This is a genomic window from Acinetobacter sp. SFA (assembly GCF_001647535.1).
GTDB lineage: Bacteria > Pseudomonadota > Gammaproteobacteria > Pseudomonadales > Moraxellaceae > Acinetobacter > Acinetobacter pecorum.
Genome location: NZ_LSZI01000021.1, coordinates 1 through 115,343, shown reverse-complemented (window position 1 = coordinate 115,343; position 115,343 = coordinate 1). Strand labels below are relative to the sequence as shown.

The 115,343-nt window shown below is 42.2% G+C and carries 109 protein-coding genes, 2 tRNA genes and 2 pseudogenes (1 of these 113 running past the window's edge); 55 read left to right on the top strand and 58 right to left on the bottom strand.

Annotation, left to right across the window (positions count from 1 at the left end):
- Positions 1 to 752, top strand: partial view of a DNA gyrase subunit A gene (gene gyrA / locus AY607_RS13630; protein WP_064102822.1) — the 3' end only. It extends 2,230 nt beyond the left edge of the window; only the last 752 of its 2,982 coding nucleotides appear in the window; its start codon lies off the left edge, out of view; its stop codon occupies positions 750 to 752.
- Between the two features lie 68 nt (positions 753 to 820).
- On the top strand, positions 821 to 1,246 hold the full coding sequence (locus tag AY607_RS13625; protein WP_064102821.1) for a hypothetical protein: 426 nt from the start codon (positions 821 to 823) through the stop codon (positions 1,244 to 1,246).
- A 29-nt stretch (positions 1,247 to 1,275) separates the two neighbouring features.
- Here the strand turns inward: AY607_RS13625 and AY607_RS13620 are convergent, their stop codons facing one another.
- From AY607_RS13620 to AY607_RS13605, 4 genes are read right to left on the bottom strand one after another with little or no spacing between them, the layout of a single operon-like run.
- A complete protein-coding gene (locus AY607_RS13620; protein WP_064102820.1) occupies positions 1,276 to 2,373 on the bottom strand; it encodes an ABC transporter permease in 1,098 nt (365 codons plus the stop codon).
- Entirely contained in the window at positions 2,370 to 3,500 is a 1,131-nt protein-coding gene (locus tag AY607_RS13615; RefSeq protein ID WP_064102819.1) for an ABC transporter permease, read from the bottom strand. The genes AY607_RS13620 and AY607_RS13615 overlap by 4 nt, the downstream gene beginning before the upstream one ends.
- Complete coding sequence (locus AY607_RS13610; RefSeq protein WP_064102818.1) at positions 3,500 to 4,630, bottom strand: HlyD family secretion protein; 1,131 nt, start codon at positions 4,628 to 4,630, stop codon at positions 3,500 to 3,502. The genes AY607_RS13615 and AY607_RS13610 overlap by 1 nt, the downstream gene beginning before the upstream one ends.
- Before the next feature lie 11 nt (positions 4,631 to 4,641).
- Positions 4,642 to 6,126 carry a TolC family protein gene (locus AY607_RS13605; protein ID WP_064102817.1) on the bottom strand — a complete coding sequence of 495 codons (1,485 nt, stop codon included), beginning with the start codon at positions 6,124 to 6,126 and terminating at the stop codon, positions 4,642 to 4,644.
- 526 nt (positions 6,127 to 6,652) lie between these two features.
- Here AY607_RS13605 and serC point away from each other — a divergent pair.
- Positions 6,653 to 7,732 carry a 3-phosphoserine/phosphohydroxythreonine transaminase gene (gene serC, locus AY607_RS13600; RefSeq protein ID WP_064096276.1) on the top strand — a complete coding sequence of 360 codons (1,080 nt, stop codon included), beginning with the start codon at positions 6,653 to 6,655 and terminating at the stop codon, positions 7,730 to 7,732.
- A 581-nt stretch (positions 7,733 to 8,313) separates the two neighbouring features.
- On the opposite strand, the gene AY607_RS13595 is transcribed toward serC, so the two are convergent.
- Positions 8,314 to 9,246 carry a hypothetical protein gene (locus tag AY607_RS13595; protein ID WP_064102816.1) on the bottom strand — a complete coding sequence of 311 codons (933 nt, stop codon included), beginning with the start codon at positions 9,244 to 9,246 and terminating at the stop codon, positions 8,314 to 8,316.
- Positions 9,247 to 9,495: 249 nt separating this feature from the next.
- Here AY607_RS13595 and AY607_RS13590 point away from each other — a divergent pair, with 249 nt between their 5' ends.
- Positions 9,496 to 9,981: a YaiI/YqxD family protein gene (locus tag AY607_RS13590; RefSeq protein WP_171255316.1), complete on the top strand. Its 486-nt coding sequence runs from the start codon at positions 9,496 to 9,498 to the stop codon at positions 9,979 to 9,981.
- A gap of 21 nt (positions 9,982 to 10,002) precedes the next feature.
- Positions 10,003 to 10,917, top strand: a pseudogene (locus AY607_RS13585) (DMT family transporter).
- An 18-nt stretch (positions 10,918 to 10,935) separates the two neighbouring features.
- Here AY607_RS13585 and AY607_RS13580 read toward each other — a convergent pair.
- Positions 10,936 to 11,499, bottom strand: a complete 564-nt coding sequence (locus tag AY607_RS13580) for a PilZ domain-containing protein (RefSeq protein WP_064096272.1) — start codon at positions 11,497 to 11,499, stop codon at positions 10,936 to 10,938.
- Positions 11,500 to 11,525: 26 nt separating this feature from the next.
- Here AY607_RS13580 and AY607_RS13575 point away from each other — a divergent pair, with 26 nt between their 5' ends.
- From AY607_RS13575 to AY607_RS13565, 3 genes are all read left to right on the top strand, one after another.
- A complete protein-coding gene (locus AY607_RS13575) occupies positions 11,526 to 12,761 on the top strand; it encodes a lipoprotein-releasing ABC transporter permease subunit (protein WP_064102814.1) in 1,236 nt (411 codons plus the stop codon).
- A complete protein-coding gene (gene lolD, locus AY607_RS13570) occupies positions 12,754 to 13,437 on the top strand; it encodes a lipoprotein-releasing ABC transporter ATP-binding protein LolD (protein WP_064102813.1) in 684 nt (227 codons plus the stop codon). Before AY607_RS13575 ends, lolD begins: the two co-directional genes overlap by 8 nt.
- An 83-nt stretch (positions 13,438 to 13,520) precedes the next feature.
- On the top strand, positions 13,521 to 15,986 hold the full coding sequence (locus AY607_RS13565) for a DNA internalization-related competence protein ComEC/Rec2 (protein ID WP_064102812.1): 2,466 nt from the start codon (positions 13,521 to 13,523) through the stop codon (positions 15,984 to 15,986).
- Here AY607_RS13565 and AY607_RS13560 read toward each other — a convergent pair.
- A complete protein-coding gene (locus AY607_RS13560) occupies positions 15,975 to 16,955 on the bottom strand; it encodes a lysophospholipid acyltransferase family protein (protein ID WP_064096268.1) in 981 nt (326 codons plus the stop codon). The genes AY607_RS13565 and AY607_RS13560 overlap by 12 nt on opposite strands.
- 125 nt (positions 16,956 to 17,080) lie before the next feature.
- Here AY607_RS13560 and sppA point away from each other — a divergent pair, with 125 nt between their 5' ends.
- Positions 17,081 to 18,103: a signal peptide peptidase SppA gene (gene sppA, locus AY607_RS13555; protein ID WP_064102811.1), complete on the top strand. Its 1,023-nt coding sequence runs from the start codon at positions 17,081 to 17,083 to the stop codon at positions 18,101 to 18,103.
- On the top strand, positions 18,100 to 18,903 hold the full coding sequence (locus AY607_RS13550; protein WP_064102810.1) for an alpha/beta fold hydrolase: 804 nt from the start codon (positions 18,100 to 18,102) through the stop codon (positions 18,901 to 18,903). Before sppA ends, AY607_RS13550 begins: the two co-directional genes overlap by 4 nt.
- A 63-nt stretch (positions 18,904 to 18,966) precedes the next feature.
- Here the strand turns inward: AY607_RS13550 and purN are convergent, their stop codons facing one another.
- Together purN and purM are read right to left on the bottom strand one after the other, a co-directional pair.
- A complete protein-coding gene (gene purN / locus AY607_RS13545; RefSeq protein ID WP_064102865.1) occupies positions 18,967 to 19,596 on the bottom strand; it encodes a phosphoribosylglycinamide formyltransferase in 630 nt (209 codons plus the stop codon).
- A gap of 6 nt (positions 19,597 to 19,602) precedes the next feature.
- Complete coding sequence (gene purM / locus AY607_RS13540; RefSeq protein WP_064102809.1) at positions 19,603 to 20,673, bottom strand: phosphoribosylformylglycinamidine cyclo-ligase; 1,071 nt, start codon at positions 20,671 to 20,673, stop codon at positions 19,603 to 19,605.
- Between the two features lie 135 nt (positions 20,674 to 20,808).
- Between purM and cxpE the strand changes: the two genes are divergently transcribed.
- The 4 genes from cxpE (at position 20,809) to AY607_RS13520 (ending at position 27,090) form a co-directional block, all read left to right on the top strand.
- The gene (gene cxpE / locus AY607_RS13535) at positions 20,809 to 22,026 is read left to right on the top strand and encodes a chloramphenicol efflux transporter CxpE (RefSeq protein ID WP_064096263.1); all 1,218 of its coding nucleotides are present in this window, start codon (positions 20,809 to 20,811) and stop codon (positions 22,024 to 22,026) included.
- Positions 22,027 to 22,044: 18 nt separating this feature from the next.
- Positions 22,045 to 22,749, top strand: coding sequence for a DnaA regulatory inactivator Hda (hda, locus tag AY607_RS13530; protein ID WP_064096262.1), 705 nt, complete (start codon positions 22,045 to 22,047; stop codon positions 22,747 to 22,749).
- Between the two features lie 120 nt (positions 22,750 to 22,869).
- Positions 22,870 to 24,669 carry a rhombotarget A gene (gene rbtA / locus AY607_RS13525; protein ID WP_064102808.1) on the top strand — a complete coding sequence of 600 codons (1,800 nt, stop codon included), beginning with the start codon at positions 22,870 to 22,872 and terminating at the stop codon, positions 24,667 to 24,669.
- 9 nt (positions 24,670 to 24,678) lie between these two features.
- Complete coding sequence (locus AY607_RS13520; RefSeq protein ID WP_064102807.1) at positions 24,679 to 27,090, top strand: CSLREA domain-containing protein; 2,412 nt, start codon at positions 24,679 to 24,681, stop codon at positions 27,088 to 27,090.
- Between the two features lie 62 nt (positions 27,091 to 27,152).
- Here the strand turns inward: AY607_RS13520 and AY607_RS13515 are convergent, their stop codons facing one another.
- The 5 genes from AY607_RS13515 to AY607_RS13495 form a co-directional block, all read right to left on the bottom strand.
- Positions 27,153 to 27,563 (bottom strand): DUF3106 domain-containing protein, encoded by a 411-nt coding sequence (locus AY607_RS13515; RefSeq protein ID WP_064096259.1) that lies wholly within the window; start codon positions 27,561 to 27,563, stop codon positions 27,153 to 27,155.
- A complete protein-coding gene (locus tag AY607_RS13510; RefSeq protein WP_064102806.1) occupies positions 27,553 to 27,870 on the bottom strand; it encodes a hypothetical protein in 318 nt (105 codons plus the stop codon). Before AY607_RS13510 ends, AY607_RS13515 begins: the two co-directional genes overlap by 11 nt.
- Complete coding sequence (locus tag AY607_RS13505; protein ID WP_064096257.1) at positions 27,867 to 28,481, bottom strand: RNA polymerase sigma factor; 615 nt, start codon at positions 28,479 to 28,481, stop codon at positions 27,867 to 27,869. The genes AY607_RS13510 and AY607_RS13505 overlap by 4 nt, the downstream gene beginning before the upstream one ends.
- 167 nt (positions 28,482 to 28,648) lie before the next feature.
- The gene (locus AY607_RS13500; RefSeq protein WP_064102805.1) at positions 28,649 to 29,425 is read right to left on the bottom strand and encodes a TrmH family RNA methyltransferase; all 777 of its coding nucleotides are present in this window, start codon (positions 29,423 to 29,425) and stop codon (positions 28,649 to 28,651) included.
- 52 nt (positions 29,426 to 29,477) lie between these two features.
- On the bottom strand, positions 29,478 to 30,452 hold the full coding sequence (locus tag AY607_RS13495) for a class 1 fructose-bisphosphatase (RefSeq protein ID WP_064096255.1): 975 nt from the start codon (positions 30,450 to 30,452) through the stop codon (positions 29,478 to 29,480).
- 183 nt (positions 30,453 to 30,635) lie between these two features.
- Between AY607_RS13495 and AY607_RS13490 the strand changes: the two genes are divergently transcribed.
- A complete protein-coding gene (locus AY607_RS13490) occupies positions 30,636 to 30,821 on the top strand; it encodes an NF038105 family protein (RefSeq protein ID WP_064096254.1) in 186 nt (61 codons plus the stop codon).
- A gap of 90 nt (positions 30,822 to 30,911) precedes the next feature.
- Here AY607_RS13490 and pal read toward each other — a convergent pair whose 3' ends face one another.
- The 7 genes from pal to AY607_RS13455 all read right to left on the bottom strand — a co-directional run bounded on the left by pal (position 30,912) and on the right by AY607_RS13455 (position 37,528).
- The gene (pal, locus tag AY607_RS13485) at positions 30,912 to 31,484 is read right to left on the bottom strand and encodes a peptidoglycan-associated lipoprotein Pal (protein ID WP_064096253.1); all 573 of its coding nucleotides are present in this window, start codon (positions 31,482 to 31,484) and stop codon (positions 30,912 to 30,914) included.
- A gap of 54 nt (positions 31,485 to 31,538) precedes the next feature.
- On the bottom strand, positions 31,539 to 32,822 hold the full coding sequence (gene tolB, locus AY607_RS13480) for a Tol-Pal system beta propeller repeat protein TolB (protein ID WP_171255315.1): 1,284 nt from the start codon (positions 32,820 to 32,822) through the stop codon (positions 31,539 to 31,541).
- Positions 32,823 to 33,033: 211 nt separating this feature from the next.
- Positions 33,034 to 34,329, bottom strand: a complete 1,296-nt coding sequence (tolA, locus tag AY607_RS13475; RefSeq protein ID WP_064102803.1) for a cell envelope integrity protein TolA — start codon at positions 34,327 to 34,329, stop codon at positions 33,034 to 33,036.
- Positions 34,330 to 34,332: 3 nt separating this feature from the next.
- A complete protein-coding gene (gene tolR, locus AY607_RS13470) occupies positions 34,333 to 34,782 on the bottom strand; it encodes a protein TolR (protein ID WP_064096250.1) in 450 nt (149 codons plus the stop codon).
- Entirely contained in the window at positions 34,782 to 35,480 is a 699-nt protein-coding gene (gene tolQ, locus AY607_RS13465) for a protein TolQ (RefSeq protein ID WP_004645669.1), read from the bottom strand. Before tolQ ends, tolR begins: the two co-directional genes overlap by 1 nt.
- Before the next feature lie 27 nt (positions 35,481 to 35,507).
- On the bottom strand, positions 35,508 to 35,915 hold the full coding sequence (gene ybgC, locus AY607_RS13460; protein WP_004645668.1) for a tol-pal system-associated acyl-CoA thioesterase: 408 nt from the start codon (positions 35,913 to 35,915) through the stop codon (positions 35,508 to 35,510).
- Between the two features lie 269 nt (positions 35,916 to 36,184).
- Positions 36,185 to 37,528, bottom strand: coding sequence for an amidohydrolase (locus AY607_RS13455; protein WP_171255313.1), 1,344 nt, complete (start codon positions 37,526 to 37,528; stop codon positions 36,185 to 36,187).
- Between the two features lie 382 nt (positions 37,529 to 37,910).
- On the opposite strand from AY607_RS13455, the gene AY607_RS13450 reads away from it, so the two are divergent.
- Entirely contained in the window at positions 37,911 to 39,140 is a 1,230-nt protein-coding gene (locus AY607_RS13450) for an acetamidase/formamidase family protein (RefSeq protein ID WP_064102864.1), read from the top strand.
- Positions 39,141 to 39,277: 137 nt separating this feature from the next.
- Positions 39,278 to 40,027: a hypothetical protein gene (locus tag AY607_RS15120; RefSeq protein ID WP_064096248.1), complete on the top strand. Its 750-nt coding sequence runs from the start codon at positions 39,278 to 39,280 to the stop codon at positions 40,025 to 40,027.
- A gap of 12 nt (positions 40,028 to 40,039) precedes the next feature.
- On the opposite strand, the gene ruvB is transcribed toward AY607_RS15120, so the two are convergent.
- From ruvB to AY607_RS13425, 5 genes are all read right to left on the bottom strand, one after another.
- On the bottom strand, positions 40,040 to 41,047 hold the full coding sequence (gene ruvB, locus AY607_RS13440) for a Holliday junction branch migration DNA helicase RuvB (protein ID WP_064096247.1): 1,008 nt from the start codon (positions 41,045 to 41,047) through the stop codon (positions 40,040 to 40,042).
- Between the two features lie 225 nt (positions 41,048 to 41,272).
- A complete protein-coding gene (gene ruvA / locus AY607_RS13435) occupies positions 41,273 to 41,875 on the bottom strand; it encodes a Holliday junction branch migration protein RuvA (protein ID WP_004731726.1) in 603 nt (200 codons plus the stop codon).
- A 117-nt stretch (positions 41,876 to 41,992) separates the two neighbouring features.
- On the bottom strand, positions 41,993 to 43,333 hold the full coding sequence (locus tag AY607_RS13430) for a deoxyguanosinetriphosphate triphosphohydrolase (protein WP_064102801.1): 1,341 nt from the start codon (positions 43,331 to 43,333) through the stop codon (positions 41,993 to 41,995).
- Between the two features lie 195 nt (positions 43,334 to 43,528).
- On the bottom strand, positions 43,529 to 43,660 hold the full coding sequence (locus AY607_RS15250) for a putative transporter small subunit (protein ID WP_212839209.1): 132 nt from the start codon (positions 43,658 to 43,660) through the stop codon (positions 43,529 to 43,531).
- An 11-nt stretch (positions 43,661 to 43,671) separates the two neighbouring features.
- Positions 43,672 to 45,309, bottom strand: coding sequence for a sodium:solute symporter family transporter (locus AY607_RS13425; protein ID WP_064102800.1), 1,638 nt, complete (start codon positions 45,307 to 45,309; stop codon positions 43,672 to 43,674).
- 1,305 nt (positions 45,310 to 46,614) lie between these two features.
- On the opposite strand from AY607_RS13425, the gene purL reads away from it, so the two are divergent.
- From purL to AY607_RS13405, 4 genes are all read left to right on the top strand, one after another.
- The gene (gene purL, locus AY607_RS13415) at positions 46,615 to 50,448 is read left to right on the top strand and encodes a phosphoribosylformylglycinamidine synthase (protein WP_064102799.1); all 3,834 of its coding nucleotides are present in this window, start codon (positions 46,615 to 46,617) and stop codon (positions 50,446 to 50,448) included.
- A 220-nt stretch (positions 50,449 to 50,668) separates the two neighbouring features.
- A complete protein-coding gene (locus AY607_RS13410; RefSeq protein WP_064096241.1) occupies positions 50,669 to 51,082 on the top strand; it encodes a hypothetical protein in 414 nt (137 codons plus the stop codon).
- A gap of 278 nt (positions 51,083 to 51,360) precedes the next feature.
- Positions 51,361 to 51,486 carry a KGW motif small protein gene (locus AY607_RS15340; RefSeq protein WP_263600637.1) on the top strand — a complete coding sequence of 42 codons (126 nt, stop codon included), beginning with the start codon at positions 51,361 to 51,363 and terminating at the stop codon, positions 51,484 to 51,486.
- 258 nt (positions 51,487 to 51,744) lie between these two features.
- A complete protein-coding gene (locus tag AY607_RS13405; protein WP_081408823.1) occupies positions 51,745 to 52,413 on the top strand; it encodes a hypothetical protein in 669 nt (222 codons plus the stop codon).
- A 40-nt stretch (positions 52,414 to 52,453) separates the two neighbouring features.
- Here AY607_RS13405 and AY607_RS13400 read toward each other — a convergent pair whose 3' ends face one another.
- Positions 52,454 to 54,196 (bottom strand): FAD-dependent oxidoreductase, encoded by a 1,743-nt coding sequence (locus tag AY607_RS13400; protein ID WP_064102797.1) that lies wholly within the window; start codon positions 54,194 to 54,196, stop codon positions 52,454 to 52,456.
- Positions 54,197 to 54,360: 164 nt separating this feature from the next.
- On the opposite strand from AY607_RS13400, the gene AY607_RS13395 reads away from it, so the two are divergent.
- The 3 genes from AY607_RS13395 to AY607_RS13385 all read left to right on the top strand — a co-directional run bounded on the left by AY607_RS13395 (position 54,361) and on the right by AY607_RS13385 (position 57,186).
- Complete coding sequence (locus AY607_RS13395; RefSeq protein WP_064102796.1) at positions 54,361 to 55,242, top strand: LysR substrate-binding domain-containing protein; 882 nt, start codon at positions 54,361 to 54,363, stop codon at positions 55,240 to 55,242.
- Between the two features lie 17 nt (positions 55,243 to 55,259).
- Positions 55,260 to 55,577: a hypothetical protein gene (locus AY607_RS13390; RefSeq protein WP_064102795.1), complete on the top strand. Its 318-nt coding sequence runs from the start codon at positions 55,260 to 55,262 to the stop codon at positions 55,575 to 55,577.
- 139 nt (positions 55,578 to 55,716) lie between these two features.
- A complete protein-coding gene (locus tag AY607_RS13385; RefSeq protein ID WP_064102794.1) occupies positions 55,717 to 57,186 on the top strand; it encodes a carotenoid oxygenase family protein in 1,470 nt (489 codons plus the stop codon).
- Between the two features lie 238 nt (positions 57,187 to 57,424).
- Here the strand turns inward: AY607_RS13385 and AY607_RS13380 are convergent, their stop codons facing one another.
- On the bottom strand, positions 57,425 to 58,222 hold the full coding sequence (locus tag AY607_RS13380; RefSeq protein ID WP_064102793.1) for a nitroreductase family protein: 798 nt from the start codon (positions 58,220 to 58,222) through the stop codon (positions 57,425 to 57,427).
- Between the two features lie 73 nt (positions 58,223 to 58,295).
- A complete protein-coding gene (locus tag AY607_RS13375; RefSeq protein WP_064102792.1) occupies positions 58,296 to 59,096 on the bottom strand; it encodes an enoyl-CoA hydratase-related protein in 801 nt (266 codons plus the stop codon).
- Positions 59,097 to 59,199: 103 nt separating this feature from the next.
- Here AY607_RS13375 and AY607_RS13370 point away from each other — a divergent pair, with 103 nt between their 5' ends.
- Complete coding sequence (locus tag AY607_RS13370) at positions 59,200 to 59,769, top strand: nicotinate-nicotinamide nucleotide adenylyltransferase (RefSeq protein WP_064096230.1); 570 nt, start codon at positions 59,200 to 59,202, stop codon at positions 59,767 to 59,769.
- Positions 59,770 to 59,771: 2 nt separating this feature from the next.
- Here the strand turns inward: AY607_RS13370 and AY607_RS13365 are convergent, their stop codons facing one another.
- The gene (locus AY607_RS13365; protein ID WP_064102791.1) at positions 59,772 to 60,680 is read right to left on the bottom strand and encodes a LysR family transcriptional regulator ArgP; all 909 of its coding nucleotides are present in this window, start codon (positions 60,678 to 60,680) and stop codon (positions 59,772 to 59,774) included.
- A 104-nt stretch (positions 60,681 to 60,784) separates the two neighbouring features.
- Here AY607_RS13365 and AY607_RS13360 point away from each other — a divergent pair, with 104 nt between their 5' ends.
- Together AY607_RS13360 and AY607_RS13355 are read left to right on the top strand one after the other, a co-directional pair.
- Positions 60,785 to 61,390 (top strand): LysE/ArgO family amino acid transporter, encoded by a 606-nt coding sequence (locus AY607_RS13360; RefSeq protein WP_064102790.1) that lies wholly within the window; start codon positions 60,785 to 60,787, stop codon positions 61,388 to 61,390.
- 359 nt (positions 61,391 to 61,749) lie between these two features.
- Positions 61,750 to 62,313 (top strand): YceI family protein, encoded by a 564-nt coding sequence (locus AY607_RS13355; RefSeq protein WP_081406365.1) that lies wholly within the window; start codon positions 61,750 to 61,752, stop codon positions 62,311 to 62,313.
- A 183-nt stretch (positions 62,314 to 62,496) separates the two neighbouring features.
- Here AY607_RS13355 and AY607_RS13350 read toward each other — a convergent pair whose 3' ends face one another.
- From AY607_RS13350 to dapD, 5 genes are all read right to left on the bottom strand, one after another.
- Complete coding sequence (locus AY607_RS13350; protein WP_064096227.1) at positions 62,497 to 62,955, bottom strand: peroxiredoxin; 459 nt, start codon at positions 62,953 to 62,955, stop codon at positions 62,497 to 62,499.
- A gap of 87 nt (positions 62,956 to 63,042) precedes the next feature.
- The gene (locus tag AY607_RS13345) at positions 63,043 to 63,456 is read right to left on the bottom strand and encodes a hypothetical protein (RefSeq protein WP_064096226.1); all 414 of its coding nucleotides are present in this window, start codon (positions 63,454 to 63,456) and stop codon (positions 63,043 to 63,045) included.
- Between the two features lie 16 nt (positions 63,457 to 63,472).
- Positions 63,473 to 64,141 (bottom strand): 7-cyano-7-deazaguanine synthase QueC, encoded by a 669-nt coding sequence (gene queC, locus AY607_RS13340; protein WP_064102789.1) that lies wholly within the window; start codon positions 64,139 to 64,141, stop codon positions 63,473 to 63,475.
- A gap of 33 nt (positions 64,142 to 64,174) precedes the next feature.
- Positions 64,175 to 64,885, bottom strand: a complete 711-nt coding sequence (queE, locus tag AY607_RS13335) for a 7-carboxy-7-deazaguanine synthase QueE (RefSeq protein WP_064102788.1) — start codon at positions 64,883 to 64,885, stop codon at positions 64,175 to 64,177.
- Between the two features lie 131 nt (positions 64,886 to 65,016).
- Positions 65,017 to 65,838 carry a 2,3,4,5-tetrahydropyridine-2,6-dicarboxylate N-succinyltransferase gene (gene dapD, locus AY607_RS13330; RefSeq protein WP_064096223.1) on the bottom strand — a complete coding sequence of 274 codons (822 nt, stop codon included), beginning with the start codon at positions 65,836 to 65,838 and terminating at the stop codon, positions 65,017 to 65,019.
- A 320-nt stretch (positions 65,839 to 66,158) separates the two neighbouring features.
- Between dapD and carO the strand changes: the two genes are divergently transcribed.
- Entirely contained in the window at positions 66,159 to 66,890 is a 732-nt protein-coding gene (gene carO, locus AY607_RS13325) for an ornithine uptake porin CarO type 6 (RefSeq protein ID WP_064096222.1), read from the top strand.
- A gap of 466 nt (positions 66,891 to 67,356) precedes the next feature.
- Here the strand turns inward: carO and AY607_RS13320 are convergent, their stop codons facing one another.
- The 7 genes from AY607_RS13320 to AY607_RS13290 form a co-directional block, all read right to left on the bottom strand.
- Positions 67,357 to 68,280 carry a CysB family HTH-type transcriptional regulator gene (locus tag AY607_RS13320; protein ID WP_064102787.1) on the bottom strand — a complete coding sequence of 308 codons (924 nt, stop codon included), beginning with the start codon at positions 68,278 to 68,280 and terminating at the stop codon, positions 67,357 to 67,359.
- A 54-nt stretch (positions 68,281 to 68,334) separates the two neighbouring features.
- Positions 68,335 to 69,396 (bottom strand): sulfate/molybdate ABC transporter ATP-binding protein, encoded by a 1,062-nt coding sequence (locus tag AY607_RS13315; protein WP_064102786.1) that lies wholly within the window; start codon positions 69,394 to 69,396, stop codon positions 68,335 to 68,337.
- A gap of 11 nt (positions 69,397 to 69,407) precedes the next feature.
- Positions 69,408 to 70,301: a sulfate ABC transporter permease subunit CysW gene (cysW, locus tag AY607_RS13310; protein ID WP_064096219.1), complete on the bottom strand. Its 894-nt coding sequence runs from the start codon at positions 70,299 to 70,301 to the stop codon at positions 69,408 to 69,410.
- On the bottom strand, positions 70,298 to 71,131 hold the full coding sequence (gene cysT / locus AY607_RS13305) for a sulfate ABC transporter permease subunit CysT (RefSeq protein ID WP_064096218.1): 834 nt from the start codon (positions 71,129 to 71,131) through the stop codon (positions 70,298 to 70,300). The genes cysW and cysT overlap by 4 nt, the downstream gene beginning before the upstream one ends.
- Before the next feature lie 85 nt (positions 71,132 to 71,216).
- On the bottom strand, positions 71,217 to 71,822 hold the full coding sequence (locus AY607_RS13300) for an RBBP9/YdeN family alpha/beta hydrolase (RefSeq protein WP_064102785.1): 606 nt from the start codon (positions 71,820 to 71,822) through the stop codon (positions 71,217 to 71,219).
- A gap of 29 nt (positions 71,823 to 71,851) precedes the next feature.
- On the bottom strand, positions 71,852 to 72,865 hold the full coding sequence (locus AY607_RS13295; protein ID WP_064102784.1) for a sulfate ABC transporter substrate-binding protein: 1,014 nt from the start codon (positions 72,863 to 72,865) through the stop codon (positions 71,852 to 71,854).
- 175 nt (positions 72,866 to 73,040) lie between these two features.
- Entirely contained in the window at positions 73,041 to 74,048 is a 1,008-nt protein-coding gene (locus tag AY607_RS13290; RefSeq protein WP_064102783.1) for a sulfate ABC transporter substrate-binding protein, read from the bottom strand.
- Between the two features lie 159 nt (positions 74,049 to 74,207).
- Here AY607_RS13290 and pabC point away from each other — a divergent pair, with 159 nt between their 5' ends.
- The 4 genes from pabC to AY607_RS13270 all read left to right on the top strand — a co-directional run bounded on the left by pabC (position 74,208) and on the right by AY607_RS13270 (position 77,194).
- Positions 74,208 to 75,020 carry an aminodeoxychorismate lyase gene (gene pabC / locus AY607_RS13285; RefSeq protein WP_064102782.1) on the top strand — a complete coding sequence of 271 codons (813 nt, stop codon included), beginning with the start codon at positions 74,208 to 74,210 and terminating at the stop codon, positions 75,018 to 75,020.
- A 1-nt stretch (position 75,021) separates the two neighbouring features.
- On the top strand, positions 75,022 to 76,080 hold the full coding sequence (mltG, locus tag AY607_RS13280; protein ID WP_064102781.1) for an endolytic transglycosylase MltG: 1,059 nt from the start codon (positions 75,022 to 75,024) through the stop codon (positions 76,078 to 76,080).
- Positions 76,081 to 76,082: 2 nt separating this feature from the next.
- On the top strand, positions 76,083 to 76,682 hold the full coding sequence (tmk, locus tag AY607_RS13275) for a dTMP kinase (protein ID WP_064102780.1): 600 nt from the start codon (positions 76,083 to 76,085) through the stop codon (positions 76,680 to 76,682).
- 95 nt (positions 76,683 to 76,777) lie between these two features.
- Positions 76,778 to 77,194, top strand: a complete 417-nt coding sequence (locus AY607_RS13270; protein WP_064102779.1) for a PaaI family thioesterase — start codon at positions 76,778 to 76,780, stop codon at positions 77,192 to 77,194.
- Between the two features lie 112 nt (positions 77,195 to 77,306).
- Here the strand turns inward: AY607_RS13270 and nadB are convergent, their stop codons facing one another.
- Positions 77,307 to 78,935, bottom strand: coding sequence for an L-aspartate oxidase (nadB, locus tag AY607_RS13265; protein ID WP_064102778.1), 1,629 nt, complete (start codon positions 78,933 to 78,935; stop codon positions 77,307 to 77,309).
- 236 nt (positions 78,936 to 79,171) lie between these two features.
- Here nadB and AY607_RS13260 point away from each other — a divergent pair, with 236 nt between their 5' ends.
- The 11 genes from AY607_RS13260 (at position 79,172) to AY607_RS13210 (ending at position 88,508) form a co-directional block, all read left to right on the top strand.
- The gene (locus tag AY607_RS13260; protein ID WP_064102777.1) at positions 79,172 to 80,557 is read left to right on the top strand and encodes a Do family serine endopeptidase; all 1,386 of its coding nucleotides are present in this window, start codon (positions 79,172 to 79,174) and stop codon (positions 80,555 to 80,557) included.
- 120 nt (positions 80,558 to 80,677) lie between these two features.
- The gene (locus tag AY607_RS13255) at positions 80,678 to 81,130 is read left to right on the top strand and encodes an acyl-CoA thioesterase (RefSeq protein ID WP_064102776.1); all 453 of its coding nucleotides are present in this window, start codon (positions 80,678 to 80,680) and stop codon (positions 81,128 to 81,130) included.
- A gap of 252 nt (positions 81,131 to 81,382) precedes the next feature.
- Positions 81,383 to 83,200: a translation elongation factor 4 gene (gene lepA / locus AY607_RS13250; protein ID WP_064102775.1), complete on the top strand. Its 1,818-nt coding sequence runs from the start codon at positions 81,383 to 81,385 to the stop codon at positions 83,198 to 83,200.
- Between the two features lie 20 nt (positions 83,201 to 83,220).
- Entirely contained in the window at positions 83,221 to 84,048 is an 828-nt protein-coding gene (gene lepB, locus AY607_RS13245) for a signal peptidase I (RefSeq protein WP_064096208.1), read from the top strand.
- Positions 84,049 to 84,072: 24 nt separating this feature from the next.
- Positions 84,073 to 84,444, top strand: coding sequence for a DUF4845 domain-containing protein (locus AY607_RS13240; RefSeq protein ID WP_064102774.1), 372 nt, complete (start codon positions 84,073 to 84,075; stop codon positions 84,442 to 84,444).
- Positions 84,416 to 85,114, top strand: coding sequence for a ribonuclease III (rnc, locus tag AY607_RS13235; protein WP_004279062.1), 699 nt, complete (start codon positions 84,416 to 84,418; stop codon positions 85,112 to 85,114). Before AY607_RS13240 ends, rnc begins: the two co-directional genes overlap by 29 nt.
- Entirely contained in the window at positions 85,114 to 86,142 is a 1,029-nt protein-coding gene (gene era / locus AY607_RS13230; protein WP_064102773.1) for a GTPase Era, read from the top strand. The genes rnc and era overlap by 1 nt, the downstream gene beginning before the upstream one ends.
- A 38-nt stretch (positions 86,143 to 86,180) precedes the next feature.
- Positions 86,181 to 86,378, top strand: coding sequence for an NF038104 family lipoprotein (locus tag AY607_RS13225; RefSeq protein WP_064102772.1), 198 nt, complete (start codon positions 86,181 to 86,183; stop codon positions 86,376 to 86,378).
- An 11-nt stretch (positions 86,379 to 86,389) separates the two neighbouring features.
- On the top strand, positions 86,390 to 87,100 hold the full coding sequence (gene recO / locus AY607_RS13220) for a DNA repair protein RecO (protein ID WP_064102771.1): 711 nt from the start codon (positions 86,390 to 86,392) through the stop codon (positions 87,098 to 87,100).
- A 13-nt stretch (positions 87,101 to 87,113) separates the two neighbouring features.
- On the top strand, positions 87,114 to 87,839 hold the full coding sequence (pdxJ, locus tag AY607_RS13215; RefSeq protein ID WP_064102770.1) for a pyridoxine 5'-phosphate synthase: 726 nt from the start codon (positions 87,114 to 87,116) through the stop codon (positions 87,837 to 87,839).
- Positions 87,840 to 87,854: 15 nt separating this feature from the next.
- Positions 87,855 to 88,508, top strand: a complete 654-nt coding sequence (locus AY607_RS13210; protein ID WP_064102769.1) for a tRNA-(ms[2]io[6]A)-hydroxylase — start codon at positions 87,855 to 87,857, stop codon at positions 88,506 to 88,508.
- A gap of 124 nt (positions 88,509 to 88,632) precedes the next feature.
- Here the strand turns inward: AY607_RS13210 and AY607_RS13205 are convergent.
- Positions 88,633 to 88,708, bottom strand: a tRNA-Asn gene (locus AY607_RS13205).
- A 236-nt stretch (positions 88,709 to 88,944) separates the two neighbouring features.
- Between AY607_RS13205 and AY607_RS13200 the strand changes: the two genes are divergently transcribed.
- The gene (locus tag AY607_RS13200) at positions 88,945 to 89,388 is read left to right on the top strand and encodes a hypothetical protein (protein ID WP_064102768.1); all 444 of its coding nucleotides are present in this window, start codon (positions 88,945 to 88,947) and stop codon (positions 89,386 to 89,388) included.
- Between the two features lie 27 nt (positions 89,389 to 89,415).
- On the opposite strand, the pseudogene AY607_RS13195 reads toward AY607_RS13200, so the two are convergent.
- Positions 89,416 to 89,848, bottom strand: a pseudogene (locus tag AY607_RS13195) (PaaI family thioesterase).
- 784 nt (positions 89,849 to 90,632) lie between these two features.
- Here AY607_RS13195 and AY607_RS13190 point away from each other — a divergent pair.
- Positions 90,633 to 91,970, top strand: coding sequence for an MATE family efflux transporter (locus tag AY607_RS13190; protein WP_064102767.1), 1,338 nt, complete (start codon positions 90,633 to 90,635; stop codon positions 91,968 to 91,970).
- Between the two features lie 49 nt (positions 91,971 to 92,019).
- Here AY607_RS13190 and AY607_RS13185 read toward each other — a convergent pair whose 3' ends face one another.
- A complete protein-coding gene (locus AY607_RS13185) occupies positions 92,020 to 93,255 on the bottom strand; it encodes a pyridoxal phosphate-dependent aminotransferase (RefSeq protein WP_064096198.1) in 1,236 nt (411 codons plus the stop codon).
- A 255-nt stretch (positions 93,256 to 93,510) separates the two neighbouring features.
- Positions 93,511 to 94,338, bottom strand: coding sequence for a type I methionyl aminopeptidase (map, locus tag AY607_RS13180; protein WP_064102766.1), 828 nt, complete (start codon positions 94,336 to 94,338; stop codon positions 93,511 to 93,513).
- A 207-nt stretch (positions 94,339 to 94,545) separates the two neighbouring features.
- Here map and rpsB point away from each other — a divergent pair, with 207 nt between their 5' ends.
- Complete coding sequence (gene rpsB, locus AY607_RS13175; protein ID WP_064096196.1) at positions 94,546 to 95,292, top strand: 30S ribosomal protein S2; 747 nt, start codon at positions 94,546 to 94,548, stop codon at positions 95,290 to 95,292.
- A gap of 142 nt (positions 95,293 to 95,434) precedes the next feature.
- On the top strand, positions 95,435 to 96,313 hold the full coding sequence (gene tsf / locus AY607_RS13170; protein WP_064096195.1) for a translation elongation factor Ts: 879 nt from the start codon (positions 95,435 to 95,437) through the stop codon (positions 96,311 to 96,313).
- A 352-nt stretch (positions 96,314 to 96,665) separates the two neighbouring features.
- On the opposite strand, the gene AY607_RS13165 is transcribed toward tsf, so the two are convergent.
- The 7 genes from AY607_RS13165 to AY607_RS13135 all read right to left on the bottom strand — a co-directional run bounded on the left by AY607_RS13165 (position 96,666) and on the right by AY607_RS13135 (position 102,765).
- Positions 96,666 to 97,121: a DUF962 domain-containing protein gene (locus AY607_RS13165; RefSeq protein ID WP_064102765.1), complete on the bottom strand. Its 456-nt coding sequence runs from the start codon at positions 97,119 to 97,121 to the stop codon at positions 96,666 to 96,668.
- A gap of 241 nt (positions 97,122 to 97,362) precedes the next feature.
- Positions 97,363 to 97,977, bottom strand: coding sequence for a septal ring lytic transglycosylase RlpA family protein (locus tag AY607_RS13160; protein ID WP_064096470.1), 615 nt, complete (start codon positions 97,975 to 97,977; stop codon positions 97,363 to 97,365).
- A 289-nt stretch (positions 97,978 to 98,266) separates the two neighbouring features.
- Positions 98,267 to 99,268 carry a lytic murein transglycosylase B gene (mltB, locus tag AY607_RS13155; RefSeq protein WP_064102764.1) on the bottom strand — a complete coding sequence of 334 codons (1,002 nt, stop codon included), beginning with the start codon at positions 99,266 to 99,268 and terminating at the stop codon, positions 98,267 to 98,269.
- Positions 99,269 to 99,571: 303 nt separating this feature from the next.
- Positions 99,572 to 100,225: a hypothetical protein gene (locus AY607_RS13150; protein WP_064096192.1), complete on the bottom strand. Its 654-nt coding sequence runs from the start codon at positions 100,223 to 100,225 to the stop codon at positions 99,572 to 99,574.
- Between the two features lie 19 nt (positions 100,226 to 100,244).
- Positions 100,245 to 101,060: an NADPH-dependent 7-cyano-7-deazaguanine reductase QueF gene (gene queF, locus AY607_RS13145; RefSeq protein WP_064102763.1), complete on the bottom strand. Its 816-nt coding sequence runs from the start codon at positions 101,058 to 101,060 to the stop codon at positions 100,245 to 100,247.
- Entirely contained in the window at positions 101,060 to 101,833 is a 774-nt protein-coding gene (locus AY607_RS13140; protein ID WP_064096190.1) for an ABC transporter permease, read from the bottom strand. The genes queF and AY607_RS13140 overlap by 1 nt, the downstream gene beginning before the upstream one ends.
- The gene (locus AY607_RS13135; RefSeq protein WP_064102762.1) at positions 101,830 to 102,765 is read right to left on the bottom strand and encodes an ABC transporter ATP-binding protein; all 936 of its coding nucleotides are present in this window, start codon (positions 102,763 to 102,765) and stop codon (positions 101,830 to 101,832) included. The genes AY607_RS13140 and AY607_RS13135 overlap by 4 nt, the downstream gene beginning before the upstream one ends.
- A gap of 189 nt (positions 102,766 to 102,954) precedes the next feature.
- Here AY607_RS13135 and AY607_RS13130 point away from each other — a divergent pair.
- Positions 102,955 to 103,030 (top strand) — tRNA-Arg (locus AY607_RS13130).
- 34 nt (positions 103,031 to 103,064) lie between these two features.
- Here AY607_RS13130 and AY607_RS13125 read toward each other — a convergent pair.
- Positions 103,065 to 104,636, bottom strand: a complete 1,572-nt coding sequence (locus tag AY607_RS13125; protein ID WP_064096188.1) for a sensor domain-containing diguanylate cyclase — start codon at positions 104,634 to 104,636, stop codon at positions 103,065 to 103,067.
- A gap of 983 nt (positions 104,637 to 105,619) precedes the next feature.
- Here AY607_RS13125 and AY607_RS13120 point away from each other — a divergent pair.
- On the top strand, positions 105,620 to 105,838 hold the full coding sequence (locus tag AY607_RS13120; protein ID WP_064102761.1) for a hypothetical protein: 219 nt from the start codon (positions 105,620 to 105,622) through the stop codon (positions 105,836 to 105,838).
- 195 nt (positions 105,839 to 106,033) lie between these two features.
- On the opposite strand, the gene AY607_RS13115 is transcribed toward AY607_RS13120, so the two are convergent.
- The 3 genes from AY607_RS13115 to AY607_RS13105 form a co-directional block, all read right to left on the bottom strand.
- Positions 106,034 to 106,384 (bottom strand): hypothetical protein, encoded by a 351-nt coding sequence (locus AY607_RS13115; RefSeq protein WP_064096186.1) that lies wholly within the window; start codon positions 106,382 to 106,384, stop codon positions 106,034 to 106,036.
- Positions 106,385 to 106,584: 200 nt separating this feature from the next.
- Positions 106,585 to 107,175, bottom strand: coding sequence for a hypothetical protein (locus AY607_RS13110; RefSeq protein WP_064096185.1), 591 nt, complete (start codon positions 107,173 to 107,175; stop codon positions 106,585 to 106,587).
- Between the two features lie 101 nt (positions 107,176 to 107,276).
- Positions 107,277 to 107,975, bottom strand: coding sequence for a DUF3820 family protein (locus AY607_RS13105; protein ID WP_064096184.1), 699 nt, complete (start codon positions 107,973 to 107,975; stop codon positions 107,277 to 107,279).
- Between the two features lie 328 nt (positions 107,976 to 108,303).
- On the opposite strand from AY607_RS13105, the gene AY607_RS13100 reads away from it, so the two are divergent.
- The 6 genes from AY607_RS13100 to AY607_RS13075 all read left to right on the top strand — a co-directional run bounded on the left by AY607_RS13100 (position 108,304) and on the right by AY607_RS13075 (position 115,092).
- The gene (locus AY607_RS13100; RefSeq protein ID WP_064102760.1) at positions 108,304 to 109,548 is read left to right on the top strand and encodes an alpha/beta hydrolase; all 1,245 of its coding nucleotides are present in this window, start codon (positions 108,304 to 108,306) and stop codon (positions 109,546 to 109,548) included.
- Positions 109,549 to 109,701: 153 nt separating this feature from the next.
- Entirely contained in the window at positions 109,702 to 110,952 is a 1,251-nt protein-coding gene (gene glyA, locus AY607_RS13095) for a serine hydroxymethyltransferase (protein ID WP_064096183.1), read from the top strand.
- Positions 110,953 to 111,503: 551 nt separating this feature from the next.
- A complete protein-coding gene (rnk, locus tag AY607_RS13090) occupies positions 111,504 to 111,908 on the top strand; it encodes a nucleoside diphosphate kinase regulator (protein ID WP_064096182.1) in 405 nt (134 codons plus the stop codon).
- Between the two features lie 287 nt (positions 111,909 to 112,195).
- Complete coding sequence (locus AY607_RS13085; protein ID WP_064102759.1) at positions 112,196 to 112,987, top strand: hypothetical protein; 792 nt, start codon at positions 112,196 to 112,198, stop codon at positions 112,985 to 112,987.
- Between the two features lie 16 nt (positions 112,988 to 113,003).
- Positions 113,004 to 114,137: a toxic anion resistance protein gene (locus AY607_RS13080; RefSeq protein ID WP_064102758.1), complete on the top strand. Its 1,134-nt coding sequence runs from the start codon at positions 113,004 to 113,006 to the stop codon at positions 114,135 to 114,137.
- Between the two features lie 37 nt (positions 114,138 to 114,174).
- Entirely contained in the window at positions 114,175 to 115,092 is a 918-nt protein-coding gene (locus AY607_RS13075; protein WP_064102757.1) for a hypothetical protein, read from the top strand.
- Positions 115,093 to 115,343 lie beyond the last annotated feature (251 nt).

Below are 115,343 nucleotides of genomic sequence, written 5' to 3'. Positions count from 1 at the left end.
GTGTAGAGCTTGAACAGTTCTCGAATGTTCGTTCAAACGGTTTACGTGCGATTGAACTTAATGGTGATGACACCCTGATTGGTGTGGCGATTACTGATGGCGAACAGCAAATCATGTTGTTCTCAAACGAAGGTAAAGCCATTCGCTTCGCAGAAACGGACGTGCGTTCAATGGGTCGTTCGGCCAAAGGTGTACGTGGTATGCGCGTGACCATTGGTGCAGCAGCACAGCTTGAAGATCAGGACGATAATGACATTGATTCTGATGATGAAGATGGTTCAGATTCAGCAATTGTCAGCCGTATTGTGTCACTGGTAGTTGTGCCTGAAACAGGTGAAGTGCTGTGTGCTTCTGAACATGGTTATGGTAAACGTACCCCAGTAGATGACTTCCCGACCAAAAAACGTGGCGGTAAAGGTGTTATTGCACTAAAAACTTCTGAGCGTAATGGTCAGTTAGTCGGTGCAGTGGCAATTGATGCGACTAAAGAATTGATGCTGATCTCTAATGGCGGTACGCTGGTTCGTACACGTGCGTCAGAGGTTGCGCAAACAGGTCGTAATGCACAAGGTGTTCGTCTGATCCGTTTAGGTAATGACGAATTGCTGGTGGGTGTAGTTTCTATTGAAGCTGTGGAAGAAGACGAGTTTGTTGAAGCGATTGAAGGTGAAGACGCTTTAGTGGCAGAAACAAATTTAGTGACTGAAGCTGAACAGCTTGAAAAAGACGGTGAAAATTCAGTAGAAGAATAATTTTCCTACTGATAAAAAGGGCGCTTCGGCGTCCTTTTTTATAAACCTTGACAAGATAGAGGTAAGCGATGAAAACCAAGTTAATGTTGTTAGCAGCAGCGCTGGCATTGAGTGGCTGTAATTCAATGGAGAATATTCCAAATCCGAGTCCTGAGCAGGAAAAGGCGGCACAGCTGGCTTATGAGGATTTGCGTGACGGGAAGTATGATGAGTTTCTGGATCAACTCGAACCACAATTACAGGCTTATTTTAAGGACAATGAAAAGTTGATGAAACGCTTTTCACGTTCAATTCCTCAAGGTGAATACAAGTCTAAAACCTTAATGACCAAGCAGATTGAAGAAGCGACCAATCAGCCGAGCCAGTATAAGGTCAGCTATGAAATTGCTTATCCGAATAATCTGGTTCAGTATGATGTGAGTTTTGACAAGCCGAATGGCAGCGCCAAGATCCGTAATTTTAATATTCAAGTGTTTGGCGAATCCAATCCTTAAATCTGAACAGGCCTTAATGGTGATGCCGGTCAGTTTTTAGGAAGCTGAATCAGGCGTTGATAGCCCAGCAAGAAACACAAGCTACCGAATACTCCAAGATAAATTAGTTTTGGTACCACTAGTGCGGTAGGAACTCCCATCTGGTTAAGCTGAATGAACATCTGCACAATTTGGGTAGAGGGCAGGATTTCGGCCAGGATTTGCATCCAGACTGGCATAGAAGAGTGGGGCCATGCGATACCCGAGAATAAGAACAGAGGAATTGAAGTAAATACAATCACATGGCCTGCCCGTTCTGGCATATCCAGAAAGCTGGCGAGCAACCAGGTCATACCAATAATACAGTAGATAAATACTGGAACGGCAATGAGCATGCCGATAAAATTACCGCCACGCGGATAATCAAATAACCAGAATGTAAAACCGAATAAATAAAGACAGCCCAGACAACCGATCGTAAAGATTGCCAGACAGATCCCGATAAAAGCATTGCAGTTTAACTCTACTTTTCTTTCCCGGTACATCAAAATCAGCATGCTCAAACCTAATAAAATAGTTTGATGAATAATTAAGGGGGCAACTGCAGGAAATACATAACTGCCATAACCAGACAAAGTATTAAACAGGGGAATCTGATGTACGGAGAGTGCAGGAGAAAATTCCGATATATGTTCAAATTGTGCAATATAGTCGGATAGGGTTTGCTCAACTGAAGCAGCCAGGCCCAGACCAATCTGTTTGGTCGCCAAAAAGTTTGCAGCATTTAAATAGAGACCAATTCCTCCAGATTCACCGTGGAGCACAGCTTCAGATAAATTGCCCGGCAGCAGTAAAATTCCATCTGCCTGTTCAGATTCGACCCATTGCTTGGCTTCCGCGAAATTGCCTGTAATCGCTTTGACGTTGACATTTGGGCTTTCCTGCACTTTTTGGATGATCCGCGTGCTTAAATTGCTTTGTTCTTCATCGACAATAATAATGGGCAAGGATTCTGCAGTCTGAGCCTTATATGCAGTAGGATAAAAAAAACTGTAAAAAAGTACAGAAAGAATCAGGGTGGTAAGAATACTTTCGTGCGAAACAATATCTTTAAAGCTGCGCAGATAATAAGACCAGCAGGATTTCATTGGACTATTCCTTTAGCAACTCTTTTTAAAAAAAGATAGGCTAGCAGGGCAAAGATCACGACAAACATGAGCAGGATAAATAAGGGCTGTAGTGAAATATTAACGGGACTACCCATCACCCACTGTTCGGTCTGTAACCTGGCATAGGAAGTATAGGGAATAATGTGAGCCCAGAAATGGGTAAATAAGGGTGCATTATTTAAGGGAAGGGTTACCCCTGCAAAACTTAAAGATGAGCCACCATATACCGCAATTAAACCGAACGATTTGGTTAAATCCTTGGTCACTAGTACGATAACACTACTCAAGAACGCATAGGCACTATAAAACAGCAACTGCGCCAATAAAATCAGACCAAGAGAGCCAGCTATAAACCAGCCGCGGATCTGAATCAGCCAGAACATCCATATCCAGGTCCATATGCTAAAAATAGCTACATAAACCAGATTTTTCGATAGTAAAGCCATCCAGAGTGACTGATGGCTAATCCAGTCTTGTAAGGTTCGCCGTTTGAGTTCCTGACCCACTGAAAATGCCACGCAACAACAGAGCAGTAAATGTAGAACTGCCGGAATGACAAAAGGTTCTAAATAAAATTCATAGTCAAGATCTGGATTATACAGCGGGGATAGTTTGATCTGGGGGATGGGGAAGTCGAGATAAGGCAGCCGATTTTCCAGATAATGCTTTCCTAAAAAATCAGCTATGGCTTCAATGGTGCTGATCAGCATGGCAGATGAAATAGTATTACCAATACTAAAATAACTCTGATTATAAACAATACTGATGCCCGCATCCTGAGCACGAACCAGACGTTGCTCGGCACCCTGCGGAATATGAATATAGCCCCAAATTTTATTTTTATTTAGCAGAAGTTCAGCTTCTTCAGTTTGTCCAGTGACAAGATCTACTTTAAGTGTCTGATTGACTGAAATATAGGTATTAATATTCTGGCTGAGTGCACTTTGGTCCTGATCAATAATTGCAATAGGTAAATGCTCAGGTTTACCCTGTAGAAACATGCTACTGAATATAATAATGACGAAGGCAGGCGCAAGCGTGACTAGGCAGAGATCCCATTTTTCCCGGAGCAGATAGCGCAGTTCGCGCCCTATCCCCCTCCACATCAGGAACCCTCTTTTAATTTAAACAAGACGCTCATGCCAACTTTAAGTCCAGGTATGGCAGGTACAGGCACAAGATGGACTTTAAAACTTCTGATATCGTATCCACCAGTCTGACGTGTCGTTTTAATGGTCGCAAATTCACCTTCGGCACTGATATTCTGGATTCGGAATTCAGATTTCTTATCCAAGGCTGGAATATAACCTTCAATTGTGGTCATGTGCTGGAATGGTGCATACTGGTCTTCGCGAATATTCAGACTCACACGCATATCATCTTTAATCAGGCTCACCACAGGGACCGCAGTTGCTACCAGCTCCGAGACTTCGCCATAGATTTTGGATACAGTTCCATCGATTGGAGCAAGCAGTTTTGTTTCTGCGACCAGTGAATTGGCTTCTTCCAGTGCAGCCCGGGCAATTTCAACCTGTGCATCCGCAGAGGTTTTCTGTTGCGGAGTGCTGCCCCGGTTAGCGCGTAGATACTGTTGATAGGCTGCTTCGGTCATTTGAGCAGCAGACTGACTGGCAGCATAAAGTTCATCACGCCGTTGACGGGAAATGACGCCTTCTTTAAACAGATTCTCACCACGTTGAAAGGAGACTCTGGCTAAATTCTGTTGGGCTTTCAACGCTTGCCAGTTGGCATACAGGCTGGCGATATTCTCCTCTTGAGAACCCCGATCAACAGTCGACTGTAAGGCCAATGCAGATTGCAGGGCAGCAGCAGCCTGCTGTTTTTTGGTTTCCACTTCCGGGCTATATAAGCGGACAAGAATCTGACCTTTCTTGACCTGCTGGCCTTCCTTTACATAAATTTCTTCAATCCGGCTAGGTACCTTGGTGGCGACCTGTATCGTTTCCGCTTCTACCTGTCCCTGTAATTCAAGTGTCGTCGGGTGATAGCTTTTCCATAGACCAAAGGCAATGATGGCCAGTAAAACAGGTATTGCCGCCAGTAACAGATATTTTATGGGTTTAGAAAGTCCAGAGGATGGTTCATGCTCTGCAGAAGTTGCAGCATTTTTTTCTTCTACCGATTCGGACTCAAGCTGTGAGGTGGAAGGGCTACTTTTATTGTTTGAGGAGACTGAGCCATTCACAGGATCATCTGGTTTTTGATCTTCGTTCATGTCTGTCTCCATTAGCGAATATAGTGGGTATTAGTTTGCTGGATATAATTAGAAAACTCGTTAATCGAGCCATAACTTTGTAAAAGGGTGGCGAGGGACATGACATATTTATAGGCATTCAAGGCAGTTTCTGCTTTTAATCCACTCAATATATTCTGTGCATCAATGACCTGTGTCGCCGTACCCATATCTTCTTTAAAGGATAATTGCTGGATACGTAGATTTTCCTGGGCCGCCTTCATATTTTTTGCCAAAAGCGTATCGCTCTGCTGCGCACTCACTGCTTCACTATAGGATTTGTAAATCAGGTTTTCAATTTCTTGCTGAGTACGTGCAGTGAGCAGTTCAGCAGCATAACGTTTAAGTTCAGCAGCCTGAATGTTTTTGTTTTTATCAATCCCGGAAAACAGGTTATAACGGGCAGCTACCCCTACAATCCAGTTTTCGTTACGATCCAGACTGTATTCTCCAAAAGCAAAGACACTCGGTTTTTTTGCCGCTTCCTGAATTTTTACATTGGTTTGTGCCAATTGAGTATCTAACCGCATTTTTTGAATCAATGGCGAGTTTTGGCTGAAAGTCTTCAGCAAATGATTTAAATCCTGAGATTCGGTCTTATTCACAAATAAAGGCGTGGTCAGTTCAGTCAGATTGCCTTGCTGAAGCAGGTTATTCAGCTGAAATAGACTCGCATTTAGATTGGCCTGAGTATTTTGCTGGGCACGTTCAGCATCATTGCGTGCTACTTCAAACTGCATGCGCTGGCCTTTGCTGATAAAGCCCTGCTGTTGCATTTTTAAGGCATTCTGATAATGCTGCTGCATGGCATTCAGGTTGAATACAGCCGCTGCATGAAGCTGTTTTTGAAGTTGAACATTAAAATAACTCTGAATGAGTTCAAAACGCTGTATATCTTGCTGTTCTTTGTTGTTTAGTACACTACGATTCGCCTGAATGTTGGCAACTTCCTTGGTATTGGCAGTCAGGCCTCCTGTATAAATAGGCATGATGACTGACACGGTAGGGCGAATGACCTGATCTTCAAGGACTACATTGGAGGTGTCCGGAATCAGGCCGACGCCGCTATGAATGGTATTGTTAACTCCTTCCTGAAGAGGGCCGGTAATGTCAGGAGGAAGTATGTTCCCAAGATTACCTTCCCACTGGTTGATCTGCCCCGTGACACCTTGGGACAGTACATTTTCCAGATTGTTTTTAAACTGCTTCAGGGGAATATCCACTTCACTGTGGAAAGCATAGGCACGAACATTGAGATCGACACGAGGCAATCCTAAACCTTTGCTGGCTTCAGCTTCAAGTTGCGAGGCCTGTTCCAGACTTTGATAGGCCTGACTACTATAAGAAGACTGTAATAATTGTTTTTCGGCTTCTTGAAAACTCAAGGCTTGGGCATATAAATTCAGACTCGTACACAACAGTCCTGAAAATAATCCGCACCCCAAAAATAATCTGCTTATATCGTTTATCGTATTCATGAAAGCAAGTTGCCAATTTGAATAAAGTGAAATTTATTTACTGACATTATAAATCAGTGCCTTATAGCTCAGTCAGTGGCATGGTTGTAATATTGTTTATTTTACAGTTGTCTAGGAAAAGTGCAGGTTAGTAGGACCTGAATTAATGTGTTGCTAAACTTTTTAAAATTACCATGATTGATATAAAACGCTCATTACTACTATTTGGCCAGTTTTGCTGAGTTACAGGTTTAACATGCGCAATAGCCAATCTGAAACGATGAACGAAATGATCCATTTTTATCTCACTCATGATTTTCTAATTATTGTGGTTTTATCATAATAGTTTTATTTTTAAACTCAAACATTTAATTAAAATATGCATCATCAGCAGGATTGTTCTTATAAATGGTCAACTTATCTTATGAATCTACATTGTTTTTTTGACTGTAATTACAGTTTTGTATTGAAATAATTTTGTGCAAGACCCTGCCAGATATGGTTAAATGCCATCATTTGATTGTGTTTCACTCTGAAAGGAAAAATCATGCGCGCGTACAACTTCTGTGCTGGTCCTGCTGCATTACCGACTGCCGTACTTGAAAAAGCTCAAGCTGAAATGCTCGACTGGCATGGCAAAGGTCTTTCGATCATGGAAATGAGCCACCGTAGTGCAGACTATGTTGCTGTTGCTGAAAAAGCGGAAGCAGACCTACGTAAACTCATGAATATTCCTGAGAACTACAAAGTATTGTTCTTGCAGGGTGGTGCATCACTACAATTCTCGGCAATTCCATTAAACTTGCTCGGCAAAAATAACAAGGCAGACTATATCGATACTGGTATCTGGTCTGAAAAAGCCTTGAAAGAAGCGCAACGTTATGGCGATATCAATGTTGTAAAAGCCGGTATAAAAACTGATGGCAAACATGCCATCAGCGCACAAAGTGAATGGAACCTGTCTGCAGATGCTGCCTATGTGCACTATGCGGATAACGAAACCATTGGCGGTTTGCAATTCGCATCTATTCCCGAAACAGACAAGCCTCTAGTTTGCGACTATTCATCTAGCATTTTATCTGCACCACTGGACGTATCTAAATTTGGTGTGATTTATGCAGGTGCACAAAAGAATATCGGGCCTGCCGGCTTAACACTTGTAATCATTCGCGAAGATTTACTTGATCAGGCCAAACCTGAAATTCCAAGCATCCTGAGATATGCGGATCAGGCAAAAAACGGTTCAATGGTGAATACGCCATCGACCTATGCATGGTACTTATCGGGGCTGGTATTCGAGTGGCTGCTGGACAATGGCGGTGTAGAAGCCATCCACAAAGTGAACCTTGAAAAAGCTAACTTACTTTATGGTTACATTGATCAAAGTGATTTCTATGCTAATCCAATCGCAAAAGCGAACCGTTCGATCATGAACGTGCCATTTACCTTGGCCAATGCAGAGCTAGAGAAACAGTTCCTGAAAGAAGCCGAAGCACAGCATTTATTGAATCTTGCCGGTCACCGTTCAGTAGGTGGTATGCGTGCCAGTATTTATAACGCTGTTCCACTTGAAGGCGTACAGGCACTGGTGAATTTTATGGATGACTTTGCCAAACGCAATGGTTGATCCATGAAACGGAAAAACCCAGCATATGCTGGGTTTTTTATGAATTGAATTACTTTAGAAAATAAAAGTATGCAGGATGAATCCGCAGATGATCATCCCCAACATGAAAAAAAGGCACGACATCATATCAATATTGTAGCGAGAGCTAAGATGATGCTCGGCCTGTTGTAATGTTTCTTCTTGCACGATTTTCATAGATATTTATTGTCCGATCTATTTATCGTTAATACTATTTGTTGTGAGTATTTTTATCATAAAAAATTGATTAAATAAAGTACATTCTTGATTAAAGGTCATAAAATTTCAATTTTTTTAAAATGTCAGATTTGCACGACAATAAATTATATTGATGATAAATCAATTGCTTATTTTTACGGAATTTTAAAGGTTATTTAAAGATTTAAAATAAGTTATTTGAATTTAAAAATGTGGATAACCGGATTTTTAATCAGTTTAAATACCAGACAGATAAACGAGTAAATCTGTATAAAAAATAGTCATAAATTAAAGTGACAAATAAAAATATAAATAGATTAAAAGAAGATACGCATCTAAATGAGTATCTCCCTTGTAGGCTGAATTCAGGTTGCTTTGCTGTAGATACTGGCCTGGATCCATAAGTTGCCACGGATATACTGGCCAATTTCAAAATTCTTATACTCTGCGTTGCGTGTTGCAATGCGGATCAGGGTTGCAGGCTGGCCTTCATCATGAATCAGGGCGACATCATACAGGGTATAGTCCTGATCCATAAACTGCATGCTAGTTTTACCGACGATATTGCCCTGGAACCAGGCTTCATCTTCCTGTCCCAGGGTTTCGCCATAAAGATAGGCCACCATTTTAGAAAAATCTACAGTGACAGGTTCTTTATCTTCTTCTGATTGCGGCTGCCAGGCATCAATCTGTTCCTGCAAATTATCCGGGGCTATGCCATTATTGCCAGCCAGAATAGCATTCAAGGCACGGTGATGTTTGATCGAAGCCGGATCATCAACCACCAGATGCTCATGATCTGAGACTGCTTCAAGTTCATAGGCCCAGGCATTCAGGTTTACCACATAGAGCTGATCTTTTTCATAACAGAGATGATTAACGCTATACAGGTTATCGAAAGCATAAATAATGTTGTCAGCACCCAGATTCAAGCGTAATACAGCTTGAGTATTGGATTTACAGCTAATAATCCGGTCAATCGTAGCTTTCACCTGATAAGGGCTATCAAAGCAGGGGAATGCAGTTTTTACGGCTTGAGGTTTATTATTTTCAACGGCAATCACTTGACTTAATTGTACTGGTGCTTTGCTCGGTCCCTGGATCAGCCAGGTCTCTGTATCCATATCACTTTCTTGTGTACAAAGGCCCATCGGCATGACCGGCGCATCAAGAGCTTTGCCTAACCACTGGGGTACATCTGTGCCAGGATTGTCGGTGAGCAAGGTCCAGTGTTCGACATGACTACCGAAATTTTGATCATCAATGGTGATGATCTCTGGGCTATTCTGATTTTTCATATGCACAATTGATCTTGGATGATATATCTGTAGTTAATCGAGGGTCATTGCAATTTTTCAAGTCAATTGAATGAATTTTAAAATTAAAATAAGCATCTGGTGAATTCAAGCTTTTCCCATATGAATTACAACAGTTTTACCAATCATATACTTATTTAAAATATACAAGCCAGATCTCAGGAAAATGAAGTGATTTAATCATCAACCTGACCCTTCCAATTTGCTAGAATAACCATGATTTATACTTTAATGGAAAGCCCTGTGTTGCCATTTAAACTTTGGGTCGATGCCGATGCACTGCCCCGTATTCTGCGAGATGTAATTATTCGTGCTTCGGACCGCTATCAGCTTGAAGTCACTTTTGTGGCCAACCAGCCGGTAGGTATTACACCTTCGGTGAGGATTAATTCGATTCAGGTGATGAGCGGAGCAGATGCTGCAGATAAGGAAATTATTTCGCGCATGAAAGAGCACGATATCGTCATGACCCAAGATATTCCCTTGGCTGCAGAAGTGATTGAAAAAGGCGGAATTGCGATTCATCCTCGGGGTGAAATTTATACCACCGACAATGTCAAAGCGCGTCTACATCTGCGTGATTTTATGGACAGCTTGCGCGGCGCTGGCGTGCAAACTGGCGGTCCGCCACCGATTTCAGAACGGGATAAACGCGAATTTTCCAGCGCACTCGATCAGACCATCCAAAAACAAAAACGCAAAACTTCTGCACTTTAAGCCTTATTCAGAGTGACTCGCATGCCCACACAAACCAATATGATTGCCACCTATCTTTTATTGGTTTTTATCTGGGCAACGACGCCACTTGCGATTGTCTGGAGTGTGACAGACCTGCATCCGCTCTGGGCCTTGGCATTACGCTTTTTTCTGGCTTTGCCTTTTGCATTTGCTCTATTGTGGCTGTTTAAAACCCGTTTTCCCTTAGATAAATTATCCATGCACAGTTATCTGGCTGGTGCATGCAGTTTTATCGGATCACAGATTTTCACTTATCTTGCAACCGATTATCTGAGTTCAGGTATTATCGCCCTGATGTTTGGTCTGGCACCGATCATGACCGGATTGATTGGCCGCTTTGTGTTTCAGCTCAAGCTGTATGCTTCGCAGTGGAGTGGTATGGCGATTGCCTTGCTGGGCTTGGGAATTATCTGTGTCGGCGGGAAGGATTAGCATATTCAGCCGATCGGGATTGGCCTGATGTTACTCAGTGTTTTTATTTACTGTGCTTCTATGTTCTGGATGAAAAAAGTCAATGCCCCTTTAGAGCCTATGGCGCAGGCTGCCGGTTCTATTGCAGTTTCAGCAGTCATGGCCTGTGCCATGTTGCCATTTATCTGGCAATTTGCACCGACCCAGATTCCACAGGCTAAGTCGCTGATTGGTCTTGGTTATGCTGTAATCATGGCTTCCTTAATTGCCATGTTCTGCTATTTTAAGCTGGTACAGAAAATCAAGGCGACGACTTTGTCATTGACCACCGTGTTGACGCCGATGCTGGCATTAGTTGTCGGCGTGATTTTAAATGGTGAGAAATTATCGGGTGGAGCGGCCTTGGGTATAGACATCTTATTGGCTGGTTTGTTGCTATATTTTTCCAGAGAAATTAAAGCGAGCTATAATGCTCGCCTTACATCGTCTCATCGTACTAACTAAAGTAACTGACCTGGTGATTTAAGCGAGGTGGGCTTTGACGCATTCGCCCAGTTTGACCCGGTCTTGCGGATGCATGGTAATAAAATAAGCACCGATCCGATATTTGCCATTTTCTTCTTCACGACTGTAAACTACCTGGGCAGTGGCAGCAATATGGAAGAAATTTTCCGGATGGCTTAAAGTCACATGCAGATAGGTGCCTTCAGCGATAGGGCGGTCATTAAAAAAGCTAAAACCGGTTTCTGAAAAATTCACCTGTTCTGGCACAGGTAACATGCTTTGTACAATTGCGTCATACAAAGACCCGGTAATAAGGTTTAATTTTTGATTAAATAAGGATAAGATTCGAGCAATTTGTTGATCTTTTTCAGATAATTGTTCTAATTCGTAGTTAACCGCATGATCAAATTGATCTAGTTCTGCAAGTAGTAGAAAATAGCGGGGCAAGACGAAATTAGGATCGTAAGGATCATTCAAGGCAACATCATCGGAAATAATCTGATAATTAATTCGTAAGGCAGCATCGATTCGAGACATGACGCGTCTTTCCGCAAATCCGTTTGGATGCTGTACATTTTCCATAATTTATTACCTCGGACTAGATGGTTATGTTCAAACCAATCTCGCTGTATATAGGGTTGAAATATACTCGCGCACGGCGTAGTAACCACTTCATTTCTTTTATCGCATTGGTCTCAATGATCGGCCTCACACTCGGTGTGGCAGTTCTCATTACAGTCTTGTCTGTGATGAATGGTTTTGACCGAGAATTAAAGAATCGTGTCTTAGGAATGATACCCCAAGCGACTGTTTCTTCAACACAAATTTTAACAAATTGGCCAGAACTTGCAAAGCAAATTGAAGGACATAAACATGTCCAGGGGGTTGCACCTTTTACCCAGTTACAAGGAATGTTGACTGCCCAAGGCCAGGTTGCCGGCATTATGGTCAGCGGGATTGAGCCCGAGTATGAGAAAAAAGTATCAATCATACAAAACCATATGGTTGAGGGCAGTATTGACAGCCTGAAAAAAGGTGAATTCGGTATTGTTTTGGGCAAACAAATGACTGATGCCATGGGCGTCGGTTTAAACGACAATATTACCTTGGTTCTGCCAGAAGCAACTCCTTCACCCGCCGGTGTGGTCCCGCGTTTTAAACGTTTTAAAGTGGTGGGAATTTTCAGTATCGGGGCTGAAGTTGACTCGATGATGGGTTATATCGCTTTACATGATGCGTCAACTTTACTGCGTCTACCGGATGGTGCGCAGGGGGTGCGTCTGAAACTGGATGATATTTTCCTGGCACCACAAGTGTCTCAGGAAATCGTGCGCGATTTACCGGCGAATTTCTATGCTTCGGACTGGACTTATACCCATGGTAATCTGTTCAGCGCGATTCAGATGGAAAAAGCCATGGTCAGCCTGCTTTTATTCCTGATTGTGCTGGTAGCGGCATTTAATATTGTGTCTTCACTGGTGATGGTGGTGACGGATAAAAAATCAGACATTGCTATTTTACGGACTTTAGGTGCTTCACCTGCCACGATTACCAAAATCTTTATGGTACAAGGTACCGTGATTGGGGTGATTGGAACTTGTGCAGGAGCGATCCTCGGAATTATTGCGGCAACCAGTATTAGTAGCTTTATTGGCTGGCTCAATAATACTTTCGGTCTGAATATGTTTGATGCCTATTTTATTAACTATCTACCTTCTTATCTGCGCTGGCAGGATGTTCTGGTGATTGTTGGTTTATCACTGGCCTTAAGTTTTGTCGCAACGATTTACCCCGCTTTACGTGCAGCAAAAATTCAACCGGCAGAGGCTTTGCGTTATGAGTAATCTGATTTTAGATGCCCAGAATATTCACAAGTCCTTTACCGATGGTAAAGCCACGGTTGAGGTGATTCGTGGCTTGTCACTACAGGTCAAAGCAGGTGAGTTTGTCTCGATTGTCGGTTCCAGTGGATCGGGGAAAAGTACCTTATTACATGTTCTGGGCGGATTGGATCGCCCGACGTCGGGTCAGGTCATGGTGAATGGCCGTCGTTTTGATACCTTGTCTGAAGCAGAACGCGGTTATGTACGAAATGAGCATTTGGGTTTTGTTTACCAGTTTCATCACCTCTTGCCAGAATTTACGGCACTGGAAAATGTAGCGATGCCGCTGATGTTACGCGACAGCATGAAATTCAAGGAAGCCAAACAGCAGGCTGAATATTTGCTAGAACGTGTTGGTCTTTCACATCGTCTCACCCACAAGCCAGGTGAATTATCTGGAGGTGAACGTCAGCGTGTAGCCTTGGCGCGCGCAGTAGTCGGTAAACCTAAACTGATGATGGCCGATGAGCCGACCGGTAATCTGGACCGTAAGACTGCAGCAAAAATTTTTGAACTGCTGACTGAATTACAACGTGAGTTTAATATGGCGATGCTGATTGTGACGCATGATGAACAGCTGGCCCATGCTGCAGACCGGATTTTGCACATGCAAGATGGTTTATGGGTTGCATCCTAAATAACGAGAATATTCGCATTTGATTGAAGCTCACTCCGGTGGGCTTTATTATTGGGCAAAATAATAATAAAGAATACGATTCAATGTTGCAGTGGCTATGTATCGGCTGGATTTTAGGCCTTGCCTGTATGGGGAAAAATTTCCTGTCTGTCCAACTGAGCGGGACGGCAGTTTTGATCGTTGCGCTGCTCTGGTATCTATGTTGCCATAAATTAAAGCTCATCTTGAATACACCGCTGCGAAGCCTGTTGATCACTGGATCCGGCCTGCTTTTGGGACTGTTGTTAGGCCATGCTTATGCCAATCTGCAACTGGCTGAACGTTTATCCAAGCGGGAGCATGAGGTCTCTGAAAAAGAAATCGTGGTGTATATCAAAGAGCTGAATAAACTGGGTGATCAAAATATCCAGCAAGCCCTGCATGTGCTTAATCCTGATGGTACTACAGTTAAGTGGATGGGTTTTCTGCCAGTTTCAGATACTGCTACTTCATCTAGTTTAATTTCTGCTGAGACCAAGCAGCGAACCCTTAAGTTAGGACATTATTATCTATTACAAGGCCAGATTCGTCCGCATCACAGTTATGCCACACCAGGTACTTTTGATGCAGAAAAGTGGGCATTACAGCAAAATGTCATGGCCGGGTTTAGGATTAAACATATCCAAGAGTTGCAACCGCAACAACTCTATGCACTAGGTCATGCTAAGTATCTACGTCAGCAGAAAAATTTGAATCAGCGATTTTTGCTATGGGTAGAACAGCAGCGACTGGCCTTAAGAGAGTTTGTGGCCAGACAACCCGTACAGCAGAAAGGCTTGTTACTGGCTCTATTAAGTGGTGATGAAAGTCTACTGGATCAAGCGACGGAACAGCAATTCCAGCGTTTTGGCATGAGTCATTTACTGGCGATTTCCGGACCGCATGTACTGATCTTTGCTTTTATCGTTTGTGGCACGTTGCAATATCTGATTTCAAGGTACGCACCGCAGATTTATCTGAAATGGCCAAGGCAGTATTTTTTGAGTCTGCCTTTTTTATTATGTGTACTGCTGTATTGTGCCTTCGTCGGCTTTGAAATTCCCGCACTACGCACTTTACTGATTTGTGTGATTGTGACTTTTACATTATTGCTCAGGCAAAGCGTGCAGCCATTAAAACTGCTGATTTTAAGTGCTGCCTTATTGTTGCTCTTTGATCCTTTTAGCATTTTGTCGGCTGCATTCTGGCTGTCTTATGGGGCCTGTTTTGTCTTGCTGCGAATCTACCAGACCATTCAGCAACAGCCTCGTCAGATAGTACACACAGCATTACAACGGCTGTATTTTGCAATGAAAGTTTTGGTAGAGTCGCAGTGGAAAATTTTTCTGGCCCTGTTTCCCTTAATGATGCTGTTTTTTAAGCAGGTGGCCTGGATTACCCCACTAAGCAACCTGGTGGCCATCCCCTGGATTGGCCTGCTGATTGTTCCAGTAGATATTCTGGCGGCTTTACTGTTTTTCATTTCTGAGCCATTGTCGAGTCTGTTGTTTCAGCTCAATGATATTTTTATTCATATGCTGCTGGCATTTCTAGATCTGCTTGATCGGCTGTTTGCACCGCAACTGATTCCGGTGGCCATGAATGTCTGGATGATTGCTCTATGCATATTGGGCTTATTAATTGTCTTTTTGCCGCGGGGCTTAGTACCCAAAAGCTGGACAGTACTTGCCTGTATACCGCTGTGTATTCCTCAGCTCAATCAGCATGCATTTCAGCTGTCTATTCTGGATGTCGGGCAGGGACAGGCAATTTTTATTCGTGACGGACAACACAGCATGATGATCGACATGGGTGGTTATTATAATGAGGAAAAATTCAGTATTGGCCGGCAAGTGATTATGCCATTTTTATCTGTGCAAGGCGTGAGAGAGCTGGATCAACTGATTTTGACCCATCTGGATCAGGATCATAGCGGTGCTTATTTCAGCATTAAAGATCTATTGAATATCAAACAAGTATCATCTAATCAGATGCCTGAGACAGCCGGAACTTCTCGTTTTCAGTTTTGCTATGAAGGACAGCAATGGCAATGGTCTGAAGAGATTAACTTTAGAATTCTGGCACCCCGGCGGCAGCAGTTAAACACGTCAAACTTCAATAAAAACGACCGCTCTTGTGTGGTATATCTGCAAATCAAAAATGCCGGACCGTATCAAAACTTTTTATTGATGGGGGATGCGGGCTGGGAGACTGAATATCAGCTGCTTCAAGACTATCCCGAACTTCAGGTCGATGTGCTGGTACTCGGCCATCATGGTAGTCAGCACAGTTCAGCCTATCAATTTTTACAGGTTTTGCAGCCTAAACTGGCGATTGCCTCGGCTGGGAAATTTAATCGCTATGGCCACCCAAGCCAACTGACTCAGCAACGGTTAAAAGCTCTTAATATTCCTTTATTGACCACGGCAGAACAGGGCAGCGTGCACTTTCAGCAACAAAGCTCAAAGCTGGTACTTTCTGCCGAACGACATGGATGGCAATGGCTGTATCGTCAGCCTTTAAGTGAATGATTCTATTACAGATGAAGCTTCATGAGCATCAGTATCTTGTGTTCTTAAGGCATTTACTTTGCTCAAGGCCTGTTCATGTTCAAGTTTATAAAGATTGCCTAAATCTTGATGTGCGTTAAAGCGTTTATAACTCCAGTGGTAATGTTCTGGATGGCGACGAATTAAATTTTCAATACTATTAATAATAACTTGGGTACCCTGATTGGCATTACCACTATAAATTTTTTCATCAACCGTTTCGATAAAGATATCAAATCCATCATCAGTATTACGTAAGGCATATAAAAACAGGGCACGAGCTTTGGTCTTTTGGATCAGCTTGGCACTTAAATTACTCGTAGCCAAGGGCACGCCGAAATAGGGAATATATTCACCACCCATATTCGGAGTATGATCCGGCAGGATCACAGTCGTGCCTCCCTGTTTTAAGGCTTTAAAAATCTGACGGACGCCAGATTCATCGGTTGGTACCAAATGTGCTTTTTCCCGGCTACGGGCAGCACGTACAAATTGATCCGCAGCCTGATTTTTCACAGGTTTGTACATGATAGTCATCGAAGTAAACTGGGCAACATAGGCATTCATAATTTCCCAGGTGCCAAAATGCGGCACAATTAATACCAGGCCTTTATTTTGTGCCAGTGCATCATGAAGTAAATCTTCACCAATCACGCGATGAATGCGTTTGATATTTTTTTGATTGCTTGAGCCCCAAATGGTAAAGAACTCGAAATATGACATTAATTCATTACGCACTGCAGCACGGTTAATCTGTTCACGTTCCTGATCGGGCAGGTCGGAGAGACTGATTTCAAGGTTCAGGCGAATAACTTCCGAAGTTTTAGTGACTTTAAAACTGTTCACGATAAAGGCCAGCATACGGGCCATCCATCGAGAAACCGGAAGCGGTTGGCGGCTAATATACTTGAGTAAACCGTAAGCTGAATTCCGTGAGCCCTGTTTCGTCATTGATTTAGTCTAAGTACAAAAAAAGAGAACAAAATTTATTATAGGCGAAAACGTTTTGTTTAGACAGAATTACCCGATTCAGTGTATATAATGGGTTCAATATAAATCAATTTATTGGATTATTTATGTCCGATTGGCCACCAAAACCTGAAAATCAAATACAAAATACGCAACAGCCAGTTCAGCCGACTGGTCCCGAGTGGAAACTACTGGAAAAAGCAGTTTTAGCTTCGGTTGAAGAACAGCGTCGTGCACGTCGTTGGGGAATTTTCTTTAAATTTCTGACGTTTGCGTATCTACTTGTTGTTATTCTGGCATTAGGTAAAAGCTGTAGTTCTGTTTCTTCAGATGCCAGCGCTGGTGCAGGTTCTCATATCGCAGTCGTGGACATTGTGGGTACGATTGCAGCCGACAAACAGAGTGTGAACAGTAGCAATACCATTAAATCACTGAAAAAAGCCTTTGAAAATAAACAAAGTAAAGCGGTGGTGCTGAATATCAACTCACCTGGCGGTTCACCGGTACAGTCCGATGAAATCTGGCAGGAAATTCAGTATCTTAAAAAACAGCATCCCGGTAAAAAGCTTTATGCTGTGATCGGTGATACCGGTGCATCAGGTGCCTATTATATTGCCTCGGCTGCAGATGAAATTATTGTTAATCCTTCCAGTTTGGTGGGTTCTATCGGTGTCATCATGCCGAATTATGGCGTGAGCAATTTAATGAAAAAACTTGGTGTTGAAGACCGCACCATGACTTCGGGTGAGAATAAAGCTTTATTGTCGATGACCCAGCCTATTGATCCTGCGCAAAAAGCACATGTACAGGGTGTTCTGGATGATGTACATCGTCACTTTATTAATGCCGTGAAAGAGGGCCGTGGCAATAAGTTGAAATCAAACGACCCTGCGATTTTCTCTGGCTTGTTCTGGACGGGCGATCAGGCAGTAAAACTTGGCATTGCTGACCGAATCGGAAGTTTAAATACCTTGAAGCGTGAACTAAAAACGGATAAAGCCTTGAATTACACGATTGAATATAGTCCATTCGACTCAGTACTGGGCCGTATGGGAGCATCGATTGGTAATGGAATTGCTACTTCGGTTGCACATAAACTTCAGTCAGAAAACAGTACGACACTGCAATGAAACCATTGATTCATTTCGCGCACGCCAATGGCGTGCCATCAAAAGTCTATCAAAAACTATTTGATGGACTGCAAGAGAATTACGATATTATCTATGTGCCGTTATTAGGGCCTGATAAGCGCTATCCAATTGATAATCATTGGAAAAGCCTGACCCAGCAAGTGATTGATAGTATTGTACGACAGTCTCAAGGCCGCCCTGTGATCGGTTTGGGGCATTCATTGGGCTCCGTATTAACGTTTCAGGCTGCTTTACAGCGCCCGGAACTGTTTTCACAAATGATCATGCTGGACCCGCCGATGATTATGGGCAAAGAAGCCTTTGCCTTGCATATTGCAAAGATTTTTCGCTTAAAAGCATTGGATAAAATGTCTCCGGCCGGTCTGTCCAAACGCCGTCGTGATCATTGGGACTCACGTGAGCAGGCAGCGGAATTGTTGCGCCCTAAAGGCTTTTATCAGGATTTTGATGCGGATTGCTTCCAGGCTTATATTGATTATGCCTTACGGGAAGATCCCATCCGGGGTGGCGTAGAACTTACTATCCCTAAAAGGGATGAGGTCGCAGTCTTTAGAACCAATCCGTCACTCTGGTGGTTGCCTCAAGCCAAACCAAAAGTCCCGGTGCATCTAGTCGTTGCCAAGAAAGGTCCATTTCTGGCTCGCAAGTTCCCGCAGCAAGTGCAAAAGAAATTTGGTATTCCTTTTACCGTGGTCGATGGTGGTCATATGTTCCCATTAGAACAACCAAATCAAGTAGCGGACTTGGTCAAACAGCTAATTCAGCAACAGTCTGCCTGAGTCATTGGGTATTTTGGAAATAAAAAACGCATCCGAGGATGCGTTTTTTATTTCTAAATTTTTTTAGAACTTGCAGAATTGAACAGGCTCTTGCATTTTCTCATTTCGATACAGCACATTATCTTCTGTATGTTGGATCGTACCGCTACAAATCCATTCTACAACTTGTGGATAGATTACATGCTCGAGACTATGCACACGGATTGCCAAACTTTCTACCGTATCATGGTGAGAAACCTTGAGAACACCTTGAGCAAGCGCTTGCCCTGCATCCAGCTCAGCCGTGACATAATGCACCGTACAACCGTGCAGAACATCACCGGTATTGAGTACACGCTGATGCGTATGCATGCCTTTATAATGAGGCAATAGGGAAGGATGAATATTCAGCATTTTCCCTTCCCAAGCTTTCACAAACTTTTCACTTAAAATTCGCATAAAGCCGGCGAGTACCACCAGATCCACATTCCAGTCCAAAAGCTGTTGATGCATCACATCATCAAAAGCCTCACGGTTTGGATATTGCTTGTGTTCAATAACTGCAGTTTGAATGCCTGCATGCTGTGCACGCGTTAAAGCAAAGGCTTCAGGTTTGTTGGAAATCACGCCCACAATTTGCCCCGAAAGATTGGCATCAATCAAGGCTTGCAGATTTGATCCGCTACCTGAAACAAGTACAGCAATTTTAATCATGCGCAATTACGCGAAGATCACACGAATTTTTTCGTCTGCACCTGCAACCGATTCAGCATTGTCTTGAATCTGACCCATTGCCCATGCTTTTTCGCCAAGCTTGTTGAGTAATTCAACGGTTTTTTCTGCATCAGCTGCATCAACAACCAGCACCATACCGACGCCACAGTTGAAAGTACGATACATTTCAAACTGTTCTACACCGCCTTCACGTTGTAGAAGCTTGAATAGCTCAGGCCATTCCCAAGAAGATTCATTCACAAGTGCTTGAGCGCCATTAGGAAGTACGCGCGGTAAGTTACCCGGCAAACCACCACCGGTGATGTGTGCCATCGCATGTACATCAACGTGTTTTAACAGCTCAAGAATTGGTTTTACATAAATGCGTGTCGGTTCCATTGCAACATCTGCAAGTGGGCGACCATCCACGATTTGATTCAGATCAACGTTTTTTACGTCCAGGATTTTACGAAGCAGTGAGTAGCCGTTTGAGTGCGCACCTGAAGAAGCCACACCAATTAAAACATCACCCGCTTTGACTTTAGAGCCATCAATAATTTTGCTTTGCTCAACAACACCGACACAGAAACCTGCAAGATCGTAATCTTCGCCTTCATACATGCCTGGCATTTCAGCAGTTTCACCGCCGACCAATGCACAGCCTGCAAGCTCACAACCAGCGCCAATACCAGTAACTACGTTGGCAGCAACCTCAACATTTAAATGGCCAGTTGCGTAATAGTCGAGGAAGAACAGTGGTTCAGCACCACAAACAAGAAGGTCATTCACACACATTGCAACCAGGTCTTGACCAATCGTGTCATGACGGTTCAAATTCAGTGCCAGACGTAATTTTGTACCAACACCATCTGTGCCAGATACGAGAACAGGTTCTTCATAACCTTTAGGAATTTTACAAAGTGCACCAAAGCCACCTAGACCGCCCATGACTTCAGGACGTGAGGTACGCTTGGCGACAGATTTGATACGATCGACTAACGCGTCGCCCGCCTCAATGTCGACACCTGCATCTTTGTAGCTTAAACCAGTGTTTGGGGTAGAAGTTGAGTTGCTCATAATGAAGTCTCCGCATTCGCGGGTGCGATTATAACCTGAATATGAAAAACTCTTATGGTATTTGTGGCCTAAAATGCTATCTTTATTAAAATATTTTAATTTTTATAATGATTAATAGAGAAAAGGCGAAACTTTATGGTAGATCGCACATTGCGTCGCGTGTTTATCCTGGCTGGGATAGCTTTATTGCTATGGATTTTATATTTACTAAAACCCGTTGTAATTCCATTTGTTGCAGCATTTTTAATGGCGTATCTATTCAGTCCTCTGGTAGATAAACTGCATGATATGGGTTTGCCGCGCTGGCTCTCTATTAGTATTGTTTTTATCGGGATCGGGGTTATTCTGATCCTGGCGACCTGGTATCTGATTCCGCTAATCTGGCAGCAGCTGGTGTATGCACGTGACAATATACCCGCGATAATTGGATGGATTAATTCAACCTTTTTGCCTTGGTTGTCTCATACTTTTAATGTCGTCGAAATGGAAATTGATACCAATCAGATTTCTGATGTAGTCATGGATTATGTACAAACCAATTATAGTGCAGACAGTATCCAGACATTCTTGCTACGTCTTGCGCAATCTGGCATCAACTTTCTCCAGATTGGCGGTACAATTGTCTTAATTCCGATCATTGCCTTCTATTTCCTGCTGGATTGGGATCGTATGCTGGAAAGCTTGCGTCGCCTGATTCCACGTCCTTATGAAGACAGCACCTTAAGAATTGTAGGTGAATGCCACAGTGTGCTGGGCGCCTTTGTCAAAGGACAGTTTCTGGTGATGATTCTGCTGGGAATTGTTTATGCAGTGGGCTTACAACTGATTGGTCTTGAAGTCGGTTTGATTATCGGTATGGTGGCAGGCTTGGCCAGTATTATTCCTTATCTGGGCTTTGCTGTCGGTATTATTGCGGCTGTGATTGCAACTTTCCTGCAGTTTGGGATTGACTGGTGGCAACTGGTTCTGGTGGGTGTGGTCTTTATGGTCGGTCAGGCTGTAGAAGGTTATGTACTGCAACCATTCCTGCTTGGCGATAAAATTGGCTTATCACCAGTAGCGGTTGTATTTGCGGTACTGGCGGGTGCTCAACTGGCGGGTTTCATGGGGATGCTGATTGCATTGCCGGTTGCAGCCGTCATTGTGGTTCTATTACGACATGCACGTGAATATTACGAACATACACACTTTTATGGAAATCAGGCTGTCATTATGAATGATCCGGCAACGGGTTCGATCAGTGTAGAAACAGAAGACTTAGATGTTGATATTGAAATGAAAAGGCCAAGAGTAAAACCCCTGCAAGAGGAAGAAAAATCCAGTAAGATTCATGATCCTCATCGTAAAGACTGATAAGGTCCAAGAATTCCTATGCGTCAATTACAGTTAGATATAGAACCTCAGCTTGATGCCCGAATCAGTGATTTTTCAGGGCCGGGCTGGGGACATGTGATTGATGCTGTCCGTCAATTACACGCAGGGCTGATCAGCCGTTTTTATGTCTATGGAGGAGCCGGTACAGGTAAGAGTCATTTGTTGTCTGCCATTTGTGACTCTTATTTGGAAGTAGGTAAATCTGCGATTCAGGTATCCTTGCTTGAACTTCTAGATGCACCGACCGAGGCGATTACTTCGCTGGATCGTTTTGATCTGGTCGCACTTGATGATATTGAGGCAATTAGTGGGGTACCACATTGGCAACGCGCCGTCTTTCACCTGATTAATTATAATAATGAAGGGGGTGGCCAGTTGGTATTTTCCTCACGCTTTGCCCCTATCGAACTGAAGCTTGAATTACCTGACTTGCAATCCCGCCTCACTCAGGCGGTTAGTACCCGGGTTCCGAGCGGCAGTCTGTATGCTGATCGTTATGCCTTGATTTCATCAGTTTTAGATCGTCGTGGTATTCATCTAGATCCTCAAATTTTTGATTATTTACTGAATCATGGACCACATCAAACTTCGGTACTTTTACAGAGATTAGAGCAGATTATTCAATTGCTTAAAGGGGAAAAACTGAAGGTCAGCAATGCCAATTTGCGACAGATTTATGCCTTGATTGACGAATATCGGTAAACTATAAAAAATCTTGAGTAATTACTCAGTCTATGCCACAGTAAGGCAAAATAATTCGTTGTTGCAAGGATTCTGCAACTTTAGAAGAAAAAGAAAGAGATAAAAATTAAGGAGAAGGTTATGCTCAAGAAGAGCATAGGCATAGCTTTGCTATGTATAGCGGGGCAGGCATATAGTGCAGATATTATTGTAACTACTACAGAAGATATTGAAAAAGATGACAAGGAATGTTCACTTCGAGAAGCGATTGAATATGTTAATCGTGGCTTAGCCAAAGCCGGTTTTATGGGGTGCGGCGGTGAAAACTCATCCAGTACTATTATTTTAAAAGAAAAAAATACCTATGTACTAAACAAGCATATTGCGATTAAAAAATCTCTTACAATCCGTGCGCTGGCAGAAATTGATGGGGAATTCAGTACGGAAGAAAAAGCATTAGGCTTGCATAATGCTCATATTCAAATGAAAGGGACTGATAACCTATTCAGGATCAACAGTACAGACACACTGATTCAGTTAAACTTGAAAGAACTGGATCTTGAAGGTTGTGGGAAGGCCAGTTGTACTGAACAAGGCGGCTTGATTTATAATAAAGGACAGTTGATTTTAGAATATAGTCGTCTTTTTAATGCTGCTGCCAACTTGGGTGGCGCAATTTATAATGCTGGAAAGTTTGGCCAGAACCTAACCAGCCGTGTAGAAATTAAAAACAGCCTGATCGAAAATAATAAAGCGCAACGAGGCGCGATCCTGTATAGCGAACTACCGGCATTCCTTATTTCTCAAAGTGTACTTAAAAATAACCAGACACTAGATAATTCAGCGACCAATATTTTTAGTGCTGGACAATTTGCTAACACCAGTAAAGAGCAAAGTATTAGTGGAGAAGTATTAAGTAGCACCATACTCAAAAATAAAGGGATACTCATCAATGTCATGGATGGAATGGGGCTAAATAATCTCACCATGGTTGACAATGAAGATACTGCTTTGCGTATCCATGCTCCGAATGGCAGGGCTTATGTCGCTAACAGCATTATTTTAAGAAATGGTACACAGGATTGCCAAATTATCACTGGTGACAAGACTTTGTCGCAAAATAATCTGCTGACTACATCTTGTGGTGCGGGAGATACAATTGCACCGAATCAATTCTGGAATAATACACAATTATTTGCTGAATCTTCAGATAAAAGTGAAGGTATGTGTCAAACCCTGAATGAAAATAGTACAGCTATCCTTTGTCCATATAGCGTGCCTAAAGGACGGTTTCTCGGATATATGCGTCCCCGAATTTTATTAAACTATATTCTTGTGAACGAATCACCGATCGTAAATAGAGGCACAGCACTGAATCTGGCAAATCCTACCGTTGCCTGTGAGGCTGCTGATCAACGCGGGATCAACCGTTTGATGGATAATTTATTTTGTGATCGTGGAGCTATTGAAATCACGATTCCAACCTCGGGCAGTCTGGTTGGACAAGACCTGTTAAAGGGAGAAATTGCCAAGTTTTCAATTGAACCTTATCTGGGAGATAGTGATTTAATTCCAAAACAGTACTGTAATGCGATTGTGGGGCAGAATCCTGATGATCAATCTTGGCAAGACGGCTGTTTGAAAGTAGTGCAAACCAAAACAGCCTCAAAGGGTAAAACAGTCATCGATATTCATGGCAATGTTGTTTATACCCCGAATTCTACCTGGCATGGAGCAGATATTTTTGAACTACAAGTGGTGACCTCCTCGACACGGTTTAATAAAACAAAACCTTATCTGACCATTACTACTCAAGTTGTTCAGGCGCCAAAAAATGAAATGGAAGACAAAGCAGTCAAAACGTCAGGCGGCTCATGGGGGGGTGGTGGACTGTTGATATTACTCGGCTTAATGGGTTTACGCCGTAAACTAAAAGATTAAGGAAAAATCATGAAAAATTATAAAAAAGGACTGCTTGCGGCCATGATTTTATCTGCCATGAGTTTGATGGCAGCCGAAGATAAAACAATATATGTCACTACTTTTGTCGATGAAGACGGCGAGAATAATGAAGCCTGTTCTTTACGAGAAGCAATTAAAACTGCAAAACTGGATAAATCTTATGGTGGCTGTAACGTAGGACGTACGCTTCGACTGGACGGTTCGGCCCCAGATGTAATTCAGCTTGAAGCAGGTGAGTACAAACTGGAACGAGAGCTTATCGTAGAGTCTGCCCTCAAAATTTATGGAAAAACACCATTTAGCTATACCCGTCGTAGTCCGATTACGAATTTATACCCAACTCGAGAAGCTTTAAAAACTACAATTTCAGGCCAGAAAAAAACCCGATTATTTAATAGTATGGCCAGTCAGTCTAGCTTGGAGATTCATCATCTGATTTTAAAAGATGGCTATGCAGCAATAAATGGATTGGATAAAGGCAATGGTGGTACTTTCTATGTAGCGGGACCTCTAAGCATTAATACCAGTGAAATAGTGAATTCCCGAGCAGCCGCAGAAGGGGGAGCTATTTATAGTGTGGCAATGAATACAGAAAAAAATATTACCATTCAGGATTCTTTGATTCACCAAAATCAGGCGAATTCATATGGTAGTGTTCTGGCGATGGACTGTCAGGCAAATTTAGGTGCGACTCAAACCAATGTGAAAATCAATTCTAGTAGTATTACTCGAAACGGTTCAAGTCTTACGAACAGTATTCTTGATTTTTGTGGCTATGCGACAGTAGAAATGGTGAACTCAACTATTGCGAAAAATACTGCGAGTGCCACTGGACATATTGTGCGTATGACGAATCAGGTTAATCGTCCGCTCAGTGCCTTTTCCAGTTTAACAGCCGCGAGTAATACCATTGTCGAAAATACAGCCAAATCTACGCTATTGTATGACAATGTAGGCTCTAAAGTTTTTGGGTTTAATGTCCTGGCATTCAATCAGGGCTTATCTTGCGAATATGGCTTGAATCAGGGGAATCCAACCAAAGAACAACAAGTCAAATTTTACACAACACAAAATGCAATTCAAAGCACTGGCCCTTCGCGTTGTGTACTACCTCCCTCAGAAGAAAATGCCACTTCAAATAATCTGGATGTCTCGAGTAGTACGTTCAGCAGTTTATTAACCGATTATCTTGAGCCTGCGATTGATAATCGCTATTTGGGGCTGTATTACCCGCGGGATAATAAGACGGCAACAGATTTGGTAGATATTGGTGAAAGTGGCTGTATCGAACAAGACCAGCGTGGTGTTGATCGTGTGATTGGTTCCACATTAACATTTGATCCAGATGCAAAAAATACCTGTGAGATCGGCTCAGTTGAAATCCGACGTTTGACGGCCGCAGATATTACCGATTTGAAAAATACAAATTTGGTGGGACTTAATGATTTTTATCAAACAAATATAGATGATATTAAGAAGATTATTGCGGATAAAAATACACCGGCAGATGAGTTGCCCGGTTTAAAGGAAGAATTAAAAGAGTACGAAGACCTGCTTAAATATACCAAGCAATATCAGAAATATCGTGCAATTTATATCAATCCATTTGTTTTGGCTATGCCGCAGGAAACCTTATCTGGCAATATCATTCAAACTAAAATATTTAACTCAAAAAATTACGATATTAGTGTGAGAGCTCTGGGTGTGGGTAAATTAACTGGTACTGGTAATTCGGCCAGTGTAGAGGGAAACCCCAATGATCCAAATCTTAAATGTGAATGGAAACCAGATTTGAACCGCATCATGATGTATCGTACTGATGCTAAGGACACCAGCTCGGTGGATATGGAGTTCTGTAGTTATACTATTAAAGACCGGGCAACGGGTGCGAGCAGTACAGGTCTTTTAAGAGCAGCTTTTACCAATATTGCACCTATTGCAAAGAATGATGAATACCGGATTAGCCCAGAGAATAATCTTACGGTGACTGTAAATCCGCTTGAAAATGATAGTGATGACGGGGACGGACCATTACCATCAGGAAAGTCGGCTTTTTATCATGATAAAGATGGCAAAGAGATTCCGATTCGTATTCTCAAGCTTCCTGCAGGAGTTTCACTTAAAGCTGAGCGACAAGGAGCTTGTCCGGATCCCTATCAGAACCAGACTTGTTATGGTGGAAAGCTGACATTTAGCGTGAGGAATAACTTAAGCCAGGCAAATTACAGCATGGAGTATGCAATTTTTGACGCAGATGCAAAAATCTCAGAAACAGCCACGATCTTGTTACGTAATACAGTTAAAAATACCAATACTTCCTCCAGTGGTGGGGGAGCAAGCGGTATTTGGGCGCTACTGGGATTATTGGGACTGGCAGCTTATCGTCGTTTAAGAAAATAAAATACGATTGAAGTTATAAAAAAGCCTCTATTCTATATGGAGGCTTTTTTTATCTATATCGCTTAATGTGAGGGAGGTTGTTGAGTCACTTGCTGATATTTGAGAATGTATTCTTCCCGAATGGCGAGACGCTCTTCCGGTGTCGCTTTTTGCATACGTGTACCCAGTTCCTTACGCTCTTGGCTGCTCATCATTTGCCAAGTTTCACGCATTTTTTGTTTTTCTGCATCAGGAAGTTGGGTAAACCAGTCCATACGCTGCTGTAAGCTGACACGTTGTTGTTCTGGGATTTCTTTTAGGGATTGATAACGTTTAATGAGTGCCAGTTGTTCAGCATCAGAAAGATTATCCCAAGTATCGGTAACTTGAGAATTAGCATCTTTGGAAAATAGCCAAAAACGTTCAAATCCTGCAAAGCTAGTTTGTAGAAAGCCGAGTGCACAAAAAACAATTGCCAACTTTTTAGCTGCCATGTGGAACTTTGTCCTCACCTAAAACCATTAACATTTCTAAATCTTCAAGCATTTGCGGAGACAGTTTTGGTACTGAAACCATTTGAGTTTGCGGCTCGTTGTGGTCCGAAAGATTCGGTAACACTACCACCCCTGCAATCGCAGCTGCCAACGCAAAACCGGACATTTTTAGAAAGGCAAAGCGTGAATGTTTTGCATCCTGAATTTCTTCAAGAACATGATGCATGATCACAGGTTTATCTTTATGTTGCTGTGCCAGCCCGTCAAGTTTGGAAGTTACTTGTTTTAAGAAATCATCTTGATTCATTCTGATGACCCTCCCAGATATGGATTTAAATGTGCTAAAGAGGCACGTAAGCCTTGAATGGCACGGTGATAATGGGTTTTTACACTGCCTTCTGTGCAGTTCATAATTTGTGCGGTGGTATGGGTGTCGAATCCTTCCCAGGCTCTTAGCATAAATGCCTGTTGCTGACGCACTGGCAATTTTGCAATTGCTTCCTGGATTTCTTCAGCAGTCACTGCCTGATCGAGAAATTCCAGAGGTGTAGGTGTTGATTCATCGACAACATCATCAAATTCAATTTCGTCATCATCGAGGCTGACTTTTTTGAAAAATGAAAACATTTGACCACGTCGTGCTTCTTTGCGACGCCAGTCCTGTAACTTGTTGTTCAGGATCGTATAAAAAAGGGGATACCATTCTTCAGTCGTCTTTTCTGCATAGGATTTATGCAAGGAAATGAAGGCTTCCTGAACCAGATCCATGGCAATACCATGCTGACCTTGGGTTGCGCTTTCCATCATCACCAAAGCCCGTCCCGTCACATCCTGCATGAAATTCTTCAGACGTGCTTCGGCCGTACTCTTTAGAATACTTACATCCTGTGACTGCAACTGTTTTGGTGCTAAATCCATAGAGATGGAAAATCCTGTCATTGGACACCCACCATTATTCCCAAGTTCATGATCACATAACGTTGGGAGTAACGGTTTGGTTGACAATTAAGTTTATTATTTTTGTAGTTTAATCTATTTTATACACGGGCAGGGTCGTATTAAAACACTGTAACCTAAATCCCTAATTAGATACGTTGACGAACCATTTCAAAGAAGCAGATCGAACCTGCAACAGCGACATTAAGCGATTCCTGGCCCCCTGGTTGCGGAATCGTCACAGCTTCAGCATGCTGCATGGCATAATCCGATACACCTTGACCTTCATTACCCAGGATCCACACACAAGGTTTACGTAAGTCTTTTGAATACAGGCTTTCAGCGCGATGTGAGCTGGTTACATAAACCGGGATCTGAAATTGCTCAAGAATTTGTTCGAGGGCAATATTTTCAAAAGTTTGCAGTGTGAAGTGCGCACCCATGCCGGCACGTAAGACTCTTGGAGACCAGAGAGACGCAGAGCCTTTGGTACAAACAATCTGTTCAATACCGGCTGCTGCTGCAGAACGAAGCAGAGTTCCAACATTTCCTGGATCCTGTACATTTTCCAGAATCAAGGTATCTGCCTTGAAATCAAGAGCGTAGTTTGCTGTGGGTAGAGTCACCACAGCCAAACAGGCCAATGATGTTCCTAAAGTACTTAAATCTTTGTACAAGGATTCGCCCAGAACAAAGACTGTACCTGTATATTTTGCAAGAATTTTCTCGAAATCTGGGTGGGAAAGGGCTTGTTCAGTGGTGAAAATCGAATCAATTTTACGGTTTTCATGCAGCCAGGCGAGAGACAGATGTGTGCCTTCCAGGACAGTCTGGCCCTGTTTTTTACGATAGGTATTCTGTTCAATCAAACCACGTAAGTGTTTAATCTTCGGGTTGTCTTTAGAGTCAAGAAAAAAAGTTGCCATGGGAGATATAATCCACGGCAGCCGATTCAATATCGGCCGCCGCTATAAAAAATTAGTTGTGGTAGCTGGTCACAAGATCAACTTCGTTTTTAGAACCAATGATCACAGGAACACGCTGATGTAAATCAGTCGGTTCGATCTCAAGAATACGTACGCGACCTGTAGTCGATGCACCGCCAGCCTGTTCCATCAACATACTCATTGGGTTGGCTTCATACATTAAACGCAGACGGCCTGCTTTAGCCGGATCTTTAAGATCATATGGATACATGAAGATACCGCTACGGCAAAGAATACGGTGAATATCGCCCACCATACAGGCAACCCAGCGCATATTGAAGTCTTTTTCACGAGGACCGGTTTTGCCAGCTAACAATTCATCGATATAACGCTGTACTGGTGCTTCCCAATGACGTTGATTTGAGGCATTGATGGCATATTCTTTGGTGTCGGCAGCAACCTGAATACCTTCAGAAGTCAGCAGGAATTCTTTTGTTTCAGGATCAAAGGTAAAGAACACTACGCCTGCACCTACTGTTAATGCCAGCATGGTAGATGGACCATAAAGCACATAACCGGCAGCCACTTGGTTTACACCAGCCTGCATGAAATCTTCTGCCTGAGTCACAGCATTTTTCGCAGGAAGAATCGAGAAAATAGTGCCGACACACATATTGATGTCGATATTGCTAGAGCCGTCTAGTGGATCGAACAATACCAGAAACTGGCCATTTTCTTGTGCCGGGGTGAATTCATCCAGTTCTTCTGAGGCTAGACCGCCCACATTTGGATGTTGCTGCAGGGCATCAATCAGATAATCATTAGAAATGACATCCAGTTTCTTTTGCTCTTCGCCTTGAACGTTTTCATGCTGTGCACTTCCCAATACACCAGCCAAAGCACCTTTTTGCAATAACTGATCGATATCTTTGCAAGTATTTGCAATCGTTTCAATAACTTGTGAAAGTTCTGGGGTGAGGTTTCCGCTTTGTTGTTGTAGAAACTGGGATAAAGTGCGGTATGACATAGGGGGGAAACTCCAAGACTTAAAATCGGGAAAAAATGATCAAAACGATATGCGGCTATATTTTAGATGAGAACGTCTGAAAAGGACAATTAAACTGGGTTATTTGTTGTGATTTTGCCCTTGCAACTCCTGTGGAAAGTGCTATGTTGAATGCAATGGAACAGTAAAAATAGGAGCACAGAGATGACAACATTGAAGTTTGATGCGACTCCAACCCCAAGTGAAGCAATTAATCTCGATGAAATTTCTGAAGACAAGATGAAAGAAGCGTGGAAGGGTTACGAATCTAAACCTGAATACAAGAAATTCAATAAACATGACATGATTGAGTCGATGCAAGCTCATGAGGAAGGCGAAGAGAAGGAATAGATTATTCCTTGCACTTTCAAAATTTCTTTCAATAAAAAAGCACTCATTTGAGTGCTTTTTTATTGAGCAGTTTATTGTTTAAGCAATTCTTTATTTCAACAATGGCGGAACCGCTTCATAATTGATTTCTACACGACGATTTTCTTTCCACGCGTTTTCATCGTGGCCCGGGTTAATCGGCATTTCTTTACCATAGCTGACAGCTTCCAGCTGACCTGCATTGACCCCTGAAGTGGTCAGGAAACTTTCAACTGCTTTGGCACGACGTTCGCCAAGTGCCATGTTGTATTCGCGTGTACCACGTTCATCCGTATGACCAGTTAAGGCTACCCGTGAATTGGCATTGGCCATCAGGAACTGGGCATGTGCCTGCAAAGTACGAATATCATCATTGCTCAATTCGCTACTGTCATAGTCAAAATGAACCACACGTTTTGCCAGATAGGCCTTATTTTCTGCAGTAACACCTTTGGCTGATGCGCCCGCCAGGTTTTGTGCATTTAATGCTGCATCTTCGCTCAGACCCTGAGTGTTAACCGTAGTCGTACCGGTCGTATCCAGATTACCCGTCTGAACTTCAGCAGCAGGTTTACGGCTGGCGCAACCTGTCATGACCACAGCGGCTGCAAGCAAAGGCAATGCAAATAATTTTACTTTGTTCATTCTTCATCTCCATGAAGTTGATTATGGGTTAAAGCGGTTTTAAGTATTCAACTATTATTTTGGTGCCCAGGCGGGTTCACGAACTTCACCAGTTTCGCTTGGCAGATTCATACGGAAACGACCATCTAACGACATAATGGATAATAATCCACGATTACCTTCGCGTGTGGCATAGACCACCATCTGACCATTTGGCGAGAAGCTTGGTGATTCATCCAGGCTGGTCGGAGTCAGGATGTTGGTCACACCTGAGCTGATATCCTGTACAGCCACTTTATAATTACTGCCACTGGGGCGATGAACCAGTGCAAGTTTCTTGCCATCTGCGCTTAGAGTCGCACGGGCATTGAAGGCACCGCGGAACGTCAGACGTTTGGTACTTTCACCATTAAAATCATAACGGTAGATCTGAGGAGAACCACCTCGATCTGACGTAAAAATAAAGGATTTGCCATCTGGTGAATAACGCGCTTCGGTATCAATGGCGCTGTCATTGGTCATGCGTTTTAACTGGCGTGTCTCCAGATTCATCTGGTAGATTTCCGGGTTGCCGTGCATGGAAGCAGTAAACAGCATGCTCTTGCCATCTGGCGAGAAGCTCGGTGCGCCGTTTAAGCCACGGAAACTGGCCAGCTTTTCACGTTGACCGGTCGCCAGATCCTGCACATAAATAGCTGGACGTTTGGTTTCAAAAGATACATAGGCAATCTTTTTCGCATCCGGTGTCCAGGCTGGTGACAAAATCGGATCACGGGAAGTCAAAATGGTTTTTGGCTGTTCACCATCCGTATCGGCAATCTGTAGGGTATAACGTTCCTCAGGGGTTGCCGGGTTACGCAGCACATAAGCAATCCGACCGCTAAAATCTCCAGGAATACCGGTTAATGCCTGATAAATGGCATCACTAATCATATGTGCAGCCTGACGGGTGCGCGAAGCCGGCACAGTCAACAGTTCATTAAGCAGATACTGTCTTTTTTCCACATCATACAGTTGATACTGAATACTAAAAGAGCCATCAGGATTGGTCTTGGAAGAACCAGTCACTACATAGGGAACACCTGCGCTTGCCCATGCTTCTGCATTCGGAGTATTCATTGCTGCAGTAGCAGGCAGATTTTTTGAAGCGCTGGTAAATCTGCCAGAACGATTCAGGTCATTTTCTACAATAGGATAAATACTCTGGTCCTGGCTAAAAGGCACAATGGCAATTTTCGGCGCAGCTTCCGGCGCTTTGGTAATTTCCAGATGTAGCTGAGCCTGTGACTGGGTAGTAATGATTGTGCCCAAGCTTGTCAGGACTGCAAGGCAGAGCAGGTGTTTGCGAGTTTTTTCCATCATTCGTTATTTACTCAAATCAACGGAGTTATTCTATAAGTGATCGGGCTACATCATCGCATGAATTGATACGAACAAAACCCAGACTTTCTCACTCAACTGTTATGACACTGTGAAAAGTGAATATTGTTTAAGCTATTTCAATTGAAGTTTAACTTAAAAAATCAGCCATAACATCTGTTCTTGATGACGGCTGGTTTTTTTATTGAGTTTATTGAGCTGTAAAGGTTGAAGTAAAACTTCGTGCTTCACGGCGGGCATCCGAATCGGAAGGCATTGGATAAGGAGCAGCAGCACGTACTGCAGCTTCTACACTGGCCTTCATGTCCGGGTCACTCGAATTCACAATTACAGAAACCACAGAACCACTATCGCTTAGGGTGACACGAGCAGTCGCTTTCTGACCTGAAGAACCTACTGGCGTATCCCAAGCACGTTTGATTTTATTTTCAAAATCACGTTTTGCGGTGGATGCAATCCGTTTCGATTCCGCTTTTTTCTGTGCCGCTTCTTCAGCTGCCTGTTTGGCAGCGGATGCTTTGGCCTCTGCATCTGCCTTGGCTCGCGCATCGGCATCCGCTTTAGCTTTGGCTTCTGCATCTGCCTTACGTTTAGCGTCTGCGTCGGCTTTAGCTTTTGCAGCGGTATCCGATTTGGCCTTCGCATCAGTCTCTGCCTTACGTTTGGCATCCGCGTCAGCTTTGGCTTTAGCTGCTGCATCTGCTTTGGCTTTCGCATCAGCGTCCGCTTTACGTTTCGCCTCTGCATCATTTTTAGCCTTAGCTGCCGCGTCAGCTTTAACTTTTGCCGCTGCATCTGCTTTAGCTTTAGCGGCTGCGTCCGCTTTGGCTTTTGCATCAGCATCTGCTTTACGTTTGGCCTCAGCCTCTGCTTTGGCTTTCGATGCAGCCTCTGCTTTTTGCTTGGCAGCTAAATCGGCTTTTTTCTTTGCTTCCAGTTTGGCTTTTTGTGCAGCATCGGCTTTGCGCTGTGCATCCAGTTCAGCTTGGCGTGCAGCTTCGGCTTCCGCCTTGGATTTTTGCGCTGCCTCTGCTTTAGCTTTGGCTGCTGCCTGTTTGGCCTGTTCAGCGGCTTGGGCACGTTTTGCTGCTTCAGCGGCTTGCTGCGCAGCCTTGGCTTGTGCTGCCTCTGCGGCTTTCAGTTCCTGCTGGGCTTTTTGTGTATCGACTTTTGGCGCAGGTGGAGTCACAGGTACAGCAGGGGCTGTAGTTGGAATGAAAGGAGCGGGTTCTATACTGGGTTCTGCCGTTTGAGTGATTTCTTCTGCAACATTGTTATGGGCAGTCTCCTCAAATTCAGTTTCTTCACGAGTGACCGGCTTGAGGTCCTCTGGCTTGATCAGAATAGTTTTAATCTGTTTCGGTGGTTCAGGGGGTTTACTCATCCCTAGAAAAAGCAGGCCCACCAAAGCCACTGCATGGATGCCGAGCGTAAATCCAATCGCAATTGCTTTTTTTTGAAAGGGCGGTTTCTGATAATTTTTCATACTTTATTCTAGGGGTTTGGTCAGTAAACCGACCTGAGAAAGGCCAGCATCTTGCAGGCTCGACATCAAGGCCATGACCTCACCATAAGGACGGGTATTATGGCCATTGATCACGACATTCAGCACCTTGTTTTCATTTTGTGCCTGGGTTTGGGCATCAACAAGCGTACGGGTTAATTCTTCCAGTGTGACTGGACCAGTCGCCTGATTTTTATATTCTAGATAATATGAACCATCTTCTTTGAGTGTGACAATTGTCGGCGCATCCTTGGATTCGATCGGCAAACCGTTGGCCTGAGGCAAATCGACCTTGATGCCACTGGTAATCATCGGGGCCGTGACCATGAAGATCACCAGAAGTACCAGCATGACATCGATATACGGCACTACATTCATGTCACTTTTCAGTGGCTTTTTAATACGCTGAAAGCGTCCTGAACCTTGAATCGCCATTAGTCTTTGTCCTGAGTTACGCCCACAGACTGACGTTGCAATAGCGCTACCATTTCTTCGGCAAACAGCGCACGGTCAGAGTAGACCGTTTCACCTTTGGCCGTAAAATGGTTGAAAGCCAATACCGCTGGAATGGCTGCGAACAGACCAATCGCCGTTGCAATTAGTGCTTCTGCAATACCGGGTGCGACTGTGGCTAGCGTTACCTGATCGACATCTGCCAGGCCAATAAAGGCATTCATAATGCCCCAGACTGTACCGAACAGACCGACATAAGGCGCGACCGAACCAATACTCGCCAATGCGCCCAGACCTTGTTCCAGATGACCTTGGTCACGGCTTAAACCGACACGCAGAATACGCTCTGTTCCTTCAATCGACTGGGCAGTTGGCGCATGGCGTTTTTTCAGTTTTAGGAATTCGCCCAGACCCTGATAGAAAATATCTTCAAGGCCGGTACGTTTAGAATTAAGTTGTGCATTGTTATACAGAGTATTCAGTTCAGCACCAGACCAGAAGATTTTCTGGAAATGTTCATCATCGGCCTGGGCTTTTTTATAACTCATGTAGAGCCTGGCAATCAGATACCAGCTATATATTGAGGCTAACAGCAGAGAAAGCATCACCAGTTGTACGACAGGGCTTGCTTGTAAAATAAGATCTGAAACTTGAAGAGATGATTCTAACTGAGTCGCCATAGTTGTTACGTGTGCCAATAAATTTTTTTAGTCTTGTTCCAATTCTTTTTGAATTAGTTCGCGGATTTCATCCGGGAGTCGACGTGGTCGCATCTCTGCACTGATACATGCCAACTCAACCTCACCTGATGCAAGCATGATTTCACCACGATAAATATTTTGTTGCAATACAAATGATGAAGCTTTACATGAAATAACACGTGCTGTAACAGTAATTAAGTCATCCATCAGAATCGGACGCATGTATTTAACATTAATTTTATGCACCACAAAGTTGTAGTCTGTCTGATGCCAGTAATGGCTCACTCCAGCGGCACGTAACCATTCGGTACGGGTACGTTCCATATAGCGAATATGATTGGCGTGATAGACAATGCCACCCGCATCAGTATCTTCAATATAAACGCGGATATTGAATTCAAAGTGATTCGCCATAGTTATGTTCCATGCAGATTTTCGAAATTTTTGCTTGTTTTTTTAGAGGCAGGAGGAGGCTTAGAATTTGCCGGATTCCTGCCAAAAGTCAAGCAATTTAGCGGCTCAAAGTTTAGCATTGTGAGTTTTGAGACCAATGGCACAAGATGTCAAATCTGGATGAAAGTGGGTAAGTTAGGGTAGAGCGCAATTAACAGCTCATTTATGAAACAGCAGCAGATACTAAAATGCGCGAGTCTATTGAGCCGCGCATTTTTTGTAGCAGAGGATTAACTTTTATCTTTCTGTTTCCAGTTGGCCTGAACATGCTCAGCCACTTTTGGATAGTCCAGAATAAAACGGATATGGCTTTCGACACCGGTTTTCAAGGTCGCATCATCGACAATGAAATTCGGGTTGTGGTTCGGTGCGGCTTTTGCCGGATCCTGATCTGCTGGCGTGGCACCGACAAATACGAAGAGCGATGGCATAAGCTGGCCATAGTAAGCAAAGTCTTCACTGGCGCTGGCATTGTTATCTAAAACATGCAATTTATCTTCACCATGCACGCTCGCCAATGTCGGGCGCATTAACTCAGTCAAGGTTTTATCATTGGTGGTTACCGGTGCATAAGGTGCAATTTCGACTTTCACCTTGACGTCATTGGCAGCGGCATTGTGTTCCAGCATTTTCGGCAAGTCTTTTAAAATGCCCTGACGTACATCTTCACTATTAGAACGGATGGTACCGACCATATTGACCTGATCTGGAATGACGTTACCGGTGGTACCGCCCTGAATACTGCCGATACTCACCACACCCATCCCTTTAGTCAGGTCAGCTTTACGGCTGATCAGACTTTGTAAATTGGTCACCATCTGGGCAGAGGCATAAATCGGGTCTTTACCTGCCCAAGGCATGGAACCATGCACCTGACTGCCATTGACCTGAATACGTAGATGATCGGCACTATTTAAAATCGCACCATCTTTGTAGAAGATATTGCCACTTGGCATGCCTGCCATTACATGCATCCCGAAAATCACTTCAGGTTTCGGACTGTTCAAGGCACCATCGGCAATCATTTTGCGGGAGCCAATCTGATCTCCATGAGTGAAGTTATCGATATCTGCACCACCTTCTTCAGCCGGCTGGAATACAAACACCACTGTACCCGCAATTTTATCTTTATTGGCCGCCAGCACTTTGGCTGCACCCAATAACATTGCAGTATGTGCATCATGACCACAGGCATGCATCACATAGGTTTCTTTGCCTTGATAAATGGCTTTTTGTTTGCTTGCAAAAGACACTGGTGCAGTTTCCTTGATTGGCAATGCATCCATATCTGCGCGTAAGGCCATTACAGGGCCGGGTTTTGCACCTTTTAATACACCGATTACACCGGTTTTGGCATAGCCTTTACGTACTTCAATACCGTAGGATCTTAATTCTTTTTGGACCAGTTCCGAGGTTTTGAATTCCATGTTGCCCAGTTCAGGATGCTGGTGGATATGCTGGCGTAATTTGATGGTGTGTGCTTCAGCAGCTTGTACAGAATCATCAATCCAGTCGGCCATGCTGAACTGGCTACAGAAAAGAAGAGGGAGACAAAGGGAGATCTGCTTATACATGTTCATACTTCGGGAGAACCTTAAGAATTTTAAACGGTTAAAGTGATTCTTTAGGATGGCATACTGATCTAAATTCCACCAAAACCCTCTAAGTATTTTTTGATACTTTAAAGGTATTCTGAATGTTAATAACTGTTCTCAAAGAGCTTTATTTTCTCTTTTACATTGTAAAAATATGTATCTATATTAATTTTTTATATTTATAAGGTATGAGAATGATAAAAATAACCACATGAAAAATGATTAGGAAAAAGAAAAAATGATTCCATTTATATCTATAGCCTGGATGAAGTGAAGATTTTTTTTAAACCTCTTAAAATAATTTTGGCACTTAGATTGCATTCACTCTTCCGTAATATTTTTTATGACGGAAATTGAACACATGTTAAAACCTTTGGCTTTATCTCTGGCAGTGGCTTCAAGCTTAAGTTTTATTTCGACAAGCATATGGGCTGAAGACTTTAAAATACTGAAACAGCTGGAAAATAAACCGACATTACTCAAAAGTGGTGAATATAAAGGTCATTATTATGTGCCGAGTACCTTGAATACGATTACGTGGGGTTATCTGCCAAATAAAGATGCAAAACCTGTTTTGACTGTCCCTTCAGGTAGCACAGTTACTTTCGATACGGTTTCCCATGAAGGGCTGCTAGAAGATCAGGGCCGCAATGCAGAGAAATATTTCACCTCAAAAGGTGTCAAGCCTGAGCATGTTTTAGATGAAGCCAAGCTGATCACGAATTCCACATTAAAACATGATTTCCATAAAGATGGGCCACACATTATTACCGGGCCTGTCTATGTAGAAGGGGCAATGCCGGGCGATATTCTAAAGGTGGAGATTCTAAAAGTTGAACCGCGTGTGCCTTATGGCGTGATTTCAAACCGTCATGGCAAAGGGACCTTACCCGAATTCCCGAAACGTCAGAAACATGAGCATGCATCTCCAACCAATCCGGAGACTTATGGCAACGTGTCCATTTTTACCCCAATTGAGAAAAATGCGGATGGCGTATGGGAAGGCGTTTTAAAAACTGAATCTGGCAAAGCGATACGTTTCCCGCTGAATCCGTTTATGGGCACGATGGGCGTTGCACCGAATACCAGTGAGCCTGTGCATTCTGTGCCACCATCATTTTATGGCGGAAATATCGACATCAATGAATTAGGAGCAGGCGCAACGGCTTATTATCCTGTACAAGTGCCAGGTGCTTTATTCTATACAGGCGATAGTCACTTTGTACAAGGCGATGGCGAGGTGGCTTTAACTGCCTTGGAAGGATCAGCACGTGCGACTTTAAAATTCACTTTGCTTAAATCTGGAAAAGACAAAATTCCGGGTGCAGAGATTAAACAGCCGCTGGCTGAAAATGCTGAATTCTGGATCACACCGGGTCTGGATGAAGATTTAGATGAAGCTATGCGTAAATCTACCCGTGAAGCGATTCGTTTTCTGGTCAATGAATATGGCATTTCTGAAGAAATTGCCTATGCCTACTTAAGTGCTGCCACTGACTTTGAAGTATCACAAGTGGTCGATAAAACCAAAGGTATTCATGCCATGATTCGCAAGGCGGATTTTAAGGAGTTTAAGAAAGAAGAGAAGTAATTTTTTTTATTTAGTTTTTTTATTTTGTGCTTTTACCAACTGATTAGACATGGTCAGTTGGCTTTTTAATTTTTGATACCTTGAAAATGTTTAGAATGCGATGCTTATAGATTTGAGTTAAATATTGGGGGGAAGATTTGACACAGGAAAATAATAATGAGGTGATGATTCAACTGCCGTGGGCAGTACCACAACAGCCTTTAGTACAAACTACAAGTATTCTCGAAAATCTAAATAAGAAAATGGAACTTAATCTCACTCATTCGACAGATACAACCGCAATTTGGTCTTTTATTATAGCGATGATTGTCGCTATAATTTTAGGAATTTCTGCAACATTTATCGCTATTTGGTATGGACGGAAAAGTTTTGATTTAACTAAACAGTCTTTTGATGCATTAGTAAAGCAAATAGAAAGTTCTGAAAAAATAATCCAAGATTCAAATCAAAGCTTGATTGCATCACAAGCTGAATTAAAAAAATATGAACTAGAATATCTTCATAGGGTAGAAGAAACTAATAAGTTAAGAAACATTGTAGCTGACTATTTATCACATTTAGTGCAGTTTAATATTGATATCACAATGAATTTTAAAACATATTCAACTGTTGACTTAATTCAGGAAATTATAAAATTTAATACTCAAATCATTAAATTTCATTATCAAATTGAATTGTTTCTTGATTCTCCTTCTACTGACTCACATTCTAAAATAGAAAATGCATTAAAAAGGGTATTAAATTCTGTATGGGAAATTAGAGACTCTGTTGAAAATAAAGAAAAATTTAATATGAGTTTGGCTATTTATTCCTTAAGTTTACAAGCTGTTAGAGAAGAATTGAGTAATTTAATTATTCAAGAGATAAAAAAACAAAAGGGAGAATAAATCTCCCTTTTCTCATTTGTCCTTCGGTTCAGGAGGAGTCATCCCAAACTGCAAATACGCCATATTGGTGGCAATACGACCACGTGCAGTACGCATCACATAACCTTGCTGAATCAGATAAGGTTCAATCACATCCTCCAACGTACCAGAATCTTCTGCCATGGCTGCTGCGAGCGCTTCTACGCCAGCAGGGCCGCCATCAAAACGTTCAAGCAACATTGATAAATAACGGCGGTCTAAAGTATCTAGACCATCTTTATCGACTTTGAGCATGTCCAAAGCACGTTGTGCCATATCCTGATTGATTTCACCAGTACCTTTGACCTGAGCATAGTCACGCACACGACGCAATAAACGGTTAGCAATACGTGGTGTACCTCGTGAACGACGGGCAATTTCTTTTGCACCATCTCCCGTCATCGGTACATCCATCAAATTGGCTGAACGTTTGACAATGTGGGTTAAATCTTCAACCGAATAAAACTCTAAACGTTGCACGATTCCAAAACGGTCACGCAGTGGTGAAGTCAATAAACCGGCACGTGTAGTTGCAGCTACCAAGGTAAATGGCGGTAAATCCAGTTTAATCGAACGGGCAGCCGGGCCTTCACCAATCATGATGTCGAGTTGATAATCTTCCATCGCCGGATACAGGATTTCTTCAATGACCGGTGAAAGACGGTGAATCTCGTCAATAAACAGGACATCGCCTTCTTCCAGATTCGTTAGCATGGCTGCTAAATCACCGGCACGTTCTAGTACCGGGCCAGAGGTTGACTTGAGATTGCCCCCCATTTCACGGGCAATAATATTGGCCAATGTCGTTTTACCCAGACCTGGCGGGCCAAAGATCAGCGTGTGATCGAGAGCTTCTTCACGGCCACGGGCTGCGCCAATAAAAATTTCCATCTGCTCACGGACCACTGGCTGACCGATGTAGTCATCGAGGGATGTCGGGCGGATGGCACGATCAAAATGATCTTCGGGTTTTTCAGAACCACTGATGAGACGGTCTTGCATATCTATTAACTTAATCTCTTTATTGAAGCTGTTTGATGCTGCGGAAACAGCCTCAAATAATGATTTGTGTTTAGCTGCCATTGTGTAGGCGTTGTTTTACTTTTGAAAGATCAAAAGTAACAAAAATCTTTTGTTGAACTGAAGGTGTGTCCTACACCCCAGTTCAACGGGCGACATCCTTGTCGCCATACATTTATCAAATTCGGGTTGATGGCGGTCTACGATTTATTTATTCATCGACTTTAATGCAGCGCGGATAATATCGCTGGCTTCAGTAAATTCACCTTTGGCAGCATTCACCAGTTTTTGTGCTTCAGCAGGTTTATAGCCCAAGGACTGTAATGCAGCTTCCGCTTCAGCCACGGCTGAATTGCCCATAAACTGAATCTGTGGTGCAGTTGAATTACTTGGTGCAGCACCTGAAGCCATGGCTTTAAAGCGGTCACGCAATTCAATCATCAGGCGTTCTGCAGTCTTTTTACCCACCCCCGGAACCTTGACCAGAGTATTGATATCTTCATGTTCAACGGTGTGGATCAGCATTTCCACACTTAAAGTGGAAAGGATACCAAGCGCCATTTTCGGACCAACGCCGTTCACCTTTAATAAGGTACGGAAAATGGTTTTTTCCTGCGCATTGATAAAGCCATAAAGTAACTGGGCATCTTCACGAACAGCAAGATGGGTCCACAGGGTAATTTTCTGGCCTTTTTGCAACTGGCAGAAAGTGGTTAAAGGGGTGTCAATCTCATAACCTACCCCGTTTACATTTAATAAAACAGTCGGTGCTTCCAGTGCCAGCACTTCCCCAATCAGGCATCCAATCATTTTTTATACATACTCATATTTAATACAGGCATAGTAGTCAGCATTTTCGATAAAGGCAAAACTCTATCAGTTAAAAGCAGTGATTTTGCTGAGATTATCATCAGGCGCTCGTTCGCATTAGAGTAACCCGGCTTTATTGCCATGCAGTTCCTGCGCCAGATTATAGGCCTGGTGATCAGAAAACTTGGAGACGATATCCAGCACCTGCATGATATTGGCATAGTGATCATCTGCAAAATATGCACCTGAGCGTTTTAAAATAGCCATTAAACGTTGTTCCTTAAAACTCAATGTCTTCTGTGGCGTGCTCAATGGAATAAAGGCATCCAGAATCGTCTGCAGACTTTGATGCGCGATAATTTCCAGACCTGCTTTTTGCGGATGTTCAAAGATTTTGTCTCGCGCCAGTTCTTTGGCCCGGTTAATACCCATTTCAATATCAGCACTACAATAACCCAGCAATGAGCTTTGTAATTGGCCCATCAGAATTTCCTGCTGATGTCGTGCAAATGCTGTAGTAACTTCTTCTACCAGACGTTTCATCACCCGGCCACGCAGCGCGGCAATTTTTTGTTGCCAGGTGGTATAAGGCATATTGATTTCTTCAGGCGTGCCATAATCACCCAGCAAGTTCAGAAAGACTGGTTCAACTTCCGCATAGCTGAGCATATTCAGGCTGATACCATCTTCCAGATCAATCAGGGCATAGCAGATATCATCCGCAGCTTCTAAAAGATAGGTCAGGGGATGACGGCAATAATGATAGTCACCTAGCTGGATCAGGCCCAGATGTTCAGCAATTTCCTGCAAAACCTCTTTTTCAGACTGGTAGCAGCCGAATTTCGGACGACGGCTGGCTGGCGTGTTGCCGGTCGGGTCAATGGTTTGCGAGAGCCACGGATATTTGAGATAAGCACCCAGAGTGGCATAGGTCAGACGCATACCGCCGTCATTAGGATGATAGTCAATCTTGGTCAGAAGACGCAGGCCCTGGGCATTACCTTCAAACTGACGGACATCGGCTTCCTGTTCGGGACTCAGGTTTTTTAAGAAGTCGGTATGTGATGCATCGTCAAACCATTCCCGAATGGCATATTCGCCGGCATGGCCAAAAGGCGGATTACCAATATCATGTGCCAGACAGGCGGCCTGAATGATGGCACCGACATCAGCCGGAGAAATCCAGGCAGGTAAATTATCTTTGATTTTTTCGGCAGCCAGCATACCCAATGAACGGCCAATACAGGAGACCTCAAGCGAATGGGTCAAACGGGTATGAATCCCGTCATGCTGAGTCAGGGGATGGACCTGGGTTTTGCGGTTTAACTGACGGAAACTGTGTGAAAAAATAATACGGTCATAGTCTTTATGGAACGGGCTGCGTGCCAGTTCAGTTTTTTGCTTTTTACTACCAATCCGAACTGTCGAGAGCAGTTCTAACCAACGCATTTGAGTCATTTATCATTATTCAGTTATTAACTGTTTGCATCATGCCAAAAAACTGGTTCGGGGACTAGGGCAGTGCGACATGAATTGTCATGCTGCATATGGTTATTTTAGCCAGCTGTAAAAGACTGAGAATTAAAAATCGAAATTATCAAATGAACAATAAAAAAGCAGGCTATTGAACCTGCTTTTTTATAGGGTAAAGAATCAGATTAGCTCTTTACCATTCTTCTTGGCCTGTTGTGTGTCTTTATAGACATTCAGGCAAATCGTGAACAAGACCAGGCTTGCCACCAATGGCCAAAAAAGTACATATAGGGTCAATAATTGACTTGTCATCTGAACTCTCCTTATTTACTTTTCTCAGATAGCTGGTGAAATTCAATCACCATCTTGTTGATTTGTTTAAAATCAAATCGTTCTTTACTGTAGAGTAGCGTCAACACAGTACATACCAGCGCACTACTGCCATACGCTGTCAGTGAGCTTAATAAAGTGCCATATTCGCGCAAAAAGCCGATGGTCCATGGCATGAAGCCAATACTGGCCAATATGCCAACGACCAGACCCACTTTCTTGCCAAAGAAACCAAAGGTCATCAGACCCAGCACTACACCAATCCCCAGGGTCGCAACGAGTTCAAAGCCAAGTGCGATCAATCCCTGAATCGGAAGCCATTCAAAACGTACAATCAGAAAGCTTAAAAATGCCAGGCCCACTGACCAGTTAAAGGCCCGGGCATTCACCTTGTCCCAATACAGGCTGACAATCACCGGGAACACAATAGAGCCCCAAAGCGCACCCACAAAAATCAGCATCGACAAAATGTCAAATTTCAAGGTGGCAATCAAAATTCCAAGCATGGTGGCAACGATCATGGTCATACGGCCAATAAATAGCATTTTCTTTGGATCAGGGCGGTTTTTCGCAATCTGTTTGCCATAAATGTCCGTCATGACAATCGCAGACAGAGCAGACAGATCCGAGTCAGCGGTAGAAGACAGGGCTCCAATCACCATGATGAATAACAGCGCGACCATAAATGGCGAAAGATAAGTCGCTGCCATTTGTGGAATCAGGTTATTCAGGTTGCCATCAATGGGTTGAATACCTGCAAATAGTGCCAGTAATCCAAGCATGCCTAGACCAATGACAATTGCAGCATAACCAATGGTTGCAGTGATAAAACTCGGTTTGATCAGGTCTTCACGGACTGCAAACAGGCGCTGGGCAATGGTCTGATTACCAATCGCATAGGCCAATACGGCAACAAAAAATGGTGCGCCTTGTTCCAAAAAGGCTGTTTTAGAGAAAAAATCCAGCTGTTCCGGTTGCAGGTGATGAATTCCGCTTTGAAACAGGGATGGCCCACCTAAGGTAAAGAATAAGGTTGGAATAATGATCACAGCCGCGACAATCATTGCCACCAGTTGACCAAAATCGGTAAAGACTGAGGAACGGAACCCCGACCAGAGGGTATAGGACAGTACACCGATACCAGTAATCAGCACGCCATGGATAAAGCTTAAAGGAGATAAAATTTCAACCAGTGCCCCGGCAGCGGTAAAGTTCACCATCAGGCTGATCACGCTACCCACAATATTGGAACCTGCCAGAATCATCTGACTTTGATTGCCATGCCGGGCATGCATGATTTCTGCCAAAGTATGTGCATTAGGTGCCAGTTCACGAAAGCGCTTGCCAAAGGGATAGATAAATAAAATCATCAGCGCACCCCACAAACCATAGTGGAGGGCACCAGACACGCCGTATGTATATCCGGATGAAGCTGCTGCATAAAACGAGGCAGCCCAGATCCAGGTGGCGGTCATACTGGCAGCAGACATTCCAAATCCGATGGAGCCATTCGAAACCATGTAGCCATCGACATTTTCATTTTTCTGTTTAATGCGTAACGATAGTAGAAAGGTGATGCCATAGAAAAGCACCATCAATAGTACAGTTGCTGTACTAGTGAACTGAAACATACATACTCCTTAAGCGGGTCACCTTTTGTTTTTGAAAGTTAAATCATTGGTGACAGATTAAGGCTCTAAAATAGACAGAGCAGTGAAGCTATAGAACATCAAAAAGTGAGTGTCCGAATATAGAATTTATATTCATCTCTACAGCAGAAAGGAAAAACCATTGCCAGGCCCGGAATTTGGACGTTTTCTCAGCAATGGAGCAAGAGCCTAACATAAAATCATCAAATTTACTGATGAAGTATCTATTTTGTAAGATTTCTGGCTGATATAGAGATGTAAGCTCGTTACTCTTACCTTTGAATAAAAAAATATTTTTTTGTCATTTTTTTAGCAATTACAAATATTTATTTTAAAATTTTTGAGTTAAATAAAAACTGAGAATACGGATTAAATAAAAAAGGTAACAAAATTTTATTATTAATCATTTCTTCATTATTTTTTTAGATAGTCCTCATAATTACTGGTAAATTTTTTCATAAATACGAGTGGTGTTTTGCTATTTATATTGTGCTTTTTACGCATAATAGAACTAATGAATAAGTGATGAAATTTCAAAATATTGGATATGATGGGGTAATTTTATCGATATAATCTTTGGTCTTTTAGATCAGTAAATTTTACTTAATTATGATCTAAGAAGATAAACATCAAATATGAAAAAATAAAAGGATCAAATAAGGAATTTTATTTTTATTCTTTTAGAAGATGAGAATAGATGTTCGGTTTTTGTTCTGAAGATTATGTTAAATTAAAATACCACTCAGTATTAATTATTCGTTTATAGAGGGTGGTAATTTGCCTCTAGTGCCCTAATGGAGGAGATGGGCAGAGAACTGTTCCTTGTAGTGCAGAACGGCAGAAGACCTTTAACCAATTTTCTAATCTTGAGGGTGAAAGGTGAGAGTCAATCAAAATAATTAAAAACAGCGTGCAAAAATAGAACTTCATGAAAAACCTGGTTCTTAAGTATTTTATTCTGTTTTATACAGGAGTTTTGGCAAGTTATAGCCATACAATCTGAACAAGAATTTGTCATGATTGTTGTTGAAAAATAATACAATTTTTATATATAAAATTATTCTGAACTGGTTTTGATTTTTCTTTAAAAAAATGTGATAACCTGTGCGACTACATTCAATTTTCCTGACTGAAAATAAACAAAATTTTTTAAAAGTCCAGGGTATTTCAGCTATAGTTTTCTGATTTGGCATCTAGCCGATTTCCTTATTTCACAGTAGAATATGCGCTCTCTCAAGTCACATTGTGGCATGGTTGTTCAGACCATCCCGTGGAGCCAAAATCAGCATGTTTATCGTTGCCGGTGCACCCGCACATTCTTCTTTTAAGAAAACTCAACTATTATCGCGTTTGACGTCAATTAGTTCTGTTCAATCAATTGAAAGTCAATGGGTCTACCTCTTTGACCAAGCGCTCAGCGAGCAACAACAGCAATCAGCTTTACAGCTTCTCAACGATGGTCAATCTTTTGAATTGCACCAGGCTGCAAGTGATGAAATTCAGATTTTAGTCACACCGCGCGTCGGAACCATCTCTCCTTGGTCCTCTAAAGCGACGGATATTTTCAAAAACTGTAATACGCCTGTTCATCGTTTAGAACGCGGCGTTTTATTTACTTTGAAAGGCACAAAAGAGCTTTCCAAAGAGGCTCTACAGGTCCTGCACGACCGTATGACCGAAAGCGTATTCAATGCGATTGAAGATGCTGCGGTATTATTTGTGGAAACGGCGCCCAAACCATTGAACTCCATTGATATTCTGGGGGAAGGTAAAGAAGCGCTGGTTAAAGCCAATAATGAATTTGGTTTCGCATTATCAATGGACGAAATTGATTACCTGACTGAAGCTTTCATCAAGCTGGGTCGTAATCCGAATGACATTGAACTGATGATGTTTGCACAAGCCAACTCTGAGCATTGCCGTCATAAAATCTTCGGTTCAGAATGGACAATTGATGGTGAAGTTCAGCCATTGTCATTGTTCCAGATGATCAAAAATACGTATAAAGAATCACCAACAGACGTATTGTCAGCTTATAAAGACAACGCTTCAGTGATTGTGGGTTTTGATACGCAACGTTTCTATCCAACCCTGGAAAATAGTGGACAACACGTTTATAAGTACAAGAGTCAGGCTGCACATATCCTGATGAAGGTAGAGACGCATAATCACCCGACTGCGATTGCACCATTTGCCGGTGCTGCGACAGGTTCAGGCGGTGAAATCCGTGATGAAGGCGCAACTGGTCGGGGTGGTAAACCAAAAGCAGGTTTAACAGGTTTCACTGTTTCTAACCTGAATATTCCAGGCTTTGAACAGCCTTGGGAAGAAAACTACGGCAAACCATCTCGTATGGCATCTCCACTTCAAATCATGATTGAAGGCCCATTGGGTGGTGCAGCGTTTAACAACGAATTTGGTCGTCCTGCATTAAACGGTTACTTCCGTACCTTTGAACAAAACGTCAATGGCGATGTTAAAGGTTTCCATAAGCCAATCATGATTGCCGGTGGTTACGGGAATATCCGTCCGGATCACGTTGAAAAAGATCCGATTCAGCCGGGCGATTTATTGATCGTTCTTGGTGGTCCAGCCATGCTTATTGGTTTAGGCGGTGGTGCAGCGTCTTCTGTAGACAGCGGTAAATTGGGCGAGAACCTGGACTTTGCTTCGGTACAACGTGAAAATCCGGAAATGGAACGCCGTTGCCAAGAAGTGATTGATACCTGCTGGCGCATGGAAGATCACAACCCAATCGTGTCGGTGCATGATGTAGGCGCGGGTGGTATTTCCAATGCCATGCCTGAACTGGTGAATGACCACGAGCTTGGTGCAGTGCTGGATCTGCGTAAGATTCCATCGCTTGAGCCAGGTATGTCTCCAATGGAAATCTGGTCAAACGAAGCGCAAGAACGTTATGTTTTGGCGATTCGTCCATCTTCTTTAGAATTATTTGAATCGATCTGTGCGCGTGAACGTTGTCCGTTTGCAGTACTGGGTGAAGCGACTGAAGCACGTCATTTAACCGTTGAAGATCCATTGTTCGGCAACAAGCCGGTGGATATGCCAATGCAGGTGATGCTTGGTGGTACGCCACGTATGAGTCGTTCATATGAAACGATTGAACGCAAAGGCGATGACTTTGACGCGGCTAAAGTCACTGATCTGAAAGATGCAATCTACCGTGTTATCAAGAATCCAACTGTTGCTTCTAAATCGTTCCTGATCACCATTGGTGACCGTTCAATTACCGGTATGGTTGCGCGTGACCAGATGGTTGGTCGCTGGCAGGTTCCTGTCGCGGATGCTGCTGTGACTACAACAAGCTTGGTGGGTTACACCGGTGAAGCAATGGCAATGGGTGAACGTCCACCAGTAGCCTTGTTGAATCCTGCTGCGTCTGCACGTTTATCAGTTGCTGAATCGATCTCGAACATCATGTCTGCGAAGATTGAAAAAATCAGCGATATCAAACTGTCTGCAAACTGGATGGCGGCTGCCGGTCAACAAGGTGAAGACCAGGCATTATTCGAAGGCGTAAAAGCTATCGGTATGGAAATGTGTCCGGCTCTGGGTATTGCAATTCCGGTGGGTAAAGACTCATTGTCTATGCGTACCACCTGGAATGACGAAGGTGAAGACAAATCTGTTACTTCTCCAATGTCAGGCGTAATCACCGCATTTGCACCAGTGACTGATGTGCGCAAGACATTGACGCCTGAAATGAAAGATATTGAATCTGTACTGGTTCGTATTGATCTGTCTAAAGGTCAGTTCCGTTTAGGTGGTTCGATTCTGGCGCAGGTATACAAAGCGATTGGTTCGGTTACTCCTGATGTTGATAGCTTTGATGACTTCAAAACATTCTTCACATTGATTCAAGAATGGAACAACCGTGGCTTGATCAAGGCGTACCATGACATCGGTGATGGTGGCTTATTGGCAACTGTTGCAGAAATGATGTTCGCTTCACGTCTTGGTGTCGCACTTGAAGAGCAATCGGTTGCAAGCCTGTTCGCTGAAGAAATTGGTGCAGTGCTGCAAATCTCGAAAGCAGATTGGGAGGTATTACAGGCTGAAGTTGCAGCATCTACGCTTAAAGATGCAATTACAGTGGTGGGTACTGTCAACAATACAGATACTTTAACTGTAAATGGCTTGAGCTTAGATCGTGCTGATCTACAAGTGGCCTGGACTGAAGTATCACATCAAATCCAGCGCCTGCGTGACAACGTGGAAACGGCGGATCAGGAATTTGCGTTAATTACTGATAAAGCACACCAAGGTATTATTGCTCAACCGACATTTGACCTGAACGAACCTGTTGAAGCGCCTTTCATTAACTTGCGTCGTCCAAATATGGCAATTCTGCGTGAGCAGGGTGTCAATGGTCATGTAGAAATGGCTGCAGCATTTGATAAAGTCGGCTTCAATACGGTTGACGTACATATGAGTGACTTGCTGGCAGGTCGTATCAGCCTGGATGATTTTGAAGGCTTGGTAACTTGTGGTGGTTTCTCGTATGGTGACGTGCTGGGTGCAGGCGGCGGCTGGGCAAAATCAGTCTTATTCAATGCCAAGTTACGTGACCAGTTTGAGAAATTCTTTAACCGTCAGGAAACTTTCTCATTAGGTATCTGTAATGGTTGCCAGATGTTGTCCCAATTGGCTCCACTGATTCCGGGTGCTGAACACTGGCCTCGTTTCTACCGTAATAAGTCAGAAGTATTTGAAGCACGTGCAGTGAACGTACGTGTAGAAAAATCGAATTCTGTCTTGTTGCAAGATATGCAGGGTTCGATTCTACCGATCGCTGTAGCGCATGGTGAAGGTCGTGCGGTTGCAACTGCGGAAAACTTTGCTGCACTGAATGCATCGAATCAGGTCGTTTTACGTTATGTCGATAGCCATGGCAATGCAACTGAACAGTATCCATTGAACCCGAACGGTTCACCAGAAGGTATTACTGGTGTAACGTCGCAGGATGGTCGTGCAACGATTATGATGCCACATCCGGAACGTAACTTCCGAGCGATTCAGCATTCTTGGAAACCGGAAGACTGGGATCAGGATGGTGCCTGGTTACGTATGTTCCGTAATGCACGTAAGTTTATTGGTTAATCCATTTTAAATTTCAAGAAAGGGTCGCAAAAGCGGCCCTTTTTATTGGAATATCCGCTTTCAGAGAAAGCTGAATGATTTATTAATTATTCTACTGAATTTATATAGATAGGTTACAAATTAACCATAAGAATATCAAAAATCATAAATATAAAAAGGCATGAGAAGAGTAAGCTATTTGTTAAAACTCGAAAAATTAAAAACCCCGAGGGTCCACAAGATGAAAAGAATAAATCTGTTTTGTTTAACAGCGACTTGTGTATTTCTAGCTGCTTGTGCGATGACACCCGAGCAAAAAGCGGAGCGTGCACAAGAAAAAGCGAAAAAACGTTTAGCCTTACAAGTACAGATGGCTCAGCAATGTGATCCTGTAGCAGCTAAACTTATGTCTCAGCTACCTACCATTAGCCAGCTACCTCCAGCACAACGTACCCAATTTGACCAGCAATATGAGGCGCGTGTAAATAATCCAACTTTCCAGTCATGTTATAACATGGCGTTTAAGGCATATAACGAGCAGCAGCAACTGAATCTGGCAGAATTAGAATGGGATACTGATGCCGGCTGGTTTAATAATTCACCATTTAACTGTGAATTCCCGCGTCCAGAAGGACCATTTTGGCGGGCCTGCTAATACTTAACTTAGGTAAGATGATCTAGTAGAAATACTTATAACTGGATAATATAAAGATTTTTATTTAGACTAGCTTCATGAATTGCCACCTTTGGGTGGCTTTTGTTTTTTAAATATTTTGATTTTTTAATTTTATTTCTCCTGCTGATCTGGTTTGAATTTTGCTTTCATATGATAGATAAAGTGTTAAGGTATATTTTATGCACAACTTTATTGCACTATAAAAGAAAGATGGAATAGATCGATTCAGTATCAATTCTCAAGTATGAGGTGATGACATGATAAAGACATTTAGAATAATGGATAGGGCGACAATGCGTCAGAAAGGTTGGTGGTTGTTTGGCTTTGTTGTTAGCCTACAAATATTGTTTGTACTCGGCAGTTGTTTGATGCAGGGTTCTTGATATTTAGATTTAGAAAAAGCCACCGAGAGGTGGCTTTTTACGTATGGTGTGTAGATAGAATTGTTACTTTGAAGGATGAGAAATATATTCCGTAAAGTAACCAAAATTCTTTGTCAGACTGATGGAACGTCCATGTCTTACAGTCTGACGGGCGATATCCATATCGTAATGTAGGTAATTAGATTTAATCTTTGAAAATAAGGTATATTTATAATTTGTTATAAGTGTTTGAACTAAAATAAATTTAGGTTGATTAAATTGAAGAAAAATATCGTTTGGGGACTTATTGTTGCCATTTTGGGTATGGGGAGTAGTTTATGGCTTCTTATCGATCTTGAGAAACTTTCAGGAGCTGAGTTTGTTACTTTATCTCTAGGATTTGCCGTAATAGGATTAATAATAGCTTTTGCTGCTGAGGTCCAGGAGTTCTCAATTGTAGGGAATGGAGTTAAGTTAAAAGAATTAAGATCAGAAGCTGAGAAAACAATTGAAGAATTAAGAAAAGGTCGTACAGAGTTATTTCGCATTTTAATTCAAACAAGCACTGAATTGTCAGGAGGGTTAGCAGGTCCTTCAAAGGTAGAAAGTAGAGCTAAAAAGTTTATTCATATCTTTAAAGAAGTTGAAAAATTTGATTGTATAAAAGAATTAAAAGCTGATTTAGAAAAATCTTTACAAGTAATAGTGATTGCTCAGTATAATAAATTAAGCTTTATTCATAAAAAACAAAAAGAATTTAATAATGAGTTTACTGATTGTGAAAAAGCGACTTACTTATATATTGCCTTGAGTGATGATGTAATTAGAGATAGTTACACAAATAGAAGACCAGAGCCAGATTTTCAAACTGAGAAAGATGACATTATCAAAGCGATAGATGTATATGCTGAACTTTATGAGATAAAACTTAAGTTAGATGAGGCTTGAATATAAAAAAGACCATCTTTCGATGGTCTTTTTTATCAAATTAAACAGTTAATTGAACCAGCTTTAATACCGCTTTCAACGTATGTTCATAATCAAAAGCATCATTAGTATTGTCCTGATAACGCCAAGCTACATAACCATCTGGACGAACCAGGATTGCACCAGATTCATGAATTTCAGACTTTGCATTCCAGGTGCCATACACATCACGATAGTCACGTGAACCAATCTGAATCACATCCAGATATGGCAGTTTCAATGCTTCAGCCGCCTGTTTCCAGCCTTTGCCAGATAAACCCGTCAGGAGAGTAAAACGACCTTTACCAGTAATATCTAGCGTGGACTGCTTTTGACCTTTGGCATTGATCAGCCAGGTATGCGGCACTTTGGCACCCGGGCGCGTTGTTGCTTGCAAATAAAGCTGCTCATCTTTTTCAAAAGCTTCAGGCTCAGATTCTGCAATCACCGCATTTGAATTATAGCGCTGGTTCAGCTCTACACCTTGGGCATTAAATTCGAAGTTTTTAATTTCCAAAGCTTCAAACAGTTTTTTGCGGATTTCAGCACCTTGCTCAGTTTCAGCAAAAATACGTTCCAGCATTTGTTTTTGTGTAGTTACACCATTGTCAAAACCAAAGACTTCTTTCAGGTATTTATAATCAAAACGTGACTGGTTCGCTCGCGCCACAATCTGCTTACCCACCGGTGCACGTTCAGCCGTATAGGAATCCAGCAGGGCAGGCACAGCCCAGCCTTTCACAGCATATGCCAGTTTCCAGCCCAGATTAAAGGCATCCTGCATACAGGTATTTGAACCTAATCCGCTTGAAGGTGGATGACGGTGCACTGCATCACCTCCGCAGAATACACGGCCTTTAGAATATTCAGTTGCCCAGGTCTGGTTCACATACCAGTATGACAGTTTCTGAATCTCGACTTCTTCAACTTCAGTACCGACGAAGGCATTCAGGCGGGCACGTACCTGTTCCTCAGTCACTTGTGGTTCGCCTTTGGAAATGTCAAAGCCCCAACCCATAATCCATTCATTCCATGGCGTAATAGCACGTAACAATCCCATACCGAGGTCGCCAAAGCTGGCTTCAGGATTGACAATCCATTGCAGAATAGCAGGGCGGTGTTGCACGTATTGAGAAAGATCAGCTTTAAAGGTCACATACACTGTGCCGGCTCGTGCCATTATACCTTCAAGAGGTAAATCAAGCTGTTCCAGCACACGGGATTTTGCCCCATCCATTCCCACCAGATATTTCGCTCTCAAGCTAAATTCAGTGTTGGTAATCCGGTTGAGGAAAGTGGCTGTCACGCCAGCTTCGTCCTGCACATGCGACAGATATTCAGTATTAAAATTATAAATCGCACCACGCTCAGCAGCATTCTTAACCAGCAAGGCTTCCATTTTGGGCTGGATCAAATCAACTAAAGGACATGGGCTACCTTTTATATAATCGCCATGACGTTCATCGCCCGTACCCCAGGCACTTAAACGGGCAATTTCTTCACCGACCAGACTGGTGGTAATCAGGCTTTCACCCATCTGCTCCCAAGGTGTAGCGATCTCTTTGACCTGCTCTTCAATACCTAAATCACGTAATACCTCCATGGCACGCTGATTGGTAATATGTGCACGTGGGCTATTGGCCAGCCAGCTAAACTGGGTAAATAGCTGTACTTTGATGCCATAATTGGCCAGGGCCAGACCTAATGTTGAACCTGCAGGACCGGTACCAATCACTAAAACATCGGTGTCATATTGCGGTGCCATTACATACTCCATGAATGTCGCTATTACATGAACAATCTATCTGTTAGCTGAGGAGTCTAGGCAAAATTCAGCGCAGGCTATAGAGCTATTCATATAAACTATCTGCCTATAGATATTTTCACTGCATATACGAATATGACGTGGTGTTTTGGATAGAGCAAGATATGGAACTTCGACATTTACGCTATTTTATTACTGTAGCGCAGCAACAAAGTTTTACCAAGGCTGCCGAAAAACTGTTTACCGCCCAGCCGTCATTAAGCCAGCAAATTAAGGATCTGGAGCAGGAAGTAGGCGTCATGCTGTTTGATCGTTCATCCAGAAAGGTCAAACTCACCGATGAAGGACAGGCTTTTCAGATTTATGCCGAAAAAGCACTGGAAAATGCCAAACTGGCAGTAGCAGCAGCGCGTCAGGTTGCGCAGCAGAAAAATAATCAGATTCATATTGGTTTTCTGAATGTGGCAGAAATCAAAGTCATGCCTCAGATATTGGTGCAGCTTAAAAAAAACATGCCGGACTTAAAAATCCATCTGCATAGCCTGACCTGTATGGAACAGATTCAGCGGCTGAAAAATGCGGAACTGGATTTGTGTATTACCCGCTTTCATCTGGACCATCCAGATTTTGAGAATATTCATTTATTAACCGAGCAAATTTATCTGATAGCCGCTCAGCACTTACATTCTACAGATCGAATCCTGAAATTACAGGAACTAAAAAACCATAATGTAATTATGTGTGAGCAGAATGCTTCACCCGTATTTTATGAAAAGCTGGATAAATTACTCTGTATTGATCAGCTTGAGCATGAACAGGTTTTATGGGTGACTAATGTGTTGCAACATATCAATCTGACCAATATGGGGATGGGCTTTAGTTTTGCACCTGAATATTTACTTCGTTTTATGAATGATCATGTAAAAGTGATCCAGACTGACCAGGTGCTACCAAAACTGGATTTATATGCAACATTTAACAAGAACTCTCAAAATCCTGCATTGAAGATGATTGCCCAAGCCCTTAACAATATGAGTAATATCTGAATTTCAGGAAAGAATACATGTTAAAGCTGATTTATTACGTACCAGACGAAAACCTGGAAGATACCAAGAATGCGATATTTGCAGCAGGAGGCGGCGGTATTGGGGAATATACGAATTGTGCCTGGCAGGTTTTAGGAACCGGACAGTTTAAGCCGCAGAAAGGTGCAGATCCTCATATTGGTGAAGTCGGCCAACTGGAACAGGTAGAAGAATGGCGGGTAGAAATTCTGGTGCCGGATGAAAAGGCGGTGGAAGTGGCCAAAGCGCTGAAAGAAAGCCATCCTTATGAAGAGCCGGCCTTTGAATTTATTCAGCTTTTGGATATCAAAGTCTAAAGTTACATTATTTCTGCTTTATCGGTGTGTTCGACTTGACGCACCGTTAGTCCAAATTCAAAAAATGGCCAAACTGCTTTTGTTATTATAATTTCTGCCAGAATAATCCATAGAAAAAATATAATTAAGGAAAATAATAATGTCATGGCTTAAACCGCTGAGCAGCGTCTGGAAAAATACGCTCAGTAAATCCATTCAATACGGTGCAGAAATCCTGCACAGCCGTATTCCGTATTCGCCGGATAATCCCTATCTGGAAGGTATATTTGCACCCGAGCGGCAGGAACATTTTTCTATAAACTTGAAAGTTGAAGGGCAGATTCCTGCAGAACTGGATGGCGCACTGATGCGGATTGGTCCGAATTCTATTAACGTCAAAAACCCACGCAACTATCATTGGTTCACCGGCGATGGCATGCTACATGCGCTCAGGCTTAAGGACGGTGAGGCACACTGGTATAAAAACAGTTATATCGGGTCAGCCAGTGTGCAGGAAAAACTTCACCGGCCACAGATTCCCGGCAAAACGCGAGGTGTCGCGGATGCTGTCAATACCAATGTCATCAGCTTCGCCGGGAAAATCTGGGCACTGGTTGAAGCAGGAGCATACCCAGTTGAATTGAATGCTGCACTGGAATCAAGACGGCATCATTTATTTGAAGATGATCAGGATATGCCATTTACTGCCCATCCGCATATTGATCCTGAAACCGGCGATATTCATGCGATTTGTTATGATGCTTTAAGTCAGAACAAAGTTTTTTACTTGCAGATAGATTCAAAAGGTAAGTTGAAACATCAGGTCGAAATTCCAGTGAAACATGGCCCGATGATTCATGATTGTGCCATTACCAAATCTCAGGTGCTGATTCTGGACCTGAATGTAAATTTCTCTGTACGTAGTGCTTTAAAAGGTTCAATGCTGCCATATCAATGGAATCCAAAACGGCAGGCGCGTATTGGCATATTGCCATTTGGTGGTCAGGTGGCCGACATCCGCTGGTATGAGATTGATTCCTGTTTTATTTTCCATACCGTGAATGCTTATGATCTGGATTCCGGTAATGTGGTGATGGATGCAGTCGTGCATTCCAAAGCTTTGGTTAGTTCGAGTCAGTGTCCAATTGAAGATCAGGATATACGCCTGGAGCGTTTTATATTTGAGCATGGCACGGGAAAAGTGTTTCGGACAGTATTATCCGGGACGAAACAGGAGTTTCCACAGATCAATGACGCTTATACGGGGCGGAAGCATCAGTATATTTATAGTATTTCCTTTGGCGAGTTTGATGATCCTTATCATGTCAGCAGTAATATGCTCTTGGGGCATGATCTGGAAACTGGCCATTCAGAAAGCTATTCCTTTGGTGAGAACTGGGTGACAGGTGAAGTGATATTTGTCGCGCGGGGAGGTGCTCAAGCCGAAAATGATGGCTGGCTCATGTCTTATATCCATGCTCTAGATGGAAATCCATCCAGAGTGGTGATTCTAGATGCACAGCAGATGACGGCAGGACCGATTGCAACGATTCATTTACCGGTTCGGGTACCTGTCGGATTTCATTGTAACTGGATTGATTATCGGAAACTAAGAATTAACTATTCTTAGGTTTGAGCTTAAAAACTTGAAACTTTGTCTTGGTGATTAAAAGGCATTAACTTAGAAAGCTCGAATAAGATTCATATCTGATGGTAGGCGGATATTACTTTGAGGAATGAGAAATATATTCGCTAAGGCAATCAAAATCTGTTGTTAGGCAGAAGACTCGTCCCTAAATCTCAGCCTAACATTGACATCTATACCGCTAATCATAGAGCAGATGAAAGATTTAAATTTGAGATACTGCTTACATCTTCTGAATAAACAGTTCACGATCAAAACGATACTGCGGGAAGAATACGCCATCTTTGGCACGTTCACCTGCACCAATCACCATGACCGGATACTGTTCGCCATTTAATTCAAGAATTTCACGAACCATCGGCTCATCAAAACCTTCCATCATACAGCTATCAAAACCGTAAGCACGTAAAGCCAAGACCAGATTTTCACAAGCCAGTGCCGTAGTTTTGGTTGCCCACAGTTTTGCATCAGCCGGACTGAAAGCAGAGACTGGCATTTGCTTGTCCAGTGTACGTGCAACTTTGAAAGCGACTTTCTTAAAGTTGCCGAAGGCATTCAGATAGCCCGTTTTATAGTTGTATGGAATATATTTATAGTATTTTCTAATCGCTGGTGGTGCTTCTGGGAATGGAAATTCATTCACATTACGCTTTGCCATTTCATCAATACGGTCGGTACGTGCCACGCAAACAATCAGCTCGGAAGCAGTTTTTGCTGCCAGTTGACCCATGCAGGCTTTAACCAGACGTTTTTTCCTGCCCGGATTTTGTACCACATAAAAAGTCCAGGGCTGCAGATTGGACGAGTTCGGTGCCAATAGTGCCAGATCCAGACAGGCATCCAGAACCTCATCAGGAATTGGTTTCTTGGTAAATTTACGTACTGAACGGCGGCTTTCAATGACTTTGCGAAAATTTTCTACATCTATATCCTGAGGAGCTGGTTCGTAATAGCGTTTTTTGTCAGGATTGACGCTATCAGACGTTTGATGAGATTTATCATTCAAATTTTCAGTAGACATATTCTTTATTCTGGCAAGTAAAGGTATCAAGAAGGCAGTTTAAACTACCTCATTGACATCCTGAGTTTGAAAATTAGTTGAATTGTGTGAAATCAGGTTTCCGTTTTTGCATAAAAGCCTGAACTGCTTCCATCATTTCGGCTGAACCAACACGGTTCATAAAGATTTCTGCCTCATGATCAATCCATTCAACAATTTCATCCAGATTATGTTTCATCAAAGCTTTGCTCTGCTTCAGAGAGGCCAATGGTAAAGCTGCCAGAGTTTGTGCCTGTTTTTGTGCAGTAGCATAGGCATCTTCTTCGATACTGTTCACCAGACCTGCGCTCAGTGCTTTTTCACTATTGAATTTTTGTGCAGTCAGCAATAATTCAGCTGCTTTATGATAGCCTGCCTGTTGAATCAGTAATTTGCTTGACGCGCCTTCAGGCGATAGACCCAGACTGACAAATGGAATCTGGAACAGGGCTGTATGGTCACTATAAACCAGATCACAATGCAGTAAGATCGTCACCCCAATCCCGATCGCAACTCCACGCACAGCAGCAATTAAAGGCTTGGAAAATTTTGCGGCAGCTTTTAATAAAACAAATGGAGGGCCATCTTGCGGACGAATCTGGTCCTTATTGGCTGCAGATTTCATAAAATCCTGCATATCATTGCCTGCACTAAAGTCAGCGTTCTGACCGCGTAAAACAACTACACGCACTTCAGGTGCCTGATCAGCTTCATCCAAGGCTTTCGCAATCCATAAATAAAGCTCGCTATATAAGGCATTTTTAGCTTCCGGGCGATTGATGGCCAAAGTGAGTACACCATGTTCTAAATTCGCATTCAAATGCTCATGAGGTTGTTGAATACAGCTCAGTGTCATCGTACTATCCTTGCTTTAAACTTGATTTGATTTTATGGGAATTATTATGTCGCATATTTATTGGAGCGGCACAACTCATGAGTCATAAAAAAACTGATCCCTTATGAACTATACATTTGATTATCTGGTTTTCATTGGCCGCTTTCAGCCTTTTCATCTGGCGCACATGCAAACCATTAAGATCGCCTTGCAGCACAGTCAGAATGTGATTTTGGCTCTTGGTTCTGCACAAAATGAACGTAATATCAAGAATCCATTTTTGGCTTCGGAGCGTGAAGCCATGATCCTGTCAAATTTTAGTGCTGAAGATCAGGCGCGCATCAAATTTGTAGAAGTCATAGATGTTTATAATGATGAAAAATGGCAAAAACTGGTGAAATCGCTGGTGAATCAGGTCATTGAACCGGATGCCAAAGTCGGGCTGATTGGGCATTTTAAAGATGATTCTTCCTATTATTTAAAATTTTTCCCAGAATGGGAAATGGTCGAACTTGATAGTCTTGAAGGAGCCCTATCTGCCACGCCGATGCGTGAAGCTTATTATCGTGGCGAAATTCAACGGGATAAATTCCCACAAGGCACGATTGAATTTTTAGAGCGTTTCCAGCATACAGCGACCTATCAACAGCTCAGTGAAAAATTCGCCCGGAATGATAAAACCAATCTGGTTTAAAACTACAAGTTCAATACTGGTTGATTCATGGCAGCTTGAGCATGCTGCCTTAAACATTCACCTAAAATCTCCAGAGCAGGAGACTGTTCTTTCCAGTGATGCCAATACAGGGGGACTTCGATGCGTAATTCCCTTGAAAGCTCAAGCAGTTGACCTGATGCCAGCAAATCTCGGACCTGATAGTCCGGTAACCAGCCATAGCCCAGTCCCATCACAATTGCATCAAAAAATGCGTGGGTCGATGGGATGAAAAAGTGAGGGTATTGAGCAGGATTCAGGCCAAACTCTTGCTGGATAAACTGGGTATGCAACTGGTCTTTTTCATTAAAAAGAATAGCAGGAGCAAGACGTAGCGTATTCCGATGTACGCCTTGATGAAACCAGTTTCGGGAAAATTCAGGGGTGGCAACGAGACGGTATTGCATCTGTCCGATCAATTCGGCCCGGCAACCTTTCATTGCCTTGGCTTCCGTACTCAAACAGGCATTGACGAGGCCTGCTTCTAACAGATGATGAGTCTGTGATTGGTCATCTACCTGAAAATGCAACACAATTTTGTGCCGAATCAGCTGGTCTTGTAAGGTCGGTAACAGCCAGGTCGCGAGCGAATCAGCATTGGTGGCAATATTCAGACAATAGAAACCTTCTTGTTGCAGCTGTCCCCCCAGATCCTGCATTAGATTCTGTTCTAGCAAGCGTTGATGCTGTAAATAATGCAATAAAGTTTGCCCAGATTGAGTCACGCGGCAAGGCCGATCTCTGACCAACAGCAGATGTCCCAATTGTTTTTCCAGACTTTGAACACGAAGAGTAACTGCTGAGGCAGTAATGTTTAACTGCTCCGCTGCAAGATCAAAACTTCCGGTTTTTGCAACTGCATAAAAAGCATCACATTGTTTCGCATTCAGCATCTTTCTTATCTAAATAATATTTAGTTAATCTGATATTAACTTAGTTTTAATTAATCTTGCCGATTTTATTGAATAATGCCTTTCTTTAAAAAAGGGGGAAGATGATGTTCAGTTATATGGTGAGTGGCTTTGCTGTAGGAATGAGCCTGATTGTGAGTATTGGTGCACAAAATGCCTTTGTTCTAAAACAAGGTTTAAAACAGCAGCATGTGTTCTGGGTCTGTGTAATTTGTGCTTTATCTGATTCTATTTTAATTTTGCTGGGTGTCTTTGGATTCGCGCGTGTCATCGAGCATTACCCGCATATTGTTATGTTTTCTAAATATATTGGTGCAGGATTTCTGTTTTATTATGGTTTGCAACATGCGATTAGTGCATTTAAATCTACAGAGGTATTGGCATTGAGTGATCAGGCAACAGAGCATTTTGTACAGGTGCTGATGATCTGTTTGGCTTTTACCTGGCTGAATCCGCATGTTTATTTAGACACCGTAATCCTGATCGGATCTATTTCAACCCAATACAGTCTGGGGAAAGAATGGTTTACGCTAGGCGCAGTCCTTGCTTCTTGGTTTTTCTTTTTTTGTTTGGGATATGGCGCAAAAATATTGACGCCGTGGTTTCAACATCCAAAAGCATGGAAAATTCTGGATGCTATTATTGCCTGTACCATGTGGGCGATCGCCTTGTCATTAATAGTCAGCATTTGATTTACTTATAACCTTGAGAAACTGTTTCAGAATGAAGCCAGCGTATTATTTAAGATATTTATCAATGATTTTTAATATTTTATTCAGCTGGAAACAGCAAATTCTTTGTTCTATAAAAGGTAGCGAGAACAGAAAGTTGTAAGATCAAAACAGTTCTCTGCTGGACAGACACGATTCCTGAAGAAAGAAATCAGGACGATTATTCTGTCCATTAGTCATGAATGATTTTACAAAAACTTCAAAAAACTGATATAAAAATAACGAAACCATGTGGGAACACACAACAAGAAAATTTAATTTCAGATTAAGCCGTTGACTTAAATCCGATTAATAAGAAATTAAACAAGGTGGATTTAAAATTGAAAACAATAATAAAAACCGGGCTTCTTAGCTTGGCGATCTGTCTAGCTTTAATCAGTCAGTCTTTTGCAAGATCATGGACCCTAACCCCCAAAAGCGATGTAGGGTTTGAGATCAAGTCCATGGGACTTACTATGGTTAAAGCCAAGTTTAATCAGGTTCAATCCACGATGCAGTTTGATGCCAATGCACCGCAAAACGCCTCAACCCATCTGGTCATGGATGTAGAAAGTTTAAGTTTTAGTAAACCTGTATTTAAAAATATGATTTTGGGTGAAGACCTGTTTTATGTAGCAAAATACAAGACTGTAATTTTTAAAAGTATTCAGTTTAAAGACCTAGGCAATGGCAAATACAAGGTATTAGGACATTTAACCTTGCGTGGTGTAACCAAGCCCGTAATTTTTGAGACAACTTTTAAGCCCAGTATGTCGGATGCCAATCTGTTGGATGTTCAGGCATCTGCCGTGATTAATCGCAGTGATTTTGGTATGAAAAAGGGAATTGCAGGTATAGGAGACAAAGTGAATCTTCATCTTTCAGGTCAATGTGAAGTGAATTAAGAAAGTATTCACTTATATATCATCATGCCTGATGATCCTGCATCATAAATTTTTTAGAATGCTGCGTGCTTATCATTTTCAGATTTAAATCTTTATCAGGTAAATATAAAATATATGCTGCTATATAAAACCATTAAAAAAGCTCGAATATTCGAGCTTTTATGCCTAGGTCTTAGCAGTTAATCAGGCTGCTTGTAAGGCTTTCAAGTCTTCCAGAACTTGTTCTGTATGGCCAGCTGCCTTGACCTTACGGTATTCTTTGACCAGTTGGCCGTTATGGAAAATAAAAGTTGAACGCTCAACTCCCATCACCTGTTTACCATACATATTCTTTTCTTTGATTACATCAAAGTGATGACACAACACTTCTTCTTTATCACTGATCAGGTTAATGCTGAGATTTTGCTTTTCAGTAAAATTCTGATGGGCTTTCACCGAATCACGGGATACCCCGAGAACTGTAGTATTTAAAGCCTCGAACTGCTCTTTTAAACAGGAAAAGCCAACTGCCTGAGTGGTGCAGCCCGGCGTAGAATCTTTAGGATAAAAGTAGATGACTAGCCATTCTGTATCTAGCTTGGTTAAATTGATCTCGCCTGTGGTCGCAGGAAAATTCTGATCAATTAAACTAATTTCAGACATAAAAACTCCTGTTTTATTTAAATTTTTTCAAAAAAATAAGCCACATTATAGTGGCTTATTTCATTAAAGAATAAGAAAAATTAGATCTTATTTCTTTGGTGCAGCTTGAGCTGATTTCATTGCTTCTTCAGTCAAAGTTTTCAGTTTACCGGTTAACTGTGGACCAAAACACGCTTGAAGATCTTTATTCTGCTTTTGTACAAAAGCTAAACTACCTGGGCTTTTTTTCTGGTTAATGGTACTTTGAATTTCCCATTTTTGCGCATTGGTTAATTTACCATCTGCTTCAACCGCACAAGTACAATATTTACTGACTTCAGCAGAAGTTAATTTCTTGCTTTTGCCAGTTTCATCTTTACAAACATTGATCAATGCAGCTTTCACATTGGTGCTTTTATAAGCTTGTTGTAATTTGTCATCAGCTGCTTGAGCTGTAGTGGTGAACATCGCAGCAGCTGAAACAATTGCTGAAAGTACAATGCCTGATTTTAAATTCTTCATAAACTCTACCTTGTTATTACGGTATATAACGTGTCGGGTCTTCAACACCTGCGTCCGCAAAACCCTGTTTACGTAAACGACAACTGTCACATTTACCACAGGCACGTCCTTGGTCATCTGCTTGATAGCATGACACCGTTTGACTGTAGTCTACGCCATGTTCCATACCTAAGCGAATAATATTTGCTTTGGATAAATGTAACAAAGGTGTTTCAAACTTGAGAGCTTGGCCCTCTACACCAACCTTGGTTGCAAGACGGGCCATGTTGGCAAATGCCTCGATAAATTCCGGACGGCAATCCGGATAACCGGAGTAATCGACCGCATTAATCCCGATCACAATTGCTTCAGCTTTGAAGACTTCTGCTGCAGCTAAAGCATATGACAAGAAGATGGTATTACGTGCAGGAACGTAAGTAATCGGAATGCCGGCCTGTTCGTGATCAGGTACCTCAATGCTATGATCGGTAAGGGCTGAGCCCCCCAGATTACCCAGATCAATATTGATCACTCGATGTTCTACACCCGCACGTTCAGTTAACGCTTTTGCTGCATCCAGCTCGGTGGTTGAACGTTGACCATAGCGAAAACTGAGTGCGATACATTCATAGCGTGCCTGTGCCCAAGCCAGACATGTGGTTGAGTCTAAACCGCCAGATAACAGGACAATGGCACGAGGGCGCATAAGCTGATTCTCCAAAAAATACTTTATAAAAAATTAACGACCAGTTTCATCATTCCATAACAACTTGTGCAGTTGTAACTGGAAACGAACAGGGAGATGGTCTTCTAAAATCCATTGAGCTAAGTCACGTGCCAATTGTGGTAAATGAACTGCACCTTTTTCTACCGCAAATGCAGGCGAAAACCAAACTGTACTGACTTTCTCTTGAAGTTGATACTGTTCAAGCTGCTGCTTTGACCATTCATAATCCTCACGATTGCAAATGACAAACTTGATTTGATCATGTGCAGTTAAATGATCGAGATTAGCAAGCAAATTTCGTGCAACTTCACCTGAAGTGGGTGTTTTTAAGTCGAGGACTTTGGAAACACGTGAATCCACCTTGGACACATCTAAAGCCCCACTGGTTTCAAGTGAAACCTGACATCCTAAATCTGCCAGTCGCTGCATCAGGGGCAGGGCATTGGGCTGTGCCAGAGGTTCGCCACCAGTCACACAGACATAAGGTGTTTTAAAATCAAGCGTAGTCTGGATAATATCTTCCAGAGACTGACGCTCGCCACCTTCAAAGGAATAGGTGGTGTCACAGTAGCTACAACGTAGTGGACAACCGGTTAAACGGATAAATACCGTTGGCAGTCCTGCGGCATTGGCTTCACCTTGTAATGAATAGAAAATCTCCGTAATGCGTAAACCCGCAGACGGATCAGAAACTGGGATTGCAGAAGATCGAAGCGTATTCATAACAAAATTAACCAATGAAAAATAAATAACCGGGTATAAAAATAAAAATCCCTACGATTATTACTAATCGTAGAGACGAGGAGCGGTTGAAGCTCCGATGAACACAAATGTGTCCTCTAAGTTAAGACATCTTAGTCTTCGCGTAATAGATCGTTCAAGCTTGTTTTAGAACGAGTTTGTGCATCAACTTTTTTCACGATAATGGCAGCATACAGGCTGTAAGTACCACATTTAGATGGAAGGCTACCCGCAACAACAACCGAACCTGCTGGTACGCGACCATAATGGATTTCGCCAGTTGCGCGGTCATAAATCTTGGTCGACTGGCCAATGAATACACCCATTGAAATTACCGAGCCTTCTTCCACGATTACGCCTTCCACGATTTCAGAGCGTGCACCGATAAAGCAGTTATCTTCAATAATGGTTGGATTTGCTTGAAGTGGCTCAAGAACACCACCAATGCCCACACCACCTGACAAGTGTACATTTTTACCAATTTGCGCACATGAACCGACAGTTGCCCAGGTATCTACCATTGTGCCTTCATCGACATAAGCACCGATGTTGACATAAGAAGGCATCAAGATCACACCTTTAGCCTGGAAAGAACCCTTACGTGCTACTGCAGGCGGTACAACACGTACACCCGCTGCCTTGAATTGTTCTTCAGACCAGCCTGAGAATTTAGTATCTACTTTGTCATAGAAACGAAGATCACAAGCTTCCATTGGTTTGTTGTCGTTTAATTTAAATGATAACAATACTGCTTTTTTAATCCATTGATGAACAACCCATTCACCATCGATTTTTTCAGCAACACGTAAAGTACCATTGTCTAGACCAGCAATTACTTCCTCAACTGCTTGACGAATTTCAGCAGAGCAATCTGCAGCTGTAAAATTTGCACGGTCTTCAAACGCCTGTTCAATGATTGTTGAAAGCTGCGACATGATCTTCCTTCCAGAAAAAAATTTTCTAGATTTTACACTATATTGCAGGAAAAATAGTTGAAAGCACCAAAAATAGGTGAAAAATAACCAAAACTATAGAAGAGGTAAAATTATTAAAGTGATAATTATTATTTTCCATAAAATTAAAGTGTAGGAGAAGTGTTAGAAAATGCTTGCTTCTAAACAAGAAAAATTAATTTGTATCAAAAAATAACAAAAGATTAGCAAAATGTGAATAAAAAATATTTTTTAAGTCCTTTATATTGAGCCTATCACGAATAACTAATGATCAAAAATAAGTTCTTTTGAGGAGAGGAATAATGAAACCTTTGAATAATATTTTAGCAGTATCTATTTTAGCTATAGCCGCTAGTTCTGCTATGGCCGCAGATGAAATTATCGTAACAGATGAGGGCGTTACTGAATTCTCTTTCTTTAAACCAGCTTCTGTTCGTGCTGAAGTAGGTACTACCGGTTACGGTGGTGCAATTTCCTGGAGTGCTAACCCATATGTAGGCGTCACTTTAGGTTATAACGGTGGTGATATTTCTTGGTCTGATGATTTATCTATCAATGGAACAAAGTATGATTTGGATCTGGATAACAACCTGACTTACTTGAATGCTGAAATTCGTCCTTGGGCGAACTGGTTCTATATGGCAGCAGGGGTAGCATATACTGATAATGATTATGGTTTAACTCGCAGTATTGGTGGAGGTAACACTTTAAGTATTGATAACAATGATTATCAGCTTGCTCCAGGTGCTACTGAAGGTCGTGTGGATGGTAAACTATCATATAAAAACAGTATTGCACCTTACGTAGGCATTGGTTTTTCACCAGCCATTACCAACCGTTGGGGTATATTTGGTGAAGTTGGTGCCTATTACAATGGTAACCCAGAAGTTAATTTAACAGCTACTGGTCTTGCGCCTGTAACAGGTTCCCCTAGTGTAGCGGAAGCAATTCAGAACGAAGAACGCAAAATTCGCGAAGATAACAAGTATGAATGGTTCCCGGTAGCGAAACTCGGTGTAAGCTTCCGCTTCTAAGATTTGACCTTAAAAAAAACGAGCTTCGGCTCGTTTTTTTATGCATTTTTAAAAGTATTTTTAAAATCTTAAACTGGTTTTAAGTCTAGGACCCTCTCATAAAAAGCTATGTATAAATCTATAAGCCGTGTAATAGGCCTATGTGGTATAAACGCAAACTTTAAAATTTTTATTAGATTGACCTGTTACTACATCCTAAGTTGCTTGCATCTGTTAGAGAGGTACTACTCTAATATTTGAACTGGTATCTGGAGTGAATGTTGCCCTCGGAGTTCCCGTTCCAGAATTTTATAACAAAGGTTTGATCGAATTGTTATACCTGACAGCTGATTTTAGGTTAAACCCAAGTAAAGAGAACTTCAGCTGTAATGAATTTTTCAAAATTAATATTTTCAATGCTTGTCTATATAAAAATAAAAAAAGAGGCCACTTAGCCTCTTTGATCAAAAACTGAAAATTATGCAGTTTATTCGTCTGGATAAGCCACTTTTTTCAGAGCTTTAATATCCGCATCTGGCGAGCAGAGTGAAATAAACTCGTAGCCATAACCACGCAGTAAATGACCTTTACGTACTGCAATCCAGGTGGTATTTACTCCGAAAATATCAGTTTTAATCTGTCTTAAACGGTAATCACGCTCAGGGTCATAAGCCACATCGTTAACGATGCCGACGCCCATATTCATTTCTACATAGGTCTTGATCACATCAGCATCAAGAGCAGACATCACAATATCTACATCAAAACCGGCCTCTTCAAAAGCGGTGTCAATCTTGGAGCGACCGGTAAAACCACCATGGTAGGTAATGATCGGATAATTTGCCAAGTCTTCGATAGTGACTTTTTCTTTCTGGGTCAGAGGATGATTCTGTGGGGTAATAATACTGTGCTGCCAGTTATAGTAAGGCACACTGGCCAGATTATCTTCAGTGGTGAGTGCTTCAGTTGCAATACCGATATCCGCCTGACCTTGCAGCAGCATTTCCGTGATTTCAACCGGGCTTGCCTGTTGTAAAATCAGGTGAACTTTGGGGAATTCTTTTTTAAACTGACTGACAATCGGCGGTAGCACATAACGTGCCTGCGTATGCGTGGTTGCTATGGTCAAGGTGCCTTCATCGACTTTGTTAAAATCATCAGCCAGACGTTTGATATTGTCAGCATCAACCAGCATGCGTTCCACAATCCCTAAAAGTGCCTGACCTGGCTCGGTTAAGCCTAACAAACGTTTACCCTTACGGATAAAGAGCTGCACCCCGAGTTCATCTTCCAGATCTTTAATGTGCTTACTTACCCCAGACTGTGAGGTATAAAGTGCAGCTGAAGCTTCAGTTAAGTTAAAGTTCTGTCTAACTGTTTCTCGTATAATTCTTAATTGTTGAAAATTCATGATTTTCTTTACCCTTTAAGAGGATGGGGTATTTTAAAACCCCATCTTTTGATCTTAAGCGACCTGGTTTTCAAATAGATGCAAGTTAACTGCACTTAACCATACGGTTTGATTTGGGCGGAATTGATGTGCTCTCGCTTCATCAGGTGTGAGTAAAATTTCAATCAGGTTGCCTTGTCGATCATTCAGTTCTGCAACCACTTTGCCAGCAATCCACAATTCACGAATAAAGGTGGCCTGAATTGCATTGTCATGTGGCTGCGCATGAATGCGTAAGTCATCTGGACGTGCGAATAAAATAACTTCGCCTTGAGCAGCATTTTTTGCACCCTCAAACTGGATGCGGTCTTCACCGAGCTGGATGAGGCCACCATGATTCTGACCTTCAAAACGATTCGCCTGACCCAAAAAGTCAAATACAAATGGCGTTTTCGGTGTTTCATACACTTCACGTGGTGAACCGATTTGCTCCACATCGCCTTTGTTCATCACCACAATCTGATCCGCAACCTCAAGTGCTTCTTCCTGATCATGAGTTACAAATATCGAAGTAATATGCAGTTCATCATGCAGGGTACGTAACCAGCGACGCAGCTCTTTACGGACTTTGGCATCCAGTGCACCGAAAGGTTCATCCAGTAATAATACACGTGGTTCAACTGCCAAGGCACGTGCCAATGCAATACGTTGACGCTGACCCCCAGAAAGCTGGGCTGGATAACGATCAGCCAGGAAGCCCAGTTGAACCAGATCCAAAAGACGTGTAACACGTTTTTTAATTTCCGCTTCTGATGGACGGGTTTTACGTGGGCGCACACGCAGGCCAAAGGCAATATTGTCAAATACCGTCATATGGCGGAACAGCGCATAGTGCTGGAATACAAAGCCGACTTCACGCTCCCGTACATGCACATTGGTAGCATCTTCGCCCTCAAGAATGACCTGACCACCATCTGCCGATTCCAGACCAGCAATAATACGTAGCAGGGTGGTTTTACCACAGCCTGATGGACCCAGTAGAGCCACTAACTGACCATCCGGGAAATCTAGTGAAATGTTTTTCAGTGCATGGAATGCACCAAAGTGTTTTTCAATATTTTTAACTTGAATACTCATGTGGGCATTCCTTAAGAAACTGTTAAATCATCATTACGTTTGTCTTGTTTTTCCTGGCGCAGTTCTACCCAGGTTTTTAGAACCAAGGTCACAATTGCGAGGAGAGCCAGAAGTGAAGACACGGCAAACGCAGCACTGAAAGTATATTCGTTATAGAGAATCTCGACGTGAAGCGGCAAGGTATTGGTTTCGCCGCGGATATGACCAGAAACCACCGATACTGCACCAAACTCGCCCATGGCACGTGCATTACATAGAATTACACCGTAGATCAGGCCCCACTTGATGTTTGGCAGGGTCACTTTCCAGAAAGTCTGCCAGCCAGAAGCACCGAGTACAATTGCCGCTTCTTCTTCTTCAGTACCTTGTGCTTCCATTAACGGAATCAGCTCACGGGCAACAAAAGGTACGGTAATGAAGACGGTTGCCAGAACAATCGCAGGCACCGCGTACAGGATCTTGATGTCATTGTCCATCAGCCAGGAACCCATCCAGCCTTGGGTACCAAAAATCAGTACCAGCATTAACCCGGCAATTACGGGTGAAACCGAGAAAGGCATATCAATCAAGGTGGTGAGGAATGACTTGCCACGGAAATTAAACTTGGCCACTGACCATGCAGCAGCAACACCAAATATGACATTGAGTGGTACTGCGATTGCAGCAGTCAACAGGGTGAGTTTCACTGCCGACAAGGTATCCGGATGTACCAGAGCCTGGGTATAAACACCTATTCCCTGTTTGAAAGCTTCTACAAAAACCAGAATCAGCGGCAGAATCAGACAGCTCAAAAAGAAAAGCAGTGCAATGGTAATCAGGGTATAACGTACCCAGGTTGGCTCGCGGGTTGCATCACGGGATTGCAGCTTTTCAGCCAGCGCATTGCTGTTGGTATTTAAACTCATCGTGCAGTTCTCCCGGTACGGCGGCTTGCCCAGGCTTGCAGTAAGTTAATCAGGAACAGCAAGACAAAAGAAATCAGCAACATCACTACTGCAATGGTGGTTGCACCTGCATAGTCATATTCTTCCAGGCGAGAAATAATCATTAAGGGGGCAATTTCTGTTTCAAAAGGCTGGTTACCAGCAATAAATATCACGGAGCCATATTCACCAACACCACGGGCGAAGGCCAAAGCGAAGCCAGTGATCAGCGCAGGCAGAAGGATTGGAAAAATCACTTTGGTGATAATCTGAAAACGGTTGGCACCCAGTGCAGAAGCCGCTTCTTCCAGTTCAGTTTCCAGATCACTCAGTACCGGTTGGACGGTACGCACTACAAAAGGCAGACCAATAAAGATCAGCGCTAATGTAATACCAATCGGGGTATAGGCGACTTTGATACCGATCGGTTCTAGATATTGACCAATCCAGCCGGTCGGTGCATATAAAGAGGTCAGGGCAATACCCGCAACCGCGGTGGGTAAGGCAAATGGCAAATCTACCAAAGCATCGACAAGACGCTTGCCCGGAAAGCTGTAACGTACCAGACACCAGGCCAGTAACAGGCCAAATACTACATTTACCAGTGCGGCAAAAATCGCTGCGCTGAAACTGAGTTGCAGTGATTTTTGGATACGTTCAGAGCTCAGGATCTCCCATAAGCCTTCCCAGCCAATGCCTAGTGATTTAATAAAAACAGCAGACAGGGGGATCAGAACGATTAATGACAAATACGCTAGGGTAAAGCCTAGAGAAAGACCAAATCCTGGCAGCACTCGGGATCGCTGCGACATGATTACTCCTCAAAAGAGAGAATGCTCGTTAAAAATAACCAGCGAAATTAGAAAATAAATTTGGCACAAGCATAGTTTGCAGCGACTAAAATGCAAATTTAAAATAATACTTGCTATCATCAACTTTACTGATATAAGGCATAGCGTTTTCTGAAATTAAATATTGTTCAATTTCAGGAAAAGGACCGAAACCTGAAGCGACATTGACATGACCGACTGCACCCAGATTAACCGGTTTGATTTTCCAGGCCTGGGCCAGTAAGTGCGCATCTTCAAAGCTTAACCATGGATCATTTTCACTGATTAATAATTTGGTAGGTACTTGAAGCTTGAGCTGTTGAAAATAGGCGCTGTAGTCTGTTTGACTATCAAGCGCAAAACCATTTTCCCCAAAGCGTGCCGGATTAGCCGGCGCCACCAATAGCAGATTTTTTACTTTTGCATTGAGTTCCGGATGTTGGGCAAGGGCAGCTACACTGGTCAGACAGCCAAAGCTGTGCGCCACAATCTGCACGTCCTCTGGAATAGCTTGCAGCATATTGACAAATTCAATGATCCATTTCTGCAAAACCGGATGATTCCAATCCTTTTGTTGCACACGAGAGCATCGAGTTAGCCGTTGTTGTAACCATGTTTGCCAGTGATTGTATTCGCTACCACCGACACCTGGAACAATAAGCGTATGGGTCATATCAATGCTCCTCAGAGATCAGCTGTGAATTACTTCGCGCTGTTTGCCTTTACAATTTGATCAAACACGCCACCATTTTCAAAATGTGTTTTCTGGACTTTATCCCAGCCACCAAATTCCTGATCAATGGTGACAAGTTTTAATGGCTTAAATACCTGGCTGTATTTGGTCAGAACTTTGGCATTACGTGGACGATAGAAGTTACGTGCTGAAATTTCCTGACCAAGGGGGGAATACAGGAAGTTTAAATAACCCTGAGCCAGGTATTTGTTGCCTTTTTTAGCAGCATTTTTTTCTACAATCGCAACCGGCGGCTCAGCCAGAATCGACAGTGATGGGGTTACAATTTCAAACTTGCCCGGCTGTTCACGAAGGGCAAGATGCGCCTCATTTTCCCAGGCCAGTAAAACATCCCCAATCCCGCGTTCAGCAAAAGTCGTGGTTGAGCCACGCGCTCCAGAATCCAGCACTTTGGTATTTTTATAGATTTTACGGACAAATTCTTGCGCAGTTTTATCGTTTCCACCTGCCTGATGCTTGGCCCAAGCCCATGCAGCCAGATAATTCCAGCGCGCACCGCCTGATGTTTTCGGGTTTGGCGTAATGATCGCTACACCGGGTTTAACCAGATCTCCCCAGTCTTTAATCCCTTTGGGATTGTTTTTGCGCACGAGGAAAACGATAGTTGAAGTATAGGGTGTCGAGTTATTGGGTAAATTCTTTTGCCAGTCTGCAGGTAACAGTTTGGCTTTCGCTTCCAGTACATCAATATCAGCGGCCAGAGCTAATGTCACGACATCTGCATCCAGTCCATCAATTACCGCGCGAGCCTGTTTGCCTGAACCGCCATGCGATTGCTTAAAATTGATTTTTTGACCGGTACGGCTTTCCCAATATTTGCCAAAATTCTTATTTACATCTTCATACAGTTCACGGGTCGGATCATAGGATACATTGAGAAAATCACGTGCTGCTGCACCAAATGAGGTTGCCGAGATAACAGCTGCTAAAACCCCAAGTTTTAATGTGTTTGAAATGCTCATCTGGACTGAATCTCTGATATGTTCTGTAACATAAGCGCAGAATAAACTTATTCTTTATGCATAAAAAATAATTAAAAATGAATTTTATATGAAAAAAAGAGATAAATAAGCTATTAAGTGTTTGAAATAAGAATGGCCTTATGAATAAAGGCCATAATGAACTGCATTTAAAGTATTATTTTGCGTGATTGGCTTTGACAATCTGGTCAAACACACCGCCATTGTCAAAATGCTGTTTCTGAACTTTGGTCCAGCCACCAAACTCTTTATCAATGGTTACCAGCTTCAATGGTTTGAATACATTGTTGTGCTGCTTCAGGACATTCGCATTACGTGGACGGTAAAAGTTTTTCGCCGCCACAGTTTGCCCAGCAGGTGAATAGAGGTAATTTAAATAGGCTCTAGCGAGGTTTTCATTACCATCTTTTTTGGCATTTTTTTCTACAATCGCCACCGGTGGTTCGGCCAGAATAGACAGAGAAGGGGTAATAATCTCAAATTTACCCGGTTGTTCACGGACAGCTAAATGCGCTTCGTTTTCCCAGGCCAGTAATACATCCCCAATTCCACGTTCAGCAAAAGTCGTTGTGGCACCGCGTGCTCCAGAATCCAGTACTTTGGTCTGTTTATAGATTTGACGAACAAAGTCTTGTGCTTTGGCATCATTGCCACCTTTTTGATGGTTGGCCCACGCCCAGGCAGCCAGATAATTCCAGCGTGCACCACCTGAAGTTTTTGGGTTCGGGGTAATAATGTCTACGCCCGGTTTAACCAGATCTCCCCAGTCTTTGATCCCTTTTGGATTGCCTTTATGTACAAGGAAAACGATAGTTGAAGTATAGGGTGTCGAATTCTGCGGGAATTTCTTTTGCCAGTCTTTAGGCAGCAAACCTCGTTCTGCAATTTCATCAATATCTGCTGCCAGTGCCAATGTCACAACATCGGCATCCAGTCCGTCAATCACGGCACGTGCCTGTTTGCCTGAACCACCATGTGACTGTTTATAGTTAATATCCTGACCGGTGGTTTTTTTCCAGTATGCGCTGAATTCCTTATTGAAATTATCATATAATTCACGAGTCGGGTCATATGAAACGTTTAGGAAATCTTTTGCAGAGACACTAAAAGCGCTTGCTGATACCAGTGCTGCCAATACCCCAATTTTTAATTTACGAATGCTCATTTTTGCCTCAAGTTTTTTAGCTTTTGTTAGATGAGGCAAGAATAGCTTGAGTTTTTTTGCATAAAAAATAATTAAAAAAGAATTGGATGTGAGTAAAAGAGATATATAGGTGAAGCCTGGATATTACTGCCCAATTTATATTTTAGAGACCGTAAAAATATGCTGTATTTAAAAAATGCCCAACGTGTCAGTCATATAGAGGTGCTGGATCGTGGCTTTCATTATGGTGATGGTTGTTTTACTACGGCCCGGATTCGACATAACCGGATTGAATTGTATGATCGTCATTTGACACGTTTGCAAAACAGCAATCAGAGCTTAAGCCTGAATGCCAATCTCGATCTGATCACGGAAAGTTTACAGCTTCTCGGGGAATCAGAGGGTAAGCTGAACGGGACATTAAAGATTGTGCTCAGTCGTGGAGTGGGTCAGCGCGGTTATAGTTTGCCGGATCATCCAGCAGATCTCTGGCTGTTTTATTATCCTCAAGACATACAGGATTTTAAGTTTGAACAGATTCAAAGTGGCGTATTGCAGCAGGCAGTGGGATTGACTATGCCCAGTCTGGTTGGACTGAAAACCCTGAACCGCCTGGAGCAGGTTTTACTGAAACAGGAAGCAGATCAACGCGGCTGGCCTGAGGCAATAGTGACAGATGTACAAGGTGGCATTGTCGAAGGGGTGAGCAGTAATTGTTTCATTCTTATAAAGAATACATGGATTACGCCGGAACTCCGTTATAATGGCGTCTTCGGTGTCATGCGTGCAGAAATTCTACAACGTATGCAAGATCAGGGTATTGTCTGTGAGCAACGATATATCGGTATGGATGAAATTTCCCATATTCGGAGTCTGTTTTTCTGCAATGCACTCAGCCCGATGAAAATAGTCACACAATTTGAGCAGCGCGCCTTGGATGGCAATGCTTGTATTGAACTTTTTAACCGTCTTCGATTAAACCAGATGTCTTAATATGTCAGCTTCCAAACCTAAAGCCAAAAAGAACAATAAGGTGAGATCTTCCTCATCTTTCAAAGGAATTGTCTTAGTACTGATTGGTATTGCTTTGATCCTGGGGTTAATCCTAAAGAGCAGTTTATGGAAAGATTATCCTGTTGAAGGAAAAAAACAGCTGCTCGCGATTGAATCTGGTCAAACCTATTCCGGTTTCATTGATCGCCTGGCCAAAGAAGATCAGGTAAGTTTTCCGATCATCCTTAAACTGTATCAGCGCATCATGATTCATGACACCATGAAAGCGGGCGTGTATGAAGTACGTCAAGGCATGAGTATTCGTCAGGTATTGGAAATGATTTCCAATGCAGACAATGCTCAGATGAGCCGGATTCTGGTGATTGAAGGCACAACATTTAAACAGTTGGTCGATATCCTGAAGAAAAATGATCTGGTTACCAAGGAGGTACTGCATCTGCCTACTGCGCAATTACTGAAAGAACTCAATATTACGTATTCACATCCCGAAGGGTTGTTTGCACCGGATACTTACTTTTTTGCCAAAGGTGAAACAGACCGCAAGATTCTGACCAATCTGTATCAGCGACAGATGAAAATACTGGATGAAGCGTGGGCAAAACGCGCGGCTGATCTACCGTATCAGAATAAATATGACGCGCTGATTATGGCATCAATTATTGAAAAAGAGACCAGTATTGACCGTGAGCTGGAACAGGTTTCCGGGGTGTTTATACGCCGTTTAAAAAACGGTATGCGTTTACAGACTGATCCAACGGTAATTTACGGAATGGGTGACAGCTATAACGGTAATATTACCCGCAAGGATTTACGCACACCGACGCCGTATAATACCTATACCATTTCAGGCTTGCCGCCAACACCAATTGCCTTGCCAAGCAAGAAAGCCATTGAAGCAGCCATGCATCCGGATAATTCTGAGAATCTGTACTTTGTAGCGACCGGCGATGGTGGGCATAAATTCACCACCAATCTGAATGATCACAATAAAGCAGTGCAGGAATATCTGACGATTTTACGTTCGAAAAGTAAGGAATGAGTATGTTTATTAGCTTTGAAGGCACAGAAGGTGTGGGTAAAACTACGCTCATTCGTTCGATCTATGCAGATTTTATCGCACAGGGCAAGGACGTTATTCTCACTCGCGAACCGGGGGGAACACCAATGGCCGAGCAGATTCGTTCGCTATTGCTGACAGTGAATCATGAAGAAACCATGGCACATGATACCGAGTTGCTGTTGATGTATGCAGCGCGTGCCCAGCATCTGGCACAAGTGATTCTGCCTGCATTAGAAGCCGGAAAGATTGTACTGTGTGACCGTTTTAGCGATGCCAGCTTTGCCTATCAATGCGCGGGTCGGGGCCTGAGTGAAACCAAGTTACAGGTACTCAATAACCACTTTGTTGCACGTATGCCAGACATTACCTTCTGGTTAGAAGCACCTATTGAGCTGGGAATGAATCGTGCACGTGAACGTGGGGCACTGGATCGTTTTGAACAGGAGAAAGTCACTTTCTTTGAGAAAGTGAGAGCAGGCTATGAAAGCTTGTGGCAACGTGATCCAGAACGGATCAAACGTCTGGATGCGACCCAAACCCCTGAACAGGTATTTGAGCAAGCCTTAACTTATTTAAAATAAGCTTGGAATTAAAATACTTTTTATTTAATTTTTCTCTAGGTTTATCTGTGATGAATCTTCTATATTAAGACTGATATAGAAGATTTTTTAATAAGATGAAAACGACCAAAACAGAGATTGAACAATTTTTACAACAAGAATTTCCGCAAAGCTTGGAGAAGTGCCGGATTGAGAAGGTTTCGACGCGTGGAGCCACTTTGCTGTATCAGGTGAGATCAGAAGAATTGCGTCCTGGCGGCACCGTTTCTGGTCCAACCATGATGACCTTGGCGGATTTTGCTCTTTATGTTGCGATTCTGGGTGAAATTGGATTGGTCGGTTTGGCCGTGACCACTAACTTGAATATCAATTTCTTACGTAAACCTTCAGGTGGAACAGATATACGGGGAGAATGTAAGCTGATCAAGGTCGGCAAGGCACTGATCGTGGGAGAAGTCTGGATTTATTCAATAGATCATGAAGAACCTGTGGCGCATGTGACCGGAACATATTCAATTCCACCACAACGTTAAATATTTGAAACTTAGAAGACTGGCTATAAATAGCCTAAGCCAGGCTAAAGTAAATAAAAATTTAAAAATAAAAGGAGATATGCTGCCGATTAGCATATCTCCCCCGGATTATTTAAATATTGACCAAAGGGGTTTCGACTTCAAAATTTGGTGGGGTGAGTACAGTTTTGCGTAGTTCAGGCAGTAGCGCTGGATAATCAAGCGTGAAATGCAGACCTCTAGATTCTTTACGGTGCATGGCACAGCGTACAATCATCTCGGAAACCAATACCAGATTACGAAGCTCGATCAGGTTTTTACTAACCTGATAATCCTGGTAGTACTCTGTGATTTCTTTTTTTAGCATTTCAATACGATGCAAGGCACGTTCCAGACGCTTCGTGGTACGTACAATCCCGACATAATTCCACATGGTTTGACGTAACTCGTCCCAGTTTTGCAGAATCACCACATCTTCATCCGGATTAGTGACCTGGGAATCATCCCACGCTGGGACTGCAGGAGTTGGTTGATCGGCCTTAAAATTTTCCTGAATATGCTTGGCTGCACTCATTCCATAGACAAAACATTCTAAAAGTGAGTTACTAGCCATACGGTTAGCACCGTGTAGACCAGTATAAGAGGTTTCCCCAATTGCATAGAGTCCGGCTATATCAGTCTGACTGTTTTCATCGACTACGACGCCACCGCAGGTGTAATGGGCTGCCGGAACCACTGGAATCATGTCCTTAGTAATGTCAATCCCTAGTTCAAGTAAACGGGCGTACAGGGTAGGGAAATGCTCTTTGACAAAGCTATCATCTTTATGGGTAATGTCCAGCCAGACATGCCGAATACCGAGCCGCTTGATTTCATAGTCGATGGCACGTGCCACGATATCACGCGGTGCGAGTTCGGCGCGTTCGTCAAAACGCAGCATAAAGCGTTCGCCATCAGGCAGGCGTAGATAAGCGCCTTCGCCGCGCATTGCTTCAGTAATCAGGAAAGAACGTGCTTGCGGATGATAAAGGCAGGTCGGATGAAACTGGTTAAATTCCATATTGGCGACCCGGCAGCCGGCACGATAAGCCATCGCAATACCATCACCCGTAGCAATATCCGGATTTGAAGTATATAAATAAGCTTTCATGGCACCGCCACAGGCTAGCGCGGTAAATGGGGCCAAGAAGGTATGCACTTTTTCAGTTTGTTCATCCAGGGCATATAAACCCAGAGCACGATTATTACCGTCTAACCCCAGCTTTTGTGAACAGATTAGGTCAATCGCAATATAATTTTCAAAGATTTTAATATTCTGTTTTTCTTGGGCACGTTGTACCAGAGTAGTGGAAATCGCCCGACCAGTCGCATCGGCAGCATGAATAATCCGGCGCTGTGAATGCCCACCTTCACGGGTAAGATGTAACTGTTCCTGTTCGTCGAGGGTAAATTGCACGCCGTGTTTCAGCAAGAAATCAACTGACGGTTTCCCACCTTCTACTGTCTGTTTTACCGCTTCCATTTCACACAGTTGTGCACCTGCAATCATGGTGTCATCAATATGCTGTTTAATTGAGTCCATTTCATCCAGGACTGCGGCTACCCCGCCTTGCGCATAAAAGGTACTGGCATCTGTTAGGGTAGATTTCGCCAAGACTGCAATATTAAAATGGTCTGGGAGCGATAAGGCTAAGCTTAAACCGGCACCGCCGCTGCCCACAATAATGACGTCAAATTGATGGGTAAGAGATGAATGAGACATGTCCATCAGCTAATTTTAAAAAAAGTTTGGTAATAACAGCGCTTTTTTGTGCAAAAGGCAAGCATTGAAGTGCTCATTTATTGATGAAAAAAATTAATCAAAGTCTTAACTTAGGGTTTTGATAATGAGATATTGTCCAGAGCGACGTTTTGAAACATATTATTACTTAAACTTTACAGTGTTTGTGATAAAACCTATTTACATAAATTTATCAACAATTTGAGTGAATAATTTATATGAAAATTCTAGACTTAAAACAAGGATTATTTGCAGTAACCCTCACCATGAGTGCGGCACAGTTGCAGGCGGTCACGCCAGTTGATTTTTCAAATCTGGTGGAGCAGGTCAGTCCTGCTGTAGTTAGTGTCAATGTCGTTAAGAAAATGAGCGAAGAAGAGCTCTTACAACAACAAGTTCCGGAAATTCTGCGCCGCTTTTTTGGCAATCAGGTGATTATTCCGCAGCAGCGTATGCCACAGGAAAAGACAGGCTATGGCAGTGCATTCTTTATCAGCAAGGATGGTTATCTGCTGACCAATCATCATGTGGTTGAGGATGCTTCCAAAGTCACCATTACCCTGAATGACCGTCGTGAAATTGATGCCACTGTTGTCGGTAGTGATGCACGAACTGACGTAGCTTTGCTTAAAGTTAATGGCTCGAATTTTCCAGAATTACGCACAGGAGATGTCGGACGCTTACGTGTTGGTGAGCCTGTTCTTGCCATTGGTTCGCCATTTGGCTTTGATTATTCCGCTTCTGCTGGAATTGTCAGTGCCAAAATGCGCAACATGATGGGTGAAACTGCAGTCCCTTTTATCCAGACCGATGTAGCTCTAAACCCAGGTAATTCCGGTGGCCCTCTGTTTAACCAGCGTGGTGAAGTAGTTGGTGTTAACTCACGGATCTTTAGTGGAACCGGTGGGTATATGGGTTTGTCCTTCTCGATCCCGATTGATGTGGCGATGGAAGTTGCGGATCAATTGAAGAAGAACGGCAAAGTGACGCGTTCATATCTGGGGGTGAGTTTGCAGGATATCGACCGTAATCTGGCTGAGTCTTATAACCTGCCTAAGCCTGAAGGTTCTCTGGTGACTCAGGTTGCGCCAAATTCACCGGCTGCACGTGCAGGTCTGCGTGCCAGTGATGTCATTTTAAAATACAACGGTACCCCAATTTCACGTACCAGTGAATTGTTGAACTATCTGAACCGTACTGCACCCCAGCAGCAGGTACAGCTTGAAATTTTACGTGATGATAAACGTCGTAGTCTTTCAGCGACTTTAAGTGCGGCACCAGATGATACGCCAGCAAAAGCAGGCACGCAGACTCAGCCGAACAAAGGGCCAGTAATCGGAGTTTCAATTCGTGATCTTAGTCCGGCAGAGCTGGCGCAGTTAGAAATTAAAGGTGGGGTTGTGATTCAGGATGTACGACCAGGTGGTATTGCGGCACAGGCACGAATTATGCCGAATGATGTGATCACGCAAATTAATAACCAGAAAGTACTGAATTCCAATCAGTTTGTACAAGAGGTGTCTGAACTGAAAAAGGGTAGCATCGCGCGCGTGACCTTGATCCGTCAGGGTCAGCTTGCTGTGGTTGGCATGCGTATCTCATAAAATTGCTAGATTTTCATGAAAGACCGCTTGTATAAGCGGTTTTTTATTTTTTGCAATTTACCCCAGCGATAAATTCGGTAGACTCTATAACCTTAAAATCATGGAAAGGATAACAGCGAAGTGAGAGGTATTTTTGATCTTGATTTAAAGGTTCAAGCCAAACATATTGATGGATTAGGTCATGTGAACAATGTGATCTATGTGCAATGGATGCAGGATGTCGCATCAGCTCATATTGAAAAACTGGGCTTGGGATTAAAGCAATATGTGGAACTGAAACATGCCATGGTCGCGGTTGAGCATCAGGTGCAATACCGTAAGGCGGCTTTTGAAGGCGATGAGATTATTCTGCGCACCTGGCTGAATGATCTTAATGCCCTGTATTCCTTTAGACAATACGCATTTTATCGGCTCCAGGATCAGACCCTGTTGTTTACCGGCAGTACCCAGTGGGCCTGTATTGAAATGGCCACAGGGCGCCCAAAACGCATGTCACCGACATTTACCCAGGCATATCAGCCACTTTCAGAACATATAAATCCTTTTGATTTTTCCACTTTATATCTGGATTGAAAAGATTAAGCTCTCTAGCCTGATCAGGGTATCGGTCTAGCATTGAGGAGTAAATGGAGGTGGCAGTGATCTTCTACGTGTCGTGTTGATTGAGATTTCGCTTGACTGTGGCGTACATAAGGTGAGGGATAAAGGAAAAAATATAATTCTTTTTCTAGATCACCATTCTGCTATAATCCTTCGCAATTTCTATTCGGCTTTTGTTATGTAATATTTTTAAATTACATAGCGCGTTTTTTCTCAAGGTAACCCATGGCGCAAGCTAAAAAATCTGTTGATATTAAAAACATTCGTAACTTCTCGATTATTGCGCACATTGACCATGGTAAATCGACCCTAGCGGATCGCTTTATTCAAACTTGTGGCGGCTTGCAAGATCGTGAAATGCAGGCTCAAGTCCTTGACTCAATGGAGCTTGAGCGCGAACGTGGGATTACCATTAAAGCCACTTCGGTAACCTTGTACTATACTCATCCCAACGGTCAAGAGTATCAGTTGAACTTTATTGATACACCGGGACACGTTGACTTCTCGTATGAAGTATCACGCTCGCTCGCTGCCTGTGAAGGTGCATTGCTGGTGGTAGATGCAGCGCAGGGCGTAGAAGCACAGTCGGTTGCCAACTGCTATACCGCAATTGAACAAGGTCTGGAAGTACTTCCGGTACTGAACAAGATCGACTTGCCGCAAGCTGAGCCTGAACGTGTTATTCAGGAAATTGAAGATATTATCGGAATTGAAGCCACAGAAGCGCCGACCTGTTCTGCAAAAACAGGTTTGGGTATTGAGGGTGTGCTTGAAACATTGGTCAATGTAATTCCTGCACCTGAAGGTGATCGCGAAGCGCCGTTACAAGCACTGATTGTAGATTCATGGTTTGATAACTACCTGGGCGTCGTTTCTCTGGTACGTGTCAAGCAGGGTCGTGTGCGTAAAGGCGACAAGATGTTGATTAAGTCAACGGGTCAAACGCACATCATTACTTCTGTGGGGATCTTTAACCCGAAACATACTGAAACAGGTATGTTGGAAGCGGGTGAAGTTGGTTTTGTCATTGCCGGTATTAAAGATATTTTCGGTGCGCCTGTCGGTGATACGATTACCTTGGCAACCACACCTGAAGTGGCAACATTGCCAGGCTTTAAAAAGGTGAAACCGCAGGTTTATGCTGGTCTATTCCCGATTGATGCCAGCGATTTTGAACCTTTCCGTGAAGCTTTGCATAAGCTACAAATCAATGACTCGGCCTTGTTCTTTGAACCTGAAAGTTCAGATGCACTGGGTTTCGGTTTCCGTTGTGGCTTCTTGGGTATGTTGCACATGGAGATCGTACAGGAACGTCTGGAACGTGAGTACGATCTTGACCTAATTTCTTCTGCGCCAACCGTAATTTATGAAGCGGTGATGAAGAATGGCCAGACAATTTATATCGACAGCCCATCCAAAATGCCAGATGGTTCAACGGTTGAAGATTTACGTGAACCGATTGCTGAATGTCATATCCTTGTGCCGCAAGAATACCTAGGTAACGTCATGACATTGTGTGTTGAGCGCCGTGGTGTGCAAAAAGACATGAAGTTTATGGCGAATCAGGTTTCCATTACTTTCGAAATTCCAATGGCCGAAGTGGTCATGGACTTCTTTGATAAATTGAAGTCATGTTCACGTGGTTTTGCCTCACTCGACTATAACTTTGTCCGTTTTGAAAGCTCATCTTTAGTCAAAGTAGATGTCTTGATCAATGGTGAAAAAGTCGATGCCTTGGCGATGATCTGTCACCGTAACGATGCACGCCATCGTGGTATTGCATTGGTTGAAAAGATGAAAGACTTGATTCCACGTCAAATGTTTGATGTGGCGATTCAGGCGGCAATTGGGACGCAAATCATTGCCCGTTCTACTGTAAAAGCCATGCGTAAAAACGTATTGGCGAAATGTTATGGTGGTGACGTGTCACGTAAGAAAAAACTTCTGTCTAAACAGAAAGAAGGTAAGAAGCGCATGAAACAGGTGGGTAGTGTAGAAATCCCGCAAGAAGCGTTCTTAGCCGTATTAAAAGTCGAACGCTAAAATAATAAGGATATAAGCCCATGGATTTTGATTTTAATTTGATTCTTGTGCCTGCGACTCTGTTTTTTGTCGCAGTATGGTTGCTAGACAAGTTTGTCTTGAAACAAAGGCAAACCCGGGGCAAGGGTAACGAGAATTTCATTATCACTTGGGCTTATGATTTTTGGCCGGTACTTGCCATTGTGCTAATCCTGCGTTCATTTTTATATGAGCCTTTTAATATTCCATCCGATTCGATGGTGCCGACCCTGGAAACTGGCGACTTTATTCTGGTGAACAAGTTCGACTATGGCATCAAACTGCCTATTGTGAATACCAAAATTATTGATACTGGTAGTCCAGAACGTGGTGATGTCGCGGTGTTCCGTTATCCGCCTCAACCTTCCATCAGCTATATCAAACGAATTGTCGGCTTGCCAGGTGATCATATTGTTTATGATCATGGTCAGCTGAGTATTAATGGAAAAAAAGTAGCAAAAGTTCCGGTTGAGTTTAGCCGCGAAAAAGACCGTTTAGATACACCGACAGCTATTTATCATAAAGAAACCCTGGGTGAACATACTTTTACCATGCGTGAGCTGGAAGGGGTTAATGTTGCTCGTCAGGCACCTTATATTAACTATCTGGAAAATGGTAAATATTCAGGTGAAAATGGTTTATATTGGGAAGTAACAGTGCCAGAAGGTCACTACTTCGCGATGGGGGATAATCGCGATCAGAGTGCTGACAGTCGTTTCTGGGGGCTTGTTCCGGAAGAAAACTTAACAGGTCGTGCATTCTATATCTGGATGCATAAAGAACCTGGCTTTAAATTGCCATCGTTTAGTCGAAACGGAACAATTGATTAATTGTTTCAAGCAGGAAAATAAAAAATGAGACATCAACAAGGTGCTTCTTATATTGGGGTTTTAATTGCAATCGTGGGCTTTGCATTTCTTGCAAAAGTGGCGATTGCGGTGTGGGGGCCATACTTTGATGATCGTATGGTCGATGGTGAGATTGAGGCGCTGTTAAAAAGTGCTCCTGCAAATATCACGCCAGAACAATTCCGCCAACAGATGGGTCAGCGTTTAGCAATGAATAATATTCGTGATCTGACCTTTGATGGAATTGCCAAAGTCATCAATACTGATGGTTTACAGGTGCACAAGAATTATGAAGTTCGTAAGAATTTCCTAATGAATATCGATTTAGTGATGAAGTTTGAGAAAGAGTTTGATCAAAGCACAGTCAAAGCTAAATGATGAACGTCTTGCCAAACGAATCGGCTATCAGTTTAAACAGGCTGATTTGCTGAAACTGGCATTGACTCATCGTTCAGTCAGTCATAAACACAACTACGAACGCCTGGAATTTCTGGGTGATTCGCTTTTAGGGATGATCATTGCGAATTATCTTTTTAATGCCTATCCAAGCGAAAATGAAGGCCGGTTGACGCGTATGCGTGCCACCTTGGTTCGTCAGGAAGCATTAGGGAAAATCGCCAATGATTTAAAGCTGAGCCAGAATTTAATTCTGAGTACCGGTGAATTGAAATCTGGTGGTCATCATCGTGAGTCTATACTGGCAGATACGGTAGAAGCTATTATTGGCGCGATCTATGTCGACTGCGGTGATCTCACCGTGCTAGAACCGATTGTGTTAAAATGGTATGAACCCTATTTAGACCATATTGAGCCGACAGACCAGCTTAAAGACCCTAAATCCCGCTTACAAGAGTATTTACAAGCACGTAAGAAACCTCTCCCGGTTTACGAGGTTGTGGATATTCAAGGTGATGCACCCAATCAGCATTTTAAAGTGGAATGCCAGATTGCGGGATTACCGACTATGCAAGGCGAAGGTGCGAGCCGGCGTTTTGCTGAACAAGCCGTTGCGGCGGATATTTTGAAACTTTTGGAGCATAAGTCTTAATGACTACTCATTCCGATCACATTGATGCTGATCACGAGTCGCAAAGCGACAGTCACGACCTGGTAAATCAATTTTTTAGTGCACAAGGCACTGAGATTCCATCGGATTACCGCAGTGGTTTTGTTGCTATTGTCGGTCGTCCAAACGTGGGTAAATCCACATTGATGAACCATATTTTGGGACAGAAACTTTCGATTACTTCACGTAAGCCACAAACCACACGTCATAAAATTGTGGGAATTGATTCACGTGAAAAATCTCAGGCAGTATTTGTCGATACGCCAGGGATGCATAAAAAAGAAGTACGTGCCATCAATAAAATGATGAACCGTGCAGCGCACTCTGCACTGCGTGATGTTAATCTGGTGCTATTTGTAGTAGATGCCCAGAAATGGACACCGAATGATGACCTGGTTCTGGAAAAGCTGAAAAACGCTGAAATGCCAGTGATTCTGGTGATCAACAAGCTGGACACCTTTGAAAACAAGAACGAAGCTTTGCCGCTTATTCGTGAACGCGAAAAGCTGATGAACTTTGCGGAAATCGTGCCGGTATCTGCGCTTCGTGGTGCCAATCTTGAACATTTACGTGACACGATTGCCAAGTATCTTCCATTCCAGCCACCACTGTATTCGCTGGATCAACTGACCGATCGTTCAGAGCGTTTCCTGGCATCTGAAATTATCCGTGAAAAGATCATGCGTCAGTTGGGTGAGGAGCTTCCGTACGATTTGACCGTTCAGATAGAATCATTTAAAACTGAAGAACCGGTCTTGAATGAAAAAACCGGTCGTATGAAAGCCGCCTGTACCTATATTGATGCCACGATTTTTGTCGATCGCCCGAGCCAGAAAGCGATTGTGATTGGTGAGAAAGGTGTCAAACTGAAAAAAATCGGTATGGATGCGCGTCTCGATATGGAAAAAATGTTCGAACAGAAAATCATGCTGACGCTTTGGGTGAAAGTTAAAGGTGGCTGGTCTGATGATGAGCGTGCATTAAAAAGTTTAGGTTATAGTGATATCTAAGCGATAAAAATTTGTAAGACCCTTTAAGGAATGCCGTGATGATAAAAGTGTTAGCAGTCGTTACATGTATTGTATTTCTGCAAGGCTGCATTCATAAAGTAGTCACGGTTCCTGTCAAAGTGGCTTATAAAACCACAAAAGTCGCAGTCAAAGGCACTGCGGCTGTTGTGGGTGCCGTCATTCCTGATGGGGATGACGAAGAAGATGAGAAAAAATCAAAAAAGAATAAAGATTAAAGAAGTAATCTATGCGTAATGAAGTACTGCATGGATATTTAATTCATCATCGCAAATATCGCGATCGCAGCCATATCGTACATTTATTTACTCAGGAATATGGCCGTATTGACGGAATTTTAAGGCAGACGCCGCCGCCACAATATCAGCCCATTCGTTTGCAAGCCTCAGGTAAGTCAGAACTCAAAAATTTTACGAAGCTGGAAATTGTTAATCAGCCCATTTTCTTTTTCGGGGATGCATTCTTTTCAGGATTTTATCTGAATGAGATTCTGCTGCGACTGTGCCCACTTGAAGTCGAAATGCCGCAAACTTTTGCCAAATATGGCGAAACTCTAGTGGCCTTGCAGCAGCTTTCTACGCAAATTGATCCGAATACTTATCTCAAGCAGATCTTGCGTCAATTTGAACATATCTTGTTGGAAGAACTTGGCTATGGTCTGGATTTTTCAGTCGATGCCAATCAGGCGCAGATTAATCCTGAGCAACATTACTATTTTCAGCTTAATGATGGTTTCATGCCCTCTGCCAAAGTTTCACGTTCGACCATGTCTGGACAGCAGATTTTAACTATGCTGAGCCATGAAAATGGTAGGGATTTTAATCCAGAACAGTTACAATTATTGACGAAGCTTTATCGACAGGTCATCACTGCCTTACTCGGTGATCGACCACTCAAAAGTCGGCAATTGTGGATCCAAAATTCTCAATCTCAATCGTAGTTAGGAAAATATTATGGCTGCATTACTTGGTGTCAATATTGACCATGTCGCAACTTTAAGACAAGCACGTGGTACGACGTACCCAGACCCAGTCAATGCTGCATTGATCTGCGAACAGGCGGGGGCAGAGGGCATTACCCTGCATTTGCGCGAAGACCGTCGTCATATTCAGGATGATGATGTACGTCGTATGCGTCCGGTATTGACCACGCATATGAATCTGGAAATGGCGGTGACGGATGAAATGGTCGCTTTTGCTAAAGAAATTCAACCGCAGCATGTCTGTTTCGTGCCTGAAAAGCGCCAGGAAGTGACTACTGAAGGTGGTCTGGATGTGGTTGGCCATTTTGAAGATGTGAAAAAAGCCACTCAAGAACTGACTGCGATTGGCTGTGATGTGTCGTTATTTATTGATGCAGACATTGCCCAGATTGATGCTGCAGTTGCTTGCGGTGCACCGACGATTGAAATCCATACTGGTGCCTATGCCGATGCAGAAACTCCAGAAGCGCAACAAGCGGAACTTGAACGCATTGTGAAAGGTGCTGAATATGCTGCATCTAAAGGTCTGGTGGTGAATGCAGGTCATGGTCTGAATCTGGAAAATGTCACTCCGATTGCTGCGATTCCGCAAATTCATGAATTAAATATTGGTCACTCAATTATTGCAGATGCAGTTTTTGTTGGTCTGGCGCAAGCTGTACAACAAATGAAGGCTGCAATTAAAGCTGCGCGTTAAGATTTCAAGAAACATATGTCAAATAATGATTACGATGAACTCATGAAGCCTGTGATTGGTTTCCTGGGTTGTGAAACTCCTAAAGCCTGGGTGGATGAAGCATTAAAAAATTTAGATATTTTGATGCAAGACCATGCCAACTGTGAAAAGAAAGCCGCCAGTACCGCGATGAACCTGATGTTCCGTTACAGTTTCTTTGTGGATTTGCAGGTCAAGCTGGCACAGCTGGTCCGTGAAGAAATGCTGCATTATGAGCAGGTACTTGAACTAATGGCAAAACGTGGTCAGCAGTGGACTGGTCTCAGTGCAGGACGTTATGCCGGTGGCTTGCGTAAAGAAATCCGTACTTATGAGCCAGAAGCACTGATTGATGTGTTGGTGATTGGTTCATTTGTAGAAGCACGCTCCTGTGAACGTTTCTATGCACTTGCACCGCATGTTGATGAAGAGCTGGGGCGTTATTACCGTTACTTGCTCAAGTCTGAATCGCGTCATTTTGAGGACTATTTGGCCTTGGCGATAGATGTGGCAAGAGAGGCGAAGCTGAAAAATCCAAAAGAGGATATTCAGGCACGGATTGAGCATATCAGAGAAGTGGAAAAGAATCTGATTTTAAGCCCTGATGATATGTTCCGCTTTCATAGTGGTGTGCCTACCAAAGTAGCTTAGGAACAATTATATTAAGATTAAGAAAATCCTCCATTGACTGGGGGATTTTTATTTTCTGATGAGGATTGATGAATCTCAGGTAATAAAAAAGCCCAAGTCTTAAATGCTTGGGCTTTCTTGAATTTGGCTCTCCCACCTGGGCTCGAACCAGGGACCTGCGGATTAACAGTCCGTCGCTCTACCGACTGAGCTATGGGAGAATCTGAATGCGATTATAGAGAGATTTCAGCAGGGGTCAAGCAAAAACTGTCATATTTCTAACAAATTCAATTTATATGATTTTAATTTAAACAATCATATAAAATTCATAAAAAAAGCTTGTCAGAATAAATATCACTTGTTAGATTGAAAACATAAAGTCGTTTGACCATCTGGTCAAACAGTGTGGATTTAAACCTACTTGCCAGCACAAAAATGGCTAAACCGGAGAAAGCGAATGAATACGCTCACCATCCCTCAAATTTTCTCGCAACTATCTTTTTATCAAGATCATTATCTCGAAATCATTCAGGATTCTGCACAGTATTATACCCCTGTTGCAGATGCGAAAATTGATTTATGGCCATTTGCGGCTAAGCAGTTGTACTTGGGCGACTTGCTACAATTGTGGTTTGCAGAAAAATGGCTGGTTGAAAAAGAACGCCAATTCAGCTTTGAAGTATTCCTGAATATGCCTGAAACACGACCAAAAGAGCTCATTATTTATGCCATTTCAGGCAATCTACTAACTGGTACAAATCAGTCTAAAGTTTGGCAGGTCTCCTCTGCGCAGACCCAGAAACTGAGTGTTGCAAATGTCTCCAAACATTATTTCGAATATTGTGCTCTGACCCGCCCCAAACCTGCCAAAGTGGCGCAGACAGGATGGGGGATACTGTAAATCCCTGATTAGGGAAGCTGCCTCGATTTAACGTGTAATCACACAGGCGGCTGTTGCATAAGCATAAAGCTCGCCATTTTCATCGATGATTTTTCCTTCTGAGATTCCTAGTTTTTCACCGAGGTTAATGACCTTGCCAATGGCATTTAACGGTTTATTTTGCGGGATGGGACGACACATTTTAATATTGAGATCAACAGTGCCATATTTGGCGCCTGCTTCTAAAAGTGTATGAATTGCACAGCCTGTTACGGTATCCAGTACAGTCGCAGCAAAACCCAACGTGTACATTACCCAGCGGGTCTAAATGGTGTTGATCTGCTTATACCTCGAACGTGATCTCACCACTTTCAATTAAGGTGGGGCGCATTGGAATGGTTTGGCTCATGGTTGGTGCGGGAATTTTTCCATCCATCATCGCTTGTATCATTTCAAAACCTGAAAGATTCTTAATATCCATTGCTTGTCCTTATTATTTTAATTTCTAGTTTGGAACTTATATTTTATAGAGAGGGGTATTGGATTAACAATTAAAGATTGTATAAGGAAATGTACAAAGGTTTTTACGTATAGCCAATATAGTAAAATGATTAAAAATAATAATACCGACGAGAAACAGCCATGAAAGCAAAATCTTTATGCGGTGCTTCTCAATTTGAAGTAGAGCTTAAAAACCACGAAGTGGTAGCATATCATTGTTCGATGAGTCGCCCTCAGACCTGATGGAACTTTAATGTCTGTTGATATAAAGAATATTCATTTTATTGACCAGCAGCATTTATCAGTCACCAATATTTTCGAATGGGCGGAATAATCCTAGAAAAAACGACAAGAGCTGAAATTATTGTTATGTTTCAGCAGCCTAATTCCTGGAAATAATACGATTAAGATAAGTAAAGAATGAATCTGTTGTATCTGGCGAAAATATTCAATATGAAGCTAAAGCTCTCAATAAATCATTATAAACCCGCAAGTAAAAAATACGATTCCTGTAAAAGGGTCAAACTCTATTTTCGTAGAGCGATTAAAAACTCAAAAGAATAAATTGCAATTTCTAAACTAATCGAATTATTCTTCTTCAGAAGAAAAATTGAAGGCGGTTGCATGAATATTTTCTATAAAATTAATAAATTTAAAGATTTATGGCACAATAATGGTATATATTTTTACTGATATATCTCAGTTTTAAATAATCTGCTAAAAACGAAAATTTATAAAAAAATTAAAAATCGAGTGCTAGGGTAATGAAACAGTTTTTGCATCTTTGGGTGCCTATTTTTCTCAGTAATGCCATTATTATGCTAAGTGGTTTATTCGATGTGATTTTCCTGTCACATTTTTCATCTCAGCATGTTGCTGCTATGGCTGTGTGTCTTTCAATTTATTCATTGTGTTTTGTTTCAGGGATTGGAATTCTGCAAGGCATGATGCAAGAACTGGCTGAGGCCAAGGGGAGACAGGCTTTTTCTGATATACAGCGGATTGTGAAACAAGGTGTTTTGATCGTACTTATCGTGTCTGTTTTTGCGGCTTGGCTATTTACCCATGCCACACCCTTACTCAATCTTTTAAAAGCCGATGATGAACTGCAAGCCCTGATTACACCATGTTTGATGTTAATGGCATGGATAATTCCAGGACACCTTTTATTACGTATTTTATATATTCTGACGCAAACTTGTGGACAGGCTAAACGGGTATTTTATGCTAACATTTTATATTTGATTTTCAAGGTTTTATTAGGATATTGCTTGATTTTTGGTATTGAAGGTTACATTGCTGCTTACGGTGTGCAAGGTGCTTTTATTTCAAGCTTGATTATACAATGGTTAATGTTATTTATTTATTATTTTGTATTTCTAGAGAAAATATTAAGAATTCAATGGTCAGGCACATTTTTACATTGGGCTACTCTAGTTAAAATTCTCAGAATTGGTGTGCCTAATGGTATTGTCACGTTTGTGGATGTATTTGCAGTCAGTGCGATTGCACTGCTGATTTTACCCCTGGGTGACATTGTTATAAATTCCCATCAAATTATGCTGGGTCTGTTGGGCTTGATGTTTATGGTGCCGCTGTCAATGGGATCTGCCTTTAGTATTTTGGTATCGACGAAAATTGGTGCAGAACATATTGAATCAGCATGGCAGTTAAGCAAAAAAGCAGTGGTAGTTGTTCTGTCGATTGGATTGTGCCTTGCTAGTTTTGTCTGGATATTTCAGCGTTGGATTATTGCTTTATTTAGTGGTGACCAGCAGGTATTGGCGGTGGCATTCAGTTTGATGATGCTCGTGTGTTGGATGCATATCTTTGATGCCATTCTGGTGATTAGTGTCAATATGCTGCGCTGCTGGAAAGAAGTGGTGTTGCCCATGTTTATTTTTACCACTACAGTTCTGGTGCTTGGTTTGGGTGGCGGCTGGTATATTGCCTATCATCCTATTTCATTTATGAATATTGATTTCAATGCTTTGGGAATACATGGCTTTTGGTGGATGCTTGCTATTGCCTATACGGTTGCTGCCTGTTTATGTTTGCTATGCCTGAGCCTAAAGTATCGATATTATATTCGTCGCACATAAAAAAACCCGCGAATTTCGCGGGTTTTTCAAATCTGATGTTTCAGCCAGATTATTTGGCAGCTTTTTCAGCTTCGATTGAAGCAATTGCTTCATCTACGCCTTCGATAGAATCAGCTGCTTTCTTGATACGTGCAAGTGCATCTACCAGTACTTCGTCAGCAGTTGCGTAAGAGATACGCATGAAGCCGCCTAGACCGAATGCATCACCAGGAACCACTGCAACACCAGTTTCTTCCAGTAACCAAGCAGAGAATTCTGTGCAAGATTTAAGACCTTTGGCACGAATTAACGGTTTGATGTTTGCATATGCATAGAAAGCACCATCAGCAGGTAGGCAAGAAATACCTTTGATGTCATTCAAGCCATTTACAACCAGGTCATGACGGCGTTTGAATGCTTCAATCATTGGCTCAAGCACGTCTTGAGGACCATTCAATGCAGCTTCTGCAGCAACTTGTGAAATAGAAGTTGGGTTAGAGGTTGATTGAGACTGGATTTTCTTCATCGCACCAATCAGTTTTGCAGGACCCGCTGCGTAGCCGATACGCCAGCCAGTCATTGCATATGCTTTAGATACACCATTCAATACGATTGTACGATCGTAAAGGTCAGGTGCAACTGTTGCGATGTTGTAGAACTCGTCCTCCCAACGGATTGGTTCGTACATGTCATCAGATGCGATAAATACTTCTGGGTATTTACGCAGTACGTCAGCCAATGCTTCAAGTTCTTCTTTGGTATAGATCATACCTGTAGGGTTAGAAGGGCTGTTTAATACCACTAGACGAGTTTTGTCAGTGATTGCAGCTTCTAATTGTTCAGGCGTGATTTTGAAGCGTTGCTCTTCACCACATTTCACAATTACAGGTACACCTTCAGCGATGATGACCATGTCTGGGTAGCTTACCCAAAATGGTGCAGGAATAATCACTTCATCGCCTTTATTTAACAAAGCCAAAGCTAAGTTAAAGAATGATTGCTTACCACCACAAGAAACCAGAATCTGGTTTGCTGCATAGTCTAGGTTATTGTCACGTTTGAATTTGGCAATAATGGCTTTTTTAAGACCTGGCGTACCGTCAACAGCGGTGTATTTAGTGAAACCGTTGTTAATCGCTGCAATTGCTGCATCTTTGATGTGTTGAGGGGTATCAAAATCTGGTTCACCTGCGCCCAAACCAATCACGTTATGACCTGCAGCTTTTAATTCAGCAGCTTTGTTGGTCACAGCAAGCGTAGGGGACGGTTTGATGGCATTCACACGATCAGAGAGACGTACGTCCACGGCAGTATTCCTTCTTATAGGGATTAAAAAATAAAAAAGCACATTATCTTAGCCTAAAATAGTGCAGATAGGGCAAAAGAATTTGGAAAACTTTAAGGAAAAAATGGTGTCTTGGCCGAACTTTATCTTGAATTTCGATATGCTCGGAGCGGGAGAGAAGAGACTTGATACATCTCGGTCATGCATGTGGATGCATGAAATATAAAATAAAAATGGCCACTTTAAAGTGGCCATTTTGTGTTGCTGATGTTGTGGTTATGCACTAAAACGTGACAAATCTTCGTCTGGGCGTGCTGTTAAAATTTCCGCGCCAGTTTTGGTCACTAGAACTGTATGTTCGTATTGTGCTGACAATGAGTGATCTTTGGTGACTACTGTCCATTTATCGCCTAGTAATTTGGTTTTCCAGTCACCACCATTGACCATCGGTTCAATGGTAAAGGTCATGCCTTCTTCAAGGATCATACCGGACTCTGGCTGACCATAATGCAGGACTTGCGGTTCATCATGGAAAGTCGTACCAATCCCATGTCCACAATATTCACGTACTACGCCAAAACGTTCGGATTCAACATACTGCTGAATGGCATGACCGATATCACCAATGGTTGAGCCCGGTTTTACAGTTTCAATACCACGGTACATGGCTTCTTGGGCTACATTACATAGACGGTTGGCAAGGATCGTGGTTTCACCACCGACGATGTACATCATATTGGTGTCACCATGATAGCCATCTTTAATTACGGTCACATCAATATTCAGGATGTCGCCTTTTTTCAATTTTTTGCTGTCTGATGGAATGCCGTGACATACCACGTGGTTCACAGAGGTGCAAATCGAATGTTGGAAGGCAGGTCGACCCGGTGCAGCACCATAGCCTAAACATGCTGGAATGGCCTGCTGCTGATTGACAATATAGTCATGACAAATCGTATCAAGTTCCAGTGTAGTAACACCCGGAACAATATGCGGTTTGATCATATCCAAAACTTCTGCCGCCAGTCGCCCCGCTACACGCATTTTTTCAATTTCGTCAGGGGTTTTGATAAGTCGACGTGGAGCTTGATAAGTGTTGTTCATGATCTCTAAAAACTTTTGGAAATTTGTGTGTGACTATGGTATAAATAGCCGCCCATTTTATCAAATGCTTTTTCGTGAATAAATTTCACGGGCTTTGTGCGATGAGGCAAAAAAATCCGCACATATATCGACACATTACTCTGGGTGCCCTTTGGGGTGGAGAATGCGGGTATATGGAGGCCTAACCCAAACTTTAAGGTAAAGAAAATGGCAGATTACAACGTAAGCATGCGCGACCTTCTTCAAGCTGGCGCGCACTTTGGTCACCAAACTCGTTTCTGGAATCCAAAGATGCGTGAATACATCTTTGGTGCGCGTAACAAAATTCACATCATTAACCTTGAGCACACTGTTCCTGCGTTAAATGATGCTTTGAACTTTGCTAACAACTTGGCTAGCAAAAAGAACAAAGTTTTGTTCGTTGGTACTAAGCGTGCAGCTTCTGCAATCATCCGTGAACAAGCTCAACGCGCTGGTCAACCATACGTAGATCACCGCTGGTTAGGTGGTATGTTGACGAACTGGAAAACACTTCGCCAATCTATCAACCGTTTAAAAGACCTTCAAACTCAATCTCAAGACGGTACTTTCGCTAAGCTCACTAAACGTGAAGCTCTAGAGCGTACTCGTGAGATGGAAAAACTTGAGCGTGGCTTAGGCGGCGTTAAAAACATGGGTGGTTTACCTGACGCATTGTTCGTAATCGATGTTGATCACGAAGCGATTGCAATCAAAGAAGCGAAGAACCTTGGTATTCCTGTAATCGGTATCGTTGATACAAACTCTAACCCAGACAACGTAGACTACGTTATTCCGGGTAACGATGATGCGATCCGTGCAGTAACTCTTTATGCTTCTGCTATGGCTGATGCGATTATTGCTGGTAAAGAATACGCTCAATCACAAGCAAATGCACAAGCTAAAGCAGAAGAAGCTCCAGCTTCTGAGGCTTAATGCGTTTGACGCTAGCTTGTCATTCTTGCGACATGTGATGGTGGTAAAGTAAGCGTTATGTATGCAGGCGGCCCATGAGAACTCCTCTGGGCCGTTTCTGTTCTAAAAAGAATTCATTTTCTACCGAATTTAGGAGATTAACATGACTGCAGTTACAGCAAGCATGGTTAAAGAATTGCGCGATCGTACTGGTCTAGCAATGATGGAATGTAAAAAAGCTTTGACAGAAGCGGGCGGCGACGTTGAACTTGCGATCGATAACCTACGTAAATCTGGTCAAGCAAAAGCTGCTAAAAAAGCAGGTAACATTGCTGCTGATGGCGCAATCACGATTGCTCAAGAAGGCAACAAAGCACTTCTTCTAGAAGTTAACTGCCAAACTGACTTCGTTGCGAAAGACGAAAACTTTGCTGGTTTCTCTGCGAAAGTTGCTGCTGCCGCTCTTGCTGCAAACGTAACTGAGCCTGCTCAAATTGCTGAATTGAAACTAGAAGATGGTACGACTGTTGAAGAAGCGCGTATCGCTCTTGTTCAAAAAATCGGTGAAAACATCCAAGTACGTCGTGCAAAAATTGTTGAAGGCGAAAACCTTGCAGTTTATAAACACGGTCTTAAGATCGGTGTTGTTGTTTCTTACACTGGTGATGAAGCAACTGGTAAAGGCTTGGCAATGCACGTTGCTGCGTTCAACCCAGTCGCTGTAAATGCTGAAGGCGTTTCTGCTGAGCTTATCGCGAAAGAGAAAGAAATCGCTGAAGCGAAAGCACTTGAATCTGGCAAGCCAGCAAACATCGTTGAGAAGATGGTTGTAGGTTCTGTTGAGAAATACTTGAATGAAGTTGTTCTTGAGCGTCAAATGTACGTAATCGACAACGACAAGAAAGTTGCTGACGTTCTTAAAGCAACTGGTACGACTGTAACTGATTTCGTTCGTTTCGAAGTTGGTGAAGGTATTGAGAAAAAAGCAGAAATGAGCTTCGCTGACGAAGTTGCTGCTGCTCAAGCTGCTGCTGCACAATAATTTGTCTCTTGACTAATTGTTGAGTAGAAAAAAGCCCCGTTTGGGGCTTTTTTTATGCCTAAAATTTGCGGGTTTAGGTCAGCAAATGATTTCTAAAAATTTAATAAAGGTTAAGATAAAAAAATATGCGTAAATCATCATGTCACCCAAAACACATGTTGCTTTAGTTTCGATTATTACCCTTTGTGATGCGTTATATGTCTATCTTGAAGAGCATGAATAGAGTGGAAAATTCAATGTGATTGACTGCGATGCAGTATGAGACTGAGTGAAAGTGTTCAGATCATGGCTTAAACCACTAGAAAAGAGCCTATCAATAAGGCTCTTCTCATAGGATAAATCGAATGTAGCATCAGATGCTCATGATTACGCTGTTATGACGCGATTTCCATTTTGGTAGGATTTTACCTAGATAGGCATCCATGCACCAAATTGGGCCAATGAGGAGGAATTGGAGGTCTTTAAGGAAAGAAGGCTTTTTGCCTTCAACTTTGTGCCCATAAAATTGTCCAATCCAAGCCAAGACAAACAGGGCGATAAAAAAACCTGTACCCACTGGCAGAATCCAGATGAGCCAGGCCATGACCAAAGTCAACGTAGTCATGGCCACAGCCAAAACAAGATCCAGGCGTGCATAGAAAATAAAAGCCAAAATCAGTAACAGGGCAGTCAGTAAGGCGCTAAAATGCGCCAGAATGCCAATAATCGAAAAATAGATCGTCGGTACGCAGACCCAGTGAATCAGTTTATTGGTTTTATTTTGGTGGCTGTCACTATATTCATCAAACCATTCAGATATTGTTTTCATTCTTCGCTCCATTCCATGAACATGTTTTGCGTATTAGGCAATATAAAGCAGAATTTGCATGCGGTCAAAAGTTAATCATGTAGGCAAATGAATTTTATCCGGTCTGAGGAACATGCCAAAATTTTTTTAAATCATTTAAAAATAGCGTTAAACCAAACTGTTTATATTCTCATACAATATCAAGTGCAATAAAAAAAGCCACATTGCTGTGACTTCTGTTAAATGTGTTGCAGGTCAAACCTTAAGAATTTGGACCAGCGACACGCTCAATACTGACTTTTGCAGTACCGGCACTGGTAATACCTAACTGTTTTGCAGCACCGTAAGATAAATCAACGACACGGTTACCATGGAAAGGACCGCGGTCATTAACTTTCACCACGACGCTTTTGCCGTTATTACGGTTGGTTACACGAATATAGCAGTTCAATGGCAGGCTACGATGAGCAGCAGTCATTGCGTTCATGTCAAAGGTTTCACCGCTTGCAGTTTTACGGCCGTGGAATTGACGACCATACCAAGATGCTGTACCAGTCTGACTGAATTTACGTACAGTATTTGAAGCCACTGTATTCAGTTTTTCAATCACTGAAGGCTCTTCTGCAGGAATTTCAATTTTCGCTGCGATAGTTTCACGGCGAACTTTATCGCCAGAACGCTCAGTGATTGAAAGGCTGTTCAAATTGGTGAAATTTGAATTGAAGCTTTGAGCTTCTTTATTGAGTACTCGCGTTGCAAGGCGCGAATTATCATTTTCATTGGTGAATGAAGATGACGGAACCATATCTGCCTGCGATTGCGTCAGCGTGACAATCGTGGCAATGGCCATAAAAGACTTCAAAATTGAAGAATGCATCGAATCAACTCCTAACAGCATATCTATTTGGTTGTTCATAAATGGCTGAAAAACCATGTAAACATGCCTGATATTTAACTTATGCAACTACATTTAACGAAATGGATAATATTCATGCTGACAACACCCTGTCTAGTGTTTAATTAAAATAGTTAAAAAAAGAACGCAAAATAAACAATGATTGATTAAAAAATAATCAATATTGTAACATAATATTAAAATTGCTTAAAATATGCTCAAATTGGCCCATAAAAATGTTGACTTTCATAATTTGTATTAATTATTAGTGTTAACGGTTGGTAATTTCCGTACCTAATAACCACAATGCAGTGGCATACATACGGCTGCGATTATAGGTGGTAATCACTTGAAAATTTGGATAAGTGATGTAGTAAATCTGGCCATAATTCTCTTGTAATTGAATCACATTGACCAAGTCCAGATCATCAATTTTTACAATCGGATTCATCGGGCTAATGCCTTGAGTTTTGAGTACACCATAAGGGATAGGCTGGGTGAGATCCTTGGCAATTACTGCATCTGGATTTGAACCGGTATAACGTGCCGGAAAGGCAATCGGCTGATTACGCTGCCAGCCATGCTGTGCCAGATAGTTGGCAATCGAACCTATTGCATCCACTGCTGAATTACGCAGGTCAATATGACTATTACCATCGTAGTCCACACCAAACTTTGGAATATTGCTAGGCATAAACTGTGGATAACCGACAGCGCCGGCATATGAGCCCACTATAGAAGAAGTTGCTACCCCATCTTTATAAGACCAGGCAATCAGGGCAGCCAGTTCATCCTGAAAATACTGGGCACGGCGCTCATAACCAAAACCTAAGGTTGCCAGAGCATCACGAGTGATAAAAGAACCCTTGTTGCTACCAAAACCGGTTTCCACGCCTAAAATGCCTAGAATGATTGATTGCGGCACACCAAACTGCTGTTCAGCACGGTTAAGCGTATCCGCATATTGCTGTTTAAAGCGTACGCCACGCTGAATGGTAGATTCAGACAGAAAATTGGTCTTATACGAATACCACGGCTTACTTTCACCTGGGCGATTCATGATGGTGATGATATTAGGCAGGTTACGCGTCCCGCTCATGGCTGAATCGACTTGCTGGGCACTCAGTCCATAGCTTTGCATGGCATTTTGCTTAAAGCTTGCATAAGAAGGATGATACTGGAAATCGTTGGCCAGGCTAAAACTGCTAAGACCAAATGCGGTAAGTGCGATTGAAAGCTGTTTAAACTTTTTATAAAAATCCGATTTCAACATCTTGCTACGATTTCCAGTTTTTTAGATGAGTTGCTGGCGATGTCATTTGAATCATGCCATGAAAAAGATTGATAAATTTTTTCAATCTTAGGGCTTAAAGTGCCAGATTAAAGATAACATTCGGATGATTAAGAGACCTAGCTGCTTATACAAAAATAGCGAAAGTTTGGCTATTTTTGCGGCAGTATGGCTTGCGCGGCAGCTTATCTGTAACAATCTATTTCACTGATCATAAAAAAGCCTGACAGAAGTCAGGCTGATTTCTCAAGATTCACAGAAAATCAGAGATTGGACTATCCAAAACTATTCTGTATAGAACAAAGTGTCGTGATATTCGGCCATGGCGCGCAGCTCATCTTTATTCAAATTCAGAATGATTTTATCTGCTGCCATATTAATGGCCTTGATCACTGCAGATGCGCCAATATCTGCTGCCTTACGTTTGATCATGCCAAGATCCAGGGTTTTATTAAAGTCGACCATAAAATGTCGTACTGTCGCTTCACCAAATTGCTTGTAAAGATTGCTAAATGCCTGTTTGTCGATACTCTGACCGGCTTTGAGTTCCGCATAATGATGTTTCAAATTCGTCACCAGATTGGCATCGAGCGACTCACCGACACGTAAATGTCCATCAGGATCTTTAAACAGGCTACGCTCAGAGAAGGTAATGGATTCTCTAACCACCTCATTCGGCGCTTTACTCAAAAGCTGCTTCAGTAAAACTGCAACAGTCGACTTGATATAACCTGCCAGTTTTTCCGCAGTATCGCGTTTATCGCTGGCAGGAAAGCGACGCACCAGCTCGGTGAGAATCGCATCAATAATTTCATCATTGATCATTAATGCGGTTTTATCACGCAAGGGGTAAAGCGGTTCACTGGAATTTTTGTTTTGTTGTGCAGTCTGAATTGTATTTAAAAGCTCTGCAGAAGGAATAAACCCAAAAAATGGCATTGTTAAACCTCAATGTTTTTTATTGTCGCGCTAAACGAATAGGGCGAGGCATCCATGTTAAATCTGATACACGGCAAGGGTTGATATCCAATCCACCCCGGCGTGTATAGGTTGCGTAGACCATCAGCTTTTCAGGTTTGAGCTGTTGCCAGATATCGGCAAACATCTGCTCCACACATTGTTCGTGGAAACCATTATGCTGACGGTAGGAAATAATATAAGCTAAAATGCTCTTATAACAAGGTTTTTTACCCTGATAACGTATAAAAACTGTTCCCCAGTCCGGCTGGCCAGTAACTGGGCAGTTACTCCTGAGTAAATGTGAATACAGCTGGATTTCGCCTTCTGCTGCATCATCCGAATCCAAAGCCAATAAACTGGCATCTGGATAATTTTCCAGGCGCTCAGGTGTAAGCTCATCAATACAGATGCCTTCAGGTTTACTAATCTCTAACTCATCGACCTGAAACAGTTGCAGTTTGACTTCAGCCTCGGCCGCAACAGATAAATCTTTTTCTACGATCGCGATAAAGGCATCTTTAGATTCAAACTTGGCAAAGTTCAGACTATTGAAATACAGCTTCAAGGATTTGGATTCGATCAGATTTGGTGAGGACGCTGGCAAGCTGATCCGTCCAATAGCGACTTGCGGCACACCCGCTGGATTTAACCAGGAAATTTCAAATACATGCCACCAGTCAGTACCTTGCTGAATCGCTTCAATATGTGCGTATTGTTCACGGGCAGGCGCGCGCGAAATTGGAAACAGAACATCAGGCTGATATTCAGTAGGATAATTGGTATCTTTACCAAGGAGAGATTGTTCTACACTCATTATTCACGCATTCCTGAACCACGGGAGAGTAAATGATAGGCCACTGCATACAGCACGGCACAACATAAGGTAATCACTGTCAGTGAAACGCTCACATTGACATCGCTATGTCCTAAAATGCCATAGCGGAAGGCATTGACCATATATACGACAGGATTAATCAAGGATAAGTTTTGCCAGAATGGACTTAAGCTCGATATGGCATAAAACACACCACCCAAATAGGTCAGTGGTGTTAATACAAAAGTGGGGATGATCGAGATATCATCGAAAGATTTGGCATAAACGGCATTGATAAACCCACCCAAAGAAAACAGCAGGGAAGTAATCAAGACGGTATATATAGTCACAAACCAGTTGGTGATATATAAGTCAGCAAAAAATAAGCTCACTGCACTGACAATGATTGCAACCAGTATCCCACGAATCACACCGCCCAGCACATGACCCCATAAAATGGCATGCATCGGTACGGGACTCATGATCAGTTCTTCAATGCTTTTCTGGAATTTTGAGCTGAAGAAGCTGGAAGAGACGTTGGCATAGCTGTTGGTGATCACGGCCATCATAATCAGACCGGGCACAATGAACTCCATATAACTATAGCCGCCCATTTCTCCAATGCGTGAGCCGACCAGATTGCCGAAGATCACGAAGTACAAGCTCATGGTGATTGCAGGTGGCAACAGGGTCTGCGGCCAGATGCGCATAAAGCGACGCACTTCTTTATAGACGATGGTATATAAAGCGACGCTGAGTTGATTAATGTTCATTGCGCAGCTCCATCCAGATTTTTCTCGACCATTTTCACAAAAAGCTCTTCCAGACGATTGGATTTATTGCGCATACTGCGCACCTGAATATTCTGTGATTCCAGTAACTGGAACAGATCATTCATGGTGTGTGCCTTGTCCATGGTGATTTCTAAAGTCATCGGATCGATCAGGTTAAAACGCACGCCGATAATATCCAGATGCAGCGGTTCAATCGGTTCGGCCAGATCGAAAATAAACGATTCTTCATTGAGCTGACTCAGGAAGTTTTTCATGGTGGTGTCTTCTTTAATCACACCGCGGTCAATAATCGCAATGCGGCGACACAACATTTCTGCTTCTTCCAGATAATGCGTGGTCAGAATGATGGAAGTACCTTGTTCATTCATCTCGTTCAAAAATTCCCACATCGAACGACGCAACTCAATATCAACACCTGCAGTCGGTTCATCGAGAATCAGCAGTTTCGGTTCGTGCATCATGGCGCGCGCAATCATCAGGCGGCGTTTCATTCCGCCCGATAACAGGCGGGCCTGAGTGGAACGCTTTTCCCATAATCCCAGTTTGTTCAGATAAAGCTCTGCACGTTGCTGTGCAATTTTTTTTGGAATGCCGTAATAGCCTGCCTGAGTCACTAAAATATCGAAGGTCTTTTCAAACTGGGCAAAGTTGAATTCCTGAGGGACCACACCTAGGCACTGTTTGGCCTGTGAAGGGTGGGTGTCCAGATTATGACCAAAAATCTCGACGGTACCGGATGTTTTTTTTGTTAATGAGCTGATAATACCGATGGTGGTCGATTTTCCTGCACCATTGGGGCCCAAGAGTGCATAAAACTCACCTTCTGGTACATTTAAGTTAATTCCTTTCAATGCCTGAAAGCCATTGCGATAGGTCTTCGACAAATCCCTTAAGATCAGTGCATCAGTCATGAATATCTCAAATGGTAAAAGTTGAGATATTGTGAGTGATCTAGCAAAATAAGCCAAGTGATTCACATGCAATTCTGTGTTGCTATTTTGGAACATTGTATAAAGCTTAAGCATAAAAATGATGAAGTTAGAGATAGTTGCTTTACCTTATGCTTTTTTTTGTTATGATGTGCGCGATCCAAAAAAGATGCGCTCATAGCTCAACTGGATAGAGTACAGGTCTCCGAAGCCTGTGGCGTGGGTTCGAGTCCCGCTGAGCGCACCATTTAATTTGTTGTATATAACTGAAAAAAAATAAATTAATAACGAACGCAGTTTCGTCCATCATCTTTCGCCCGATAAAGATTGTTATCGGCAATTTTCAAAACGTCTAGTATGTTTTTAGAGCTGTCTGGCCAAGAGGCTATGCCAATCGAAATGCTGATGTTGCCAATGTTCTCAATCTCTTTGGACGCAATTTCTTTTCTGAACCGTTCCGCACTTTCATAAACTTCATCCAGATTGCTGTTTGGGATAATGACGATAAATTCTTCACCGCCATAACGGCAGCAAATATCCTCTTTACGAAAATTTTGCTGCATTGTATGGGCAATATGTTTTAAAACCATGTCACCTTGATCGTGACCATAATTATCATTCACTTTTTTAAAGTGATCCACATCCATCAGCAGGACTGAAAAAGGAATGTTCATTTTTATATTTTGAGTCATAACATAATTCAAGCCGCGCCGGTTCATCAGCCCGGTTAAAGGATCTGTATTAATATGATGATCCATTTTGCTCATTTGTTGTGAAAACTTGCGGATACTTAATAATAGTGCCAATTTGAATTTTGTGACCTCATAATACCAGGGCTGTATAGCTTTAATTTTTGAACTGATTTCTGCCTGATTCAATAGACTCGCCATATCTGCCAGCTGGTTTAACGGGGCCGAGATAGAATCAGAAAGCTTCCATACAATATAAAAAACCAGCAGGTAAAATAAAAAGAAGCCTGCGGCCAATTTATAAAGAATAGAATTGGCCTGTTTAAGTAATTCATGAGTAGGCTGTTGGGAAACCACAATCCAGTTTGAAGTCGGAATATGAGAAAAACCCGCGAGATTATCAACTCCCTGGCTATTCACTAAACGAATTTGACCATGCTTATGCGCATGCATATATTCTAGGCCAGAATTATTGCTGGCCGATTGACCGATTCTTTCAGGATCGGGATGAAAAATTATTTCATTTTCATTATTAATCACATACATATAACTATTTTTATAATTCTTATAGGTCGTTAGAAGCTGATTGATCACATTTTTTTCTTTTAAATAAATTGCAGAACCAATGAAACCCTGATAATGATTTGACTTATCAAAAATAGGTTGAGAAATAAATACGATCAAATTTTTTCGGACAGAAAAATACGGAGAAGATATATAAGTCGATTTTTTATGAAGAGAATCACTAATCCCCGGAGTATGTTGTATTTTACTTCTATCAATATTCAGAATATTCGGTGAAAAATTGATTAATCGGCCTTGGGGGTCGCTGATGACTACACTGTTATAGTGCTCAGACTGATATTTTAATTTATTGACCTCAGCTTCTCTAAGCTCATTGTTGTTAAAGTCTTGACCTAATATTTTTGCGCTATAGTTTAGCTCAAGAAGCATGTTTCTAAAGTGATTGTCTGTACTCAATGCAATTTTATGGGCATGGTCAGCATTTAAGATGAGAGAGTTATCGATTAACTGATTTTTTACGATTTGATAGCTAATAATGAGCGAAATAATAAAAAGGCTGGACACACTAAAGATAGCCAATAAAAGTATTAACTGCCTTAAATTGAGATCAAGGTATTTCCTAAAATTATTAGCTGACATAAAAATTTAGACATATCTCGATGTATTTATGAGCATTGTATTGTATTTATCTTCAATATTTAAAGCTGATATAAAATTAAATTTCCATTAGGGCAGCGTTGTTATCTTGAGCAGAATTAAAATTTCCAGACTGTTTGTATATAAACCTACTGGAATCTTAAAACCGGATAATGTTCTGAATATCCAGTCATGCTATACATTAAAAAATAATGTCGGGCTGTTTAGACAAATTTTTGAATAAACATACGATATGAGTAGATAGGAGGAAGAGTTTGGACAAAGTTATGAGGTATTTATCTTTATAAGTAGATGAGGTGATTACATGCAATCTATTTTAGAAATCGACGCGAGCCTGTAGAGATACAATATATTTTTACATCATCATCTTTCTGAAGGCGGGTGTAGATTAGGAATGCGATTACAGTTTAATTTTTAATATATTATTGAAAATAAATAGGTTTCTATCTAAGTGTCTAACATGCCTTTGTATATAAAATCATATTTTAAAAATAGAAAAAATTTTGAAGAATAGGTGGATTCAAGTAGAGGGTTTATTAATAAAATAGCCAATAATATTTTAGTCTTCTACGAAAAAATCACAATTAAAATCTTGTATAAGTCTTTTTTAGAAGTGTAAAAGGGTATTGTCTGCTGAAAAAAAATTGCTATATTGAACTCATGGTAGGTCGTAAAACCAATAAGACGCTACCGAATAGTTGGACGGATCAATGATAGTTAGTTGAGTTTGATGTTTATCATCAGACAATAAATCTAACACTAGCCATCCAACACAGAGCTCGCAGAAATGCGAGCTTTTTAATTTCTGTCTAAAATAATATTGCACTAATTTTAATATTTTACTTCTTGCAATTCATCCTTATAAAAAAGTTTACATTGCCAAATTCGCTAACATCTTTAACCTTAATCGTTGGACTAAGTGTGGTATAAAAAACTGCAAATTGGAGAATTTAGGAGGAAAAGAAATGTCTAAGATAATCGATATTAAGGTGAAAGATCAATTTAGCAAAGTGATTGAAGTGAAAGCCATGCTACGTTCCTTTGCAGAACATAACAATGATCAGGTAGTTGATTTAGTTAAAAAAATTGAACATATCGTGGTGGATGGAGAAACAATTCTGCCGAGTATTGAGCTGTTATTTGAAAGCCAGCAGTCTTCCAATATTTATCGTGTTGTAGAATAATTCAATCAGTGGGCATCAGATAGGTAGTGAAAATTGAACTTATTCATCCGACATCACCGATCCAGCATATAAAAAACTCACCTAATTGGTGAGTTTTTTATATGTCGGCAATTACTCACCTTGCACATAATTTATCTAGCTGTAAATAAAGCAATCTCTCATGACAATAAAGAGCTGATTTAAATAACTAACCGTTTAAATCTGCTTAAGTAATATGTTCACATCATATTTTTCAAATTCTTGCAAAATTTGCATTAAAGTCCGCTGAGCTGTTGGATGTTCAGGAGTTAAGGAAATTTCCTGACGGGTGGTGCTGTCAAAACATTCGATGGCTTGAATCAGCCAATGATGTTCGAGAGGACTTTTTTCAATCAACACACGGCGCGGTTGCAAGTTGTCGCACATCTGACGTGGAAGCACATAGGTAATTGCCAGTTGCACAAGTTGCAGTTCTTCCGCCGGGCTTAAAAAAGTAATCACCCAGTTGCCGACTTTGCTGAGTTGCATAGGATTATCAAACGCATCGAATTCTAAATAGCAGGACATATATATGATCCAATCGAATGTCTATGCTCATTATATGGCGGGATTATAATTATTTTTCTATCACGCTTAAGTCTGATATTCAGGGCTTTAAATTTGATCTGAATATAAATATTTATAATAACCAATCAGTTATATTATAAAATCAAAGAGAACTTATTGTTAAACTTGCTCATTTAAGAGTTTTAAAGACTCAGAAGGTTTTATTCATGAACTTCATTTTGCTGTAATTGATCTAGAGCAAAATTGATCTGCTTCAGAATATGATTCAGTTCTTGAGGGGCAATGCGGCTTTCCTGAAGTGAGGTGGTCCATTGCATTTGACAAAGTTTCAAACTGCGTGCATCCCGAGCTAGTGAAATATGCTGTACTTGCTGTTTGGCCATCAAGCCGCAGTATTTTTGTAAGCTTTCCATCATCAGGTATTTGAGGTCTTCAAAATACAAAGCCTGCGGTTCTGGCAGATGGGAATGATTGTCTTGATTCATCCCGCTAGATGAATTTAGAAGGCGATGGCTCTCGGAATGCGCCAGGTCAATTTTTGTATCTACTTTTATCTCAGCTGTTTTCTGACAATGTATTAAATCGCCGGTTTCAGCTGGCCCAATTAATTCCATGGCATAAAGTTGATCTAAAATTTCGGCAGGAGCAAGTTGCTGTTTTAAAGCGTCATTTAATAGGTTGAAATCCTGGCTGCCGATCAGAACCAATAAGCGGCGTTGACGTGCGGTGAGTGGAAGAGAGCGATCCTGGAGTACCTCGATCCCACGTTGAGTCTTATAAAAATGCATCATAGCTGAATAGATAGTTGCTTAAATTCAGCTTGAGCATAGTCTGTCAGAATTACACTAATATGAAGTATTTATTAAAATACCGAAGCGTATTTCGATAAGATTTATAATGTGGTAATCGCCGTATTTTCAAGGGCCTTACGTAAATAAGGATCAAGTTCGTCCTGACGCAATAACCATTGTACGTAGTCAGCCGGAAGTTCTGCAATGGCAGTACCGCGATGTTTACCAAAATTTATGGTACGTGGAATTCGGGCATCTTCAGAAGCCTCGAATAATTCCTGCATACTATTGATTTTTAAATGATGGACAATGTGCATCAGAATATTGGCAGTTAAAATGATGTCCATGTCAGCACGATGCGCTTTACGGATCATTTCACGCGCTCGCTCACTGCCTTTGGTGATCATGTAAATCAGGGCGGAAATATTATGTGCTTCTGCATCGGGCCAGACCCGGCGTGCTAAAGCCAGTGTACAGATCGCCTTGATTTTCGAGGTATCAACATCGCACTTTTGAATGGCACGGAGGTCATAATCAATATTATGACCGATCATGTAGACTGTCTCATTCGGCAGGCTAAAAGTGCTGTAATGCGGCTGGCCTTCCAGATCCGATTCCAGAATATGATGCACGGCCATGGCAGCAAAAGAAATGGGTTCGTCACAGGTATAGAGCTGATCAAAAAGACGGCTTTTATCCAGGCTGATTTTATGATCTACAATTTCGACAGGCGCATAGGCAATTTCAATGGGTTGACCATTTAAAGTATGCGTTTCGGTATCAAGGATAATGGCCTGCATGTCGGAAATACACCTGAAAAGAGAAGAGAGTAAAATCTAACATTATTATTTTGCTACTGACAATTGAATTGCTTTATTTCTGTATTGATTGCAGGCTTTTTAACTGGTGGCGACCATGTGTATGGTTTGGGAAGATGGAAGTTTTGCCTCGTTTAAGTTTGTTAATTTAATAATAAATTTAAACTAATGTAAATTTAACACAAAAATAACTCATTCTTTTCTTGATATTCTTTAGATAAATTGGGAAATTAAGTCTAGTTTTATCGTTTGTTTAGGATAAAACCAGAAAAACTCATTAGATATAATAAATAAGACAAGGATAAGATCGATGAAACGTCATGTACTGACCTGTACTCTTCTCACATTAAGTTTAGCCTTAACCGCTTGTAACGATGATAGTGATAATGATCTTTTTTACGAGGCAAAACCTGCTATTCCGGTAAATAATATAGATAATCCGGTGGTGGCAACACCTGCAGCTTATACTCAAACAGATTTTTCAGGGAGCGCTGACGAAAGTGTGATCATGACCTATAAGATGTTAGGGGTTAATGGTAAAGAAACACAGGCCACTGCTTTAGTTTTTACACCCGAGGGAACGCCTCCAGCAAAAGGATGGCCGATCGTCGCATGGGCACATGGCACGACTGGTGTAGCTGATCAATGTGCGCCAAGTCGAAATGAACTTAATCCTTTTATCAAAAATATGATTAGTGGATTCCTTCAAGCTGGCTATATCGTGGTTGCACCTGATTATGAAGGATTGGGAGAGCCGAGTGGCAAAGAACCCCATCCTTTCTTGAATCTTAAGAGTGAGGCATATTCGCTGACCGATGCAGTGGTGGCTGCAAAAGATTATTTAGGGTCAGAAGCTTCTAACCAATGGATGGCGGTTGGACATTCTCAAGGTGGTCAGGCTGCTTTAGGTGCTGCCCAGTATGCTGCACGCGCTTCTCAAATGACCTATAAAGGTACGGTCGCTTTAGCACCCGCTTCTAATTTCAGCCTGATTTTGTCAGGAGGTGAACAGCAGGCAGGCCAGGAAACAGATCTGAATAAAAAAATTGAAACTTTAGCGTCTTTAGATACTTTTACTGCATTGATTGTTGCGGGGTTGCGAAACCCGAATCCAAATCTGCAATATAGCCAGATTTTCAAAATGCCAACCGATAACATTGCGAAGAATGCTGAAACAGATTGCTATGACGTATTGGGCAAAAAATTCGGTAATGCAATGGGAATTTATCTTAACGATAAAAAGACCTTAGAAGGATACCCGCGTACTCAAGCTAATTTTATGAGTATTCCAGTGGTGAAAAGCTTCCTGGAAAAGGATTCTCAGCCTTTACTGGTGAAAGTCTCTACACCGACCATTATTTATCAGGGTTCAGTAGATAGTACCGTTCCGAAAGCAGCAACAGATGTTTTAGTTCAATTAGCGAATCAGAAAAAAACCTCAGTACGTTATATTACGGATGAATCAAATACGACTAAATGGGATCATGGTAGCGTCTATGCACTGAATATTGCTAATATTATTTCAGATGTAAAATCTCTAATGCCAATTCAATAACTTATTTTTATCTAAATGGCTCATGTTTTTGAGACATGAGCCATTTTTATTGCAAAGTGGAGAAAGTTCATGATCGAAAATTCAAAACTTCATGCTACAATACGCGCCAATCTTAGCACGGCTTAAAAGCCCTAAATCAATAGGACCTCGCTAATGTTTGCCAATATCTCTATCGCTGAATTTGATCCAGAATTAGCTCAAGCAATCTCGAATGAGGATGCTCGTCAAGAAGCTCATATTGAGCTAATCGCTTCTGAAAACTATTGCTCACCAGCAGTCATGGAAGCTCAAGGTTCAAAACTTACTAACAAATATGCGGAAGGCTACCCAGGCAAACGCTACTATGGCGGCTGCGAATATGTAGACGTTATCGAACAATTGGCGATTGACCGTGCTAAAGAACTCTTTGGTGCTGATTATGCTAACGTTCAGCCACATGCTGGTTCACAAGCAAACTCAGCAGTTTACTTAGCGCTTCTGAACCCAGGCGATACAGTTCTGGGTATGAGCCTTGCTCACGGTGGTCACTTGACTCACGGTGCAAAAGTAAGCTTCTCTGGTAAAACATATAATGCAATTCAGTACGGTTTAAACCCTGAAACTGGCGAGATCGATTACGAAGAAGTTGAGCGTTTAGCGCTTGAGCACAAGCCACGCATGATCGTTGCCGGTTTCTCTGCATACAGCCAAATCGTTGACTGGCAGCGTTTCCGTGACATCGCGGACAAAGTAGGTGCTTACCTGTTTGTTGACATGGCACACGTTGCAGGTCTGGTTGCTGCAGGTGTTTATCCTAGTCCGGTGCAAATCGCTGACGTAACTACGACGACAACTCATAAAACACTTCGTGGCCCACGTTCAGGTCTGATCCTTGCGAAAGCAAACGAAGAGATCGAGAAGAAACTTCAATCGGCTGTATTCCCGGGTAACCAGGGTGGTCCTTTGGTTCATGCGATTGCGGCGAAAGCAATTTGCTTTAAAGAAGCTATGGCGCCTGAATACAAAGCTTACCAGCAACAAGTTGTAGTAAATGCTAAAGCAATGGCTGAAGTATTGATGGCTCGTGGTTATGAAGTTGTTTCTGGCGGTACTGAAAACCACTTGTTCCTGTTATCTTTAATTAAACAAGACATCACAGGTAAAGAAGCTGATGCCTGGTTAGGTGCTGCTCACATTACTGTGAACAAAAACTCTGTACCAAACGATCCACGTTCTCCGTTTGTGACTTCAGGTATCCGTATTGGTACACCTGCTGTGACTACTCGTGGTTTCGGTGAAGCTGAAGTACGTGAACTTGCTGGCTGGATCGCTGACATTCTGGATGCCAAAGGCGACGAAGCTGTCATCAGTGCAGTTAAAGAAAAAGTTGCAGCGGTATGTGCTAAATTCCCAGTTTATGCATAATTGCTTATAAACGGAAAGGAGCTCCCAACCGGGAGCTTTTTTTATAGCTGTATAAAGTAAGGCTGCAGAATATGTTTGTACTTGATCGAGCTCAATTTCAGTTGAGATCACTATGTACAAAATGATGTTTTAAGTTCTATAAATGTCTGCCTGAAGACTATGATGTAAGACTAAATTATCAATAAAATCATATTGAGTTTTTCTAAATCTGGCTTAAAGTTTTCATCAACTCTCTTTATTTTTAAATGTTTTAAAAGAGTGGACCATTCGCTCCATGTAGTGCTTCACACCATTTACAGGGTCATTTTTCAGAATCTGATGTTTTAAAAATATTGGATATCCTGCTGGATGGCACGCTAGATAAAGCACTTGAGTAAATCCCATGTTACTGTAAGGAAATACTGAAAAAGTGCTATGAATGACATCATTCTTTTTTATTTAAATATTCTATGGATTGGTGGCATTTGAATTTAGGCAAATCCTATATTTAAAGATGCTGCCGGCAGTTAATTGATTAATTTTTCACTTATGAATTAAACAAGGTAATAAGAATGACTAAACCCAACATTATTTTATCTGAGCAGGATTTGCAGCGTCTAGAAACGATGCTGGAGAACCAGAGCAAGCTGAGTGAAACCATGATTCGCTTAGAGGATGAACTGGCACGTGCCGAAGTAGTTGAGCCAAAAGAGATCGCAAGCAATATCGTGACCATGCATTCACGTGTCCTTTTGACGATTGCGCCTTCAACCGAAGCGGTTGAGGTGACCTTGGTTTACCCACATGAATTTAACGGTGAAAAAGGGCAGGTCAATGTGGTCGCACCCATAGGTGCAGCCATTCTGGGGCTTGCTGAAGGTCAGACCATTGAATGGCCACAGCCGGATGGTCATACGATGAAAGTGACTATCGAGAAAGTGCTCTATCAGCCGGAGAGCGAAGGGGATTATCTCTAAGTCCGTTGAACATCTTTTAAAAGCCATAGCAATATGGCTTTTTTGTATGTTGATTCTAGCTTTTATAAGCTTTTAGAAAATTTAAAAAGTTTTAAGGGGTAAATATAAATATTCGTCTATATATCATGTAGCCTACATCATAATTAAAATAAAGATAAAACATGGATTTAGTTAAAGTGATGTAACGAATTTCTGGATAAATATACACAACGCAGCCTGTTTTTTTGCTACATTCAAAGATGTTCAAGATTTCTTTAGTTCACTTTTTAAAGGATATCGTCTCCCCTATGTCGCGCTTTGAAGCCCTGCCTGCCTTAACTGACATGACGTTTGATCGTGAGGAAATTCTAGCGATCAAGCGGAATGAGCTTGTACCTGCACTGGCTAATCAATATGGGCTGAACCATTATGCTGATGCCTTGATTCAGGCTCAGTCGGTTCTGCTGAATGGGGTCGATCCGCACTTGACCCAGCAACTGAGTCAGACCATTGAGCAATTGATTCAGGCACTGGCAGAATCTAAAAAGTATCTGAAAAAACGTAAATTCAATGCTCTTCAGAAATGGCTAGGCATTGATCTGGATTATGGCTCTAGTCAGGTTGAGTATTACCAGCGACTGGATCGTCTGCTGGATCAGGCTGATCACTTAAGCCGCAAATTGCAGATTGAAATCCAGAAATCGCAATCCCGATTCCAGCAGATTTTAGGTTTGCGCGAACAGATGGCCAAGCATATTGTCGCGGCAGAAGAGTTTCTGTCCGAATATCCGCAATTTGTGAAGAATCAGCATCCTCTGGATAATTTTTCAGAACGTCTCTCCAAGAAAATCAATACCCTGCGAACCTTGCAGAGTAGTAATGACATTGCCATTACCCAGATGCAACTTTCCCAGCAGCTTTCCTTTAGCTTGCTGGATCGCTTTAAGGAGGCTCAACAGGTATTGATTCCGGCTTGGCAATATCATGTCAAACAAAGCCAGACGAAACACTCGACAAGTGATCTGGAAAAACTTGATAATAGTCGTGAGCGTCTGATTAAAACGTTAAAAAAATCCCTCGAGAAACCCTCGAAATCATAACAATATAAGGTGAACTATGACCAAGTCTGATTTAGTAAATTTACCTGTTGAAAGCTCGAGTGAACTGGTCGAACAAAAATTCCAGCAAATGGACCTGAAAGAACTGGGCCTGCAGCCTGCTGACTTTCAGGAAGTGCTGGCTGCACGTAAAGAATTACAGAACATGAGCCATAACAGCGTGGCGGAATATGGTAAAAATATTGCGACCAAAACCTCGACCTATACCGATGAATTACTGAATCTGGTTCAAAATAGGGATCTGGATGCCACAGGACAAAAGCTGAATCAGGTCGTGCAGGTGGCGCAGCAGCTGAACACCAGCAGTATTCTTAATAAAAAGAAAAGTTCAGGTTTTTTTGGCAATATCATCAGCAAATTTAAAGGTGCAAAAGATAACTTTGATGCACATTTTAATACCACCAAAGAGCAGCTAGATGTGCTGGTGAAAGAAATCGAAACTTCACAATCCGGACTGAAAGCCCGAGTCGATACCCTGGACAAAATGTTCGATGGAGTGCAGGAAGAGTATAAGCAGCTCGGTATTCATATTGCCGCAGGCCGTTTACGCGAACAGGAGCTACAACAGGAAATTGCTGCTTTAACCGCCTTGCCACAAGACCAGACCACCACACAGAAAATTTATGATCTGAATCATCTGGCCAATAATCTGGAAAAGCGTATCAGTGACTTACAGGTCTTGCAGCAGTCTGCCATGCAGACCTTGCCGATGATCCGGATTATCCAGTCAAATAACCTCATGCTGGTCGACAAGTTCTATGCAATCAAGAATATTACTTTGCCGGCATGGAAAAACCAGATCAGTCTGGCAATTTCCTTGAGCGAACAAAAGAACAGTGTCCAGCTGGCCAATACCATTGATGATGCTACCAATGAGCTGCTGCGCCGTAATGCAGACCTGTTACATCAGAACTCGGTCGATACGGCTAAAGCTAACCAGCGCTCGGTGATTGATATCGAAACGCTTGAACATGTGCAAAATACCCTCATTAAAACTGTAAATGATGTGATTCAGATCCAGAAAGAAGGTGTACAAAAACGTACAGAAGCGACCGTGCGTTTAAAAGCTTTACAGGATAATCTGAATCATTTGGTAATTGAATCAAGTACCAGTGGATCCAAGCCCAACTAAATCAGGTAGGGCTAAAATCTGTAAGAAGGAGTAGAGATTGCCGCCCTTAGATGAATATGCCGTCAAACCTCAGGACATCAAGCAGGGTGTAATCGCACTCAAAAGACGTCAACGCAATTTGATGTTATTGGGTTTGACCACATCTACCGTATTTATAGCCTCATTGATCAGCCTGTTTTTCCAGCAGGAGCTGGTCTATGGCTTTTTTGGTCTGAGCACTGAAGTTCAGCAATTGCACTTACCAGTCAGTGTCGACGCTGCGCTGGCTAGCATTGGTGACAGTCCAGATTATTTTTTTAGTTTGTTAAGCTGGATTGGCTGGCTAATTATTAAAATTTTTTCTTCTTTCATTGGCGCATTTATTGTAATTAGCCTAATGAAAAAGCTACGTTTCTTTTATGTGCGTTTTCAGTCTTTCGTGCTGAAATTTGTCGCATGGCTGATTGCATTTATTCTGATCTGGTCAGGATTAACTTACTGGCAGCATGATCTGCGCAATGATCAGGATGATGCTTATCAGCAAGTGGTGTATTACGATAGTAATATCAATGACAGTGAAATTGCCCGTTATCTGGCCGATTCAGAGATTGCTGCCCCCGTGAAGTCTTATTTACTGGCACAAACGGCACTGTTACATAAGCCCGTCGATTTATCTGCAGCACGGCCTTATGTGGCCCAAGTGGTTGAGGCCGAGAAAAAAGATGCCAAGTTTGAGCAATATGGGTTCAAACCTGAACAGATCTGGACCATGCAGCAACAGGTCTATGGCAAAAGTTTGACTCCTGTGGCGCAAAGTGTAGAGCGTCAAGCACAGCAAGCTGACGAGGTTACTAAGATCGTGAATATCGTGATCATTGGTATTGCTATCTTGTCTGCATTGCTCAGTCTTATTCTATTTTTACTGGCTCATTCGATTAAAGGACGTTCATTGCGGATCGAACAACGAATTTTCTAAACTAAAAAAATGCTTCTGAAAGGGAGCATTTTTTTAATCTTTAAATTTATCTCTCTATAATTTGATTCGGTCATAATGTATAAAATTATTAATAGAATAATAATTAAATTTTTAATCATAAAATCCGATCAATAAAATAAAAACAACCTGTTTTACCTATTCAATCGATTGTCCTATCATGGCTGTATCAAATAAACATTTACTCCTCTGGAGGCGTTAGCAATGTTAGACCAAAATACTTCTGCCCAACT

Bases quoted from the DNA above. Each gene is read 5' to 3' on its own strand.
- AY607_RS13165 (WP_064102765.1), bottom strand. From the start codon at position 97,121: ATGAAAACAATATCTGAATGGTTTGATGAATATAGTGACAGCCACCAA.
- AY607_RS13295 (WP_064102784.1), bottom strand. From the start codon at position 72,865: ATGAGCATTTCAAACACATTAAAACTTGGGGTTTTAGCAGCTGTTATC.
- AY607_RS13125 (WP_064096188.1), bottom strand. From the start codon at position 104,636: ATGTCAGCTAATAATTTTAGGAAATACCTTGATCTCAATTTAAGGCAG.
- AY607_RS13500 (WP_064102805.1), bottom strand. From the start codon at position 29,425: ATGGCAACTTTTTTTCTTGACTCTAAAGACAACCCGAAGATTAAACAC.
- purN (WP_064102865.1), bottom strand. From the start codon at position 19,596: ATGATTAAAATTGCTGTACTTGTTTCAGGTAGCGGATCAAATCTGCAA.
- ybgC (WP_004645668.1), bottom strand. From the start codon at position 35,915: ATGGCGAATCACTTTGAATTCAATATCCGCGTTTATATTGAAGATACT.
- AY607_RS13410 (WP_064096241.1), top strand. From the start codon at position 50,669: ATGAAAAGAATAAATCTGTTTTGTTTAACAGCGACTTGTGTATTTCTA.
- rnk (WP_064096182.1), top strand. From the start codon at position 111,504: ATGACTAAACCCAACATTATTTTATCTGAGCAGGATTTGCAGCGTCTA.
- AY607_RS13380 (WP_064102793.1), bottom strand. From the start codon at position 58,222: ATGTCTACTGAAAATTTGAATGATAAATCTCATCAAACGTCTGATAGC.
- AY607_RS15250 (WP_212839209.1), bottom strand. From the start codon at position 43,660: ATGACAAGTCAATTATTGACCCTATATGTACTTTTTTGGCCATTGGTG.
- AY607_RS13625 (WP_064102821.1), top strand. From the start codon at position 821: ATGAAAACCAAGTTAATGTTGTTAGCAGCAGCGCTGGCATTGAGTGGC.
- serC (WP_064096276.1), top strand. From the start codon at position 6,653: ATGCGCGCGTACAACTTCTGTGCTGGTCCTGCTGCATTACCGACTGCC.
- AY607_RS13565 (WP_064102812.1), top strand. From the start codon at position 13,521: ATGTTGCAGTGGCTATGTATCGGCTGGATTTTAGGCCTTGCCTGTATG.
- AY607_RS13320 (WP_064102787.1), bottom strand. From the start codon at position 68,280: ATGAATTTTCAACAATTAAGAATTATACGAGAAACAGTTAGACAGAAC.
- AY607_RS13115 (WP_064096186.1), bottom strand. From the start codon at position 106,384: ATGTCCTGCTATTTAGAATTCGATGCGTTTGATAATCCTATGCAACTC.
- AY607_RS13575 (WP_064102814.1), top strand. From the start codon at position 11,526: ATGTTCAAACCAATCTCGCTGTATATAGGGTTGAAATATACTCGCGCA.
- purL (WP_064102799.1), top strand. From the start codon at position 46,615: ATGTTTATCGTTGCCGGTGCACCCGCACATTCTTCTTTTAAGAAAACT.
- recO (WP_064102771.1), top strand. From the start codon at position 86,390: ATGCGTAATGAAGTACTGCATGGATATTTAATTCATCATCGCAAATAT.
- AY607_RS13225 (WP_064102772.1), top strand. From the start codon at position 86,181: ATGATAAAAGTGTTAGCAGTCGTTACATGTATTGTATTTCTGCAAGGC.
- AY607_RS13430 (WP_064102801.1), bottom strand. From the start codon at position 43,333: ATGACTCAAATGCGTTGGTTAGAACTGCTCTCGACAGTTCGGATTGGT.
- purM (WP_064102809.1), bottom strand. From the start codon at position 20,673: ATGAGCAACTCAACTTCTACCCCAAACACTGGTTTAAGCTACAAAGAT.
- queF (WP_064102763.1), bottom strand. From the start codon at position 101,060: ATGAGTGTAGAACAATCTCTCCTTGGTAAAGATACCAATTATCCTACT.
- AY607_RS13360 (WP_064102790.1), top strand. From the start codon at position 60,785: ATGTTCAGTTATATGGTGAGTGGCTTTGCTGTAGGAATGAGCCTGATT.
- AY607_RS13375 (WP_064102792.1), bottom strand. From the start codon at position 59,096: ATGACACTGAGCTGTATTCAACAACCTCATGAGCATTTGAATGCGAAT.
- mltB (WP_064102764.1), bottom strand. From the start codon at position 99,268: ATGTTGAAATCGGATTTTTATAAAAAGTTTAAACAGCTTTCAATCGCA.
- AY607_RS13140 (WP_064096190.1), bottom strand. From the start codon at position 101,833: ATGAACATTAATCAACTCAGCGTCGCTTTATATACCATCGTCTATAAA.
- AY607_RS13620 (WP_064102820.1), bottom strand. From the start codon at position 2,373: ATGAAATCCTGCTGGTCTTATTATCTGCGCAGCTTTAAAGATATTGTT.
- tolQ (WP_004645669.1), bottom strand. From the start codon at position 35,480: ATGGCGACTCAGTTAGAATCATCTCTTCAAGTTTCAGATCTTATTTTA.
- cysT (WP_064096218.1), bottom strand. From the start codon at position 71,131: ATGTCGCAGCGATCCCGAGTGCTGCCAGGATTTGGTCTTTCTCTAGGC.
- pal (WP_064096253.1), bottom strand. From the start codon at position 31,484: ATGAACAAAGTAAAATTATTTGCATTGCCTTTGCTTGCAGCCGCTGTG.
- AY607_RS13290 (WP_064102783.1), bottom strand. From the start codon at position 74,048: ATGAGCATTCGTAAATTAAAAATTGGGGTATTGGCAGCACTGGTATCA.
- tolA (WP_064102803.1), bottom strand. From the start codon at position 34,329: ATGAAAAATTATCAGAAACCGCCCTTTCAAAAAAAAGCAATTGCGATT.
- lepB (WP_064096208.1), top strand. From the start codon at position 83,221: ATGGATTTTGATTTTAATTTGATTCTTGTGCCTGCGACTCTGTTTTTT.
- tolR (WP_064096250.1), bottom strand. From the start codon at position 34,782: ATGGCGATTCAAGGTTCAGGACGCTTTCAGCGTATTAAAAAGCCACTG.
- AY607_RS13580 (WP_064096272.1), bottom strand. From the start codon at position 11,499: ATGGAAAATGTACAGCATCCAAACGGATTTGCGGAAAGACGCGTCATG.
- AY607_RS13315 (WP_064102786.1), bottom strand. From the start codon at position 69,396: ATGAGTATTCAAGTTAAAAATATTGAAAAACACTTTGGTGCATTCCAT.
- AY607_RS13110 (WP_064096185.1), bottom strand. From the start codon at position 107,175: ATGATGCATTTTTATAAGACTCAACGTGGGATCGAGGTACTCCAGGAT.
- cxpE (WP_064096263.1), top strand. From the start codon at position 20,809: ATGGTAGATCGCACATTGCGTCGCGTGTTTATCCTGGCTGGGATAGCT.
- AY607_RS13610 (WP_064102818.1), bottom strand. From the start codon at position 4,630: ATGAACGAAGATCAAAAACCAGATGATCCTGTGAATGGCTCAGTCTCC.
- AY607_RS13190 (WP_064102767.1), top strand. From the start codon at position 90,633: ATGAAACAGTTTTTGCATCTTTGGGTGCCTATTTTTCTCAGTAATGCC.
- tmk (WP_064102780.1), top strand. From the start codon at position 76,083: ATGTTTATTAGCTTTGAAGGCACAGAAGGTGTGGGTAAAACTACGCTC.
- AY607_RS13160 (WP_064096470.1), bottom strand. From the start codon at position 97,977: ATGCATTCTTCAATTTTGAAGTCTTTTATGGCCATTGCCACGATTGTC.
- pabC (WP_064102782.1), top strand. From the start codon at position 74,208: ATGCTGTATTTAAAAAATGCCCAACGTGTCAGTCATATAGAGGTGCTG.
- AY607_RS13490 (WP_064096254.1), top strand. From the start codon at position 30,636: ATGACAACATTGAAGTTTGATGCGACTCCAACCCCAAGTGAAGCAATT.
- AY607_RS13135 (WP_064102762.1), bottom strand. From the start codon at position 102,765: ATGACTGATGCACTGATCTTAAGGGATTTGTCGAAGACCTATCGCAAT.
- AY607_RS13395 (WP_064102796.1), top strand. From the start codon at position 54,361: ATGGAACTTCGACATTTACGCTATTTTATTACTGTAGCGCAGCAACAA.
- AY607_RS13300 (WP_064102785.1), bottom strand. From the start codon at position 71,822: ATGACCCATACGCTTATTGTTCCAGGTGTCGGTGGTAGCGAATACAAT.
- AY607_RS13365 (WP_064102791.1), bottom strand. From the start codon at position 60,680: ATGCTGAATGCGAAACAATGTGATGCTTTTTATGCAGTTGCAAAAACC.
- AY607_RS13085 (WP_064102759.1), top strand. From the start codon at position 112,196: ATGTCGCGCTTTGAAGCCCTGCCTGCCTTAACTGACATGACGTTTGAT.
- AY607_RS13520 (WP_064102807.1), top strand. From the start codon at position 24,679: ATGAAAAATTATAAAAAAGGACTGCTTGCGGCCATGATTTTATCTGCC.
- carO (WP_064096222.1), top strand. From the start codon at position 66,159: ATGAAACCTTTGAATAATATTTTAGCAGTATCTATTTTAGCTATAGCC.
- dapD (WP_064096223.1), bottom strand. From the start codon at position 65,838: ATGTCGCAGCTTTCAACAATCATTGAACAGGCGTTTGAAGACCGTGCA.
- AY607_RS13370 (WP_064096230.1), top strand. From the start codon at position 59,200: ATGAACTATACATTTGATTATCTGGTTTTCATTGGCCGCTTTCAGCCT.
- AY607_RS13560 (WP_064096268.1), bottom strand. From the start codon at position 16,955: ATGACGAAACAGGGCTCACGGAATTCAGCTTACGGTTTACTCAAGTAT.
- hda (WP_064096262.1), top strand. From the start codon at position 22,045: ATGCGTCAATTACAGTTAGATATAGAACCTCAGCTTGATGCCCGAATC.
- queE (WP_064102788.1), bottom strand. From the start codon at position 64,885: ATGAATACGCTTCGATCTTCTGCAATCCCAGTTTCTGATCCGTCTGCG.
- AY607_RS13595 (WP_064102816.1), bottom strand. From the start codon at position 9,246: ATGAAAAATCAGAATAGCCCAGAGATCATCACCATTGATGATCAAAAT.
- AY607_RS13150 (WP_064096192.1), bottom strand. From the start codon at position 100,225: ATGCCATTTTTTGGGTTTATTCCTTCTGCAGAGCTTTTAAATACAATT.
- AY607_RS13200 (WP_064102768.1), top strand. From the start codon at position 88,945: ATGAATACGCTCACCATCCCTCAAATTTTCTCGCAACTATCTTTTTAT.
- AY607_RS13495 (WP_064096255.1), bottom strand. From the start codon at position 30,452: ATGTCATACCGCACTTTATCCCAGTTTCTACAACAACAAAGCGGAAAC.
- AY607_RS13080 (WP_064102758.1), top strand. From the start codon at position 113,004: ATGACCAAGTCTGATTTAGTAAATTTACCTGTTGAAAGCTCGAGTGAA.
- AY607_RS13550 (WP_064102810.1), top strand. From the start codon at position 18,100: ATGAAACCATTGATTCATTTCGCGCACGCCAATGGCGTGCCATCAAAA.
- cysW (WP_064096219.1), bottom strand. From the start codon at position 70,301: ATGAGTTTAAATACCAACAGCAATGCGCTGGCTGAAAAGCTGCAATCC.
- ruvA (WP_004731726.1), bottom strand. From the start codon at position 41,875: ATGATTGGATGCCTGATTGGGGAAGTGCTGGCACTGGAAGCACCGACT.
- AY607_RS13615 (WP_064102819.1), bottom strand. From the start codon at position 3,500: ATGTGGAGGGGGATAGGGCGCGAACTGCGCTATCTGCTCCGGGAAAAA.
- tolB (WP_171255315.1), bottom strand. From the start codon at position 32,822: ATGGAAAAAACTCGCAAACACCTGCTCTGCCTTGCAGTCCTGACAAGC.
- AY607_RS13240 (WP_064102774.1), top strand. From the start codon at position 84,073: ATGAGACATCAACAAGGTGCTTCTTATATTGGGGTTTTAATTGCAATC.
- AY607_RS13400 (WP_064102797.1), bottom strand. From the start codon at position 54,196: ATGGCACCGCAATATGACACCGATGTTTTAGTGATTGGTACCGGTCCT.
- rbtA (WP_064102808.1), top strand. From the start codon at position 22,870: ATGCTCAAGAAGAGCATAGGCATAGCTTTGCTATGTATAGCGGGGCAG.
- AY607_RS13105 (WP_064096184.1), bottom strand. From the start codon at position 107,975: ATGCAGGCCATTATCCTTGATACCGAAACGCATACTTTAAATGGTCAA.
- AY607_RS13605 (WP_064102817.1), bottom strand. From the start codon at position 6,126: ATGAATACGATAAACGATATAAGCAGATTATTTTTGGGGTGCGGATTA.
- map (WP_064102766.1), bottom strand. From the start codon at position 94,338: ATGAACAACACTTATCAAGCTCCACGTCGACTTATCAAAACCCCTGAC.
- AY607_RS13450 (WP_064102864.1), top strand. From the start codon at position 37,911: ATGTTAAAACCTTTGGCTTTATCTCTGGCAGTGGCTTCAAGCTTAAGT.
- lolD (WP_064102813.1), top strand. From the start codon at position 12,754: ATGAGTAATCTGATTTTAGATGCCCAGAATATTCACAAGTCCTTTACC.
- AY607_RS13260 (WP_064102777.1), top strand. From the start codon at position 79,172: ATGAAAATTCTAGACTTAAAACAAGGATTATTTGCAGTAACCCTCACC.
- mltG (WP_064102781.1), top strand. From the start codon at position 75,022: ATGTCAGCTTCCAAACCTAAAGCCAAAAAGAACAATAAGGTGAGATCT.
- AY607_RS13425 (WP_064102800.1), bottom strand. From the start codon at position 45,309: ATGTTTCAGTTCACTAGTACAGCAACTGTACTATTGATGGTGCTTTTC.
- AY607_RS13390 (WP_064102795.1), top strand. From the start codon at position 55,260: ATGTTAAAGCTGATTTATTACGTACCAGACGAAAACCTGGAAGATACC.
- AY607_RS13510 (WP_064102806.1), bottom strand. From the start codon at position 27,870: ATGAATCAAGATGATTTCTTAAAACAAGTAACTTCCAAACTTGACGGG.
- nadB (WP_064102778.1), bottom strand. From the start codon at position 78,935: ATGTCTCATTCATCTCTTACCCATCAATTTGACGTCATTATTGTGGGC.
- AY607_RS13210 (WP_064102769.1), top strand. From the start codon at position 87,855: ATGTCAAATAATGATTACGATGAACTCATGAAGCCTGTGATTGGTTTC.
- AY607_RS13455 (WP_171255313.1), bottom strand. From the start codon at position 37,528: ATGTATAAGCAGATCTCCCTTTGTCTCCCTCTTCTTTTCTGTAGCCAG.
- tsf (WP_064096195.1), top strand. From the start codon at position 95,435: ATGACTGCAGTTACAGCAAGCATGGTTAAAGAATTGCGCGATCGTACT.
- AY607_RS13385 (WP_064102794.1), top strand. From the start codon at position 55,717: ATGTCATGGCTTAAACCGCTGAGCAGCGTCTGGAAAAATACGCTCAGT.
- queC (WP_064102789.1), bottom strand. From the start codon at position 64,141: ATGCGCCCTCGTGCCATTGTCCTGTTATCTGGCGGTTTAGACTCAACC.
- AY607_RS13120 (WP_064102761.1), top strand. From the start codon at position 105,620: ATGTCTAAGATAATCGATATTAAGGTGAAAGATCAATTTAGCAAAGTG.
- AY607_RS13100 (WP_064102760.1), top strand. From the start codon at position 108,304: ATGAAACGTCATGTACTGACCTGTACTCTTCTCACATTAAGTTTAGCC.
- AY607_RS13350 (WP_064096227.1), bottom strand. From the start codon at position 62,955: ATGTCTGAAATTAGTTTAATTGATCAGAATTTTCCTGCGACCACAGGC.
- ruvB (WP_064096247.1), bottom strand. From the start codon at position 41,047: ATGCAAGACCGTCTCATCAGTGGTTCTGAAAAACCCGAAGATCATTTT.
- AY607_RS15340 (WP_263600637.1), top strand. From the start codon at position 51,361: ATGATAAAGACATTTAGAATAATGGATAGGGCGACAATGCGTCAGAAA.
- sppA (WP_064102811.1), top strand. From the start codon at position 17,081: ATGTCCGATTGGCCACCAAAACCTGAAAATCAAATACAAAATACGCAA.
- pdxJ (WP_064102770.1), top strand. From the start codon at position 87,114: ATGGCTGCATTACTTGGTGTCAATATTGACCATGTCGCAACTTTAAGA.
- AY607_RS13505 (WP_064096257.1), bottom strand. From the start codon at position 28,481: ATGGATTTAGCACCAAAACAGTTGCAGTCACAGGATGTAAGTATTCTA.
- era (WP_064102773.1), top strand. From the start codon at position 85,114: ATGACTACTCATTCCGATCACATTGATGCTGATCACGAGTCGCAAAGC.
- AY607_RS13515 (WP_064096259.1), bottom strand. From the start codon at position 27,563: ATGGCAGCTAAAAAGTTGGCAATTGTTTTTTGTGCACTCGGCTTTCTA.
- rpsB (WP_064096196.1), top strand. From the start codon at position 94,546: ATGGCAGATTACAACGTAAGCATGCGCGACCTTCTTCAAGCTGGCGCG.
- AY607_RS13590 (WP_171255316.1), top strand. From the start codon at position 9,496: ATGGAAAGCCCTGTGTTGCCATTTAAACTTTGGGTCGATGCCGATGCA.
- AY607_RS13270 (WP_064102779.1), top strand. From the start codon at position 76,778: ATGAAAACGACCAAAACAGAGATTGAACAATTTTTACAACAAGAATTT.
- lepA (WP_064102775.1), top strand. From the start codon at position 81,383: ATGGCGCAAGCTAAAAAATCTGTTGATATTAAAAACATTCGTAACTTC.
- glyA (WP_064096183.1), top strand. From the start codon at position 109,702: ATGTTTGCCAATATCTCTATCGCTGAATTTGATCCAGAATTAGCTCAA.
- AY607_RS13345 (WP_064096226.1), bottom strand. From the start codon at position 63,456: ATGAAGAATTTAAAATCAGGCATTGTACTTTCAGCAATTGTTTCAGCT.